Genomic DNA, 111,766 nt, shown 5'->3' with positions numbered 1-111,766 from the left:
CAGCCGTGCCGTGGTCTGCCCGGTGGACCGGGCCACCTGCACCGCCATCGGCTCGGAGAGCAGCCCGGCCTCCACCAGACCGGCGAGCCGGCGCAGGGCCAGTACGTCGGCCTCGGTCAGCGCCTTGGCCTGACCGATGTCGGCGAAGCCCATGGCACGCCAGAAACGGGAGGCGAGCTCCATGGACACGCCGGCGCTCCGGGCGGCCTGGAACGGCGTGTACCGGCGCTCGGCCCCGAGGATCAGCTGCTCCAGCCGGATGGCGAGGGGGTCCGCCGTCGGCTGGGCCGTGTGGTCGACCTCGTGGTGCGGGGTGTGCTGGTCACGGCCGATCGGGGTGACCGGGCCGGACGCGGAGCCGCCGGCACCGGCGGACGCGCTGGACGTAGAGTCGTCGACGGTCAAGGGCCGCCTCCTGTCCATTCCGTGCGCACTGCCCTGCGAACCGGTTGATCACCACGAGCACCGGGATCGCCTAAACCATACGGCAGGTGTGCCGTAGCTCACTCCCCCTCCCCTTTTTGCGACGCGGTCCGCCCCCGGGGCGCCCGGGCCGGCCCATGAGGCCGCACCCGCCGGAAATGCTGGTTCCCCACATTTCTCCGCGCGCCCGGCCTCATCCCCGTCGTGCCCCGTCAGTGCACGGAGCGCAGGTGGACGACGTCCCCCGCCCCCACCGCCTCGTGCTGTCCCTCGGCCGTACGGATCACCAGGCGGCCATCGGTGTCCACCGCTTCGGCCGTTCCGGTGAGAGTGCGGCCGCCCGGGAGCTCCACGCGGACGTGGCGGCCGAGGGTGGCGCAGCCCGCCGCGTAGGTCTCCTGGAGGCCGCTGGCGGCGGGGTCGCCGCCCGCCGCGCGCCAGTTCCCGTACCACTCCTCCAGGGACCGCAGTACGGCCCTCAGGAGCGGGTCCCGGTCGGTCACGGTGGCCTTGGCCAGCACCAGCGAGCCCGCGGCCGGTACGGGCAGCTCTTCCTCGGTGAGGCTGACGTTGATCCCGATCCCGACGACCACGCCGTCCGTGACCCGCTCGGCGAGGATCCCGCCGGTCTTGCGCTCCTCGCCCTCCACGCTGACCAGCAGGTCGTTGGGCCATTTGAGGGCGGTGTCCACGCCCGCCGCGCGGGACAGCCCGGTCGCGGTGGCCACCCCGGCCAGCAGGGTCAGCCACCCCCACCGCTCCTGCGGCACCGCGTCGCCCGGCTTGAACAGGACGGAGAAGAACAGCCCGGACCGGGCCGGCGCGACCCAGCTCCGGTCGAGCCGCCCGCGCCCGGCGCTCTGCTCCTCGGCGACGAGCACGGCCCCCTCGGGCAGCTCGGCCGCCCGGGCGGCGAGGTCGGTGTTGGTGGAACCGGTGGCGGCGACCACGTCGAGGGAGGTCCACAGCCCTCCCCCGGTGATGAGGGCCCGCCGCAGCCCCTCGGCGTTCAGGGGCGGCCGCTCCAGACTCGACCAACGACCGGCGGAAGCTCCTGCTGATGCATCTGATGGCGTCATGCAAGCCACATTAGGTGTGTCAAACGCCGCACTGCCGAGCGCCATGCCCGCCGATACGCTACGCACCAGTAGCCAGCAGTAGTCAATCAATTGACCAGGCAGTTGACACCATGCAGGGAGCCGCGACCCCGATGTCACATCCGTCAGAGCCGATCGACATGCACACCACCGCGGGCAAGATCGCGGATCTGCAGCGCCGCATCGACGAAGCCACCCACGCCGGATCCGCGCGTGCCGTGGAGAAGCAGCACGCCAAGGGCAAGCTGACGGCGCGTGAGCGGGTGGCCCTGCTGCTGGACGAAGGGTCCTTCGTCGAGCTGGACGAGTTCGCCCGGCACCGCTCCACCAGCTTCGGGCTGGAGAAGACCCGCCCCTACGGCGACGGCGTCGTCACCGGCTACGGCACGGTCGACGGCCGCCCGGTGGCCGTGTTCTCGCAGGACTTCACCGTCTTCGGCGGTGCCCTCGGCGAGACCTACGGCCAGAAGATCATGAAGGTCATGGACTTCGCGCTGAAGACGGGCTGCCCGCTCGTCGGCATCAACGACTCCGGCGGCGCCCGCATCCAGGAGGGCGTCAGCGCGCTCGGCATGTACGGCGAGATCTTCCGCCGGAACGTGCACGCCTCCGGCGTGATCCCGCAGATCAGCCTGATCGTCGGGCCCTGCGCGGGCGGCGCCGTGTACTCCCCCGCCATCACCGACTTCACGGTCATGGTCGACCAGACCTCGCACATGTTCATCACCGGCCCGGACGTCATCAAGACGGTCACCGGCGAGGACGTCGGCTTCGAGGAGCTGGGCGGGGCGCGCACCCACAACAGCACGTCCGGCGTCGCCCACCACATGGCGGGCGACGAGAAGGACGCCATCGAGTACGTGAAGTCGCTCCTCGCGTACCTGCCGTCGAACAACCTCTCCGAGCCGCCCGCCTTCCCGGAGGAGGCGGACACCGAGGTCTCCGACGTCGACCGCGAGCTCGACGTGCTGATCCCGGACAGCGCGAACCAGCCGTACGACATGCACACCGTGATCGAGCACGTGCTGGACGACGCGGAGTTCCTGGAGACGCAGGCGCTCTTCGCGCCGAACATCCTCACCGGCTTCGGCCGCGTCGAGGGCCACCCGGTGGGCATCGTCGCCAACCAGCCGATGCAGTTCGCCGGCTGCCTGGACATCGACGCCTCCGAGAAGGCGGCGCGGTTCGTCCGGACCTGCGACGCCTTCAACATCCCGGTGCTGACCTTCGTGGACGTCCCGGGCTTCCTGCCGGGCACCGACCAGGAGTACAACGGAATCATCCGGCGCGGCGCGAAGCTGATCTACGCGTACGCCGAGGCCACCGTCCCCCTGATCACCGTCATCACCCGCAAGGCCTTCGGCGGCGCGTACGACGTGATGGGCTCCAAGCACCTCGGCGCGGACCTGAACCTGGCCTGGCCGACCGCGCAGATCGCCGTCATGGGCGCGCAGGGCGCGGTGAACATCCTGCACCGCCGGACCATCGCGGAGGCGGATAATGTGGAGGAGACCCGGGCACGGCTCATCGCCGAGTACGAGGACGCGCTGCTCAACCCGTACACGGCCGCCGAGCGCGGTTACATCGACGCGGTGACCATGCCGTCCGAGACCCGGGCGCACGTGGTGAAGGGGCTGCGGCAGCTGCGCACCAAGCGGGAGTCCCTGCCGCCGAAGAAGCACGGCAACATCCCCCTCTAGCCCTCCAGGAGGTCTCTGTGGTGATCAAGGTCGTCAAGGGCAATCCGACCCCGGAGGAGCTGGCCGCCGCACTGGCGGTGGTCCAAGCGCGCGCGGCGGTGCTGGCCTCGGCACCGTCGCTCGCCCCGCCGGTCGCGGACGAGTGGTCGACGCCGGCCCGGGTGGCACGGCGGCGGCTGCCGCAGCCGGGGCCGCGCGCGTGGGGCCGTACGTACTGGCCGGGTTAGCCGAAGATGATGTGAACGAGGGGTGGCGCCTGAGTACCCGTACTCAGGCGCCACACCCGTTCCCGGGGCCAGGATCGGGGCATGCTCTGGTCCGACCCGAAGAACGAGCCGCCCAAGGACATGCGCGACGCGCAGGCGATGATCCGGCGGCTGGGCGTGGTGCTCGCCCTCGCCATGCTCGTCGTCGTCTACGTCCTCGGCGTGGGCCACTTCTAGGCCCTCTCCGGGCGTGTTCCGGGGCCTCGTCGGCGCGCCTACGATGGCGGGCATGACTGCCACGCCCCCGCCCGCGAACCCGCGCAAGCTCGTCCTCGCCTCCGCCTCCCCCGCCCGGCTGAACCTGCTGCGCCAGGCCGGGCTCGCCCCGCACGTGATCGTCAGCGGTTTCGACGAGGACACCCTGAACCACGACGAGCCCGCCGCGCTGGCCCTGGCGCTGGCCGAGGCGAAGGCGGCGGTCGTGGCGGGCCTGGACGAGGCCGCGGGCGCCCTGGTGATCGGCTGCGACTCCGTGCTGGAGCTGGACGGCGAGGCGCTGGGCAAGCCCGCCGACGCCGAGGAGGCCACCACGCGCTGGAAGTCGATGCGCGGACGGGCGGGCGTACTGCGCACCGGGCACTGCGTGATCGACACGGCGGACGGCCGTCGGGTCTCGGCCACGGCGTCCACGACGGTCCGGTTCGGCGAGCCGACGGACGCCGAGGTCGCGGCGTACGTGGCGAGCGGCGAGCCGCTGCACGTGGCGGGGGCTTTCACCCTGGACGGGCTGTCGGCGCCGTTCATCGACGGCATCGACGGGGATCACGGCAACGTGATCGGCCTGTCGCTGCCGCTGCTGCGCTCCCTGCTGGGCGAACTGGACGTGTCCATCACGGACCTGTGGGCTTGAGCTCCCCGAACGCGGGCGGGGGCGGCTGCGGCGGCTGCGCGCTCCCGTTGCCGCCTCCGCCTCCGCCGCCGTCGTCGCCGTCCCGCGGGGCGGCGTAGAGCGTCAGGGTCAGGACCAGGAGGCACAGGATCAGCGTCGTCGCCGCGAAGGCGGCCCAGCCGACCAGGACGACGGCGAGGACGCCGAGCAGCCCGTGGGTGACGGCCGCGGTGATGAGCACGACGCGGGCGAAGCGGCCCGGTGAGCGGTCGCGGAGCGCGGCGACGGCGGCGAGGACGGCGCACAGCACGAGGAACGCGCCCATGCCCGCCCCCATGGCGTAGGTCGCCTTGGACATGAGGTCCGGATCGCTGCCCGCGATGGACATCGACTGGTTCGCCGTGGTCCGGCCCAGCACGATGTGGACGAGCACGAGCACGACCGCTTCCGCGACAAGCACGATCGCGGCCAGTCCGGCCACGAGTCTTCGCAGCACGACGTCCCCACCCCCCACGCGTCACAAGCCCGTTCGACGCCTGGAGGCTACTAACGGGTAGAGCAGCGGGCAAGACATCCGCCCACCCGGGTTCGACGGGGCGTCAACGCACCTTCCCCGGGCCACCGGTGGGTGCCGGCGGGGCCGTCCGTCCGGGGCGCAATGCCGGGAGCGCGGCTCCTGCGCGGGGACGGCAACCGCTGTGGGTACGGTGTTGTCCCGGTTCGTCCTGCGGGACCGCGGGGCTACCAATCAGTAAACAAGTGGACAACTCCGGTTCCGCCGGCAAAGAAAGTGTGGGCCGTTCGTAGGGACTCGACAAAGAATCACCCGGGGCCGCTGACCCGGGGGACAGAGACCTTGGATACATGACGGGGTTACTGTGCAGTCGGGGATCCCCCTGACCTGGGGCGCCACAAGGGTTTTCGGGTGGTCCGGGCCTCGCATCACACTCTGTGTGGGCAAGGTCACCACCGGGAAAGGGTCGAAAGGCCGTGTGGGCTGTCCCTAAACTCAGCTTGTTTCAAGGAGGGAGCCATCGTGCGCAAGGTGCTCATCGCCAACCGTGGCGAAATCGCTGTCCGCGTTGCTCGGGCCTGCCGGGACGCCGGGATCGCGAGCGTAGCCGTCTACGCCGATCCGGACCGGGACGCTCTGCACGTCCGCGCGGCCGACGAAGCTTTCGCGTTGGGCGGTGACACCCCGGCCGCCAGCTACCTGGACATCTCCAAGGTCCTCCAGGCCGCAGCCGACTCCGGTGCGGACGCCATCCATCCCGGATACGGCTTCCTCTCCGAGAACGCCGACTTCGCCCAGGCCGTGATCGACGCCGGCCTGACCTGGATCGGTCCGCCGCCGCAGGCCATCCGCGACCTCGGCGACAAGGTGGCCGCCCGTCACATCGCCCAGCGCGCCGGTGCCCCGCTGGTCGCCGGCACGCCGGACCCGGTCTCCGGGGCCGACGAGGTCGTCGCCTTCGCCAAGGAGCACGGCCTGCCGATCGCCATCAAGGCCGCCTTCGGCGGTGGCGGTCGCGGTCTCAAGGTCGCCCGCAATCTCGAAGAGGTGCCGGAGCTCTACGACTCCGCCGTCCGCGAGGCCGTCGCCGCCTTCGGCCGCGGCGAGTGCTTCGTCGAGCGCTACCTCGACAAGCCGCGCCACGTCGAGACCCAGTGCCTGGCCGACTCCCACGGCAACGTGGTCGTCGTCTCGACCCGTGACTGCTCCCTGCAGCGCCGCCACCAGAAGCTGGTGGAGGAGGCCCCGGCGCCGTTCCTGACCGACGCTCAGAACGCGGAGCTGTACGCCGCCTCCAAGGCCATCCTGAAGGAAGCCGGCTACGTCGGCGCCGGCACCGTCGAGTTCCTCGTCTCCGCCGACGGCCTGATCTCCTTCCTGGAGGTCAACACCCGCCTGCAGGTCGAGCACCCGGTCACCGAAGAGGTCGCCGGCATCGACCTGGTCCGCGAGATGTTCCGCATCGCCGACGGCGAGGCGCTCGGCTACGGCGACCCGGTCCTGCGCGGTCACTCCATCGAGTTCCGCATCAACGGCGAGGACCCGGGCCGCGGCTTCCTCCCGGCCCCGGGCACGGTCACCAAGTTCAACGCCCCCACCGGCCCCGGTGTCCGCCTGGACGCGGGCGTCGAGTCCGGCTCCGTGATCGGCCCGGCCTGGGACTCGCTCCTGGCCAAGCTCATCGTCACCGGCGCCACCCGCGAGCAGGCCCTCCAGCGCGCGGCGCGCGCCCTGGCCGAGTTCGAGGTCGAGGGCATGGCCACCGCCATCCCCTTCCACCGAGCGGTCGTCGCCGACCCGGCGTTCGCCCCCACGGACGGCAGCCCCTTCACCGTCTTCACCCGCTGGATCGAGACCGAGTTCGTCAACGAGATCCCGGCGTTCACGGCTCCGGCCGCGGAGGACACCGAGGACGAGCCGGGCCGCGAGACGGTGGTCGTCGAGGTCGGCGGCAAGCGCCTCGAGGTCTCGCTGCCGTCGTCCCTGGGCATGACCCTGGCCCGCACGGCCGCCGCGGGCGGCGCCAAGCCGAAGCGCCGCGCGGCCAAGAAGTCCGGCCCGGCCGCCTCCGGCGACACCCTCGCCTCCCCGATGCAGGGCACGATCGTCAAGGTCGCGGTCGAGGAGGGCCAGCAGGTCACCGAGGGCGAGCTGATCGTCGTACTGGAGGCCATGAAGATGGAGCAGCCGCTCAACGCGCACCGCTCCGGCACCGTCGTCGGCCTCACGGCCGAGGTCGGCGCCTCGGTCACCTCGGGCGCGACGATCTGCGAGATCAAGGACTGACGTCCACGAACGCGTCGAACGCCGGCGGGGCTGGAGTGATCCAGCCCCGCCGGCGTTCGAGGCGCAGCCGGCCCCGCAGGGGCTATCGGCGCCGCATGTCCGCGACCCGCGCCCGCTCGGCCTGCTGCTCCAGCATCCCGCCGGGCGCACTGCGCAGCTGCGCGGTCGGCCCGCCGCGCCTCTGCACCGGCAACGGCGAGTCGCGCCGCGGCCGCCGCCCGATCACCCCGTCCCCGCCGCCGGAGGCAGCGCCGCCGGCCACCGTGATCTGGACGCCCTGGTCCGCCAGGGCCTGGAGCTCGGTCGCCGCCCGGTCGTCGTGCGGCGGGGGCTCGTCCGTGACCAGGCGGGTCATCACGTCCGTCGGCACCGTCTGGAACATGGTGTCCGTGCCGAGCTTCGTGTGGTCCGCGAGGACGACCACCTCCGCCGCCGCCTGCACCAGCGCCCGGTCCACGCTCGCGCTGAGCATGTTGGACGTGGACAGGCCGCGCTCCGCCGTCAGGCCACTGCCCGAGAGGAAGGCGCGGGAGACCCGGAGCCCCTGGAGGGACTGTTCGGCCCCGCTGCCCACGAGGGCGTAGTTGGACCCGCGCAGGGTGCCGCCGGTCATCACCACCTCCACCCGGTTGGCATGGGCCAGCGCCTGGGCGACGAGCAGCGAGTTGGTGACGACGGTCAGTCCGGGCACGCGGGCGAGCCGGCGGGCCAGCTCCTGCGTCGTGGTGCCCGCGCCGACGACGACGGCCTCGCCCTCTTCCACGAGGGAGGCCGCGACATCGGCGATGGCGGTCTTCTCCGCCGTCGCGAGATGGGACTTTTGCGGAAAGCCGGACTCCCGCGTGAAACCGCCCGGCAAGACCGCACCGCCGTGTCGGCGGTCGAGGAGTCCTTCTGCCTCCAGTGCCCGCACGTCCCGCCGTACGGTCACTTCGGAGGTCTGGACGACGCGGGCGAGCTCCCGGAGCGATACCGCTCCGTTGGCCCGCACCATTTCGAGGATCAATTGGCGACGTTCTGCAGCGAACACGAAACTGACAGTAACCCCAACGACCGTCTGCTTTCAGCTCTTTGCGCCGGAATACCGAAGTTGTCCATATGGCAGGGCGACTAGTGGTATACGTGGCCCGAGGTCTGGGTGAACGTCCGGCCACGCGGCGGAGCGCCGCCCCAACACCCTTGGGGTGTGGGGCGGTTGGGGTCGGCTACGCCTCCCCGGCGGCCTTCCGCGTGTGCAGCTGGCGCGCCACCTCGGCGATCGACCCCGACAGCGAGGGGTACACGGTGAACGCGTTTGCGATCTGCTCGACCGTCAGATTGTTGTCGACGGCGATCGAGATCGGGTGGATGAGCTCGCTCGCGCGCGGGGAGACGACCACGCCGCCGACCACGATGCCGGTGCCGGGGCGGCAGAACATCTTCACGAAGCCGTCCCTGATGCCCTGCATCTTGGCGCGCGGGTTGCGCAGCAGGGGAAGCTTCACGACACGGGCGTCGATCTTGCCGGCGTCCACGTCGGCCTGGGTGTAACCGACGGTGGCGATCTCCGGGTCGGTGAAGACGTTCGAGGACACCGTCTTGAGGTTCAGCGGGGCCACCGCGTCACCGAGGAAGTGGTACATCGCGATGCGGCCCTGCATCGCCGCGACCGACGCGAGCGCGAAGACGCCCGTGACGTCACCGGCCGCGTACACGCCGGGCGCGGAGGTGCGCGACACCTTGTCGGTCCAGATGTGCCCCGAGTCCTTGAGCCGGACCCCGGACTCCTCCAGGTTCATGTTCTTGGTGTTGGGGATCGCGCCGACCGCCATCAGGCAGTGCGTACCGGTCAGGACGCGGCCGTCGGAGAGGGTGACCTCGACCCGGTCGCCCACCCGCTTGGCGGACTCGGCGCGGGAGCGGCCGACCACGTTCATGCCGCGGCGCCGGAAGACGTCCTCCAGGACGGCGGCGGCGTCCGGGTCCTCGCCGGGCAGCACGCGGTCGCGGGAGGACACGAGGGTCACCCGGGAGCCGAGGGCCTGGTAGGCGCCGGCGAACTCGGCGCCGGTCACACCGGAGCCGACCACGATGAGCTCCTCCGGGAGCTCGTCGAGGTCGTAGACCTGGGTCCAGTTCAGGATCCGCTCGCCGTCGGGCATGGCGTCCGGGATCTCGCGCGGGGTGCCGCCGGTGGCGATCAGCACGGCGTCCGCCGTCAGGATCGTCTCCGAGCCGTCGGCCGCGGTGACGATGACGTCCCGGGTGCCGTCGATGCCCTGCGGCCCGCCGAGCTTGCCGCGGCCGCGCACCACGCGGGCGCCGGCCCGGGTGACGGAGGCGGTGATGTCGTGCGACTGGGCGAGCGCGAGGCGCTTGACGCGCCGGTTCACCTTGCCGAGGTCCACGCCGACGACGCGCGCGGCCTGCTCGATGTGCGGGGTGTCGTCCGCGACGACGATGCCGAGCTCCTCGTACGACGAATCGAAGGTGGTCATCACCTCGGCGGTCGCGATCAGAGTCTTGGAGGGTACGCAGTCGGTCAGGACCGAGGCCCCGCCCAGGCCGTCGCAGTCCACGACGGTCACCTCCGCGCCGAGCTGGGCCCCTACCAGCGCAGCCTCATACCCGCCGGGTCCGCCGCCGATGATCACGATCCGGGTCACGAAAAGTCCGCCTCACGTCTACCCGGCCGGCTGCCGCCCCGGCCGGTGTTCCGGGGGGTCTCCCCGGGGGATGCATTCCGTGCCCCATTGTCCCGCACGGTTCAAGGTGCTTCGCGCCCGGTCCCGTCATCCGTGCGCCATCCGGGCACGCGGTCACGGCCACACCTCCCGTACCCTCGACCTCATGTCGCTCTACGCCGCGTACGCCGGCAACCTCGACCCGCGGCTGATGACGCGCCGCGCTCCCCATTCGCCGCTGCGCGGAACGGGCTGGATCAACGATTGGCGGCTGACCTTCGGCGGCGAGCAGATGGGCTGGGAGGGTGCCCTCGCCACGATCGTCGAGGCCCCGCGCCACCAGGTCTTCGTCGCCCTGTACGACATCGCGCCGCTGGACGAGGACTCGATGGACCGCTGGGAGGGCGTCGGGCTCGACATCTACCGCCGCATGCGGATCCGGGTGCACACCCTGGACGGCGAAGAGGCCGCCTGGTGCTACGTGCTCAACGGCTACGAGGGCGGTCTGCCCTCGGCGCGCTACCTGGGCGAGCTCGCCGACGCCGCCGAGTCCGCGGGCGCCCCGCACGACTACGTGATGGAACTCCGCAAGCGCCCCTGCTGACCCCGGCCGCGCCGGCGCGGGCGGTCCGCAACCCCCGTCGGGCGGGTCCGGAACCCCGTCGGGGACGATTCGGCGGAAACGACAAGGCAACGATCCGAACACCGTGAGCTGTGCCATCTACGCGCGTAGGCCAGGAGCGGTTACGCTCGTCTGCGTGAACGCATCTGTTACCGACCCCTTCGCCGCCGCCGACGCCGCAGCCGCCCGCCTGCGCGAGCTGACCGGCGTCGATTCCCACGATGTCGCGCTCGTCATGGGCTCCGGCTGGGCCCCCGCCGCGGAGGCGCTCGGCGCCCCCGAATTCGAGTTCCCCGTCACCGAGCTGCCCGGATTCCCGCCGCCCGCCGTCGAAGGCCACGGCGGCAAGATCCGCTCGTACAAGATCGGCGACAAGCACGCGCTGCTCTTCCTCGGCCGGACCCACTACTACGAGGGCCGCGGCGTCGCCGCCGTCGCCCACGGCGTGCGCACCGCCGTCGCCGCCGGCTGCAAGACCGTGGTCCTCACCAACGGCTGCGGCGGTCTGCGCGAGGGCATGAAGCCCGGCCAGCCCGTGCTGATCAGCGACCACCTCAACCTGACGGCCACCTCGCCGATCGTCGGCGCGAACTTCGTGGACCTGACGAACCTGTACTCGCCGAAGCTGCGCGCGATGTGCAAGGAGATCGACCCGAGCCTGGAAGAGGGCGTCTACGTCCAGTTCCCCGGCCCGCACTACGAGACCCCGGCCGAGATCAACATGATCCGCGTCATGGGCGCCGACCTGGTCGGCATGTCCACCGTGCTGGAGGCCATCGCCGCCCGTGAGGCCGGCGCCGACGTCCTGGGCATCTCCCTCGTCACCAACCTTGCGGCGGGCCTCTCCGGCGAGCCGCTGAACCACGAAGAGGTCCTCCAGGCCGGCCGCGACTCGGCCGCCCGCATGGGCACGCTGCTGACGCAGGTCCTCGCCCGCATCTGATCGACGTACGAGAGGTAAGGCGGAAGCAGTGCAGGAACAGGACGACCTGATCACCCGGGCCCAGGCCTGGCTGGCGGAGGACCCGGACCCGGAGACGGCGGCCGAGCTCGCGGCGCTGATCGACGCGGGCGACACCGCGGAGCTCGCGGACCGCTTCGCCGGCACCCTCCAGTTCGGCACCGCCGGACTGCGCGGTGAGATCGGCGCGGGCCCGATGCGGATGAACCGCAGCGTGGTCATCCGGGCCGCGGCGGGCCTCGCGGCCTACCTGAAGGCCCAGGGCCACGCCGGCGGACTGGTCGTCGTCGGCTACGACGCCCGCTACAAGTCGGCGGACTTCGCCCGCGACACCGCGGCCGTCATGACCGGCGCCGGGCTGCGCGCCGCCGTCCTGCCCCGCCCGCTGCCGACGCCCGTCCTCGCGTACGCCATAAGGCACCTGGGGGCCGTCGCCGGCGTCGAGGTGACCGCGAGCCACAACCCTCCCCGGGACAACGGCTACAAGGTCTACCTCGGCGACGGCTCGCAGATCGTCTCCCCGGCGGACGGGGAGATCGCGGCGGAGATCGCCCGCGTCGACGCCCTCGCCTCGGTCCCCCGCCCGGAGTCCGGCTGGGAGGAGCTCGGCGACGGGGTCCTGGAGGCCTACCTGGCCCGTACGGACGCGGTCCTGACCCCCGGGTCCGCCCGGGGCGTGCGGACCGTTTACACGGCCATGCACGGCGTCGGCAAGGACGTCGTCATGGCGGCCTTCGCCCGGGCCGGCTTCCCGGCCCCGGTACTGGTGGCCGAGCAGGCCGAGCCGGACCCGGCCTTCCCGACGGTCGCCTTCCCCAACCCGGAGGAGCCGGGCGCGATGGACCTGGCCTTCGCGAAGGCCGCCGAGGCCAACCCGGACATCGTGATCGCCAACGACCCGGACGCGGACCGCTGCGCGGTGGCCGTGCCGACCGCCGACGGCTGGCGGATGCTGCGCGGCGACGAGGTCGGCGCGCTGCTGGCGGAGCACCTGGTGCACAAGGGCGCGCAGGGCGTCTTCGCGGAATCGATCGTCTCCTCCTCCCTGCTGGGCCGGATCGCGCAGGCGGCGGGCGTCGGCTACGAGGAGACCCTCACCGGCTTCAAGTGGATCGCCCGGGTCGAGGGCCTGCGCTACGGCTACGAGGAGGCGCTCGGCTACTGCGTGGACCCCGAGGGCGTCCGCGACAAGGACGGCGTCACCGCCGCACTGCTGGTGGCGGAGCTGGCCTCGGAGCTCAAGGAGCAGGGCCGCACCCTGACCGACCTGCTGGACGACCTGGCGATGGCCCACGGGCTGCACGCCACCGACCAGCTCTCGGTCCGCGTCTCGGACCTGTCGGTGATCGCCTCGGCGATGGCCGCGCTGCGGGCGGAGCCGCCGGTGTCCCTGGCGGGGCTGCGGGTCGTCTCGGCGGAGGACCTGACCAAGGGCACGGAGACCCTCCCGCCCACGGACGGCCTGCGCTACTACCTGGAGGGCGACTACAAGGCCCGGGTGATCGTCCGGCCGTCGGGCACGGAGCCGAAGCTGAAGTGCTACCTGGAGGTGGTGGTCCCGGTCGCCGAGGCCTCCGACCTCGCCCCGGCCCGCACCCGCGGCCAGGAGATCCTGGACGCGATCAAGAAGGACCTGGCCGCAGCCGCCGGCATTTAGCCTTCTCGCCGGACGCCGTCCGTCGGCCCCCTGAGCTCCTGCTCGGGGGGCCGTCGCCGTTCAGGAGTTGATGAGCCGGCTGTCGAATCCGGAGCACAGAAGTCGCTCGTAGGCGTCATGGACGTCCCCCGGTACCTCCTGCTCGATGGCGAAGCCGAGCTTCGGGTACTCGATGATCCGTTGCAGGTCGCCGACGAGCATGTCCACGACGAGCTTCTCGTCGCCGATGGACTCGATGTAGTCGTCGAACTCCAGAGGCTCGGAGGCGCAGACGACCTCGACCTCGGGCCACAGGTGGCGGCACGTGGCATAGGAACGGCGCTCCATGTACGGCTTGGAGATCAGGAGCAGCGATTCGACCTCCACGCCGGACGCGCGCAGCACCTCGCGGAAGAGGGTGACGTTCTGGCCGGTGTTCCCGGCCCGGGTTTCCAGAAGGATCGCCTCGTCGGGCACACCCAGGTCGAGTGCGTGCTCGCGGTAGTGGACGGCCTCGCCGCGTGGGAAGCGGGCCGCGGTGGTCGGACTGTTGCCGCCGCTGAACACGACCACGGGGAAGAGACCGGCTCGGGAGAGGTCCGCCGAGGCACTGGCGACTCCCAGATCGTGTGCCACCGTCCGCAGCGCGACGCCCAGGTGCTCCGCGAACGCGCGGGTACTCATCCGGAGCGCCGAGCGCAGGGCCTTCGCTTCTCGGCCGGTCCACTGCTGCACACTGACCACGGGGCTGCCTCCCTCTTCCGCGTATCGAAGCACGCTGAGCGCAGGCCCCGGGCGGGAAGTGCAACGCAAGTGCAACAGCCGGTCATTTCGAGGCCGTTCAGCGAGCGGGATGCTCGTCCCCATAAAACGCATCACGGAAATCACGGCCCGCGACACCGCTCCGAACCCGAGTCGGGAGTACCCCGTCGAGGACCGCTCGATCCTGAGGCAACGGGACGGCCGATTCCCCCGCGCCATCGCTCTGCCCCGCCACCTGTGGCCGGCACCCGGCACCACCATCCGTGCGATGGACGCCCCCGAGCACCTGGCCGTGGGTGTCCTCGCCCGCTACGGCACTGCGACCGACGCGTTCCCCGGCTACGGATACGTACGCCCGCTCGAAAGCGGCCGTGAGTGGATCGCCAGCCCCGAATACCTGAGACCGGCACATCCCATGGAAATCTCCGCCGCACGCATCCAGGAGTGGGCCTGGTGACCGGCCGCATCTCGGGCCCGGCCTCCGGCGGTGGGTGGCACACCATCGAACACCCGCTGACGGGCGAGACCGTCCGCTACATCGCCAACGGCCTCACCGGCACCCTGACCTGCGTCACCGAGGAACGCCACGGCGGCCGTCTGCTGGAGATCGCCCACATCCGCCCCACTGACGGAGGAATCGAGTGGACCACCGCGGCCTCCAACATCTCCCCCGCGGGCGGTGCCCGGTGAGCGCCGCCCAGATCGGGGACCTGGTCGAAGACGGCCCCGGCGGGGGCCGGTGGATCTACACCGACCGGCGCGGCGGAACACCGATCCTGCGCCCCGTGTACGGAGGCACCGGAAACACCCGGGAAGCCGACCACCCCGAGGAGCTTCGGGTCATCAAGACCAGGAAGGAACTCCGCGCCGAATCCCCGCACTTCCTGTAGCCGCGCCCAGGGCCCGCACCACGTCCGGACCGCCGGGCTCCCAGCAGCGGCGCCGCACCCTCAAGCCGGTACGGCCCAGGCCCCGCCGGTCGGAGGCCGGCGCAGCGGCGCGAAGCCGGGGAGGCGCCCCGGCGCCGAGCCGTTGCGAGTGGCGCGTCAGGAAGGAGAGGCGGACGGGCGGACGATTTCGCCCAGGGTCGGCACCGACTCCGGACGCGACCGCACCGCCTCCGTGCACTCCCAAGCCCGCGGCGGATCCTCGTCCGGTCCGCCCAGAACCACCGGCCCCGGCCCCGACGACACCGCGTCGTTGCCCGCCAGCGTGCACACGACCTGCGACAGAGCCACCGGCGGCAGATCCTCCGGCTTGCGGCTCAACCGCACCGTGCCCACCGGATCACCCGCCCGCGGCGCGGACACCGACAGCCCGGCCGGCACCCCGGTCGTGAAGCCCGCGTCCCGCTCGTCCCCGCTCGGCGTCTGCTCCAGCGCCTCCAGCAGTGCCTGCGCGACGAGGCCCACGGGATCCCGTACGGGCTTCTTCTCCGGCATCGGAACCACTCGGTCCACGCCCACCAGCTGCGATCCGCAGACCAGTTCCACCGTGGCCCGGAAGCCCTGCACCCCGCTCTCCCCCGCGGGCGCAGGCGGGGTGTCGCACGACACCCGTGACGGCGCCGGGCCCACGTCGACCGGCACGGTCGTCGCCCTGATCCCGCAGCCCGACGCCGCGAGCAGGGCGACCGCCACCAGCGGGACCACCACGGCCGGCACCACCGGCAGAGCCCTACGCATCCCGGTCACCCGCGATCACCTTCCCCACGTCCACCGGCAGCCGCAGGGTGAACAGCGCTCCGCCCCCCGCCGCGTTGGCGGCGGTGATGTCGCCGCCGTGGATGTGTGCGTTCTCCACGGCGATCGACAGGCCCAGCCCGCTCCCGTCCGACTTCGGCCGGGACGCGCTCGCCTTGTAGAACCGGTCGAAGACGTGCGGCAGGACCTCCTCGGGGATGCCCGGACCGTTGTCGCGGACCGCGATCACCAGCCACTCCCCGTCCACGGTCACCGACACCCGCACCGGCGAGCCGCCGTGCTTGAGCGCGTTGCCGATCAGGTTGGCCAGGATGACGTCGAGGCGGCGCGGGTCGAGCCGGGCCACGATGTCCCGTTCGGCGTCGAGTTCGACCGCGTCGAGCCAGGCCCGGGCGTCGATACAGGCCGTGACCTGGTCGGCGACGTTCACGTCGTCCAGCACCAGGCGGGCCGTTCCGGCGTCGAAGCGGGTGACCTCCATGAGGTTCTCCACGAGGTCGTTCAGCCGCCGCGTCTCGCTGACGACCAGCGCCACCGCCGGTGCGATCATCGGATCGAGGTCGTCGACCTCTTCCTCCAGCACCTCCGCCACCGCCGTCAACGCGGTCAGCGGCGTGCGCAGTTCGTGGGACATGTCCGCGACGAAGCGCCGGCTCGACTCCTCCCGCGCGCTCATGTCGGCGACCTTCTTCTCCAGCGCCTCGGCCGTCTTGTTGAAGGTGTGCGACAGGTCGGCGAGTTCGTCCGTACCCGACACGTCCAGCCGGTGGTCCAGCTCGCCCTCGCCGAGCCGCCGGGCCGCGTCCCCCAGCCGCTGCACGGGCTTGAGCACCGTACGGGCCGCCGCCTGCGCGAGCAGTGCGGAGCCGAGCAGCGCCAGGCCGGTGGCGATCGTCAGGGACCAGGCGAGCGCGTTCAGGTCGTCCCGCTCCTGGGCGAGCGACTTGTACATGTAGCCGGTCGGCCCGCCGCCCACGATCCGGGTGCCGCCGACCAGGTACGGGTTGCCGTTCGGCTTCGTCCGCTGCCAGTACATGTGGTACTCGGCGTCGTTCGCCGCGGTCGTCTTCTGCTCGTCGTTCACGGCGTTCCGGAGGGACTTCGGCACGTCCTGCAGCCCGAAGGAGTCGGGACCGGCCGCGCCGAACACCTGATGGTGGTCCTTGCGCTCGTGCACGAGCAGCACGCTGTAGCCGGGGCTGCTGCCCGCCATCAGCTCGGCGGTGCGCTGCATCTCCTCCGGCGTCGGGTCGGCGGGCAGCGCCGCGGCACGGTTCTGCATCTCCTGCCGGAAGTCGCCGAGGGCGGCGTCCTGGACGCGGGTGAGCACGGCCTCCCGGTTGAGCCAGTACGCGATCCCGGACGCGGAGACCGCGGCCGTCAGGGCGACCAGGGCGAAGACGATGAGGAGCCGCAGCCGCAGGCTGGTCCAGCGCCGGCCCGCGAGCAACGCGCGGATCACTGCGGGGAGTCCAGGCGGTAGCCGACGCCGCGGACCGTACGGATCAGGGTGGGCGAGGACGGCACGTCCTCGACCTTGGCGCGCAGTCGCTGGACGCAGGCGTCGACGAGCCGCGAGTCGCCGAGGTAGTCGTGCTCCCAGACCAGCCGCAGCAACTGCTGGCGGGACAGCGCCTGCCCGGGCCTGCGGCTCAGTTCGAGCAGCAGCCGTAGCTCGGTCGGGGTGAGCTGGAGGTCCTCGCCGTTCTTGGTGACCGTCATGGCGGCCCGGTCGATGACGAGGGAGCCGAAGCTCGCCGAGTCGCTCGACTCGCGCTCGCCGCGGCGCAGGACCGCCCGGATGCGGGCGTCGAGCACCCGGCCCTGGACGGGCTTGACCACGTAGTCGTCGGCGCCGGACTCCAGGCCGACGACCACGTCGATGTCATCGCTGCGCGCGGTGAGCAGGATGATCGGCAGCTGGTCGGTGCGGCGGATGCGCCGGCACACCTCGAAACCGTCGATCCCGGGCAGCATGACGTCCAGCACGATCAGATCCGGCCGCTGCTCGCGCAGCAGTTTCAGGCCGTCCTCGCCCGTCGCCGCAGTGGCCACACGGTGGCCCTGGCGAGACAGGGAGAGTTCGAGGGCCGTGCGGATGGCGTCGTCGTCCTCGATCAGCAACAGGAAAGGCACGGGCTCATTCTGTCCCATCGACAGTCGGGAGTTCGACCGTCGGAGCGAGGCGATCCTGCGGAGGTCGCTGTGACAGTGCTGTGACAGTCGACGGACACCCCGGTTAAGTCGGCGGGGCAGTCTTCTGTCAACGCACAACGGACCGAAGCAGAGACACTCCACGACGGGGGGCGCGAGATGAACACGCTGCACAGCACCAACACCAGCGCGGTTGTCACGCGGCTGCACGATGTGAACCGCCGGGCGGGTGTCCGTACGGTGGCGGTCGCCCGTCCCCGGCCGGCCCACGTCGTAGCCATTGACGCAAACCAGTACCGGGCGGTTCCCGCCCGGCCCACGCCGTCCTCCACGTCGGAGGCCGAGTTCACGGCGTACGTCCAGGAGCGGCGGGCCGCGCTGTACGCGACGGCCTTCCACCTCACCGGCGACCGCTACGAGGCCGAGGACCTGCTGCAGAGCGCGCTGTTCTCCACGTACCGCGCCTGGGACCGGATCAGCGACAAGGCGGCCGTCGGCGGCTACCTCCGCCGCACGATGACCAACCTGCACATCAGCGCGTGGCGCCGGCGGAAGCTGAACGAGTACCCGACGGAGGAGCTGCCGGAGACGGCCTCCGACACGGACGCGATGCGCGGTACGGAGCTGCGCGCGGTGCTGTGGCAGGCGCTGACCCGGATCCCGGAGCCGCAGCGCACGATGCTCGTGCTGCGCTACTACGAGGGCCGCACGGACCCGGAGATCGCGGAGATCCTCGGGATCAGCGTCGGCACGGTGAAGTCGAGCATCTGGCGCTCGCTGCGCCGCCTGCGGGAGGACGAGGCGCTGAGCTTCGGCCGCGACGAGGCGGAGTCCTTCGAGGAGCTCGTCGCGTAACGGGGCGCACAAGACCATCGGGCCAGGGGGGCCGTCCTACGGGGGTGGGACGGGGGCCGCGGGGGGAAGAGGCGGGATCAAGCGGCCGGGGGGTCCGCCTGATCCCGCCTTTTCGCGTGTGCGGGGCCGGGCACGTGGGACGGCAATGGCGTCGGCGATCTTCCGGACAGCGCGCGGTTCTTCGGGCCGGCCCCGGTCGAGGACGCGGTGGCCCTGCTCGGCCGCCTGGCCGGGAAGGCGGGGAGTAGCCGGGTGGCGGCCGGGGACTAGGCGGGAGCGGGGGTGTGGCGGTGGCGGCCGGCCGCGGCTGCGGCGAGGCGGCCGAGGGCCTCGTCACGGCCGCACGCGTGCGCGCCCAGCGCGATGTGGCGCGCCACGATGCCCCGCTCCGCCCGCATCAGCCGAAGGCCGCGCCGCAGCAGGAACAGGACCGACTTGCGCCCCTCGCGGAGATCGCGCGCCAGTCGGCGGCGGAAGGTGGTGGACGGCCGCCCGCGCAGACAGATCGCGTCCGCGAGCAGCCCCAGCTCCTGGCAGCGGGCGACGACGTCCGCCGCGAAGATCCCCTCCGCGATGAACAGCGGCGTGCGCGAGATGTCCAGTGCCTCCGCCCCGGTCCGCGAGGACGTCGCGATGTCGTACACCGGGACCTCGGTGCGACCCACCGCGCACAGCTCCGCGATCGCCGCCACGGCGGTGTCCGCGTCCCAGGACAGCGGCGAATCCCAGTCGATGTCCGAACTGCCCTCGACCAGCGGGAGGGTCGGGTCGTCACCCTCCTTGTAGAAGTCGTCCAGGCGCAGCACGGGCAGACCCGAGCGGGCCGCCAGCGAGGACTTGCCGGATCCCGAAGGTCCGGTCAGAAGGACGACACGCGTAGGCAAAGGAGAGGAGGAGCTCACGGGACACCAGTGTGAACCATTACCCCGCGCAGGGGATGCCTCCGGCGACCGGTTGGTATCGAGGATCACACCTCCACTACGCTGCGTGCGCACGCGACTACGACCTCAGGCGGGATCCCCATGGCACGTCACGCAGCCCCAAGCGCACCGAACCGGCTCCGTTCCGCAGGCCTCACGCTCTCCATGGCGGGCGCCGCGCTCGCCATGGCCGCGGGGGGTGCTCAGGCCGGTGAGCTCGATGTGCCGGCGGCTCTGGCCGGGGTCACCGATCCGGTGGCGAACCTCAAGGTGAACCCGCTCGCCCACACCGGCGTGGACCCGCTGGACAACGGCGTGGCCACCAAGGTCGCGGACTTCCCCGCCGTCGGCACCGGCATGGTCACCGGCGTCCTGACCCAGGGGCCGTCCGTCGGCGAGCTGCCCGCCGCCGCGGTCTCCTCGCTGCTCGGGCCGGTCCTGCCCAAGAAGTAGGGGAGCGGGTACGCGAAGGCCCCGGCAGCGCGGGGGAGCTGCCGGGGCCGGTTCACGGGGATCTCCTAGTACGAGGATCCGCCCGAGCCCAGCGACCCCGTCGGGTGCCAGACCGTCTTGGTCTCCAGGAACGCCGTCATGCGCGACGTGCCCGGGTCGGCGTTCCAGTCGTCCACAGGCTGTGGACGCAGGACGCGCTTGAGGTTGTCGGCCGCCGCGATCTCCAGCTCCTTGGCCAGCGCCGCATCGGCTCCGGCCAGGTCGATCGCGTTGACGTCCTGGTGGGACGCCAGGTGCGGGCCCATCTCGGCGGCCTTGCCGGACAGGATGTTGACCACGCCGCCGGGCAGGTCGGAGGTGGCGAGCACCTCGCCCAGGGAGAGGGCCGGCAGCGGGGACTTCTCGGAGGTGATCACGACCGCCGTGTTGCCGGTCGCGATGACCGGGGCGATCACCGAGATCAGGCCCAGGAAGGACGAGTCCTGGGGGGCGATCACGGTCACGACGCCCGTCGGCTCCGGGGTGGAGAGGTTGAAGAACGGGCCCGCGACCGGGTTGGCCCCGCCCACGATCTGGCCGATCTTGTCGGTCCAGCCCGCGTACCAGACCCAGCGGTCGATGGCCGCGTCCACGACGGCGCCGGCCTTCGGCTTGGACAGCCCCTCGGCCTCGCCGACCTCGCGGACGAACTGCTCCCGGCGGCCCTCCAGCATCTCGGCGATGCGGTAGAGGATCTGGCCGCGGTTGTACGCGGTCGCGCCCGACCAGCCGCCGAAGGCCTTGCGCGCGGCGACGACCGCGTCACGGGCGTCCTTGCGGGAGGACAGCGGCGCGTTGGCCAGCCAGTTGCCCTTGGAGTCCGTCACCTCGTACACCCGGCCGCTCTCGGAGCGGGGGAACTTGCCCCCGACGTACAGCTTGTAGGTCTTGAAGACGTTCAGACGGGTCGACTCAGACATCGAGGTAGCCCTCCAGGCCGTGGCGGCCGCCCTCGCGGCCGAAGCCCGACTCCTTGTAGCCGCCGAAGGGCGAGGTCGGGTCGAACTTGTTGAACGTGTTGGCCCAGACGACGCCCGCGCGGAGCTTGTTCGCGACCGCGAGGATGCGGCTGCCCTTCTCCGTCCAGATGCCGGCGGACAGGCCGTACTGGCTGTTGTTGGCCTTCGCGACGGCCTCGTCGGGCGTGCGGAAGGTGAGCACGGACAGCACCGGGCCGAAGATCTCGTCACGGGCGACGGTGTGCGCCTGGGTGACGTTCGTGAAGAGCGTCGGGGCGAACCAGTAGCCGGCGGACGGCAGCTCGCACGCCGGGGACCAGCGCTCGGCACCCTCGGCCTCGCCGGTCTCCGCGAGCGCGGTGATCCGGGCGAGCTGCTCGGCGGAGTTGATCGCGCCGATGTCGGTGTTCTTGTCGAGCGGGTCGCCGAGGCGGAGGGTGCTGAGGCGGCGCTTGAGGCTGTCCAGCAGCTCGTCGTGGATCGACTCCTGGACCAGCAGGCGGGAGCCCGCGCAGCAGACCTGGCCCTGGTTGAAGAAGATGCCGTTGACGATGCCCTCGACGGCCTGGTCGATGGGGGCGTCGTCGAAGACGATGTTGGCGCCCTTGCCGCCCAGCTCCAGGGTGACCTTCTTGTCGGTGCCGGCGACGTGGCGGGCGATCTTCTTGCCCACGGCGGTCGAGCCGGTGAAGGCGACCTTGTTGACGTCCGGGTGCTCGACAAGGGCCGCGCCCGCGTCGCCGTACCCGGTGAGGATGTTGACGACGCCCTTGGGCAGGCCCGCCTGGCGGCAGATGTCCGCGAAGAACAGCGCCGAGAGGGGGGTCGTCTCGGCCGGCTTCAGCACGACGGTGTTGCCGGTGGCGAGCGCCGGGGCGATCTTCCACGCGAGCATCAGGAGCGGGAAGTTCCACGGGATGACCTGGCCGGCCACGCCGAGGGGGCGCGGGCCCGCGCCGTAGCCCGCGTGGTCGAGCTTGTCGGCCCAGCCCGCGTAGTAGAAGAAGTGCGCGGCGACCAGCGGGAGGTCCGCGTCGCGCGTCTCCTTGATCGGCTTGCCGTTGTCCAGGGTCTCCAGGACGGCGAGCTCGCGGCTGCGCTCCTGGATGATCCGGGCGATGCGGAAGAGGTACTTGGCGCGCTCGGAGCCGGGCAGCGCGGACCACTTCTCGAACGCCTTGCGGGCGGCCTTCACGGCGCGGTCCACGTCGGCGGCGCCGGCCTGGGCGACCTCGGCGAGGACCTCCTCGGACGACGGCGAGACGGTCTTGAAGACCTTGCCGTCGGCGGCGTCGGTGAACTCGCCGTCGATGAAGAGCCCGTAGGAGGGTGCGATGTCGACGACCGAGCGGGACTCGGGAGCCGGTGCGTACTCGAATACAGATGCCATGGTGATCAGTCCACCGTCACGTAGTCGGGACCGGAGTAACGGCCGGTGCTCAGCTTCTGGCGCTGCATCAGCAGGTCGTTGAGCAGGCTGGAGGCGCCGAAGCGGAACCAGTGGTTGCTCAGCCAGTCCTCGCCCACGGTCTCGTTGACCAGGACCAGGAACTTGATCGCGTCCTTGGTGGTGCGGATGCCGCCGGCCGGCTTCACGCCGATCTGGATTCCAGTCTGCTCCCGGAAGTCGCGGACGGCTTCGAGCATGAGCAGGGTGTTCGCGGGGGTGGCGTTGACGCCGACCTTGCCGGTCGACGTCTTGATGAAGTCGGCGCCCGCGAGCATGCCGATCCAGGAGGCGCGGCGGATGTTGTCGTAGGTCGACAGTTCGCCGGTCTCGAAGATGACCTTGAGGCGGGCCGCGGTGCCGTCGGGGCGGACGCAGGCCTCCTTGACGGCCTTGATCAGCTCGTACGTGTCGAGGTAGCGGCCGGCGAGGAAGGCGCCACGGTCGATGACCATGTCGATCTCGTCGGCGCCGGCGGCGACGGCGTCACGGGTGTCCGCAAGCTTGACGGGCAGCGCGGCGCGGCCGGCCGGGAACGCGGTGGCGACGGAGGCGACCTTGACGTCGGCACCGTTCAGCGCGGCCTTGGCGGTGGCCACCATGTCGGGGTAGACGCAGACCGCGGCGGTCATGGGCGTCGTACGGTCGGTCGGATCGGGATTGACGGCCTTGGCGGAGAGCGCCCGGACCTTGCCCGGGGTGTCCGCGCCTTCGAGCGTCGTCAGGTCGATCATCGAGATGGCCAGGTCGATGGCGTACGCCTTGGCCGTCGTCTTGATCGAACGGGTGCCGAGGGAGGCCGCGCGGGCCTCCAGGCCGACAGTGTCGACGCCGGGCAGCCCGTGCAGGAAGCGGCGCAGCGCACTGTCGGACGTCGTCACGTCAGCGAATGCGGTGAGGGTGGTGGGCATGGTCACCACATGAGCATATCTACGCGCGTAGCGACCTGTCACCCCCCTCGCCCGGTTCTGGCCGATCCGCTATGGAATCGACACCTCCACTCCGACACCCGTTCGCCCGTTACGCGACCATGACGGGAGGCGGATCCTCCGCCCGCACAAGATCCATAGATTTGTCCTCAGCAGCCCGCCACACCTGACCCGGTGAACCAGACCGAACAGACTCAACGCGGCATGCGACTCTCCTCCACTCTCCTCATCCACGCTTCAGGAGTCGTTATGCGTACCGCCCTCCGCACCTCGATCGTCACCGCCGCCCTCGCCGGCGCGATGCTCGTCCCGGCCGCCGGCGCCGCGTTCGCGGCGCCCGCCGCGGCCCCGCTGTCCGCCTCGGCCCCGGCCTCGGACAACAGCCGCTACGAGGGCGAGCCCGTCTACATCGGGGAGGGCCTGGTCGCGGTGCTGCGCAACAAGGCGGAGGGCCCCGAGGCGTGGATCCGCGAGGTCGGCCCCCAGTGGAAGCCGGGCGACAACTACATGGTCCACGTCGTGACGAAGCTGGACCGGACCCTGCCCCACGACAAGGCCAAGGGCCTCGACCTCGAACTCACCAGGGCCGCGAGCGCCCGTCCCGTGCTCGTCGTCACCGCCGCGGACGGCAGCGCCACGTCCTACCCGCTGCCGGCGGGCGAGGCCAGCACGGACTGCCGGGTCGGTCCGGTGGGGCAGGAGATAGGCGCGGGCATGTCGGCCGAGCTGTACCTCTCCGAGCTGGGCCCGAAGGTGCTGCTCTTCGAGGCCGGCGACGGCGGCCGCGGCTTCGCCCAGCTGGACCGCACCCACCCCTCGCTGCCCGAGTCCGCCGGCTTCATCGCCCGGATCGTGAACCCGAGCAGCGCCAAGCCCGTCTTCGAGTGGAAGACGCAGGGCGGCAACGACACGGTCGGCCGGGTCTCGTTCCCCGCCTTCCCCAAAGGGTGCAAGCCGAGCTACGCGTTCACCGACGACAAGCCGGTAACGAAGCCCACCACCCCCGCCCCCACCTCCACCCCCGCTCCGGTGAAGCCGCAGACCGCCGGCCAGACGTCGGTGGTCCCCAAGGGCCCGGTCGCCGCGGGCGCCGAGCTCCCGGTCGAGACCGCCGCGGACACCCGCAACACCGCCACCCTGACGGCCGGCGCCGCCCTGATCGCCGCCTTCGGCGCCCTGGCCGCCAGCGTGGTCCTGCGCCGCCGCCGCGCCACCCAGGGCTGACGCCCCTCATCCCCTCCCGTTTCTGCCCTCCTCCGGCGGGCCACCGACCCGGTGGCCCGCCGAAAGCCGTCCCGGAGTCCTCCATGGCCCACCGCGTCCGCCCGCTGCTCGCCGCCACCCTCCTCGCCGCCGCCCTGACCGGCTGCGGCGCGGCCACCGCCGGCGCACCCGCGCCCGGGGCGACCGCCACCTCCGCCGCCCCGCCCTCGGTCACACCCACCGCCGCCCCCGCGGCCCCCGCGGCGGCCGCCCCGCTGCCCGCCTCCGAGCCCGTACGCGTACGGATCCCCGCGGCCGGCGTGGACGCCTCCCCGCTGCTGCGGCTGGGGCTGGCCGCCGACGGCACCGTGGAGGTGCCCTCCGTGGCCGACGGGGACAAGATCGGTTGGTACACCAAGGGCGTCACCCCCGGCGAGACCGGTCCCGCCGTGCTGATCGGCCACTTCGACACCGCGCGCGGCCCGGCCGTGCTGAAGGACGTCGCGCGCGTGCGCGTCGGCGAGGAGATCACGGTCTCGCGGGCGGACGGCAGCACGGCCGTGTTCCGCGTCCGCGAGCTGGAGCAGGTGGACAAGAAGAAGTTCCCGACCGCCAAGGTGTACGGGGACACCGCGCGCCCCGAGCTGCGCATCATCACCTGCGGTGGCGAGATCACCGCAGGCCACCGGCCCGACAACATCATCCTGTACGCCGATCTCGTCGGCTGATCCGCCCAGGCGGCGCAGTGGGGCAGAATCGACCCCATGAGCAGCCAGCAGCAGCCGACCGATGAGCCGGTCCACGACGACCGGGTCTACCGCTCCACCATGGGCGTCGTCTCGGGGGTATTGCTGCTCGCGCTGACCGCGTGGCTCTGCGGTGACGCCGTACTGCGCGGATCGGGGAACACTCCCTGGATCGCGGTGGCGGTGGCGCTGTGCGCCGTACCGCTGATCGTGGCGTTCACGATCCGCCCGGCGGTCTTCGCCAACGACGACCGGATGCGCGTGCGCAACCCCTTCCGGATCATCGAGCTGCCCTGGGCGGCCGTGGACGCGGTGCGCTCCGGCTACTCGGCGGAGGTGCTGGCCGAGGGGTCGAAGTACCAGCTGTGGTCCGTGCCCGTCTCGCTGCGCGAGCGGAAGAAGGCGAACCGGCAGCGGCTGCGCTACGAGGGGCTCCAGGACCGGGATCAGCGGAGCCCCGGTGAGAGGCCCCGGATGCCGGCCGAGCCGCTGCGGGCGAGCGCGGACCGGATCGTGGACGAGCTGCAGCGGATGGCCGAACGCGGCGCCGAGCGGGCCGGTGCCCAGGGCAGCGTGCGCGTCCACTGGTCGTACGAGATCATCGCGCCCGCCGTGGTCGGCGCGCTGGCGCTGATCGTCCTCGTCGCCACGCGCTGACCTGCACGGAGCGGCTCCGGGTGCTCCCGGCCACACCCCCCGTCAGGGCGGAACCGGGGCTACCGGGTGGTGCGTCCTCGCAGGTGTGCAGCGTCTTGAGGCCGGCGGCAGCGCCGCCACCGCCACCGCGATCCATCTCCGGCTCCGACTCCTCGCCGGGGTCCTGCTCGCCGCCCATCTCCTGGTCGTCGGCTGGCTGACCCTTCGGCCGCTCGACGTGCCTTGGGCCGCGGCCGCCAATCTGACCCCCCTGGAGGGGATCCGGACGGACCTCGCCTACGGGCCGCTGGAGGCGGCCCGGCGCATCGGCGAGGGCCTGGCCCTGCTGGCCCCGCTCGGGGTGCTGCTGCCGCTGGTCAACGGAAGGCTCGCGCTGTCGACGCTGTCCGCGTGGTCCTCCCTGGCCCGGACCGCCGCCGCGGGTGCGCTGGTCTCGCTGAGCATCGAGATGCTCCAGACCGCCGTTCCGGGCCAGGTCACCGACGTGGATTCGGTGCTGCTGAACACCGCCGGTGTGCTGCTCGCGCACGTGGCCGTCGTACCGGCGCTGCGGGCCCGGCTGCGGCGTTCACACACCGCTTATCAGGGGAACACCCCGAAGATTTCCAGGGTCGGGCTCGGCCCCTGGACCGACGTTCTGTCAGCGGTCCAGCGGGAGTATTGAGTCATCGCGAGGCCGTGCCGGCCTTCAACACCGCGATCCCGACGAAGGAGAACCCCATGAGCGCCCTTGTCCGCCCCCGTGACGGCCGCTGGATCGGTGGAGTCTGCGCCGGACTGGCCAGGCGTTTCGGAATTTCCGCGAACACGATGCGCGCCATTTTCGCCGTCTCGTGCCTGCTGCCCGGCCCGCAGTTCCTGATCTACATCGCGCTGTGGGTGCTGCTGCCGAACGAGAAGTCCGCCTCCACGGCCTGGTGACCGGCGGTCGGGATCGGCGGCCGCCGGGACGGTCGGCGGGGCAGCCGGTCAGCCGGCCTTCCGGACCTTCTCCAGCTGCTTGTCGGCCACTTCCTGCGGTACCTGGGCCTTCTTCTCGGCCGCCGCCACGTTGAGGGCCATCAGTCGCACGATGGTGTCGCCCTCGCGTGCGACGACCAGGTGGACCGGCGCCGAGACGCCTTCGGCGGCCGCGGTCGTGGTCCAGCTGACGGTCTCGTCGCCGCTCGTGCGGTAGCCGGCGGCTCGCACCTCGCGGTAGCTGCCCGTCTGCTTCTCGACGGTCGCGGAGAAGCCCGTACGGCAGGCGGCCACGGCGGCCTTGAGCCGGGCGATCAGCGCCTTGGCGTCGCTCTCGGCGTAGGAGCTGACGGAGGCGGACACGGCGAGCCCGACCTGCTTCTGGGAGCCGACGCCGCGGTTGACGGTCTGGCGCGCGGCCGGGTCCGGCTTGTCCCCCATGATGTCGGCCAGCGGCTGGCAGGCCCTGCGGTCGGCCTTCGGCTGACCGTCCGGGGCGTTGGGGTTCTTGCCCTGGGCGGAGATCTGGTAGCCGGGCAGGTCGCCCTGTTCCAGCGCGGAGCGGTCCAGCCTGGTGCCACCGGTCTTCGGCGCGGCGGATGCCGGTGATCCCGCCGAGCCGGCGGACGGTGCCGGGGCGCCGGGTGCGCCGGAGGAGCCCTTGGGGTCCGGGTCCTTGCCCGTGGCGGGGGCGCCGCTGCTGCATCCCACCGCCGCGATGAGCAGGGCGGGGACCAGCGCGACCATCGTCGCTCGTGCCTTCATGCGCATGACCAAGGACCTCATACCGCTTACGTCGGCGGGCAGTTGGTGGTGATCGTGGCACACGGCACAACGCGGCGCCCACCCACTCGATCGGGCGTGCGCCACGCGTGCACGCGTGCGAATCCCGCTATGAATCAGCCGCCGAGGTTGCTGGTCGGCAGACCGCCGAGCAGACCGGTGACCGGGGCGAGCGCGGCGGCCGGGTCGCTCGACTGCTGGCCTCCCTCGGGGCTCACCTGCTGCTGGCTCGTGAGCCCCTGGGCGGCACTGGTGACGGTGCCCAGGGCGTCGGTGAGGCCGACTGCGGCCGGGGCGGCGGAAGCGGTACCGGCGGCGACGGCAGCGAGGGCGGCACCGAGAGCGGCGACACCGAGGGTCTTGGCAGCTGACTGCTTCATGAAAGGTATTCCTTGCGACGGGGAATTGAGCGGCTCCGCAAACTAGTCACTTGAAACCCCCGCCCGCAAACATCATTAAATACGAGAAAGCGCCCGGGAATTGCCTCTCCCGGACGCTTTCAGTACGTCACGCCGTGGCCTAGGCCGAGACAGAACCGCTGGTGGAAGCGGTCTGCTGGAACAGCCACTCCGACTTCAGCTCCGCATAACCGGGCTTGATGACCTCGTTGATCATGGCCAGTCGTTCATCGAAAGGAATGAACGCGGACTTCATCGCATTGACGGTGAACCACTGCATGTCCTCCAGCGTGTAGCCGAAGGTGTCCACCAGGTGCTCGAACTCGCGGCTCATGCTGGTGCCGCTCATCAGCCGGTTGTCGGTGTTGACCGTGAGCCTGAAGTGCAGCTTCCGCAGCAGGCCGATCGGGTGCTCGGCGTACGAGGCGGCCGCGGCCGTCTGCAGGTTCGAGGTCGGGCACATCTCCAGGGGGATGCGCTTGTCCCGGACGTACGAGGCCAGGCGGCCCAGGGTCACGGAACCGTCGGCGGCGACCTCGATGTCATCGATGATCTTCACGCCGTGACCGAGGCGGTCGGCGCCGCACCACTGCAGGGCCTGCCAGATCGACGGCAGGCCGAAGGCCTCGCCCGCGTGGATGGTGAAGTGGTTGTTCTCGCGCTTGAGGTACTCGAAGGCGTCGAGGTGGCGGGTGGGAGGGAACCCGGCCTCGGCGCCGGCGATGTCGAAGCCGACGACGCCGTTGTCGCGGTAGCGGTTCGCCAGCTCGGCGATCTCCAGCGCGCGGGCAGCGTGGCGCATCGCGGTCAGCAGGGCGCCGATGCGGATGCGGTGGCCGTTGGCCTTCGCGCGGCGCTCGCCCTCGCGGAAGCCGTCGTTCACGGCCTCGACGACCTCTTCGAGGGTCAGGCCGGCTTCCAGGTGCTGCTCGGGGGCGTAGCGGATCTCGGCGTACACGACGCCGTCCTCGGCCAGGTCCTCGGCGCACTCGGCGGCGACCCGGAAGAGGGCCGCCTTCGTCTGCATGACCGCGCAGGTGTGCGCGAAGGTCTCCAGGTAGCGCGGGAGGGAGCCGGAGTCGGCGGCTTCACGGAACCAGATGCCGAGCTTGTCGGCGTCGGTCTCGGGGAGGTTCTCGTAGCCGACCTCGCGGGCCAGCTCGATGATCGTCCCGGGGCGCAGTCCACCGTCGAGGTGATCGTGCAGCAGCACCTTCGGGGAGCGGCGGATCTGATCCGGGGTCGGCAGGTTGGGGGTCTCGCTCGTCATCTGCGCACTCTAGCTCCTACGCGCGTAGAGCGGGGTGTCCACGACGGGCGTCGATATGTAACAGAGACCGGGCGGACGGATGGCGTACACCTGAAGGTCTGAGACTGTTCCGCCATGGCACAGCATGCGCCGCCGGCGCGCGGGGCCCGTCTGGGGCGGGCGGCCGGCGCGAGAACCGGCTCGGGTTCGACGGAAAGCCCGGTCAACGGGGTGGTGCTCCTGCTTCCCGGAGCGTCCAGATTCTCCCCCGGTCCAGTACGTCCGCTCGCGCGGGCGCTGGTCCGGGCGGGCGGGGCGGACGGACTGGTCACGCACACGGTCATCCACGGCGGGGAGTCCTCGCGGGAGGAGCAGGCGGGGTGGGCGGCGGACGAGGTGGTGCGGCGGTACGGGGACGTGCCGGTGTGCCTGGCCGGCTACGACGCGGGGGGCCTGGCCGCGCTGCGCGCCGCGGGGCACGCGGCCGTCAACTCTGTTCTGGCGATGGCCCCTTGTTTAGGCGGGGCGGCCGCCCCGGACTGCCCTGAACCGGTGAAACAGCTGTCGGGGCGGCAGGTGCTGATCGTGCACGGCACCAACGACGCGCGCAGCGACCCGGAGACCTCCTTCCGGCTGGCGGCGCGGGCGAAGAAGGCGAATCGTTCGACCTGCCGCTTCGAGGTGCATTCGGACGGCCACGGTCTGCGCGAGCACCAGGCCGAAGTGGTGGCGCTGGCCGTGGACTTCGTACTCGGCGCGGTGTTCTCGGGGCGGTACTCGCGGCCGGTGACGGACGCCCTGGCCGCGCCGCCGCCCCTGGGTCTGCGGATGCCGCTCGCCTCCGGCTTCGGCAGGTCCCTGCGCAGGTGACGGCGGGGCGTCCCGCGCGCCCGCCGCGGGAGGTCCCGGCAGGTCCCGGCAGGTGCCGGGCCCGTGCGGGCGCCCGCGCGTAGAGTGGAAACGAGGACTCGGGCGCTTCTCCGACGGAGGCGATGACGATGGCTGGCCTGGTGTCCAGGAACTTCGACAAGGCTGACGAGACGCGGCCGTTCGTCGACGGCAAGGGCAGGCTGGACCTGCTGGAGACCGGCGGCACGGGCGTCGGGCGCGCTGTCTTCGAGCCCGGCTGGAAGTGGTCGGAGCACGTCAAGCCGCTGGCCGGGACGGACAGTTGCAGGGCCGATCACACCGGGTACGTGGTGAGCGGTCGCATGAAGGTCGTCATGGACGACGGCGAGAGCACCGAGTTCGGCCCCGGCGACTACATGCGGGTGCCCCCCGGGCACAACGCCTGGGTCGTGGGCGACGAGCCCTGCGTGACGCTGGACTGGACCGGCTTCGCCGACTACGCGAAGCCTTCCGGCTGACGGATCCGCCGGTCCGCGGCGCCGAGCAGACCGGCGGCCCGGTCGAGGGTGCGGGCCAGCGAGTCCGCCGTCGGGGCGGTGGCGAGGACGTACGCGTGGTGCAGCGCGCCCGTCGGGGCGCGGCGGACCAGGGCGCCCGGCGGGATCTCCAGCTGCACCCGGGCCACGCCGGGCACGGCGCGGGCCGCGGCGAGCGCCGCGCGGAGCCCGCCGAGGCGGCCGGGCGGGAAGTCCACGTACCGCAGCCCGGCGTGGGCGGTGCGCGGGCGGGGCGCGCGCACCGGTTCGGGCAGGCCGAGCCCGGCGGCGAGCGCGAGACCGAGCACGTCGATGCCGTGGACGAGCCGCAGCAGCCCCGCGAACTCCTCGGGGCCGGGGCGGGCGTGCGCCTCGACGAGGCGGGGCCCGTGCGGGGTGAGGACGACGCCGGTGTGCGAGGGGCCGTCGCGGTGGCGCGTGAGGTCGAGGACGGCGCGTACGAGGGCCCGTACGGCCTCGCCGGTCCGGGGGGCGAGGGCCGCCGGCAGGCCGTGGCCGGTGGCCGCGAAGCTGGTGGCGGTGGGGTGCGGGGCGGTGGGGCCGGGGGCGGTCAGCCGGCGGGCCCAGCCGAGGATGCGGTGGCGGCCCGCTCTGGAATGGGCCTCGACGGTGAGCTCCGGACCTTCGAGGTACTCCTCGACGAGGAGGTCGGTGACCTCGGGGTAGCCGTGGGCGGCGACCCGCGCCTCGGCGTCGTCGCGGACCAGCCGGACCCCTTCCCCACCGGCGCCCGCCCGGGGCTTGACGACGCACGGGTAGCCGATGAGGGCGGTGACGAAGGGGAGCGTGTCGGCGCGGCCGCAGCGGGCGAAGGAGACCGGCCGGACCGGGTGCAGGGCGTTGGAGCGGGCGCGCAGGGCGGCCTTGTCCATGAGGGCGGGTGACGGCGGCGGTGGGGGTGCCGGGCAAGCCCAGCTCCTCGTTGGCGCGGGCGGCGGCGAGGGCTCCGGCGGCGTCGAAGCCGAAGACGGCGGCGCGGCCGTGCCGGACGGCCTCCATCCGGGCGACGGCCCCGACCAGGTGACGGTGGTCGCGCCAGTCCGTCCGTACCCGCCGCTCCGCCCCCTCGCGGTCGGATGGCACCGACGGACCCGGCGCGACCACCACGGTGTGCGCGCCCGCACGGCGGGCGGCCGCCACCACGGCTGGTCGCGGGCTCAACAGGACGGCCACGGGCCCCCGCCCCTCACCGGCCGTCCGCTGCCGCATACCGCGCTCCCCCCTCACGCCGTGCAACCACTGTGCCGGTTCGGCATATGCCGGTCGCGGCCGGTCAGGCGTCGTCTTGCCGCCTTGCGGGAACACGAGGGGTTTACAGATACGAATAGAACGGGACGAATTGGAATATGCCCGTAGAGGAGACCGGAGCAGGCGGAGCGGCCGGAGGGACCGGAGCCGCCGGAGAGCTGAGTCCCGCGGCCCGGCGCCTGTACGCGTACGCCGTCGAGCGGCATGCCTTTGACGCGGGCGAGGCCACCGAGGCCCTGGGCGTGCGCGCCGCCGCCGCGATCACCGAGCTGGCCGCCGCGCACCTGCTCCAGCGGGCGCCGGGCGGCGGGCCGGACCGGTGGAGCGCGGTGGCGCCCCGGGCCGCGGCGGCCCGGGCGCTGGCCCCGCTGGCCCTGCTCGTACGGGAGACCCACGACGAGATGGACCGGCTGCGGGGGCGGCTGGATACCTTGGTGCCGGCGTACGAGGCGGGGACCGCGCACCGGGACCTGAGCGGGTCGGGCCGCCTGGAGCTGGTCACGGACCTCGGCGCGGTGCGGGGGCTGATCGCGGAACTGGTCGCTTCGTGCGAGCGGGAGCTGCTGACCTCGCAGCCCGGCGGCGGGCGGCCGCCGGAGACGCTGGAGGAGGCGATCGGGCGGGACGAGTCGCTGCTGACGCGCGGCGTCCGGATGCGGACGATCTACCAGCACACGGCGCGGTACTCGCGGCCGACGGCGGCGTACGTCGAGCGGGTGACGGCGCTCGGCGCGCAGGTACGGACCCTGGGCGACGGGCTGATGCGGATGCTGGTCTTCGACGGGCGCACGGGGCTGATGGCGGTGCCGGACCGGACCGGGGCGGCGCTGGTGGTGCGGGAGCCGAGCGTCGTGCACTTCATGACGGCGGCCTTCGAGCGGTCCTGGCTGGGGGCGGACCCGTTCCCGACGTCGGTGAGCCCGGAGGCGGCGCGGTCGATCTCGGACGAGCTGCGGCAGACGATCGTGCGGCTGCTGTCGGAGGGGCTGGAGGACAAGGTGATCGCGCGCCGCCTCGGCATGTCGGAACGGACGTGCCAGCGCCACATCGCGGAGATCATGCGGGCGGTCGGCGCGAAGTCCCGCTTCCAGGCGGGGTACTTGCTCTCCGCGACGCCGGCCCCCGCGCCGGCGGATCCGGGCGGGAGGGTCCAGGACGGCCGCTACGGCCCGCTGTACCGGTCGTAGTACGTGCGCAGCGACGGGCGGCGGATGGCGGGCAGCCGGACGAGGGTGTGCGAGAAGGCACCGGGGTGGGGCACGAAGGGGCTCCGCGGGCGCAGCGGCAGGGGGTAGTCGTCGCGCAGGACCCCCTCCGGCAGCCTGCCGGACGCCGGCAGCGGTGAGGTCTCCGCGGGGAGGACGAGGTGGGCCCAGACCCCGATGTCCAGCGGGACGACGGCCGCCGTGCCGTGCGGGGGCCGCCACGGCTCCCCCGTGACCGGATGGCGCGGGACGAGGAGGAGGTCGGGGCCGGTCCGGAGTGCGGGCGCCCCCGGCCCGGCGAGGCCCACGGTGAGGGCCGGGGGCCCGGCGGGGAGGTAGCCGGCGACGGCGCCGCCGAGCAGCTCGGCGAGGGGGCCGGGCAGCGCCACCGCACGGGCATCGCAGGCCACCACCAGGTGCGCGAGCGCCACCGGCACCGCGGCCTCCCAGCGGCGGCTCCAGGACCCGTCGGGTTCGACGGGCGGGACGGCGTACGAGGCCAGGTCCAGCTCGTCCCAGTCGGGGGTGGTGACGGCGGGCAGGCCGGAGGGGAGGCGGCGGACCGCTTCGGGTTCCAGCCACACCGCCTGCCACAGGCCGCAGTCGTCCATCCGGGTCGCCACCGCGCTCCCGCACCGCTCGCACGCCAGGTTGGGGCCGTCGCGGCCGTCGATGCCCATGCAGTAGCCCGCGCACTTCTCGGGGATCAAGGCCGTGCCCCGGGAGTCGCCGGGCGCGATGACGATCCTGCCCCGCGCCGCGAAGGACACGTGGTACGCCGGCGCGTGGACCCCCTGCCGGGCCGCCAGGTCCTCCCCCGCCTCGCCCCACGACCGCCAGGGCGCTCCGCTGGGCAGGGGGTCGACGGCGTACGTCGCCGGTTCCATCAGCGGGGGGTGCAACTGCTCCCACGCCCCGAAGTGGGTGTGGTCGGGGAGGGCGACCCGGGAGACCGGCGCCGTCAGCTCCGCACCGCACCCGGCGCACACGAACACGTCCAACCGGCATCCCCCTCGTCCCCCGTACCCGGCGATTCTGCTCGGTCGGGCCGCGTGCGGGCCATCGGATTTCGGATCGCCGGACCGGCTCACGCTGCGGGCGGCTCCAGTTCGGGGATCAGGCGTCCCCGGCGGGACAGGAGGAAGCGCTTGAACTCCGCCACCGGTGGGGTGTCGGGGTGGCCGTCGAGCCAGGCGAGGCCGATCTCGCGGACGGCTCGCGGGGCGGTGACCGTCAGTTCGACCACCCCGGGGCGGGCCACGGCCGGGGGCGGCAGGAGGGCCACGCCGAGGCCGGCGGCGACCAGGCCGCGCAGGGTTTCGGCCTCCTCGCCCTCGAAGGCGACCCGCGGGGTGAAGCCGGCCTCCGCGCAGAGGTCGTCGGTGATGCGGCGCAGTCCGTAGCCGGGTTCGAGGGTCACGAAGGTTTCCTCCGCGGCCTCGGCGAGGCGGATGCGCTTGCGGACGGCGAGGCGGTGGTCCTCGGGGACGACCAGGCGCAGGCGCTGTTCGTCGAGGCGGCGGGCGACGAGGTCGGGGGCGTCGGGGAGGGGTGAGGTGAGGCAGAGGTCGAGTTCGCCGGCCCGGAGCTTCTCCAGCATGGCCTCGCCGTAGTTCTGGACGAGGGAGAAGCGCACGCGCGGGTGGTCGGCCCGGAAGGCGCGGATCAGGCCGGGTACGGTCTCGGAGCCGAGGGTGTGGAGGAAGCCGAAGGCGACCTTGCCGAAGGCGGGGTCGGCGTCCTGCTGGACGGATTCGGCGGCGCGGGCGATGCCGTCCAGGGCCTGTTCGGCGGAGGCCAGGAAGGTGCGGCCCGCCGTGGTGAGGGCGACGTTGCGGCCCTTGCGGGCGAACAGCGTGACGCCCAGGTCCTGTTCGAGGCGGACCATGGCCCGCGACAGGGTGGACTGCGGTACGCCCAGTTCGTGCGCGGCGCGGGTGACGTGCTCGTGCCGGGCGACGGCGGCGAAGTAGGCCAGCCGGGGCGCCAGCAGACGTGTCACGGCCATGTCTTCTTCGTAACGGTTCATAGACAGACGCCGCCCTGAGCTGTGCTGATGCATGAGTGGATCGATTATCGCGATTCTGTGCATTGGACGCATCAAAAACACCGGCCTACCTTCGACGTATGCCTCCCGTTCATACCGGGGCGCCCGTCATCCCGGGTGCCTCCACCCCGTCGTTTCCGCAGCCCGAACCCCGTGCCCCCGGCCGCCCCGGCTACCGCCGGATGAGCCTCTCGCTCTTCGCCGCCGGACTCGCGACCTTCGCCCTCCTCTACTCCACCCAGGCGCTGTTGCCCGCGATCTCCGCCGGCTTCGGGGTGACGGCGGGCCGGGCCAGCTGGACGGTATCCGCCGCCACCGGCGCGCTCGCGCTGTTCGTCCTGCCGCTCAGCGCGCTGTCCGAGCGGTTCGGCCGCACCCGGATGATGACCTGGTCGATGGTGGTGGCCGTGGGAGTGGGCCTGCTCGTGCCGTTCGCGCCGAGCCTGGAGTGGCTGGTGGCGCTGCGCGCCGTCCAGGGCGCGGCGATCGCCGGGATCCCGGCCTCCGCGATGGCGTACCTGGCGGAGGAGGTCAAGCCGAAGGCGCTGGTGGGAGCGATCGGCCTGTTCGTGGCGGGGAACTCCATCGGCGGCATGAGCGGCCGCCTCGTCACCGGCTGGGCGGCGCAGCTGTGGGGCTGGCGGGCGGGGCTGGGCGCGGTCGCGCTGATGTCGCTGGTCTGCGCGGTGGCGTTCCTGGTGCTGCTGCCCCGGGCGCGGTTCTTCCGCCCGGCATCGCTGAACCCGCGCGCGGTGGGCCGTACCGTCGCCGGTCATCTGCGCGATCCGCTGCTGCTGCGGCTGTACGGGATCGGCGCGTTGTTCATGACGGTCTTCGGCGCGGTCTACACCGTCATCGGCTACCGCCTGGTGGACGAGCCGTTCTCGCTCGGGCAGGGCGTGATCGGGTCGATCTTCCTGATCTACCTGGTGGGGACGGTCTCCTCGGCCGCCGCCGGCAAGCTGGTGGCCCGTACGGGGCGGCGCGGCGCGCTGTACCTGGCGGTGACGACCACGGCGCTGGGGCTGCTGCTGTCGCTGGCCGAGTCCCTGGCGGCGGTGCTGATCGGGCTGGTCCTGATCACCGCGGGCTTCTTCGCCGGGCACGCGGTGGCCTCCGCCGCGGTCAGCCGGACGGCGAAGACGGGCCGCGCGCAGGCCTCCGCGCTGTACCAGTCGGCGTACTACCTCGGTTCCAGTGCCGGCGGCACCCTGGGCGCGCTGGCCTATCACGGGGCCGGGTGGGCGGCCACGGTCGGGATCGCGCTGCTGGCGGTGCTGGGCGTCGTGTCGATCACCCTGTACGGGTCGCACGCGGCCCGTGCGGAGCGCCGGATGCCGTCGTCGGCCATGGCCGCGCGCTGACGAAATCTACGCTCCCGCACGAGGCAACCCCTGCATGTTTTCCGGGCATTCAACACGGAGAACGGAAGCCGTGCGAACAGGGGAGGACCGGATGGGGACGCTGACGACACGCGTGCGCGTGAAGCGGCGGGCGACGGTACTGGGCGGGGCGGTGGCGCTGGCGCTGCCGCTGGTGGTCGCGGGAGGCGGGACGGCGCAGGCGGCCGCCTCCTGCAACCTCACGACCGGGCCGTACCAGCGGCAGGTGGAGCAGTTCCTGGGGCGGCCCGTGGACGGGAAGCAGTCCGCGGCGGACTGCAAGGCGACCAGGTCGTTCCAGGCGACCCACGGGATCACCCCGACCCAGGGGTACGCCGGGCCGCTGACCTGGCAGACGATGAGCACGATGCTGGCCCAGCGGGCGGCGGGCAGCACCCCGAACAAGGCGGGCGACTGCCCCACGAACCGGGGGCGGATCGCCTGCGTCGACCTGACGCGGCAGCTCAGCTGGATCCAGGACGGCGCGGCGCTGAAGTACGGGCCGGTCCCGGTCCGCACCGGCAAGGACGGCACGGAGACCCGGACCGGCCTGAAGAAGATCTACTACCGCAGCATCGACCACTGGTCGACGCTGTACGACGTCTCGATGCCGTACGCGCAGTTCTTCGACGGCGGCATCGCCTTCCACTCGACCACCAAGAGCATGTGGAACCCGCCCGGTTCGGGCGGCTGCGTGAACATGCGGCCCGCCGACGCCAAGACGTACTGGAACCTGCTGGGCAGGGGCGAGGACGTCTACGTGTACGGCCGCAAGCCCGGCACCTGATTCCTCACCGCGCGGACGCGGGCTCCGCCGCGGCGCGCTCGCCCGCCGCCGCCCGCAGGTCGTCCAACCGCCGCAGGCTGGCCCGCCGTTGCACGAGGGACAGGCCGGCCACCGCGGCCCCGAGGACCAGCCAGCCCGCGGGGCCCGCCGTCATGACCGCGCCGGTGAGCAGCAGCGGGCCGGCGGACTTCTGGACGGACTGGGCCATGCCCGCGACCCCGAGGTACGAGGCCCGCGCCTCCGGGGGCGCCAGGGAGACCGCCAGTTCCCAGGAGCTCACCGAGCGCATCAGCTCCGCCGCGGTGGCCAGCACTGCCGCGGCGAGCAGGGCCGCCGAGGCGAGCAGGATCCCGCCGCCGGCCGCGGCGGCCAGCAGGACGCAGCACACGAGCGTCGTCACCCCGTAGAGGGCGACCGCGCGCGTCGCGGCCCGGGCGCCCTGGAACTTCGCCGAGACGCGCAGCTGCAGGACGACCACGAGCACGGTGTTGACGACCAGGAAGGCGGGGATCAGGGCGTGCGGCGCCGTGGTGTGGCTGACCAGCCACAGCGGCAGGCCGACGCCCAGGATCGAGTCGTCCAGGTTCATCGGGATGTCCAGGAGGACGAACCGGAGGTAGCCGCGGTCCCGCCAGGCGCTCTCCCCGGAACCGGCCGCGGGGTCCGGGGCGGCGCCCCCGGCCGTGCCCGGCGCGCCGCCGCCGGGGGGTGCGGCCACGAGCCCGCGGCCGCACGGCTCGCGGGTGCGCCACACGAGGGCCGCGGCCACGAGGAACGACAGTGCGTTGGCCAGGATCAGCACCTGGTAGGCGCCCCGGGTGCCGACGGCGAGGCCGATGGCGGCGAGGCCGGCGCCGAGCGCGTAGCCGGCGTTGGCCGAACTGCGCGACAGCGCCTGGTAGGTGGCGCGCCGCTCGCCCGCGACCCGGGTGGCGAAGAGCATCTCCAGCGTCTTGGCCGCGCGGTCTCCCAGGTGGGTGACGGCGAAGACGGGCAGCAGCACCGCGAAGTCGTTGACGACCAGCAGCGCACACAGAGTCCCGAGGCGGACCAGGTGGCAGCCGATCAGCAGGGCGCGGACCGGGAAGCGGTCGGCGAGGTGGCCGGCCAGCGGCGATCCGGCGATGCCCGCCACTCCGGCCGCGCCGAGCAGCAGGCCGATCCGCCCGGCGTCGAGGCCGACGATGAAGGTGAAGTACAGGACGGAGGACGCGGCCCACACACCCGTACCCGCGCGGTCCAGCAGCTGGGCGAGCAGCATGATCCGTGCGTCCCGGCCGCCCGGCGGCCGGCGCAACTGCGCCAGCAGCCCGGCTTCCCCCCGCCGTGCCTTCCGGATCTCCCCGCCGCGCCGCATCCCAGCCCCCGCATCCACCGTCCATATATCTCGACGTCGAGATACATGCGGAAGCCTGCATCAATTTAATCTTGACGTCAAGATACTTGATGTCGATAGACCTGGGCCGCCCGAGCGGTTCCGGCTGCCGTTGTCGTTCCGGCTGCCGTTGTCGTTCCGGCTGCCGTTGTCAGAGGCCTCCGATAGTTTCGGGAGTAGCCGAACCAGCAGGGGGATGAACGGACATGAGCGACCTCGCCATCAGCACGGACCTCGACGCGGCGATGGACCGGTACCGGGTCGAGCTCACCGGCTACTGCTACCGGATGCTCGGCTCCTCCTTCGACGCTGAGGACGCCGTGCAGGACACGTACGTCCGCGCCTGGCGGAGCTACGAGAAGTTCGAGGGCCGCTCCTCGCTGCGGTCGTGGTTGTACCGGATCGCCACCAACGTCTGCCTGGACCTGCTGAACGCGGGGAACAAGCGGGCCCGCCCGATGGACCTGACCGCCCCGCAGCACCAGGCCTCCGCCGTGCTCAACGAACGGCCCGAGGTGACCTGGCTGGAACCGGTCCCGGACGGCCGGGTGCTGCCGCAGACCGCCGATCCGGCCGAGATGGCGCTGGCGAAGGAGTCCGTACGGCTGGCCTTCGTCGCGGCGCTGCAGCACCTGCCGGCGAAGCAGCGGGCGGTGCTGATCCTGCGCGAGGTGCTGGCCTGGAAGGCCGACGAGGTCGCGCAGCTGCTGGAGACCACGGTGGCCTCGGTGAACAGCGCGCTGCAGCGGGCGCGGGCCACGCTGGCCTCGCAGGGCATCCGCGACAGCGATCCGGCGGACCCGCTGGACCCGGACCAGGCGAAGCTGCTGGAGCGGTACCTGTCCGCCTTCGAGGCGTACGACATCACGCGGCTCACCACGCTGCTGCACGAGGACGCGGTGCTGTCGATGCCGCCGTTCGACCTGTGGCTGCGCGGCCACGAGGACATCGCGGCCTGGCACCTGAACCAGGGCATCGGCTGCAAGGGCTCGCGGCTGGTCCCGACGACGGCGAACGGCATGCCCGCCTTCGGGCAGTACCGGCCGGCCGCCGACGGGAAGGGCCACACCCCGTGGGCGCTCCAGGTCCTGGAGATATCAGAGGGCAGGATCGTCGGGCTCAACGCCTTCCTGGACACCGCCCGCTGGTTCCCGCTCTTCGGGCTCCCCGAGCAGCTCGACGAGTCCTACGAGGTCCAGCAGGACGCGTAGGGCGGGGCCCGCGCCGGTCACGGTGAAGTCCCCGCCGTGGCCTCGGGCGGTCAGCCGCAGCCGGGCCAGCACCTCGACCGCGGCCAGGTCCGGCGCGGTGACGGCCCCGACATCGCACTCCACCGCCGTCGCCCCGCCCTCGTACAGCCGGGCCAGCCGGGCGCACAGCCGCGCGGTGTCGCGTCGGGTCGGGCCGGGTCCGGGCAGCACGAGTCGTCTGATCGTCACGAGAGGGTGACTCCCCCGCCGCCCGGAAATCATCGGCGCCGGGCGATCGGCTCAGGGAGTCGGGAAGGTGGACGTGTCCAGCTTGAGGCCGAAGGGCGCCGGCAGGTGGAAGGTCTCGCCGAACTTGCCCGCCTGGAGCACCCGGTAGAGCCCGCCCTTCGGCTCGCCGTACAAGGTGACGGTGGGGCCGCCGGGGGCAAAGGCGTCGATCAGCAGGTAGAGCGGGACCGCCGCCTGGGCGTATCCCGCGAGTTTGGCGACACGATCATTGGAGGCGTTCGACTTCGATGTGACCTCGACCGCCAGTTCCGCGAGGGTGGCGGGGACGAATGCGCCCCCTTCGAGCACCGCCTCTTCCGGTACGACCACCAGATCCGGGATGTAGAGCCCCTCACGGGACGGGATCGCCACGTTGAGGGTCTGATAGACCTCCAAGGCGTCCGGAAGTACCGACATCACGGCCCGTTGGACCTTGACCGCGATGTAGTTGTGGTGGTTGACGGGCGGTGGCGCCACGGTGACGATCCCCTCGATGATCTCCACCTTGCAGCCCTCCGGCGCGTCCGTCTCCTCCCAGAGGCGGACGAGACCCTCCCAGCTGTCGCCGCTGACCGGCTCGTGCTGGACGGTGAGTGCGCTCATGGCGTGCTCCTCAATCGGTTCGTCACCGATCCCAGCATGACGAACGGGACCGGTGGGCGTCCACCGATCCCGTTCAGCCGCACGAGTGAGTACAGGTCAGGCGATGCGGTCCAGGACGATCGGCGTGGCCGAGAAGGCCGTGCCGGCCGGGGCGATGTCGTACGTGCCCTCCAGCGAGGACAGGGCGTAGTCGAACTTCTCCGGGGTGTCCGTGTGCAGGGTCATCAGCGGCTGGCCGGCCGTGACGGTGTCGCCCGGCTTCGCGTGGAGCTCGACGCCCGCGCCGGCCTGCACCGGGTCCTCCTTGCGGGCGCGGCCCGCGCCGAGGCGCCAGGCGGCGACGCCGACGCCGTACGCGTCGAGGCGGGTCAGGACGCCCGAGGCCGGGGCGGTGACCACGTGCTGCTCGCGGGCCACCGGCAGGGTCGCGTCCGGGTCGCCGCCCTGGGCCGCGATCATCCGGCGCCAGTGGTCCATCGCGGAGCCGTCGGCCAGGGCCTTCGCCGGGTCGGCGTCCTTGATGCCCGCGGCGTCCAGCATCTCCTTGGCCAGCGCGATGGTCAGCTCCACGACGTCCGAGGGACCGCCGCCGGCCAGCACCTCGACCGACTCGCGGACCTCCAGCGCGTTGCCGGCCGTCAGGCCCAGCGGCGTGGACATGTCGGTGAGGAGCGCGACGGTCTTGACGCCCGAGTCGGTGCCGAGGCCCACCATGGTGCGGGCCAGCTCGCGGGCGTCCTCGATGTTCTTCATGAAGGCGCCGCTGCCGACCTTCACGTCCAGGACGAGCGAGCCGGTGCCCTCGGCGATCTTCTTCGACATGATCGAGGAGGCGATCAGCGGGATGGCCTCGACGGTGCCGGTGACGTCACGCAGCGCGTAGAGCTTCTTGTCCGCCGGGGCCAGGCCGTCGCCGGCCGCACAGATGACGGCGCCCGTGGTGTCGAGGACGTGCAGCATCTCCTCGTTGGACAGCAGCGCGCGCCAGCCGGGGATGGACTCCAGCTTGTCGAGGGTGCCACCGGTGTGGCCGAGACCGCGGCCCGAGAGCTGCGGGACGGCCGCGCCGCAGGCGGCGACGAGCGGGGCCAAGGGCAGGGTGATCTTGTCGCCCACGCCGCCGGTGGAGTGCTTGTCGGCGGTGGGGCGGGAGAGGGAGTCGAAGTTCATCCGCTCGCCGGAGGCGATCATCGCCGCGGTCCAGCGGGCGATCTCGGTGCGGTTCATGCCGTTCAACAGGATGGCCATCGCCAGGGCCGACATCTGCTCGTCGGCGACGACCCCGCGCGTGTACGCGTCGATGACCCAGTCGATCTGCTCCGGGCTCAGCTCGCCTCGGTCCCGCTTCGTACGGATGACGGAGATGACGTCCATGTGGTGGTTCCTTCTACGCGCATAGAGAGAGGGGTTTGCGGAAGTACGACGGCCCTTCGCCCCCGGAGGCGAAGGGCCGTCTGCACGGCTATCTCAAGTGGTCGGGCCCGAAGGCCTGGGGCAGCATCTCCGCCAGCGGGAGGATCCCCTTCGGGGTCTCCACCAGCAGGTCCGGTCCGCCGAATTCGAAGAGCAGCTGGCGGCAGCGGCCGCACGGCACGAGGATCTCGCCCCGGCCGTCGACGCACGTGAAGTGCGTGAGGCGGCCACCGCCGGTGGCCTGGAGGGAGGAGACCAGGCCGCACTCGGCGCACAGACTGAGTCCGTAGCTCGCGTTCTCCACGTTGCAGCCTACGACGGTACGGCCGTCGTCCACGAGGGCGGCGACCCCGACGGAGAAGCCCGAGTACGGGGCGTACGCCCGGGACATCGCGTCCCGGGCGGCCGTCCGCAGGGCTTCCCAGTCCACGGCGTGCGCCGGGGTCACTTGCCCTGGCCCTTGCGGTACGGCATGCCGTCCGCCTTGGGCATCCGCAGGCGCTGCGCCGACAGGGCGAGCACCAGCAGCGTCGTCAGGTACGGGGCTGCGTCCACGAACTGGCTCGGCACCGAGTCCGTCGTCGCGTACCAGAGGAACAGCAGCGCGGCGAAGACCGCCGAGACGCCGGCCTGGATGTGCTTCTTCTTGTAGAGCTGCCAGGCGCAGACCAGCGCCAGCAGGATCGCGATCAGCAGCAGCATCGCGTGGACGTTCTCGGCGCCACCGCGCAGCTTGAGGCTGTCGATGAAGCCGAACAGGCCCGCGCCCAGCGCCATGCCGCCCGGCATCCAGTTACCGAAGATCATCGCGGCGAGACCGATGTAGCCGCGGCCGCCGGTCTGGCCCTCCTGGTAGATGGGGCTGGCGACCTCGGACAGGTACACGCCGCCGAGGCCCGCGAGGGCGCCCGAGACGATCACGGCGATGTACTTGTACTTGTAGACGTTGACGCCCAGGGACTCCGCGGCGATCGGGTTCTCACCGCAGGAGCGCAGCCGCAGGCCGAAGCTGGTGCGCCACAGCACCCACCAGGTGGCGGGGATCAGCAGCAGGGCGACGATCGTCAGCAGCGAGATCTCGGTGACCAGGCCGCCGATGACGCCGGCGAGGTCGGAGATGAAGAACCAGTGCTTGCCCTGGAGGTCGGACATCCAGTCGGAGAGCCCTGGAACGGTGACCTTGTAGATCGGTTCGACCTGCGGGGACTGCTTGGAGGAGCCGCCCGGGGCCTCGGCGAACGTGAAGTTCGACAGGTACTGGGTGAAGCCCAGCGCGAGGATGTTGATGGCCACACCGGAGACGATGTGGTTGACGTTGAAGGTGACCGTGATGATCGCGTGCAGCAGGCCGCCGACGGCGCCGCCGGCGATGCCGACGAGCACACCGGTCCACGGGCCCCACTGGTAGCCGGCCCAGGCACCGAACCAGGTACCGAGGATCATCATGCCTTCGAGGCCGATGTTGACGACGCCCGCGCGCTCGGCCCACAGACCGCCGAGGCCGGCGAGGCCGATCGGCACGGCGAGCGAGAGGGCGCCGGAGACCTGGCCGACGGAGGTCAGGTCGTTGGCCCCGGAGATCAGGCGGACCAGGGAGACCAGCGCGAGGCCACCCGCGACGATCAGCATGATCCAGGGCAGGGTGAGCTTCTTGCGGCCGCCCGTGGCGGGCGCCGCTTTCTTCGTGGAAACGGTGCTGGCGCTCACGCCGCGACCTCCTTCTCGGTCTTCATCGCGTGGCCCGCGGCCAGCTCCTCGCCGACCTTCTGCTGCTGGCGGCGGATGCCGTAACGGCGGACGAGCTCGTAGGAGACGACGACCGCGATCACGATCAGGCCCTTCATGATCGTGCCGATCTCCTTGGCGTAGCCGGCCGTGTCGAGGCCGGCGGACGCCTTGTCGATGAAGGCCATCAGGAGGGCGGCGAAGAAGATGCCGACGGGGTTGTTGCGGCCGAGCAGGGCGATCGTGATGCCGGTGAAGCCGACGCCCACGGGGAAGACGAGGGTGTACGTGTGGCTCTCGCCGAGCAGCACCGGCATGCCCGACAGACCGGCGACGGCGCCGGAGATGAGCATCGCAGTGATGATCATCTTCTTGGAGTCGACACCGGAGGCCGCGGCGGCGGACTCGCTCGCGCCGCTGGCGCGCAGGTCGAAGCCGAAGCGGGTGCGGTTGAGCCCGAACCAGTAGACGACGCCGAGGGCGAAGGCCACGAATGTGAAGCCGTAGATCTCGCCCGAGTCGCCCATGGAGAGGGCCGGGAACCAGCCGGACTGGGCGATCTCGCCCGTGGTGAGGTCGTTGGAGCCCTCCACCTGGACGCCGAGGTTCTTCGGCAGGATCAGCCAGGCGATGAGGCTCGTCGCGATGGCGTTGAGCATGATCGTCGAGACGACCTCGCTCACGCCGCGCTTGGCCTTCAGGACACCGGCGATGCCGGCCCAGAAGGCACCCGTCATCATCGCGACGACCACGATCAGCAGGATGTGCAGCGGACCGGGCAGCGCGACGGCGCCACCGACCACGGCGGAGACCATCGCGGCGAGCCGGTACTGGCCGTCGACACCGATGTTGAAGAGGTTCATCCGGAAGCCGATGGCGACGGCCAGGGCTGCCAGGTAGTACGTGCCGGCCTGATTGACGATGAGGACCTGGATGTCCTCGTAGCCGGCGTTCTCCACCATGATGCGCAGCGGCTCGATCGGGTTGATGCCCGTCGCCCCCAGCACGATCATGGTCAGCGCGAAGGCGGCGACCAGCGCGAGCGCGGGGCCGGCGATGGCGAGCAGCAGCCGGTCCTTGTCGAATTTCTTCATCGGGCCTCGTCCTCCGTCGTGTCACCGTCGGCAGCGGCGGAGTGGTTGTCGGTTGCTTCCAGGTGCCCCGTGGCGGCGCCCGTCATGGCGGTGCCGAGCTCCTCGGGGGTGACGGTCGCGGGGTCGGCGTCCGCGACCAGGCGGCCGCGGTAGATCACGCGCAGGGTGTCGGACAGGCCGATGAGCTCGTCCAGGTCCGCGGAGATCAGCAGCACGGCCAGGCCCTCGCGGCGGGCCTCGCGGATCGCGTCCCAGATCTGGGCCTGCGCGCCGACGTCCACACCGCGGGTGGGGTGGGCGGCGATGAGGAACTTCGGGTTGTGGCTCATCTCGCGGCCGACGATCAGCTTCTGCTGGTTGCCGCCGGAGAGCGAGGCCGCGGTGACCTCGATGCCCGGGGTGCGGACGTCGTACTCGCGCACGATCCGCTCGGTGTCCTTGCGGGCCGCCTTCGGGTCGAGGATGCCCTTCTTGGAGTTGGGCGCCTCGGTGACGTGGCCGAGGATCCGGTTCTCCCAGAGCGGGGACTCCAGCAGCAGGCCGTGGCGGTGGCGGTCCTCGGGGATGTACCCGATGCCGCCCTCGCGGCGCTTGCGCACCGAGGTCTTGGTGATGTCCTTGCCGTCCAGCGTGATCGCGCCCGCGTCGGCGGCGGCCATGCCCATGAGGGCTTCGATCAGCTCGGTCTGGCCGTTGCCCTCGACACCGGCGATGCCGAGGATCTCGCCCTTGTGGATCGTGAGGCTGATGTCGTCCAGCAGGAGGCGGCCGGTCTCGACGTTCTCCACCGTCGAGGAGTCCGGGGCGCCCGCGGGGACCAGGACCTCCGGCTCGGCGACGACGACGTCGCTCGCGGCCAGGGTCAGGCCCGTCACCTGGAGCATCGGGACGTCGGTCACCGTCGACTCGCGGGTCTCGGGCGACGGCAGCTCGGAGCCGACCATCAGCTCGGCGAGCTGCTTGGTGGTGGCGGTCTTCGGGTCGGCGGTGCCGACCGTGGTGCCGCGCCGGATGACGGTGATGTCGTCGGCGACCTTCAGCACCTCGCCGAGCTTGTGCGAGATGAAGATGACGGTCAGGCCCTCGGCCTTGAGTTCGCGCAGGTTGTCGAAGAGGGCGTCCACCTCCTGCGGCACGAGCACTGCGGTCGGCTCGTCGAGGATGAGGATCTTCGCGCCGCGGTAGAGGACCTTGAGGATCTCCACGCGCTGCCGGTCGGCGACACCGAGGTCCTCGACCAGGACGTCGGGGCGCACGCCGAGGCCGTACGCGTCCGAGATCTCCTTGATCTTCTTACGGGCCTTGGCGCCGATGCCGTAGAGCTTCTCGCCGCCGAGAACCACGTTCTCCAGGACGGTGAGGTTGTCGGCGAGCATGAAGTGCTGGTGCACCATGCCGATGCCGCGGGCGATGGCGTCGCCGGGCGTGTTGAAGGAGACCTGCTCCCCGTCGATGGCGATGGTGCCCTCGTCCGGCTTCTGCATGCCGTAGAGGATCTTCATCAGGGTCGACTTGCCGGCGCCGTTCTCGCCGATCAAGGCATGGACCGTGCCCTTGCGGACGGTGATCGCGATGTCCTTGTTGGCGACGACGCCGGGGAAGCGCTTGGTGATGCCGTGCAGTTCTACGGCGGGGGGCGGGCTGGACGCGTTGATGACGCACTCTCCTTGGCGCGGAAGGAGCGGAAGGCAGGGGGGGACAGGGCGGGGAGTGAAAGTATCGCGTCCACGATGCTTCTACGCGCGTAGCACTGTCGGAAGTGAAAACTCGCGGCCACGGGGCCACTTGGTCACAGAATAGTGATCACAGAACGTGGCTCGGGGCCCGGGAGCGGTCGAGACCGCTTCCCGGACCCCGGAGACCAGGACTACATGTCAGAGACGGCCTTACGGCTGGGTCTTGACGACGATCTTCTTGCCGATGATGTCGGCCTTGGCCTTCTCCACCGCGGCGATGACGTCGGCCATCTCCTTGTACTTCGGGTTGGAGTCGGCCAGGCCGACGCCGTCCTTGTCCAGGCCGTAGCGGATCTCACCGGTGGTCGGCTTGCCGTCCTGGACCGACTTGACCAGGTTGAAGACCGAGTCCTCGACGTCCTTCGTGACCGAGGTCAGGATGGAGTCCTTGTACTTCGCCAGACCTGCCTGGTTGTACTGGTCCGAGTCGACGCCGATGGCCCACTTGCCCTTGGAGGAGGCGGCCTCGATGGCGCCGGAGCCGGCCAGACCGGCAGCGGCGTAGACCACGTCGGCGCCGCCCGCGTCGAGCTGGCCCAGCGCGGCGGCCTTGCCGAGGTCGGGCTTGGCGAAACCGTCGAAGTTCGGCGGCTGCGTCAGGTACGCGGAGAGCACCTTGGCGTTCGGGTTGGTGTCCTTGACGCCCTGGGTGAAGCCCGCCTCGAACTTCTTGATCAGCGGAACCTCGACACCGCCGATGAAGCCGACCGTGCCGGTCTTGGACACCTTGGCGGCGGCGACGCCGGCCAGGTAGGAGCCCTGCTCCTCGTTGAAGACGAGGTTGGCGATGTTCGGGCCGGTCACCGAGGTGTCGTCGATGATGCCGAACGTGGTGTCCGGGAACTTCGGCGCGACCTTCTTGATGGCCGGGGCATAGGCGAAACCGACGCCGATGACCGGGTTGTTGCCCTTGCGGGCGAGCTCGGTGAGGCGCTGGACCTTGTCGGCCTCGCCCTCACCGTCGGTGGGCTCCGCCTCGGCGCCCTTGATCTTCAGATCGGTTTCGGCCTTCTTCAGGCCGGCGTAGGCGGCGTCGTTGAACGACTGGTCGCCGCGGCCGCCGATGTCGTACGCGATGGCAGCGGACTTCTGACCCGACTCCGAGGGGGAGGAAGAGGTGTCAGAGGACTTCTTACCGCCACAGGCGGTGGCCGAGAGGGCCAGCGCAGCGGACGCGATGCCCACGGTGGCGATCCTGGTGATCCGGCGCAAGGGGAGGCTCCTTCAAAACCTGACCGAAGCGCCACGACCGGCGCTGGTTTCGCGGCGATCGTAACGCGCGTAGATGTCAGTTAAAGGCCCGTTCATGAGTCGTTATCGGATCGTCGTGAACCAGACAGTGACCGATTGGTGACTCCTTACGTGCCCAGCCCTTGTGCACCAAGGGCTGGACACGCCCGACGGAAGATCCGTTGATGTTGTAGGGAAATTCGCCCCGGCCGCTACCTGGCGGGCACGGCTCGACGCCCGTCCAGCAGCGCGGCGGCCGTGAAGAACTCCACGCCGACCGCGATCGCGTCCTCGTCCACGTCGAAGTCACCGCGGTGCAGATCGTGCTTGGCGGTGTCGCCGGGTGCGCGGACCCCCAGGCGGGCCATGGCGCCCGGGACATGCTCCAGGTACCAGGAGAAGTCCTCCCCGCCCAGGCTCTGCTCGGTGTCCTCGACCGACTCGGTGCCGCAGCGGGCCGCCATCGCCTCGCGCAGCAATTCGGTGATCACCGGGTCGTTGACCACCGGCGGCACCCCGCGCACGTGGTTGATCTCGAACTTGGCCCCGTGCATGGTCGCGATCTCGTCGATCGCCGCGTGGATCATGTCCGGCGCCTCGTGCCAGGCGTTCAGCTCCAGGCACCGGACGGTTCCGGACAGCTCGGCGTGCATCGGGATGACGTTGCAGGCGTGCCCGGCCTCGATCCGGCCCCAGGTGACCGACATGCCCGAGCGGGCGTCCATCCGGCGGGCCAGCAGGGCCGGGGCGTCGACGGCCACCCGGGCGGCGGCCGTCACCAGGTCGGTGGTCAGGTGCGGCCGAGCGGTGTGCCCGCCGGAGCCGGTGAGGGTGACCTCCAGCCGGTCGCAGGCCGAGGTGATGGGGCCGGCCCGCAGCCCGATCCGCCCCGCGTCGACCCGGGGGTCGCAGTGCACGGCGACGATCCTGCCCACGCCGTCCAGCACCCCGGAGTCGATGGCATCGGTGGCCCCGCCGGGGAGCACCTCCTCGGCGGGCTGGAAGAGCAGCCGCACGGGGCGGGGCAGCAGCCCCTGCCGGTCGAGCTCGGCGAGCACCAGGCCGGCGCCGAGGACGACCGCGGTGTGCACGTCGTGGCCGCAGGCGTGGGCGCGGTCCGGGAAGGTCGATCGGTACGAGACGTGCGTCTTGGCATCCGGGATGGGCAGGGCGTCGATGTCCGCGCGCAGGGCCAGCATCGGCCGGCCCCCGTCCCAGGTGCCGACGTCACAGATCAGGCCCGTGCCGGACTTCAGCACCCGTGGTCGCAGGCCAGCTTTCTCCAGCCGGGCCTTGATCGCCGCGGTGGTACGGAATTCCTGGTGTCCGAGCTCCGGGTGCATGTGCAAGTCCCGGCGGAAGGCGATCAGTTCGGTACGCAGGTGGTCCGGAAGTGTGCCGGGCAGCTCGGGCCGGTCGGACGCGGCGGGCTGGGCGGTCTGGGACTCGCGGGACATCAACTGGTTCACCCGTTGAAGGGTAGGCGCACGGGCGGGTCAACTGGCCGGGGATCCCGAAAAGTTCATGCCGTTAGGGGAAAGAAACACGGCCTCTGGCGCATGACCGGGTGTCCCCGGGGGTAAACTCGCGCGCTCATCCGGCCGTGGGAGCCGCCTGGGCAGGAAGTCTGCGCACATCACGGGCGGTGTCGGTGACCCCGGCGAGGAAGCTGCGGGCGCGCGCGGACGCGGACCCGGTGAGCCAGGCGGGGTCCACATCGCATACGGCGACGGTCACACCGGTACCGGTCAGGGCGTACGGCAGCGTGTGGACGACCGTGGACGGAAAACTGACGATCGTCCTGCCGACCGGACCGCGCCGCGCGATCAGCTCCAGCGGCAGGTCCGGGCGCACGATCTCCAGTCCGGTCGCCTGGCTCAGCGTGCGCAGCTTCTCCGGGGACTCGCGGCGGTGCGCGAAGTAGCGGGTGGCGCCGTGCTCCAGGGTGAGGGCACGCACCGCTTCCAGGTAGCGGGCCGGGTCCACCACGCCGGTCTCCACCAGCGAGGTGCCGACCAGGTCGGTGCCCTTGGTCAGGCGGGGCGGGCCGAAGCGGGCGCGGGTCCAGGCGAAGTCGTTGACCCGCAGGGTCATGGCGCCGTGGGCGGTGACGGGCATCGAGCTGAACACCTCGACGCGGCGGCCGCGGCCCCCGACGGGGGTGAAGCGGCGGCGCGCGGTCGCCGAGACGGGCGCGTACGCCAGCTCGCGGACCCGGCCGGGCAGTCCCCCGCCGCCGACCCGGTGCCAGCGTACGAGGCGTTCGCCGCGGGCGGTCTGAGCGATGAACTCCATGGTGGCGGTGCCGTCGTCGACCACGACGAGCTCATCGGCGCGCACGAGGGTCAGCAGCAGCTGGACGTAACGCGAGAAGGGGTCGCCGATGACGACCGTGCGCGCCGCGCGGACGTCGCGCGCCAGCGCGGCCAGCGCCTTCAGCGGCGCGAACCGGCTGCCGCGCGCCTCCTGCCAGCACACGTCGTACCCCTCGTCCCGCGCCAGCGCGGCCATCCGGCGCAGCTGCCCGCGGGACATCGGGTCGGTGGGCGGCAGGACGACGATCCTCAGGGGGGACCCCGCGCCCGCCGGAGCCGGTTCGCCGCCGGGCCCGACCCCGCCGCCCCCCTCCGCGCGGGCCCGGTCCGGGCCGGGTTCCGCCCCGCCGGCGCCGGGCCCCCGCTGGCGCGGGACCCCGTCCAACTGCGGCTGCTGCGGGCCGGAGCCCGACGGGGCGCTGCGCGCGTGCGCCCACTCCAGCACGTTGAGGAGTTGGACCGGGCTCTCGACGAACGCCAGGGTGGAGGCGGAGGGGGTCACCACGTACTCCTTGTCGGGGGGCGGAACTCGTACGCGCCGGACCGGGGGTCAGACGGCTGCCAGCTCGCCCCGGACGCGGCGGAGCTTCTTCATGGGGCCGAGCTCGGACTCGTAGACCCGCTTGACCCCGTCGCCGAGGGCGGTCTCGATGGTGCGGATGTCGCGGACCAGGCGGGTGAGGCCGCCGGGCTCGACGGAGGCGGCCTGGTCGGAGCCCCACATCGCGCGGTCGAGGGTGATGTGCCGCTCGACGAAGGTGGCGCCGAGGGCGACGGCGGCGAGGGTGGTCTGCAGGCCCGTCTCGTGGCCGGAGTAGCCGATCGGGACGTTGGGGTACTCGTCCCGCAGGGTGTCGATGACCCGCAGGTTGAGCTCCTCGGCCTTGGCCGGGTAGGTGGAAGTGGCGTGACAGAGAAGGATGTTGGCGCTGCCGAGCACCTCCACCGCGTGGCGGATCTGCTGCGGGGTGGACATCCCGGTGGACAGCACGACGGTGCGGCCGGTGGCGCGCAGGGCGCGCAACAGCTCGTCGTCGGTGAGGGAGGCGGAGGCCACCTTGTGGGCGGGGACGTCGAACTTCTCGAGGAAGGCGACCGCCTCGGTGTCCCACGGGGAGGCGAACCAGTCGATGCCGCGCTTGGCGCAGTGCTCGTCGATGGCGCGGTACTCGTCCTCGCCGAACTCGACCTTGTGGCGGTAGTCGATGTAGGTCATCCGGCCCCAGGGGGTGTCGCGTTCGATGTCCCACTGGTCGCGCGGGGTGCAGATCTCCGGGGTGCGCTTCTGGAACTTCACGGCGTCGCAGCCGGCCTCGGCGGCGGCGTCGATGAGGGCGAAGGCGTTGCCGAGGTCGCCGTTGTGGTTGATGCCGATCTCGCCGACGACGTAGACGGGGCGGCCGGGGCCCGCGGTGCGCGCTCCGAAGGTACGGAGGCGGGGGTCGGGGGTGGAGGTCATGGCAGGGGGCGTCCTTCGGTGCGGGGGTGTGCGGGGTGTGGGCTGCGGGTCGGGGTGTTGCCCGGTGTGCGGGGGCGGGTGGGGCGCGGGGTGCGGGTCGAGCAGGGGCGCGAGCAGGCGGGCGCGTTCCAGGTCGTGCGGGTCGTCGATCTCCAGGACCCGGGAGGGGTCGGTGGCGACGGGCAGGGTGCGGCCGAAGAAGCGGTGGCGGGCGGCGCGGAAGCCGTCGGCGTCCATGGCGTAGGCGGCGCCGGTCTCCAGCAGGTCCTGCGGCCGGTCCTGGCGCCGGGGGCGGTACGCCTGGTCGTGGTTGACCCCGGCGCCGGAGCCGTCGGCTCCGGACCGCCAGAGGAACCCGTGGAAGGGGGCCACGGTCAGGGCCGAGTCGGCCGCCCCGGAGGCGACGGCCACGGCGACCGACTCGACGTCGGAGGCGGTGAGGAAGGGGCTCGTGCACTGGACGAGGAGGACCACGTCCACGCTGACGGAGTGCAGCTCCTCGAAGGCGGCGAGTGCGTGCAGGAGGGCGGCCTCGCTGCTCGCGGTGTCGCCGGAGATCGCGGTCGGGCGGGCGATCACGTCGGCGCCGGCGGCGCGGGCGGCCTCGGCGATCGCGTCGGAGTCCGTGGAGACCACCACGTCGGTGACGGTCGGCGCGGAGCGGCAGGCCCGGACGGCGCGGGCGACGAGCGGGGTGCCGGCGACCTCGGCGAGGTTCTTGCCCGGAACTCCCTTGGAGCCGCCGCGGGCCGGGATCACGGCGAGGACGCGGGGGCTCACAGCTCCCCCAGCCTGCGGATCGCCGGGGCGACGCGCTGCACGCCGTGCCGGTAGGCGCCGCGCGCGGCCTCGCGCAGGTGGGCGCGGAGCCGGCGGCGCAGCCGGGACTCCCCCGCGGTCGGGCGCACCGCGCCGGGCAGCGGGGTGCCGTCGGGGGCGAGGTGGTGCCGGGCGAGGATCCCGGGCAGGTACCGGGGGGCGGTGGTGAGCGTGTAGTAGGGCGCGGGGGCGGGCAGTCGGGCCGCGGCCACCAGAGCGGCGACCTTGGCCCGGGCGACGGCGTAGGCGTCGTGCGCCGCGCCTGCGGCGGGCTCGGAGGACGAACGCGCGGCCCCGGCCGGTTCGGCCGCACCCGGCGCGGCTGCGGCCGGGCCCGGGAGGACGCCCTGGGCCGCCAGCCAGAGCGGATCGCCCTCCGGGAGGAGGCCGGAGTCGAGCTGGTCCCACGAGGCCAGGCAGCCGGAGCCCAGGAAGTGGTGGTTGCCGAGGGCCTCGCGGATGCCGAGGTCGGTGAGGATCGCCGTCGGGATGGAGCGGTGCAGGGATTCCAGGGCGGCGGTGGAGGAGACGGTGACCAGCAGGTCGGTGCCGTCCAGTACCTCGCCCATGTTCCCGTACACCAGGCGGCAGTTGGCGGGCAGTCCGCCCGGGGCCTTCTCCGCGAGCCGCTGGTACGGCTGCTCCTCCAGGTGCGTGGTGTGCTCCCCGGGCTTGCTGCGCAGTTTGATCAGCACCTCCCGCTCGGGGTGCAGCCGCGCGTGCCCGGCGGCCCGTTCCAGCAGGTAGGCGCGGTCGGCGCGGCTGTCGGGCACGGAGGGCTGGACGGCGAAGACCACCGTGTGGGCCCTGCTGCCGGCCGGCTCGTACGGCGCCCCGCCCAGGAAGGGCAGCGCGGTCTCGGTGACGGCTCCGGCGTCCGCGCCGACCCCCTCGTACACGGCGCGGAAACGCTCCGCGTCGTGGCGGGAGTTGGCGAGGACGAGGTCGGCCCCGTGCCGCAGCAGCAGCCCGTCGGCGAGCTTCTCGTATACGACACCCACGTATCCGGTGACGAGTACGGGGCGCTTCGCCGGGGTCGGCCACAGGGCGCGGGCCCCGTGCAGGACGGCCTGGACGGCCCCTCCGACGAGGGCGAGGACGACCACGTCGTAGCGCTCCCGCTCGATCTCGGCGAGGAACTCCGCGCAGGTCACCTCGGTCAGCCGGTCGGCCCGCACCCCCACCTCACCGAGCTGGCGCGCGGTGGGTGTGGCGCGGCCGCGCAGCAGGTATCCGGTGAGCTGGTGGTCGGGCACGAGACGGCGGGCGGTGAGTGCGCCCCATTTCCATCGCGTATCGGAATCGGCGAGTACGGCGACGCGTTTGCGTTCTGGCACGCGGCAGAAGCTATTCCGCAATTTCGGTGATCGGCCCAACGAACGCACAACAGCGGGTTAACAACGCGTCGACTGAATGCGAAAGCGCACGGGTTAACTCGCCCGCCCCGCGCCGTTCACGTGGAATCCGCATCCGGGCCACAGTGAATGCCGGGCGGCGCCCTAATGTCTCGCGGGTGCCCAAGCTCTCTGTCGTCGTGCCGTTCTACAACGTGCAGACATACGCACCGGATGCCCTGAAGAGTCTCGAACTCAACGCACGGGAGGATTTCGAGTTCCTGCTCGTCGACGACTGCTCGACGGACGGGACGCCCGACCTGCTGGAGCGGGCGGCGAGCGAGCTGCCCGGGGCGGTGCACCTCAGACACGAGCGGAACGGCGGCCTGGCCACCGCACGGAACACCGGCCTGGACGCGGCCCGCGGCGAGTACCTCGCCTTCCTGGACGGGGACGACTGGCTGGCCCCCGGCCACCTGGCCCGCACGGTGGCCGCCATAGAGGCACTGGACTGCGATTTCGTCCGCACCGACCATGTCCGGTGCACGGGCAGGTCGCGGAGCGTGCAGCGCGTCCCCTACGGACCGCAGTCGGTCGTCGCCGATCCGCGCACCGCGATCCTGCCCGTCGACCGGGCCACCTCGGTGGACTATCCGTACGCATGGGCCGGCATGTACCACCGGCGGCTGCTGGAGCGCGGGGTCCTGCACTTCACCGACGGGCTGCGAACGGCGGAGGACCGGCCGTGGATCTGGCGGCTGCACCGGGAGGCGGAGTCCTTCGCCGCGGTGGGTCTGCCCGGGATCTTCTACCGGCGCGGGGTTTCCACGTCCCTGACGCAGATCGGGGACGAACGGCAGCTCGATTTCATCCGCGCATTTGATCAAGTACTGGCGGACGTCGCTGGCGACCGGGAATCCGGCCCGCTGCTCCCGAAAGCCGTCCGAACATATTGCGCGATTATCGCGCACCATTTCGGATCCATCGAAAGGTTCGAACCGGCCGTGGCCAAGAAACTCCGTTCGATGAGCGCGGCCGCGATGGGCCGCATGCCCCAGGACGTACTGGACCAGGTCCTGGACTCGATGGACATCGAACGCTCCACCCTGCTGCGGCGCGTGCGCGGCGGCCGCCGCACCCCTTCGGGAGCGGCCGCCTGATGCCCACCCAGATCTTCCTGGCCTCCACCCTCTACGGTGCGGCCACGCTCGCGGCGGGCATCGACGCGGGCTGCTTCCCGCCGGCCGGCCGCCGGATCCTGCTGACCAGCAATCACGCCGTCACCGCCGAGGTGACCCCGGGGGTCGCGGACATGCCGGGCTTCGCCGCCCTGCGCGCCCGGTTCGACGAGGTGCTCGACTGGAACCGGGTCATCGAGCCGCAGCACCCGAGCACCTGGGCCCCGCGCGCGGAGGACGTCCCGATCTGGGAACGGCAGCTGCGCTCCCTGTGGGGGCTCGGCGAGGACCGCGTCGAGCTGATCGTGGAGTCCCTGCAGGTGCCGCCGGCCCAGACCCTGTGCCGGCTCTTCCCCGGCGCCGCGGTCGACGTCTACGCCGACGGGCTGATGAGCTACGGACCCACCCGCTTCCGGCTCGACCCGCAGCTCGGGATGCGGGTGCGGCGGGTGCTCCACCTGGACCTCGTACCGGGGCTGAAGCCACTGCTGCTGACGGAGTTCGGGGCACGGGAGGAAGTGGTGACGACGGAGTCCGTCCTGAAGGTCCTCGCCGAGCTCGCCGAGGCCACCGCGCCCGCCGAGGCCGGGGCGGGCGCCGCCGGGGCCGCCGGGGCCGAGCCGCCGGCACTGCTCCTGGGCCAGTACCTCTCGGCGCTCGACCTCATGACCCTCGCCGAGGAGGAGGAGCTCCACGTGTCGATGGTCCGGGGCGCGCACGCCCTGGGCCACAACGAGCTGGTGTTCAAACCGCATCCCGGCGCCCCGGCCGCGTACTCCCGACGGGCCGAGGAGGAGGCCGAGCGGCTCGGCGCCCGGCTGACCGTGATCGCCGCCCCGATACTGGCCGAAATTCTCTACCAGCGGCTGCGTCCGGCGCTGGTCGTCGGCTGCTTCTCCACCGGCCTGCTGACCGCCGCCACCCTGTACGGGCTGCCGGTGGCCCGGACCGGCACGGAAGCGGTCCTGGCCCGCCTGACGCCGTACCCGAACAGCAACCGGGTCCCGCTGGCCCTGGTGGACGCCCTGCTCCCGGACCTCGCCGACGCGGAGGCGGTGCGCACCTGGACGCCCCCGAGCCCCGAGCAGGTCGGGGGCGAGCCGGCGGCGCTGCTGACCGCCGTCGGGTTCACCATGCAGCCGCAGATCCTGGCCGCGCGCCGGCCGGCGGCCGAGGCCTACCTGGCCCGGCATCTGACCACCCGCACCTGGCGGTACTTCACCCGCCGCCGGCTGACGGCCCTGGGGCTGCCGGGCGGCATCCCGGCGCAGCTCTCGTTCCTCCCGCGCAGCCGCGCGGTGCGCCGGGCCGTACGGCGGCTGAGCCGGCTGCGCCGCGCCGTCAGCTGACGGCGAGCTTGGCCGCGAAGCCGAGGAAGAGCACGCCCGCCGCGGAGGTGGCGCCGGCCGACAGCCGCTTGCGCCGGCGGAAGGCCTCCGAGAGCCGGGTGCCGCCGAAGATCAGCAGCGTCAGGTACACGAAGCTGCCGGTCAGGTTGGTGACACCCAGCATGCGCAGGAGTGTCCCATGGGGACACACCTGACAGTCCAGCGGGTTTCACCATGTGGAATCCGTCGGCTCGTACGTCCCCCACACCTCCCGCAGCGCCCCGCACACCTCCCCCACCGTGGCCCGCGCCCGCAGCGCCTCCTTCATCGGGTACAGCACGTTCTCCGTTCCCGCGGCCGCCTCCCGCAGGGCCGCGAGCGCCGCCGAGACCGCCGCCGCGTCCCGCTCCGCCCGCAGCCGCGCCAGCGCCGCGCACTGCCGCGCCTCGATGGCCGGGTCCACGCGCAGCGGCTCGTACGGCTCCTCCCGGTCGAGCGCGAAACGGTTGACGCCGACCACCACCCGCTCCCCGCTCTCGGTCTCCTGCGCGATGCGGTAGGCGTTCCGCTCGATCTCGCCCTTCTGGAAGCCGTTCTCGATCGCGGCCACCGCCCCGCCCTGGTCCTCGACCCGCCGCATCAGCGCGAGCGCCGCCGCCTCCAGCTCGTCCGTCATCCGCTCCACGGCGTACGACCCGGCGAAGGGGTCCACGGTGTGCGGCACGTCCGTCTCGTACGCGAGGACCTGCTGGGTGCGCAGCGCGAGGCGGGCCGACTTCTCCGTCGGCAGCGCGATGGCCTCGTCGAAGGAGTTGGTGTGCAGGGACTGCGTGCCGCCCAGGACGGCGGCGAGCGCCTGCACGGCCACCCGTACGAGGTTCAGCTCGGGCTGCTGCGCGGTCAGCTGGACCCCGGCCGTCTGGGTGTGGAAGCGCAGCATCAGCGACTTCGGATCCCTCGCCCCGAACTCCTCGCGCATGACGCGGGCCCAGATCCGCCGGGCCGCGCGGAACTTCGCGACCTCCTCCAGCAGGGTGGTGCGGGAGACGAAGAAGAAGGAGAGCCGGGGCGCGAACTCGTCGACCGCCATCCCGGCGGCCAGGGCCGTACGGACGTAGGCGATGCCGTCGGCGAGCGTGAAGGCCACCTCCTGCGCGGGCGAGGCCCCCGCTTCGGCCATGTGGTAGCCGGAGATGGAGATGGTGTTCCACTTGGGGATCTCTGCCCGGCAGTAGCGGAAGGTGTCGGCCGTCAGCCGGAGCGAGGGCTCGGGCGGGAAGATGTACGTCCCCCGCGCGATGTACTCCTTCAGGACGTCGTTCTGGACCGTGCCCGTCAGCTGCCCGCCCGGGATGCCCTGTTCCTCCGCGACCAGCTGGTAGAGCAGCAGGAGCAGTGCGGCGGGCGCGTTGATGGTCATGGAGGTGGAGACCCGGTCGAGCGGGATCCCGTCGAACAGCGTCCGCATGTCGTCGACGGAGTCGACGGCGACCCCGACCTTGCCGACCTCGCCGTGCGCGAGCGGGGCGTCGGAGTCGTGTCCCATCTGGGTCGGCAGGTCGAAGGCGACGGAGAGTCCGGTGCCGCCGCCGGCGATGAGCTGCCGGTAGCGGGCGTTGGACTCGGCGGCGGTGCCGAAACCGGCGTACTGCCGCATGGTCCATGGCCGACCGGTGTACATGTTCGGATAAATCCCCCTGGTGTAGGGGAAATCGCCCGGTTCGCCCAGGGCGGCCGCGGGGTCCCACCCCGTCAGGTCGCCGGGTTCGTAGACGGGTTCGATCGGGAGTCCGCTCTCGGTGCGTGCCATGTGACGAAGACCTCCGTGGAACTACCGGGCCCGGGGCTGGTACAACCTTGCCCGCGCATCGCTTCTTAAGACCGCGGACGGCTGCTGGTCACAATGGCGCAACATCCCGTGGCCCAGTGCAACTCTCCACGCGCGCCAGGCATCACCTAGATACACGACGTAGAAACCGGGGGACTGCAATGCAGCGCCAGAGAGTCATAATCCGCACGATCGGGGTTGCCACCGCCGTCGCGCTCGCCGCGACCGCCTGCGGGCCGCAGAAGTCGGAGTCCGCCGGCTCCGCTTCCCCGGCTTCGTCCTCGCCCACGGCGGGCGCCTCCCCCGAAGCCTCACCGACCACCGACAACAAGCCCGGCGAGGTCTCGCCGTCGGCCTCCGCTTCGCCCTCCGCCTCGGCTTCCCCGTCGGCCTCTCCTTCGCCCTCGGTGAAGCAGGTCATGGCCAACGGCGACGACAGCGACCAGGTGCGCGAGCTCCAGGCACGACTGCGGCAGCTCAAGCTGATGTCGGTCGCGCCGACCGGTTTCTACGGTTCGAAGACCACGGCCGCGGTCAAGTCCTTCCAGTCGAAGAACGGTCTGAACGCGACCGGTTCGGTCGACGACGCCACCTGGAAGAAGATCCAGAAGTCCAGCAAGAAGCCCACCGCCGACGAGCTGCGCCCGCCGACCGTCAACGAGGTCGACGCGCCGGACCCGCGCTGCATGGAGGGCCGGGTCATGTGCATCAGCAAGGAGAGCCGCACCCTCGCCTGGATGATCGACGGCAAGGTCATCTCCACCATGGACGTGCGCTTCGGTTCGGAGAACACCCCGACCCGCGAGGGCGTCTTCAAGGTGGACCGCAAGGAGAAGGAGTGGACGTCCACGCTCTACCACACGGCCATGCCGTACTCGATGTTCTTCAGCGGCGGCCAGGCCGTGCACTACTCGGCCGACTTCGCGGCCCGCGGCTACAACGGCGCCTCGCACGGCTGCGTGAACGTCCGGGACAAGGGCAAGCTGTCGAGCCTCTTCGGCCAGGTGAACGTCGGCGACAAGGTCGTCGTGTACTGGTGATGCGCGCGGCCCCACGGGCCCACGCGGAAGGCCTTCGACCGGGATCCGGTCGAAGGCCTTGTTGTTGGAAGCCGAGGGCCGGCCTCCGGGGGTCGAGGTAAAGGGCGCGGGCAGGGCCGGGGGAACGTGCCCCGCCCGCGCCGGTTGCACAGAGCCCAGGGGTACGGGGGGAACCCCGGCTCATGCGCGGCCGATGACCAGTCGGCTCGATATGTACTGCGCCACCGGTTCGAAAAGTGTTACAGGCGGGTCAGCGCATGTGTCAGAGACCGGTGCGCAGCCCCGTCGAGCCCCGCGGAACCGCCGGGGCCAGGGTCGGGGCCTTGAGCGTCCCTTCCCCCAGCGGGGTGTCGCTGCGCTTGCCGCCGGAGTCCGGCTCCAGCACCGACTGGCAGTAGTCCGGGATCCGGGTGAGCCCGTCCGCCAGGCGTGAGAGCCGCTCGCGGCGGTCGTCGTCGAGGCGGCCCGACCGGTAGTCCTGGCAGAGGTCCAGCGCCTTGATGAGGTTCTCCCGCTCGCGGCGCTCGCGGTCCTTGCCGGTGTCTCCGCTGCCGAAGGTGTCCCGGTCCGGGTCCTTGTCGCCCGTGCCGCCCAGGTCGCCCCGGGTGTCCTTGCCCGAGCCGCCGGTCGCCGAGGTGTCCCCGCCGGTTCCGGTGCCGGGCACCGTACGTCCGTCCGCGCCCGGCGACTGCGACGGGCCCGGGGTGAGCATCGAATTCGAGCCGTCCGGCAGCGGCGTGGGCCGCAGTTTCGGGGTGAGCGTCGGGGCTCCGCTGTCGATGCCCGGGTCCGCGTTCTCGCCGGCGGTGACGGACATCGCCGGTCCGGGGCCCGCGGTGTCGTGCCGGTCGCGGTCCAGCAGCCCGGCGCCCGCCGCCGCGGCGAGGCCGCCGACGGCGACGCTCGCCAGAGCGGCCGCCAGGCCGAAACTCACGGTCCGGCCGCGCCGGGGTGCGCGTACGGGTGCGAAGGAGGGGACGAGGCGGCCGAGATCGACCACGGGTTCGCCGGATCCGGCCGTCGGGGTCCGCTCCGACCGGTCCGCGGAGCGGCCGGCGGCGGTCCGCGCCGTACGGAAGGCGGCCACGGCCGCGGCCTCGCCGGGCAGTTCCGTTCCCGCGGGCGGCAGCTCTCCGCCGGCGCCCAGGGCTTCCAGGGCGTCGAGGGCGGCACGCAGCCGGGCTGCCTCGACGCGGGCGCGCGGCTCGGCGCCGGCCGGGCCCACAGGTTCCGCCGGTTCACCGCGCAGGAGTCTGTCCGCCGCGGCCTGGTCCAGCCACCTGTTGCGCTCGTCGGCCATCACATGTCCTTCTGCGTCCGCCAACGTGAATGCGTCACACCGGTTTGCTCTACGAAGCCCCCGCCTCGGCCGCGCTGTGCGGGTACGGCGTCGAGATCCCTCCCGCCCCCGCCGTCCCACGGCTGGCCACCGGCATTATGGCCGACCGTCGCGGCCGACTCCGCGCCGGTGCCCGGGTCGGGCCCGAATCCGCCGTCCGAACCCTCTTCGCCGAGCAGCTCGGCCAGCTTCTTCAAACCCCGGTGCGCCGCGGTCCGTACGGCGCCGGGGCGCTTGCCGAGGGTCTCGGCCGCGCTCTTGGCGTCCAGCCCGACCACGACCCGCAGGACGACGGCCTCGGCCTGGTCCTGCGGAAGTTTGGCTATGAGCGCCATGGTGCGCCCGGTGTCGAGGGACTCCATCGCCGCGCCGGCGGTGTCGCACTCGGCGGCCCAGCTCGTCAGCTCGGTGTCGTCGCCGCCGATGGCGGGACGGCGGCCGCGCATGCGGATGTGGTCGAGTGCCCGGTTGCGGGCGATGCGGGCGGCCCAGCCGCGGAAGCGGTCGGCGTCTCCGGTGAAGGAGTCGAGGTCGCGGGCGATCTGCAGCCAGGCCTCGGAGGTCACGTCCTCGGCGTCGCCGTCCCCGACGAGCGTGCGTACGTATCCGAGCAGGCGTGGGTGCACGGCGCGGTACACAGCACGGAACGCGTTCTCGTCGCCGTCCTGTGCCGCGAGCACCGCGGCGGTCAGCTCCGCGTCGTCCCCCAGCAAAGTCCCCAACCCGTTCACTGTCCTGTACGTGTGGCGCAAATCAGCACGTTACGGCTTTCAAGCACCCCACGTCCACGAGTGATACAACGCGCAACCAATCCTGTGCGGAGCGAGGTGTGACACAAAACGCACTCGTGGCGCTGACAGGGGTACGGGCTTGTCGCACGAGTCCGTGACGGATGGCGGCCGGGGCCTCTCCTGTGGGGGGTGGCGGCCTCGGTCGCCCTCCCCCTCCCGGACCACTTCCCGGGCCTGGCTGCGGCGCTCACGTCATCCTTTCGGCTCACTTCCGGGTGAAAACCCCTGATGGGTACGACACACCCTGCCTTGCATCGCTAGCGTGGCGGTACACCCGCGCCACGCCCCGAGGAGCCCCAAGCTGTCCAGCCACCTTCCGGCACAGGCCCACGGGGGCACCTCCCTGGGGGCCCCTTCACGGGGGCCCCTCCCGGACGGAGTCCGGGGGAGAAGCCTGGGGGAGAAGTCTGCGGGGTGCTCCCATCCTTCTCACGGCTCCGGGCTGGCACGGTTCAACACCCTGTCCCCCGAGACCGCCCACGCCGTCCTGCTGCAGTGCTGCGGGAGCCGCCGCTGGGCGCACCGGGTGGCCACCCACCGCCCCTACCCGGATCCGGACGCCCTGCTCGCCGCCGCGGACGAGGCCTCGTACGACCTCTCCCAGGCCGACCTGACCGAGGCGCTGGCCGCGGAGAGTTCGGCGGAGCTGGACCACGGCGCGCCGTACGCCGCCCTGCTGGCCCTCGACGCGGCGCACGCGGAGTACGAACGGAAATTCGGCCACGCCTTCGTGATCTGCCTCGCAGGGCATCCGCCGGAGGAGCAGGCGGACCAGCTGCTGGGGGCGATCCGCCGCAGGATGACGCACGAGGTGGACGAGGAGCGCTCGATCTCGGCGGACGAGCTGCGCCGCGTCGCACAGGCCCGGCTCTGGGATCTGACACGCTGGCTGACCTCGACGGATGGGCCGACTGCCTCGGAAATCGGGCTATTCGCCCCTGTGGGATAGTCCGTACGTGCCTGTTTGATCACACCGATGGCCCCCGCGCAAGGGAACCGACAAAGCGTCGCTACGATGTCCGGGGCCGGAGGACCGTACCCGGCCGGGCCCGACCGACAAAGAAGCCGGCTGGCCCCCGCCCCGCTTCCGGAGGGTTTTCCGTGCCGGCTGGAACGTTGTACCGCGGCCGGGAAGGAATGTGGTCCTGGGTGGCTCATCGAGTCACCGGCGTCCTCATTTTCTTCTTCCTGTTCGTACACGTCCTCGACACCGCACTCGTCCGCGTCTCCCCCGAGGCGTACGACGATGTCGTGGCTACCTACAAGACTCCGATCGTCGCGCTGCTGGAGTACGGCCTCGTCGCCGCAATCCTGTTCCACGCGCTCAACGGTCTCCGTGTCATCGCCGTGGACTTCTGGTCCAAGGGCCCCCGCTACCAGAAGCACATGCTCTGGTCCGTCGTGGGCATCTGGATCGTGCTGATGTTCGGGGCCCTGTACCCCGTGCTGGGCCACGCCTACCTTGAACTGTTCGGGAAGTGACACGCATGTCTTCTGACACTTCTTCCGTCGACATGACCAAGGGCGTCGGCGACGTCGAGGGCGTGTCCCTCTACGACGTCGACAACCCGGCGCCCTACATCGAGGCCCCGCGCAAGCGCACGGGCAAGACCCCGCGCTCGACCCGCGGCAACTTCGAGATGGTCGCGTGGCTCTTCATGCGCCTCTCGGGCATCGTGCTCGTCGTCCTGGTCATCGGCCACCTGCTGATCCAGCTGGTGCTCGACGGCGGCGTCTCCAAGATCGGCTTCGCCTTCGTGGCCGGCCGGTGGGCTTCCCCGTTCTGGCAGGTCTGGGACCTGCTGATGCTGTGGCTGGCCATGCTGCACGGCGCCAACGGTCTGCGTACGGTCATCAACGACTACGCGGAGCGCGCCAACACGCGGCTGTGGCTGAAGGGCCTGCTCTACACCGCCACGGTGTTCACCATCCTTCTGGGCACGCTGGTGATCTTCACCTTCGACCCGAACATCCGCTAGGCAACGGGGCTGAGGCGAAACCAATGAAGATCCACAAGTACGACACCGTCATCGTCGGCGCGGGCGGCGCGGGCATGCGCGCCGCCATCGAGTCGACGAAGCGCAGCCGCACCGCCGTGCTGACGAAGCTCTACCCCACCCGCTCCCACACGGGCGCCGCGCAGGGCGGCATGGCTGCCGCGCTGGCCAACGTGGAAGAGGACAACTGGGAGTGGCACACCTTCGACACGGTCAAGGGCGGTGACTACCTGGTCGACCAGGACGCCGCCGAGATCCTGGCGAAGGAGGCCATCGACGCCGTCCTCGACCTGGAGAAGATGGGCCTGCCGTTCAACCGCACCCCGGACGGCACCATCGACCAGCGCCGCTTCGGCGGCCACTCGCGCAACCACGGCGAGGCCCCGGTCCGCCGGTCCTGCTACGCCGCGGACCGCACCGGTCACATGATCCTCCAGACGCTGTACCAGAACTGCGTCAAGGAGGGCGTGGAGTTCTTCAACGAGTTCTACGTCCTGGACCAGCTCCTCGTCGAGGAGGACGGCGTCAAGAAGTCGGCCGGTGTGGTCGCGTACGAGCTCGCCACCGGCGAGATCCACGTGTTCCAGGCCAAGGCCGTCATCTACGCCTCCGGCGGCACCGGCAAGTTCTTCAAGGTGACCTCCAACGCGCACACCCTCACGGGTGACGGCCAGGCGGCCTGCTACCGCCGCGGCCTGCCGCTCGAGGACATGGAGTTCTTCCAGTTCCACCCGACGGGCATCTGGCGCATGGGCATCCTGCTGACGGAGGGCGCCCGCGGTGAGGGCGGCATCCTCCGCAACAAGGACGGCGAGCGCTTCATGGAGAAGTACGCGCCGGTCATGAAGGACCTCGCGTCCCGTGACGTCGTCTCGCGCTCCATCTACACCGAGATCCGTGAGGGCCGCGGCTGCGGTCCGGCCGGTGACCACGTGTACCTGGACCTGACGCACCTGCCGCCGGAGCAGCTCGACGCGAAGCTCCCGGACATCACCGAGTTCGCGCGCACCTACCTGGGCATCGAGCCGTACACGGACCCGATCCCGATCCAGCCCACCGCGCACTACGCCATGGGCGGCATCCCGACCAACGTCGAGGGTGAGGTCCTCAGCGACAACACCACCGTCGTCCCGGGCCTGTACGCGGCCGGCGAGGTCGCGTGCGTGTCGGTGCACGGCGCGAACCGCCTGGGCACCAACTCGCTGCTGGACATCAACGTCTTCGGCAAGCGCTCCGGTATCGCCGCGGCCAGGTACTCGCAGGAGAACGACTACGTCGAGCTCCCGGAGAACCCGGCGCAGCAGGTCATCGACCTCGTCGAGCACCTGCGCAACTCCACGGGCAACGAGCGGGTCGCCGAGCTGCGTCTGGAGCTCCAGGAGACGATGGACGCGTGCGTGATGGTGTTCCGTACGGAGCAGACCATCAAGACCGCGGTCGAGAAGATCGCGGAGCTGCGCGAGCGCTACAAGAACGTGTCCGTCCAGGACAAGGGCAAGCGCTTCAACACGGACCTGCTGGAGGCCATCGAGCTGGGCAACCTGCTCGACCTGGCCGAGGTCATGGCCGTGTCCGCGCTGGCGCGCAAGGAGTCCCGCGGCGGTCACTACCGCGAGGACTACCCGAACCGCGACGACGTCAACTTCATGCGCCACACCATGGCGTACCGCGAGGTCGGCGACGACGGCAAGGATTCCGTCCGGCTGGACTACAAGCCCGTCGTCGTCACCCGCTACCAGCCGATGGAGCGTAAGTACTGATGGCCACCCCCACCCTGGACAAGATGGAGGCGGCGGCCGCCGCCTCGCCGTTCATCACGGTCACCTTCCGGATCCGCCGCTTCAACCCGGAGATCTCCGAGGAGTCGACCTGGCAGGACTTCCAGGTCGAGATCGACCCGAAGGAGCGCGTGCTCGACGGTCTCCACAAGATCAAGTGGGACCTCGACGGCACGCTGACCTTCCGCCGCTCGTGCGCGCACGGCATCTGCGGCTCCGACGCGATGCGGATCAACGGCAAGAACAGGCTCGCCTGCAAGACGCTGATCAAGGACATCAACCCGGAGAAGCCGATCACCGTCGAGGCCATCAAGGGCCTCACGGTGATGAAGGACCTCGTGGTCGACATGGAGCCCTTCTTCCAGGCGTACCGCGACGTCATGCCGTTCCTGGTCACCAAGGGCAACGAGCCGACGCGCGAGCGCCTGCAGTCCGCCGAGGACCGCGAGCGCTTCGACGACACCACCAAGTGCATCCTGTGCGCCGCGTGCACGTCCTCGTGCCCGGTGTTCTGGAACGACGGGCAGTACTTCGGCCCGGCGGCGATCGTCAACGCGCACCGCTTCATCTTCGACTCGCGTGACGAGGCCGGCGAGCAGCGGCTGGAGATCCTGAACGACAAGGACGGCGTGTGGCGCTGCCGCACGACCTTCAACTGCACCGATGCCTGCCCGCGCGGCATCGAGGTCACGAAGGCGATCCAGGAAGTCAAGCGCGCCCTGATCACCCGCCGCTTCTAGCCTTCTTGACGCGTCTCGGCTGAGGCCGGTGGACATCGGGGCCCCGCCCCCTCCGGATCGTGTCCGGGGGAGGCGGGGCCCCGCCCGTTTCCACCACCGCCGGCCGCAGGCCTCAGCGGCGGTGGAGCTGGCTGATGATGGTCGGGTCGGTGATCTCCGTGTCCTTCGCGAGCAGCATGGCCTTGCTGAGGATCACGGCCAGCGTCCGGTCCCCCTCGAAGGGCAGGTAGCCGGTGTCGGGTGCGGTGGATCCGCCGGGGACGATGCACAGGTACTGGTCGTTCGGGGTCATCAGGATGTTCCCCGAGCCCAGGTGGATCTTGTACGTGTGCAGCTCGCCCCGCACGTGCAGGAAGCGGTCCTCGACCGTGCAGCGGTCGGCGACGGCCAGGCGCGGCACCAGCCGCTCCAGCAGCGCCCGCCGGGTCTGCGCGCTCTGGTTCAGCTCGCCGAAGCCGTACGAGGTCCAGTACTCGCGGAAGCGGCCCTGGGGCCCGCCGTCGGACCAGGTCGGGTCGTTGCCGACGCTGGCCACGCCGACGAACAGGTCGACGTCCCGAAGCACCTCGCTCAGCACCAGCGCCGGTATCCGCTCGAGCGGCAGCGGGTCGACGTGGCGGCGGCCGTCTGCCGCCGCCGGCGCAGCAGCGCCGGCTGTTCGTCACGCCCCCGCTCTCCAAGACCGCCAAGGAGCCTTACAGCGCGGGCGGGTTGGCCCCGTACAAGCTGTCGGACGGCACCGGGGTGTGGGGCAAGACCGGCAGCATGGCCCAGTACTCCGGCGGGGTCTTCGGCACCGCGGACGGCCGCCGCGTGGTCACGTACTCCTTCCTGCCGACCCGGACCGCGACCAGGGCCGAGGCCGTCGAACACGTCACCGGCGTCGTCGAGGCAGCTCTCTGACCGGCACACGGGGAAGGGGGTCGTTGTGGAAGGATCGGCCATATGAGCGAGCAGCAGCCGAACCCGTACGCCAATGACCCCGCCGGCCAGGGCGGCCGGCCCGGCAGCCCCGGCCAGGACGACTACAAGTGGGGCCCGGGCGAGGCCAGTTACGGCTACCCCCAGCCCTACCCGGCGGCCCCGGCCTACCAGCCGACCATCGGCGGCGCGGGCCTGCCGGTCCCCGGCTACCCCGCCGCCGCCCCGGCCGGAGGCGCCGGCCTGTCCCTCGGTGACATCACCATCGCCGGGGACCAGATCATCACCCCGTCGGGCCCGATGCCGCTCAAGGGCGCGATGTGGAACGCGACCGACTTCTCGCGCACCGAGGAGAAGCTCCCGCCCCACGCGATCGTGCTCGCGATCGTCTTCTTCCTCTTCTGCCTGCTCGGCCTGCTCTTCCTCCTGATGAAGGAGAAGACCACCACCGGCTACATCCAGGTCACGGTGACCAGCGGCGGCCGCCACCACTCCACGATGATCCCGGCGACGAACGCGGGCACCTACCAGTGGGTGATGTCCCAGGTGAACTACGCCCGTTCACTGAGTTTCTGACCGGGCGGGGCGGCGCCCCGGCCGGCGGGAGCCCCCGCCCTCAGGCACGCGGACGGACCTCGACGTTCTCCAGGACGCCGACGGCGTCCGGGACCAGGACCGCCGCGGAGTAGTAGGCGGTGACGAGGTACGAGATGATCGCGCGCTCGTCGATGCCCGTGAAGCGGACGTTGAGCCCCGGCTCGAACTCGTCCGGCAGGCCGGTCTGGTAGAGGCCGATCACGCCTTCGTTGTCCTCGCCCGTGCGCACCGCGATGATCGAGGAGGTGTGCTGTTCGGTCAGCGGGATCTTCCCGCAGGGCAGGATCGGCACCCCTCGCCGAAGGCGGCGATGGCCTTCGGGTGGGCGAACAGGTACTGGGTGCCGCGCCGCATGGAGAGCAGGTCGTCGAGGTCGTCCGGGGTCGGCGGACCGCAGTGGGTCTGGATGCGCTGGTCGAAGTCGGCGTTGTGGAGCAGCCCGAACTCCGGGTTGTTGACGAGCTCGTGCTCCTGCCGCTCCCGCAGCTCCCGCACGGTGAGCCGCAGCTGCTGGTGGGTCTGGTTCATCGGCTGGTTGTAGAGGTCGGCGACGCGCGTGTGCACCCTCAGCACGGTCTGGGCCACGCTCAGCTCGTACTCGCGCGGCTTGAGCTCGTAGTCGGCGAAGGCGCCGGGCAGTAGGTGCTCTCCGTGGTGGCCGGCGCTCAGTTCGACGGCCTTTCGCCGGCCCGGTTGGTCCGGAAGCCGTTGCGGCTGCCGTTCAGGCCCGCGACGTGCTCGCGCAGGCGGGTGTACTGGTCGGCGACGGCGCGGTACGCCGTCTCCGGGAGCGCGAGGATCGTGACGGCGGTCGCCGCACGGGCGGTGAACTCCCAGGTGGTGCCCTTGGCGCGGGCCGGCGTGTGGCCGCCGAAGGTGTCGCCGTCGCCGAGGCGCCCGACGACGTTCTCGTCCCCGTACTTGCCCGGGCAGATCTTCTCGACCTTGCCGTGGGCGATGAGGAAGACGTGGTCGGCCTTCTTGCCGGAGTGCACGATGACCTGGCCGGGCTGGTACTCCTTCTGCACGAACTTCTCGGCCAGCGCGCCGAGCGCCAGCGGATCGTCGAAGCCGCGCAGGAGCGGCAGCTCGGTCGGCTCGGCCGGGATGACGTGGACCTTGGAGCCGTTCTTGACGAAGGTGACGCGGCCGTCTCCGAGCGCGTACGAGAGCCGCCGGTTCACCCGGTAGACACCGCCGGGCGTATGCACCCAGGGCAGTTTCCGCAGGAGCCGGCGGGAGCTGATGCCCTGCATCTGCGGTTCGGACTTGGTCGTCGTCGCGAGGTTGCGCGCCGCCGCCGCGCTCAGGCTGTGCTGTTCCTGCTCCTGATGCCGCTGCGCCGTTCCGGTCCGGTTGCCCGGTGCCGTCCCGACCGGCATGGGCCGCCTCACTTTCGCATGCACGTGATTCAGATCAGTTACTCTGCGTGGCTTCATGTAACGCATGGTGGTTGCAACTGCCGCCGGACATCTCCACGACCGGGTGAGGCGATCGGGCCGTCCGGCCCAGCCGGAGAGCCCCCCGCCCGTTCGCTTGAACTTGTTCAAAAAAGGCCCTACAGTCAACGACGTAAGCATTTGAACGCGTTCAAGGGGGCTGGGGCTGTGGACCTCACCGTGGTCACGTACGTCATCTACCTGCTCATCAGCATCGGGCTCACCGTCTGGGTGGCCCGCACGCTCAGCCGCAACGGCCGCGTCTTCATCGGCGACGTCCTCCAGGGGAACGAGAAGCTCGCGGACGCCGTCAACCAGCTGCTCGTGGTCGGCTTCTACCTCGTGAACATCGGCTTCGTGACCCTCTACCTGAGGTCGAGCGAAGAGGTCGACAGCGCCCGCGGCCTGTTCGAGGCCCTCTCGGTCAAGCTCGGCGTCGTCCTGCTGGTCCTCGGGGTCATGCACCTCGGAAACGTGTGGGTCCTGAACAAGATGCGCCGCCGGGGCATCATGGAGCGCCAGCAGACTCCGCCCGTCCCCCCGCAGGGGTGGACCGCACCGGTCGGGGCCTGAGCCGTGACGGCCGCCGCCGCGCCCGTGCGGAGCCTGACCGTCCTCTACGACGCCGGCTGCCCGCTCTGCGTGCACATCCGGCACTGGCTGCTCGCGCAGCGGTGGCTGGTCCCGCTCGCCCTGGTCCCCGCCGCTTCGTGGGAGGCGCAGCGGCGGTTCCCCCGCCTCGACCACGCGTCGACGCTGCGGGAGATCACCGTCATCGGGGACTCGGGGCAGGTGTGGACCGGGACCGACGCCTTCATCGTGTGCCTGTGGGCGCTGGCCGAACACCGGCTGAGGGCCAACTGGCTGGCCACCGCGGCCGGCCGGCCCTTCGCCCGGGCCGCCATGTACACCGCCTCCGCCTGGCGGCAGGCGGTACGGACCGGGGGCGGGCCCGAGGGCGCGGAGGGACCGGCCTGTGACGACCAGTGCCCGGTCCCCCGATAGGCTCATACACCGTGACTGATCAGAAGGCTCCCAAGAGCGAGCAGACCCGCACGCTCATCCTCGAAACCGCGCTCCGTCTCTTCCAGGAGCGCGGCTTCGACAAGACGACGATGCGGGGTATCGCGAAGGAGGCCGGTGTCTCGGTCGGCAACGCCTACTACTACTTCGAATCGAAGGAACACCTGGTCCAGGGGTTCTACGACCGGATCGGCGCCGCCCACCAGGCGGCGGTCCGGCCCATCCTGGACAACGAGACCGATCTGCAGAAGCGGCTCGCGGGCGTACTGACCAGCTGGATGGACATCGCGGCCCCGTACCACGAGTTCGCCTCGCAGTTCTTCAAGAACGCGGCCGACCCCGAAAGTCCGCTCAGCCCGTTCTCGCCGGAATCCGAGGCGGCGCGGCAGGCGGCGATCGACATCCACCGGGAGGTGCTGGCGGGTGCGAAGACCAAGGTGCCGGCCGAGCTGGCCGACGTACTGCCGGAGCTCATGTGGCTCTCGCAGATGGGCCTGGTCCTGTACTGGGTCTTCGACCGCTCCCCGAACAGCGAGAAGACGCGGCGGCTCGCCGAGCGCGGCGCGCAGCTGACGACGCGGGGCATCGTGCTGGCCCGGTTCCGGGTGCTGCGGCCGCTGGTGCGGGAAGTGCACGAACTCTTCGCGGACTTCCTGCCGGGCATGGCCCAGACGGCCACGGCGGGGGCCCGGCGCAAGGCGTCGGACCCGGACCCCGACCCGGAGCCGGACCCCGCGTAGGCCCGGGATTCCGGCTCAGAGCCAGTTGAGTTCCCACAGGCGCCAGACCCCGGTGCCGTCCGACAGGTACTGGGCTCCGGTGACGGCGTCGCGGGACATCACGTAGTCCTTCTTCTGCCAGATCGGCACCATCGGGGCCTGCTGGGCGACCACCTTCTGGAGGTCGCGGAACTCGGCGGCGGCGTCGGCCCGCTCCGAGTGGGACTGGGTACGGGTGATCAGCTCGTCCACGTGCTTGTCGGAGAAGCCGTTGTTCATGGACGAGTCGGCGCCGACGAGCGGGGCGAGGAAGTTGTCCGCGTCCGGGAAGTCGGCGATCCACCCGATCGTGTAGACGTCGAACTCGCCCGCCGCGTAACCCTTCTGGAAGTCGGCCCACTTCTCGACCAGCTTGATCGTCACCTGGAAGAGCCCGGTGCCCTCCAGCTGCCGCTTGAGCTCCTCGGCCTCGGGGATGTTCGCGCCGCGCACGTGCACCCCCAGGTTGAGGGCGACGGGACCGTTGATCCCGGCGTCCTTGAGCAGCTTCCTGGCGGTGGCCGCATTGGGCGTCGGGTAGGCGTCGAAGAACGGTGTGCTGTGGCCGGCGATGCCCGCCGGGACCAGGGAGTACAGCGGGGTGACCGTGCCCAGGTAGACGTCGCTCGCCACCTTGGAGCGGTCGAGCAGGGCGGCGACGGCCTGGCGGACGGCGAGCGGGGCGGCGGCGGAGCCGGGGCGGACGTTGAAGACCATGGAGCGGGTCTCGCTGCCGCCGGAGGCCCGGTAGCGGACGTCCTTCATGCCCGGGTTGAGGCCGGCGAGCACGGCCGGCGACATCTCCCGGTGGGCCACTTCGATCTGGCGGGCGTTCCACGCCCGGTCGAGATCTGCCGAGTCTTCGAAGTACTTCACCGTGACGGACGTGCGGGCGGACTTGCCCTGTCCCTTGTACGAGGTGTTGGGCTTGAGCTCGGCGCTCGTACCGGCCTTGTACGCGCCCAGCACGTACGGGCCGGAGCCGTCGACCTTGCCGTCCTCGCGCAGGGACTTCGCCGGGTACTTCTCCTTGTCGACGATCGAGGCGGCGCCCGTCGCGATCTTGAAGGGGAAGGTGGCGTCGCGGGCGGAGAGGTTGAAGGTGGCCGTGCGGCCCTCGGCCTTGACCGACTCCAGGGTGTTGAAGAGCGGGGCGGGGCCCTGGTCGGAGTTGATCGCCTTGATGCGGTCGAAGGAGTACTTGACGTCCTCGGCGGTGATCGGGCGGCCGCCGGCGAACTTCACGTCGGGGCGCAGCTCGCACTGGTAGGTGGTGAGCTTCTGGCCGGCGAAGGCGCAGGAGGCGGCGGCGTCCGGCACCGGGGCGTCCGAACCGGGCTTGATGGTCAGCAGCGACTGGTAGACGTTGCCGAACAGGGCCCAGGAGCCGACGTCGTACGCTCCGGCGGGGTCGAGGGAGGAGACCACGTCGCTCGTCCCGACCCGGATGGCGCCGCGGCCGCTGCCGTCCCCGGGCAGCAGCTGCCAGGCGCCGACGCCGGCCACGCCGAGGACCAGCCCGGCCGCGATCATCTTCCAGCGGACAGACCGCATCCCGTGAACCCCGCCCCTTGTCCCGGTGACAGCGATGCGCTGTCCGATTAACGGTCATCCCATCACGGAATATCAGCCGCCGGAAGGCCGATTCGCGGGCGCCCAAAGGAAGTTGGGGCGGGTCAGGCCTGATATGAGGCGAGTTCTACGACCGTGATGTCGGACGGCGCGCCCACGCGGACCGGGGGTCCCCAGGCGCCGGCCCCGCGGGACACGTAGAGCTGGGTGTCTCCGTAGCGCTCCAGCCCGGCGACGGTGGGGTTGGCGAGCTCGGCGAGGTAGTTGCCGGGCCAGAGCTGGCCGCCGTGGGTGTGGCCGGAGAGCTGGAGGTCGACACCGTGGCGGACGGCGTCGTGGATGACGACGGGCTGGTGGGCGAGGAGCACGGCGGCCCGTGTCCGGTCGCGGTCGCCGAGGGCGGCCTGGAAGTCGGGGCCGCTCCCCTCCGGTTCCCCCTGGATGTCGTTGACGCCCGCGAGGTCGAAGTGGGGCAGCGCGCGGCGGGCGTTCTCCAGCGGGGTCAGCCCGAGTTCGCGGACGTGGTCGATCCACTGCTGCGCCCCGGAGAAGTACTCGTGGTTCCCGGTCACGAAGTACGAGCCGTGGCGGGCGGCGAGCCGGCGCAGCGGCTCCGCGGCGGGCCCGAGGTCGGGGACGCTGCCGTCGACGAGGTCGCCGACGATGGCGATGAGGTCGGGCTGGGTGCGGTTGACGGTGTCGACGATGCGCTGGGCGTGGGCGCGGCCGAGCACCGGGCCGAGGTGGACGTCGCTGACGACGGCGATGCGGAAACCGTGCGCCGCGCGCGGCAGTTTGGCCAGCGGCACCTGCACCCGCCGGACGCTCGGCCCGCGCAGGACCCCGTACGTCCCGGTCGCGACGGTGCCGACGGCCACGGCGGCGGCCGCCCCGCCGACCGCCCGCGCGACGAACCGGCGGCGGGTCAGCGCCGGGCCCGTCGCGGCGGGCCCGGCGGTGGCGGCCGCGACGGGCGCCGGGGCCGGCTCCGGGGCGGGCTCGGGGGCGGCGGCCCGGGGAACGGTCTGCGGCACGGGAGGTCCGGCGACCGCCCGGGAGGGGACCCGGTGGGCCAGACGGCGGAGCAACAGCGCGCGGATCGGCTCCGCGACCAGCATCGTCAGGGTCAGGTACAGGAGCACCGCGAGCCAGAGGTATCCCGGCCAGGCCACCGTCTGCTGCAGCCGGAAGGGTGCTCCGGCGCGACCCGTGGTCAGGGCGGCCACAGAGAGGAGGGGCAGGGCGATGGCCAAGGCCGTGCCGATGCGGCGGGTGGGGGCGCCGGGCGCCGTGGTGTCGCGGACCAGGCGGATCCAGAGCCATCGGTGCACGAGCACCAGCAGGGCGCAGACCGCGAGCGCGACGAGCGCGAAGACGAGGATCGTCATGCCGAGGCCCCTCTGTCGCCGCCCGTGCCGGTGCCGGCGCCCGTGCCCGTGCTCGTGTCCGCGGCCGTACGTGATGCACGCCGCAGGGCTCGGACCCCGCGCAACCCGATCACACCGACCGCCGTCCCCAGGAGAAAGGACGTCACCGCGAGCGTCAGGTGCACCCAGAAGTGGGAAGTGGGATCGCCCGCCGCATCGAAGGCCTGGCCACTGCCGTTCTTCCACAGGTTCCGGACGAAAGACACCCAGATGAACCAGCTCCACACTCCGAAGGCGAGCAGGAACCAGGAGGCGGCACGGCTGAGTTTCATGCCCTCAGTATCGGATTCGTCCCCAGGACGGACGCGCCGGGGTGGGCTGTCCCGGGGGTGGTTGCACCGAATTGGCCGGTCCGCGACGCCGGACAGCTCATCGGGAGGTACTTTCACCTGCGTGTCTGCCAAGACGACCGCGCTGACGGTCCTTTCCGCCGCGTTGCTGGCGCCCGCCCTGCTGGTGGCCCCCGCCCACGCCGCGCCGACCCCGCCGGCCGACGGGAAGGGCGGGCCCGCCAAGGCGCCGCAGGCGCCCGCGCCGCCCGTGTCGATGTCGACGGTCGGCGGATCCCTGCTCGGCCAGCCGGGCACCCAGGTGAACCTGCTGCCCGGCGCGCCCGCCCTGCCCACGAATCTCACCGGGCGGTCCTGGATCGTGGCGGACGCCGAGTCGGGCGAGGTCCTGGCGGCGCACAACGCGCACTGGCGGCTGCCCCCGGCCTCCACCATGAAGATGCTCTTCGCGGACACCGTGCTGCCGGGCCTGCCCAAGGAGCAGGTCCACAAGGTCACCGGGCAGGACATGGACGGCGTGGGCCCGGGCAGCAGCCTGGTCGGGGTCAAGGAGGACCTCGAGTACTCCGTCCACGACCTGTGGCTCGGGGTGTTCCTGCGCTCGGGGAACGACGCCGTGCACGTACTTTCGGCCATGAACGGCGGCATCGACAAGACCGTCAAGGACATGCAGGCGCACGCCGAGGAGCTGCAGGCCCTCGACACGCACGTCGTGTCCCCCGACGGGTACGACGCCCCGGAACAGGTGTCGAGCGCGTACGACCTCACGCTGATCGCCCGCTCCGGACTGCAGAAGCAGGACTTCCGGGAGTACTGCGGCACGGCCGAGGCGAAGTTCCCGGGCAAGCAGGAGGCCGGCAAGCCGCGCGAGTACTTCGAGATCCAGAACACCAACCGGCTGATGACGGGTGCGGGCGGGCTCTCCCCCTACAAGGGCATCGCCGGGGTGAAGAACGGCAACACCACCATGGCCGGCTCCACCTTCACCGGCGCCGCCCAGCAGGGCTCCAGGAAGCTGCTGGTCACGGTGATGAACCCGGACGCCGGCGGCGCGAACTCGGTCTACGAGGAGACCGCGGCGCTGTTCGACTGGGGCTTCGCGGCGGCCGGCAAGGTCAAGCCGGTGGGTGAGCTGGTGCCGCCGAAGAGCGCCGACACCTCCTCGCACGGCTCCCCGGCCCAGTCGCACGAGAACAACCCGTCGGCGGCCGGGCAGGGCTCGGGCGGCGTGGGCACCGCGCTGGGCGTCGCGGGCGGCGTGCTGGCCGTGCTGGCGGGCGGCGCCTTCGTGGTCAACCGCCGCTGGCCCCGCGGCCGCCGCGGCCGGGGCGAGGACCTGGTGTAGGCCCGGGCCGGGACCGTACGGGCCCGGCCCGGACCCTTCGATCAGAACTGGCGCAGGGTGGACCAGTTGGCATGGCTGGACGGGTTGGTCACGTCGAAGGTGGTGCCGGAGAGCCGCCCGTCCGCCCCGCGGGACCCGTCGTAGCGCCCCACGGGGCCGTGCGACCAGTCGACGAGGAAGTAGATCTTGTTCCCGTCCACCCAGCCCTCCCGGAGGGTCCCGACGGTGTTCCCGGACGAGACGGTTCCGAAGAGGGTCCCGTTCGCGTCCTGCCGCAGGTTCACGTGCACCGTGGCATTGGTCTGGTACAGCTCCCACTTCCCGCCCGCGTTGAACAGGGGCGGCTCCTTGACGTGCTGCACCGCGCTCTGGACTGCGGTGGAAGCGGTGGCACTCGCGGGGGCCGCGAGGCCGGCCACGGCCACGGAGAGAAGGACGGCGACGGCCGTCGTGGTGAGGAGCTTGCGCGTACGGCGTGCGGACACGGGCCCTCCAGGGGCGGCCGGGACGATCGGTCCCGTTGTAGCGTGCACGGAACCTCGCCGGGGGAACTACCCGCGCCCGCCCGGGCCGACCCCAGGTTCACCCGATCGAGTCTGCCTCACCCTTCACCTGGGGTTTCGGGCTTTCCTCCGCGTCGCGCGTGGCCGTCCAGGACGCGACGAACAGCAGCAGCTTCGCCGTGAAGTTGATCCACAGCAGCAGGGCGATCGGCACGCCGAAGGCCCCGTACACGCTCTTCGCGGCGACCTCCCGCATGTAGCCGCTGAGCAGCAGCTTCAGCAGCTCGAAGCCCGCCGCGCCGATGAGTGCCGCCTCGATCAGGCGGCGGCGCGGCGGTTCCACCCCGGGGAGCAGGGTCAGCAGGTAGAGCAGCATCAGGAAGGCGGCCACGACGCCGACGAGGAAGGCGGCCGCGCGCAGGAGCGCGCCGCCCGCGCCCTCGCGCGGGATGCCCAGCCACTCGGCGGACTTCCCGACCGCCGAGGACCCGACGATCGAGGCGGCGGCCGAGGCCAGGCCCACCCCGCCGAGGCCGAGCAGGACGAGCCCGTCCTTGCCCTTGCGGACGATGGGGTTCCCGTCGTCCTCGTCGTCCTTGTCCCACACGGCGCGCAGGCAGTCCCGCATCGAGCCCACCCACCCGATGCCGGTGACGAGCAGGAGGGCGCCGGCGACGAGCCCGACGGTGCCCGCGTTCGCGACGAGCCCCGCGATGTCGAGCTGGTCGGAGATGCCCGGGACCTGCTCGGAGAGGTTCTTCTCCAGCTGGTCCAGCTGCTTCTCGCTGAGCAGCGCCGCGCCCACCGCGGCAGCCACGGTGATCAGGGGGAAGAGCGCCAGGAAGCTGATGAAGGTGATCGCGGCGGCGAGCCGGGTCCAGTGCACGCGGTCGAGGCGTTCGTACGAACGCCACGCGTGCGTCCGCATGAGACGGGCCGCGAGCGGCCCGATCACCGGGAGTTTCGTCAGCCAGTCCATGGGGTCACCGTAAATGAGAGCTCGGAAATAGTCGGGATTGTCCGTTTCGGGGACTACGGTCGTCGACTGTGACTTTTTCCGAAGCGCGCCCTGCGGGTCGCCCGTTCCACACGCTGGTCCTGCGAAGGCTGAGATTCCGCGCCCGGCGCACCGCCCGGCTGACCCTGCGCCCGCTCCGTCAGGACGGCAGCGCGGTCGCCCCGGTGGCTCCCGCCGCCTCGCCCGCGGGGCAGCCCGGCTGCGTCGGCACGCCGCTCGCCCCGGTTCCGAAGGGGTACTCGCGCAGCTTGCGCCAGACCCCGTCCGAGCCCTGCTCGTAGAGCGCGAAGCCCTCGCAGAGCCATTCGGCGGAGTACTCGGAGAGGGCCGAGAACGCCAGGTCCATCGCCTCCTCGGAGATCCCGTGGGCGACGGTGACGTGGGGGTGGTACGGGAAGGCCAGCTCGCGGCTGAGCGGCCCGTGGGGGTCGCGGACCTCACCCTGGAGGCGGGTGCAGCCCGCGGCGCCCTCGACGATCTGGACGAAGACGACCGGCGAGAGGGGGCGGAAGGTTCCCGTCCCGCCCAGCCGCATCCGGAAGGCGCTGGAGGCTGCCGCGACCCCGGCGAGGTGGGCCCGGATCGCCGGGAGCCGGTCCGCCTCCACCTCGGTCGGCGGTACGAGGGTGACGTGCGTGGGGATGCCGTGCGCGGCGGCGTCCCCGAAGCCGGCGCGCCGCTGCTGGAGCTGGCTGCCGTACGGCTCCGGGACCGCGATCGAAACGCCGAGCGTTACGGTCCCCACGTATCTCTCCTCCGCTTGTCGCTGTGGACTGCTGCCGTCCCAGTGTGGCGGCAGCACCCCCGTTCTTGCCAGGGCCCTCTGTCCGTAGTTGCGTTCGTCAGTGCTTGGCGGGCACCAGACCGAGGCGGTCGTACGCCTGCGCGAGGGTCTCGGCGGCGACCGCACGGGCCTTCTCCGCGCCCTTGGTCAGGATGGAGTCCAGCGTCTCCGGGTCGTCCAGGTATTCCTGGGTGCGCTGCTTGAACGGTGTGATGAAATCGACCATCACACCGGCCAGGTCGGTCTTCAGCGCGCCGTAGCCCTTGCCCTCGTACTTCGCCTCCAGCTCGGCGATCGTCTCGCCCGTGAGGGTGGAGTAGATCGTGAGCAGGTTGCTGACGCCGGGCTTCTTCTCGGTGTCGAAGCGGATCTCGGCCTCGGTGTCGGTGACCGCGCTCTTGATCTTCTTCTCGGTGACCTTGGGCTCGTCGAGGAGGTTGATCAGGCCCTTGGGGGACGACGCGGACTTCGACATCTTGATCGCCGGGTCCTGGAGGTCGTAGATCTTCGCGACCTCCTTGACGATGTGCGCGGCGGGCAGGGTGAAGGTCTGGCCGTAGCGCTGGTTGAAACGCTCGGCGAGGTCGCGGGTCAGCTCGATGTGCTGGCGCTGGTCCTCGCCGACGGGGACGGCGTTCGCCTGGTAGAGCAGGATGTCGGCGACCTGGAGGATCGGGTACGTGAACAGGCCGACGCTGGCGCTGTTGACGCCGCCCTTCGCGGACTTGTCCTTGAACTGGGTCATCCGGCTGGCCTCGCCGAAACCGGTGATGCAGTTCATGACCCAGCCGAGCTGGGCGTGCTCGGGCACGTGGCTCTGGATGAAGAGCGTGCAGCGCTCGGGGTCCAGGCCGGCCGCGAGCAGCTGCGCGGCGGAGAGACGGGTGTTCGCGCGGAGGTCCTTCGGATCCTGCGGCATGGTGATCGCGTGCAGGTCGACGACCATGTAGAACGCGTCGTGCGTCTCCTGCAGGGCGACGTACTGGCGAATGGCTCCGAGGTAGTTCCCGAGGTGGAACGAACCGGAGGTGGGCTGGATGCCGGAGAGCGCGCGAGGACGATCAGAAGCCATGGCTTCATTCTCTCAGGTGCGGGGGCGGGCTCGGGCCCGCCGCTGGCCGGATCCTTCCGGGTCGCGCCGGCCCGGGCCGTGCGGTGCCGGGGTACCCGGCGGTAGCGGTGCGTCCGGATCCGGCCCCGGCCGAGCGACCGCTTTCCCCCAGGTGGGCCGCTGCGCGGGGCTCCGCGGACGCCTCCCACACCCGCGCCTCAAACGCCGGCGGGGCTGGATGGTGCCGCGGCGCCACCGGCCCGGGGACGCCCTCAAACGCCGGGCGGGCTGGAAAATCCAGCCCGCCGGCGATTGAGGCGATCTTTCAGCCCCGCCGGCGTTCGAGGCGCGGGGTCCGGGGCGGAGCCCCTGTATTTCAGCCTCGCCGGCGTTTGAGGCGCGGGGTCCGGGGCGGAGCCCCGGCAGCGGGGCCGCAGGTCAGGACAGCGGCAGGCCCGGGGCCGGGAAGGCTGCCATGAGGTCGGCGACCTCCGCGCGGACCGCGGCCAGGGCCGGCTCGTCGCCCTTGGCCGCGGCGTCCACGGACCGGGCGATCCAATCGGCGACCTGCGGCATGTGGGCGACGCCCAGACCCCGCGACGTCAGCGACGGCGTACCGATCCGCACCCCCGAGGGGTCGAACGGCTTGCGCGGGTCGAACGGAACCGTGTTGTAGTTCACCACGATCCCCGCCCGGTCCAGGGCCTTGGCGGCGACCTTGCCCGGCACGTCCTTGCCCGTCAGGTCGATCAGGATCAGGTGGTTGTCCGTACCGCCCGACACCAGGTCGAAGCCCCGCTCCAGCAGCGCCGCCGCCAGCGCCTTCGCGTTGGCGACGACCGCGTGCGCGTAGGCGGTGAAGGACGGCTGGGCCGCCTCGTGCAGGGCCACCGCGATGCCGGCCGTCGTCTGGTTGTGCGGGCCGCCCTGGAGGCCCGGGAAGACCGCCTTGTCGATGGCCTTCGCGTGCTCCTCGCGGCACATCAGCATCGCGCCCCGCGGACCGCGCAGGGTCTTGTGCGTCGTGGTGGAGATGACGTCCACGTGGCCCGCCGGGGACGGGTGCGCACCGCCCGCGATCAGGCCCGCGATGTGGGCCACGTCCGCGACCAGGATCGAGCCCGCCTCCTCGGCGATGGACGCGAAGGCCGCGAAGTCGATCGTGCGCGGCAGGGCGGTGCCGCCGCAGAAGATCAGCTTGGGCCGCTCGGCGAGGGCCAGCTCGCGCACGGCGTCGTAGTCGATGAGCCCGGTGTCGGCCTGGACGCCGTACTGCACGCCCCGGAACCACGAGCCCGTCGCCGACACGCCCCAGCCGTGCGTCAGGTGCCCGCCCATCGGCAGGGCCATGCCCATCACGGTGTCGCCGGGCTTGGCGAAGGCCAGGTACACGGCCAGGTTGGCCGGCGAGCCGGAGTACGGCTGCACGTTCGCGTGGTCCACGCCGAACAGGCCCTTCGCCCGCTCGATCGCCAGGGCCTCGACCCGGTCGATGTTCTGCTGGCCCTCGTAGTAGCGGCGGCCGGGGTAGCCCTCGCTGTACTTGTTCTGCAGCACGGTGCCGGAGGCCTCGAGGACGGCCGCGGACACGTAGTTCTCACTCGGGATCAGGCGCAGGGTCTGCGCCTGGAGCACTTCTTCCGCCGCGACGAACGACGCCAGTTCGGGATCGGTCGAGAGAAGGGCGGGATGGCGGCTCGCGGACATGGCGGGCTCCTCCGGGGTCGATGTGATCGGTACCCCGCGAGGCCCAGGCGAGCGGCCCTGAATGCGGTCGAACGCGCACGACTCCCCCGGAGTTCGTTCTCCGTGCGCCAGTCGCCGTGCGTAGCGCCCACCTTAGCGGGCGCGCCGCGCGGAAGGTTTCTGCATCCGGGATCAGAGCGACGATAAGAAGGCGACGATAAGAAGGGTGACGCCACCCTCGTCACCGCTGCACCGGGCAAGACGGACGATCGGAGACCCCGTGTCGACAACTGCTGATGCCATCCGCTCCGCCGACGCGCACAGCGCGCACACCTACCATCCGCTGCCCGTCGTCGTCGCGTCCGCGGAAGGTGCGTGGATGACCGACGTGGAGGGCCGCAGATACCTCGACATGCTCGCCGGCTACTCCGCCCTCAACTTCGGGCACGGCAACCGGCGTCTGATCGACGCCGCCCGGTCCCAGCTGGAGCGGGTCACGCTCACCTCGCGCGCCTTCCACCACGACCGGTTCGCCGACTTCTGTACGGAGCTCGCCGATCTGTGCGGCAAGGAGATGGTGCTGCCGATGAACACGGGCGCGGAGGCCGTGGAGACGGCGGTGAAGACCGCCCGCAAGTGGGGCTACGAGGTCAAGGGCGTCCCGGACGGGCACGCCAAGATCGTGGTCGCCGCCGACAACTTCCACGGGCGCACCACGACCATCATCTCCTTCTCGACGGACCACGACGCCCGCGACCACTTCGGTCCGTACACGCCGGGCTTCGAGATCGTCCCGTACGGGGACCTCACCGCGCTGTCCCACGCGGTCACCGAGAACACGGTGGCCGTGCTGCTGGAGCCGATCCAGGGCGAGGCGGGCGTGCTGGTGCCGCCCGCCGGGTACCTGAGCGGCGTACGGGAACTGACCCGCGAGCGGAACGTCCTCTTCATGGCGGACGAGATCCAGTCGGGGCTGGGGCGGACCGGGAAGACCTTCGCCTGCGAGCACGAGGGGGTCGTCCCCGACGTCTACATCCTCGGCAAGGCGCTCGGCGGCGGCGTGGTGCCGGTGTCGGCCGTGGTCGCCGACCGGGACGTGCTCGGGGTGTTCCGGCCCGGGCAGCACGGGTCCACCTTCGGCGGGAACCCGCTCGCGTGCGCCGTCGCCCTGGAGGTCGTCGCGATGCTCCGCAGCGGCGAGTTCCAGCAGCGCGCCACCGAGCTGGGCGACCACCTGCACCACGAGCTGGGCCTGCTGGTCGGCGGGGGCTCCGTGACCGCCGTACGGGGCCGCGGGCTGTGGGCGGGCGTGGACATCGCCCCCGGCCACGGGACCGGCCGGGAGGTGTCCGAGAGGCTGATGGACCGGCGGGTGCTGGTGAAGGACACCCACGGATCGACGATCCGGCTCGCCCCGCCGCTGGTGATCAGCAAGGAGGACCTGGACTGGGGGCTGGACCAGCTCCGGGCGGTGCTGGCCTCCTGAGCCGGGGATCCCCTAAAGGATCACGTGGGGCAGGAAGCGGGCGTACTCGTCCGTGACCGGCCCCGCCGATTCGCGGATGCCGAGCCCCGCCGCCTCGTCCTCGACGACCCACGCGCCGAGCACCACCCGGTTGCCGTCGAAGTCGGGCAGCGGGGCCAGGCCCTGGAAGCAGTACCGCTCGCCCTCCTCCGGTACGAACGGCTCGCCGCCCTCCCCCGGTTCGTGCAGGGTGACCCCCGCGCCCTCGCGGCCGAGGAGCGGCTTGGCCACGTAGCCGGCGGACCCGGCCTCGGCCAGTTCGCGCGGTCCGTCGAGGTAGGCGGGCAGCAGGTTCGGGTGCTCCGGGAAGAGCTCCCACAGGATCGCCAGCAGCGCCTTGTTGGAGAGCAGCATCTTCCACAGGGGCTCGATCCAGCAGGTGGTGCCGGTGCCGCCGCCGTGGTCGTACGTGCCGAGGACCTGCGGGCCGAACTCGTCCGTGGCCAGCCACTCCCACGGGTAGAGCTTGAAGCAGCTGCGGATGAAGCGGAGCTTCTCGTCCACGAACCGGCCGGACAGGCTGTCCCAGCCGATCTGCTCGACGGACAGGGCGTGGGTGTCCAGGCCGGCCTGCTCGGCGGTCTCCTGGAGGTAGGCGACCGTCATCAGGTCCTCGCCGAGCTCGTCGGTCTCGGAGTGCGCGAAGTGCAGCGTGCCGGGCGGCAGCAGCTCGGCCTGGCGGCGCCAGGCGTCGACGAGGCGCTCGTGGAGGGAGTTCCACTGGTCGGCGCCGGGGAACCGTTCCTCCATCCAGAACCACTGCGGGCTGGCCGCCTCCACGAGGGAGGTGGGCGTGTCGGCGTTGTACTCCAGCATCTTGGCCGGGCTGCCGGTGCCGTCGTAGCGCAGGTCGAAACGGCCGTAGAGGGAGGGCTGTTCGGCGCGGCGGCGCCAGGACTCGGCGATCAGCGCGGCGAGCGCGGGGTCGGTGATGCCGAGGTCGGCGAAGCGGTCGTGCTCGACGATGTGCGCGGCCGCCGCCAGGCACATGGCGTGCAGCTCCTCGACGACGTTCTCCAGGGCCTCGACCTCGGGGAGGGAGAACGAGTAGTACGCGCTCTCGTCCCAGTAGGGGCGCAGGGAGTCGTCGGGGTAGCGGGTGAGGGGATAGATGAGCCCCTGCTCCTCGACGGTCTTCTGCCAGCCGGGGCGGGGCTCGATGGTGTGCCGCTGCATGGGTTCCGGTTTCCTCAGCCGCCGCTGGAGCCGGAGCTGCTGTGGCCGCCGATGCCGCCGCGGGTGACGGCGGACTTGTCGAAGCTGCCGCCGGAGACCTTGCCGCTGCTGACGTAGCCGCCGTAGTAGTACGCGCCGCGGCCGCCGCTCTTGCATTCCTTGGAATTCAGGTGCTCCAGCGTGGAGCGGGACGCGCAGCGCTTGTCGGGCTCGTCGCTGCTGCCGCAGGCCACGAGGGTGGCCGCGAGCAGGCCCATGCCGCCGAGGGCGACCGCGCCGGAGCGCATACGGCGCTGGTTGGTGCTGCTGGTGTCCATGTCTGCTGCTCCCCCTGGGGCCTGGCGTGCTGCCGACAGAGTAGAGCGGTGGCCCCGGCCGATGGAATCCGGCCGCCGTGAGATCGGTGACCTAGAGTCAGTTCGTGCTCATTGGGATGATTTGCGCCCTCGGTGCGGCGGTCTGCTTCGGCACGGCGTCCGTCCTCCAGGCGGTCGCGGCGCGGGCGGCGGAGCCGGGATCGGGGTCCGGGGTGGACACGGCGCTGTTCCTGCGCGCCGTACGGCAGTGGCGGTACCTGCTGGGCCTCGGACTCGACGCGGTCGGCTTCGTCCTCCAGATCATCGCGCTCCGCCATGTCCCGATCTACGCGGTGGGGGCCGCGCTGGCCGCCAGCCTGGCGGTGACGGCGGTGGTCGCGGCGCGGCTGCTGCGGATGCGGCTGTCCCGGATGGAGTGGGGCGCGGTGTGGGTGGTGTGCGCGGGACTGCTGATGCTCGGGCTCGCCGCCGGGGAGGAGGGCTCGGGGACCGGGTCGCTCGCGCTGAAGCTGGGGCTGCTGGCGGTGGCGGGGCTGGTGCTGGTGGTCGGCGCGGTGGCGGGACGGCTCCCGGACGGGCCCCGGGCGCTGGTCCTGGGCCTGGCCGCGGGAACGGGTTTCGGGGTGGTCGAGGTCTCGGTGCGGCTCATCGACTCCCCCTGGGAGCTGCGCAACCCCGCGCTGTACGCACTCCTGCTGGGCGGCGGGGCGGCCTTCCTGCTGCTCACCTCGGCGCTGGCGCGCGGCTCGGTGACGGCGGCGACGGCGGGGCTGGTGCTCGGCGAGACGATCGGCCCGGCCGTGGTGGGCGTGGTCTGGCTCGGCGACCGCACCCGCGAGGGCCTGACCTGGCTCGCCGTGACCGGCTTCGTCGTAGCGGTGGCCGGCTCCCTGGCCCTGGCCCGCTTCGGCGAACCGGCGCCTCCGTCCCGGGCGGGTTGACCAGGCCGCGGCCCCGCTGCCGGGGCGGAGCCCCGGTCGTTCAGCCTCGCCGGCGTTTGAGGCGCGGGTCCGGGCAGAGCCGGCAGTGGTGCCGCAGGCGGGCACGGCCTGTTACGGGAGGGTCGCCATGAGGGCGGCCAGGGTCGGGGACCAGGCGCTGTCCGACGGAGTCCCGTAGCCGACGACCAGCGCGTCCCGCGGCGCGAGCCCGGCCTCCGGGTGCCGGAACGCGGACAGGCCGTGCAGGGCCAGGTCCTGCCAGGCGGCCGACTGCAGGACCGACCGCTCCGTCCCCGCCGGGAGGTCCAGCACGGCGTGCAGCCCCGCCGCGATCCCCGACACGCCCACCCGGCCCGCCACCGCCGCCACCAGCTCGTCCCGGCGCCGCCGGTACCGCAGTCGCATCCCGCGCACGTGGCGGTCGTACGCCCCCGAGGTGATGAACTCCGCCAGCGTGAGCTGCTCCAGCGTGCTGGAGGCCCAGTCCGTGGGGCCCTTGGCCGCCAGGACCTCGTCCAGCAGCCCCGGCGGGACCACCATCCAGCCCATCCGCAGCCCCGGCGCCAGTGACTTGCTGGCCGTGCCGAGGTAGACCACCCGGTCCGGGTCCAGCCCCTGGAGGGCGCCGACCGGCTGTCGGTCGTAGCGGTACTCCCCGTCGTAGTCGTCCTCCAGGATCAGCCCGCCCGTGGTCCGGGCCCAGTCGACCGCCGCCGCCCGGCGGGCCGGGGTCAGGGCCGCGCCCGTCGGGAACTGGTGCGCCGGGGTCAGCAGCACCGCGCCCGCCGCGGCGGTCAGCTCCCCCGTGCGGGCCCCCTCCCCGTCCACCCCCAGCGGCCGCGTCCGCAGCCCCGCCCGCACCAGCAGGTTCCGGTGGAAGTCCAGGCCGTACCCCTCCACCGCCACCTCCCGCACCCGCCGTGCCCGCAGCACGCCCGCCAGCAGGGTCAGCCCGTGCAGGAAGCCCGCGCACAGCACGATCCGCTCCGGGTCCGCGTACACCCCGCGGGCCCGTGCCAGGTAGCCGGCCAGCGCCTGCCGCAGCTCGATGCGGCCGCGCCCGTCGAGCCCGTACCCGAAGGCCTCGTTCGGCGCGTCGGTCAACGCCCGCCGGGCCGCCGACAGCCAGGCCGTGCGCGGGAAGGCCCCCAGGTCCGGGAAGCCGGGCACCAGGCTGTACGAGGGCCCCTTGCGCGCGGGGCGCCGTACGGGCGCGGCCGCCGCGGCCCGGCGCGGACGGGCCCGTTCCGCGACCCGGGTGCCGGAGCCCTGGCGGGCGGTCAGCCACCCCTCGGCCACCAGTTCGGCGTACGCCTCCGCGACCGTGTTGCGCGCGATGCCCAGGTCGGCGGCGAGGGTGCGGGAGGACGGCAGCCGGGTCCCGGCCGCCAGCCGCCCGCTGCGTGCGGCCTCGCGCAGCGCCTCGGTGAGACCGGCCCGCAGACCGCGCCCGGCGGAGAGGTCCAGATGCAGGTCGGCGCCGAAAGTGGCCCAGGATTCCGTCATGGATATGGACCATATCCCTGGGCCGCCTTCTTCCTAGGGTGGATCACATGACGAACACCACGCAGAACCGGCAGACCCCCTCCCCCACCCACGAGCACGCGCCCGAGCACACCCCGCGCATGCAGATGGCGAAGCTGGCCCCGGAGGTCTACAAGGCCGTCCTGGCCCTGGAGATCGCCTCCCGCAAGGGCCTGGACCCGGCCCTGGTCGAGCTCGTCAAGATCCGCGCCTCGCAGGTCAACCACTGCGCCTTCTGCCTCGACATGCACACCAAGGACGCGATCGCGCATGGTGAGAGCGTCGACCGGATCGTGCAGCTGGCCGCCTGGGAGGAGTCGCGGCACTTCTACACCGAGAAGGAGCTCGCGGCGATCGAGTTCACCGAGGCCGTCACGGTCCTGACGGACGGCTTCGTGCCGGACGAGGTGTACGAGAAGGCCGCGCAGCACTTCGAGGAGCGCGAGCTGGCTCAGCTGATCGCCGTCATCGCGACGATCAACGTCTGGAACCGCATCGGCGTCACCACCCGCATGGTGCCGGGCCACTACAAGCCGGGCATGTACCAGTCCTGACCGAGCAGGCCCGGACGGCCCGCACGCCGGTCCGCCCGCCCGACCGGGCCGGGCCGGCCGCCGTGCCGGGCCAGCCGCCGAGCCGGATCAACCACCGAGCCAGGTCGGCCTCCGAGCCAGGTCAACCACCGGCCGGGTCGGCGACCGTGCCGGATCGGCCGCCAGGCCGGATCAACCACCAGGCCGGATCAACCACCGGCAGGGTCAACCACCGGGCCGGATCGGCCACCGGGCCAGGTCAACCGCTCGGCCGGATCGGCGACCGATCGGGTCAACCACCAGGCCGGATCAGGCCCCGGCAGGGGGCGACCACCGGGCCGGATCAACCACCGAGCCAGGTCGGCCTCCGAGCCAGGTCAACCACCGGCCGGGTCGGCGACCGGGCCGGATCGGCCACCGGGCCGGATCGGCCACCAGGGCAGATCAGCCGGCGGCAGGGTCGGCCACCGGGCCGGGGCACCGGCGCCCGGTCAGCCGGCCGGGCGGAATGCGGCCAGCGCCGCCGCGTGGTGGTCCTGCGTGGCCTGCCACTCGGCGGCCGGGCCGGCGGTCAGCACCGCCCACTTGCCGCCGTCCCCCGCGAAGAAGACCCGTTCGACACCGCGCCGCACCCCACGCGACTCCTCGCTGTCGTACCGGTAGACGAGCTCCGCCGCCCCGGAACCGCCCGGAACCGCGCCCACGCTGATCTCCTCGTACCCCCGGGTGCCGCCCCGCAGGTAGGTGGAGGCCTGTTTGACCGCGTCGAGCGAGCTGAGCTCCGGCTCCGACACCCGGAAGACCTGGATCAGCGCGGTCCGGTCGGCCGAACGGTAGAAGACCCCCTCCTTGAGCTCCTCCCGCACCCAGCCGGCCGGGACGGCGATCGTGAAGCCCGACGGGTCCTGCTTGGTCTCGTGGCCCCCCGCCCCCGCCCCCGGCCCGGTGCCGGACGGGCTCGGGCCGGGAACCTGGCTCGGGCCGGCGCCGGCCGTCGGGGAGCCGGAGGCGGTGGGCGACGCCGTCCCGGACGGTCCCCCGCCGGACCACGACGGCGTACCCGAGGCCACCGTCCCGTTCTTCTCCCCCGCGCGGTCCGCGTCGTTCGTGTCCCGGGCCAGGAACCACACCGCCCCGGCGCCGATCACGACGGAGGCGACCGCGATCCCCGCCGTCACCGGGGTCCGCCACCGGCCGCCCGGTCCGCCGGAGGGGGACGTGTAGCCGGGCGGCGGCGGTACCGGCGGCAGGTACGCCGGGTCCGGGGCGTACGGCGGCTGCGGCGCGGTCGGCGCCCCGTACGGGGGCGGGGGCGGAGCCCCCGGCCCGAGCGGGTCGTACGCAGGCGCCGCGCCCGGCGCCTGCGGCGGAACCGGCGGCATGCCCGGTGGCGGCCCTGCCGGCGGTCCCGCCGGGGCCTGGTCCACCACCCAGCGCTGCGCCTGCGCGTCCCAGCGGCGCGGGCCGGACGGCGGCTGTGCCGGAGCCACGGCTCAGCCTCCCAGCGCGCCGAGCAGGCTGCCGAGGGCAGCGGCCGCGCTCATCGACTCGAGCAGCGGAGCCCACCGCTCCAGCGCTGCGCGCAGCCGGGCGGGCAGACCGGGCCGGATCGTCTCGGTGCCCTCCAACTGCTCGGCGATCCCGTCCAGTTCGGCGTCGAGCGCGGTTCTGTCGTCGCCCCGGGGGGCCTCCCGTACGAGCGCCTCGCGCAGGGTGAGCACCGCCTCCAGCAGCTGTGCCGCGCCGGGTGCGCCCGCTCCCGTACCGCCGTGGTGGACGGTGTTGGTGTTGTTGGAGCCGCCGAAACTGACCGCGCTGCCGTGGACGCTGCCGATCCGCACCCCGGGCTCCGGCCCGCTCCCGCTTCCGCTATCTGTCGCCATGGCTCCCCCTGTGTGTGCTGTTGTGATTGCCGCTGCCGCCGAAGCTGATCGCGCTGTCGTGCGCCGCACCCACGTAGTTCTCGATGTGGATGCCGGCGCGCCGCGCGAACGCCTCGGTGTGCCAGCCGCCTTCGTGCAGGACCAAGGTAATACCGGCGATGACCCGGTCCTGAATGGTCTTCAAGTACCGGTCGAGGTCCATGAGATGGAACAGCGAGCCGTTGTCCTGAGCCGCGAGTTCGCGCACCGACGCGCGCGGCCCTTCCGGCCGGGCGCCACCGTGGCCGCCGGCCGCGATCCTCACCCAGCTTGCGACGCCCCGGCCCAGCGTGACGAGGGAGGCCGTGAAGGAGCCGGGGGTGTGCCGCAGGGCCCAGGCCACCTTCCCGAACCGGTTGTTGTTCAGGTAGCGGTGGGCGTCCGCGTCCGCGTTGTGGAAGGCGGCGTGGACGGGCAGCAGCACGTGCGGCGCCAGCTCCACCATCATCATCCCGCCCTGGGTGTGAACCCGTACGAACAGCGTGACGACCAGGTTCTCGTCCCAGCCGCCGACGCGGATGCGCAGGAAGTGCCGGCGGCGTTCGCCGCCCTCCTCGATGGCCTCGGCGCGGTGTGTTTCGAAGTCCGCCCGCACGTGCGGTCCTTCGTCGCGGTGCCCCAGCCCGCCGCCCGGCAGGAACACGCACTGGTCGACGACCAGCTCGCGCATCCGGTCCAGTACGGCGGCCTGGGCCTGCGGGGACCCGTGCGGCGAGGGCACCCGCAGCCGCTCCACCAGGGGCACGACCCCCTCCAGGATGCGGGCGTTGGTGAGCGGCTCCGGTGTGGTGCCGGGGGGCAGGTCCTCGCGGGGGCGCAGTTCGAAGGAATCCTGCCAGGGGCGGTACGCCTCACCGGCCCCGGCGAACGGGTCGTTGATGTCGTACATGATCAGCGGCGAGTGCTGCTCGTCGATGATGCGCCGCCGCACGCGGGCGAACCGTACGCCGGCGTCGGCCTCGGCGGGATCGGCCGGCCGGTGGGCGTACCGGTCCCGGTTGAGTTCGTTGGCGATGGTCCGGGCGACGTAACCGCGCTGGAGTCCCACGATGGTGACGACCGCGGCGAAGACCGCCGGCACCCACCCGATGACGAATCCGGTCGCCACGCCTCCGATGCCCGGCGAGAAGACGAGGGCGCCGGGGCCGACCGGACCGCCGAGCGTGTCGTCGAAGGCGCCGAGCAGGGCCAGCCAGATCCCGAGGACCAGGATCACGATGACGGCCAGGTTCCACCAGGCGTAGATCCGCACCACGACGGACAGGACGCGCGCCAGCTGGCCGGACCGGGCCCTGAGCCAGCCCGCGAGGCTCAGCAGCAGGAACGGGACGAGCATCAGCGCGAGGGCGCCCCCGGTGAGCACGGAACCCACGAACCAGGCGCCGAGTACGCCGAGTGCCCAGCCGAGTTCGGCGCGGCGGGCGCGGAGGGCGTGGGCGAGGACGCGCGAGGCGTCGAACCCGTACGAGGGCGCGACGATCCGCTCCTCGTGGACGTACAGCTCCTCGATCACCTGATCGCGGTACCCGGCGTCTATGTAGGTGCCCGCGCACAGGAAGCGGCCGGCTTCGCTGAACGCCGGTTCGACGGGGGGACGGCCGTTGCGCAGGTCGTCCTGCCGCCAGCTCGTGGGCTGAGGGGGAATCGGGCTATCGGTCACCGACCGACCTTAGATTTCTCTTACATCATGCGACAGGCGTAAACACGCCAAAGCGCCCCGGCCTGGTGGGGCCGGGGCGCTTGGGTCCGTACTCCCCGCCGAGGTGCGAGCGCGCCTCGGCGGGAAGGACGGATCAGATCAGGCCGAGCTCGCGGACCGCGTCGCGCTCCTCCGACAGCTCCTGGACGGAGGCGTCGATGCGGGTGCGGGAGAACTCGTTGATGTCCAGGCCCTGGACGATCTCGTACTTGCCGTCCTTGCAGGTGACGGGGAAGGAGGAGATCAGACCGGCCGGGACGCCGTAGGAGCCGTCCGACGGGATGCCCATCGAGGTCCAGTCGCCCTCGGCGGTGCCGTTGACCCACGTGTGCACGTGGTCGATGGCGGCGTTGGCGGCCGAGGCGGCCGAGGACGCGCCACGGGCCTCGATGATCGCGGCGCCGCGCTTGGCGACGGTCGGGATGAAGGTCTCGCCGAGCCACAGCTCGTCGTTGACGACCTCGGCGGCGTTCTTGCCGGCGATCTCCGCGTGGAAGATGTCCGGGTACTGGGTCGCCGAGTGGTTGCCCCAGATGGTGAGGCGCTTGATGTCGGAGACGGCGGAGCCGGTCTTCTGCGCGAGCTGCGAGATCGCGCGGTTGTGGTCCAGGCGGGTCATCGCGGTGAAGCGCTCGGCCGGTACGTCCGGGGCGGCGGCCTGCGCGATGAGCGCGTTGGTGTTGGCCGGGTTGCCCACGACCAGGACCTTGATGTCGTCCGCGGCGTTCGCGTTGATCGCGGCGCCCTGCGGCTTGAAGATGCCGCCGTTGGCGGAGAGCAGGTCACCGCGCTCCATGCCCTTGGTGCGCGGGCGGGCGCCCACGAGCAGCGCGACGTTGGCGCCGTCGAAGCCCTGGTTCGGGTCGTCGAAGATGTCGATGCCCTTGAGCAGCGGGAAGGCGCAGTCGTCGAGTTCCATGGCGGTGCCCTCGGCGGCCTTCATGCCCTGGGGGATCTCCAGAAGACGGAGCTTGACCGGCACGTCGGCGCCGAGCAGGTGACCGGAGGCGATGCGGAAGAGCAGCGCGTAGCCGATCTGGCCGGCGGCGCCGGTGACGGTGACATTCACAGGAGTGCGGGTCATGGCCTTCTCCGTTAGACAGCTGGCGGTGGGGCGTCCCTGCCCCATGTGCTGGAGGACGCCGCTCCCCTGTAAATCTTGACGTGAAGAGACATCCGCGGTCAGGCTATCCGACCCGGCAGCGGGCCAACCCCCGGGTCCCTGTGGTGCGTGGCACACGGGCCCCACCGTTTCGAAGGCGGAGCCGGTTCCAGGACCCCCGTTCGGCCCCCCTTTCGGCTACTCGACCAGGAAGATCCGGCCCGTCTGGTGGCCCTCGATCGACTTGACGTAGGCGTTCGCCGCGCGGGAGACGGGCACCGGGTCGAATCCCGCGAAGGTGTCCCCGTACGCGTCGAGGGACTCCTCGAAGACGGTGGGGCTGACGGCGTTGATGCGCTGGCGGCCGGGCAGTTCGATGGCCGCGGCGCGTACGAAGGCCTCGACGGCGCCGTTGGCGAGGGCGGCCACCGCGCCGGTGAGCAGGGGTTCGCGGGCCAGGATGCCGGTGATCAGCGTGTAGGAGGCGTGCGCGGGGAGGTGGGCGAGGCCCTGGCGGACCAGCTCGACCTGGCTGACGACCTTGCCTTCGAGGCCGTTGCGGATGTCGTCCGTGCCCAGTTCGCCCAGGGGCCGCCACGGCACGCTGCCGCCTGGACCTGGCGGTGACCTACGCGTACCCGCTGCTCGGCGCCCCGCCCGCGCCCGGGACCACGGCCGTACCGCTGTTCGAGGACCCGCTGTGCCTGGCGCTGCCGCAGGCCCTGGTCCCCGCCTACGAGCGGGACGGGCTCGCCGCGCTGCGGGAGGCCGACTGGGTCTCGGCCCCGGCCCCGAGCAGCTGCCGCGAGATGCTGCTGCACGCCTGCCGGAACGCCGGGTTCACCCCGCGCATCGCGCACAAGTGCGGGGACCAAGCGGGCCGGGCTGTGGTTCGTGGCCACCGGCCGGGCCGTGTCGATCCTGCCGAAACTGCTGTGCGACGCCCCGCCGCCCGGCGCCGCCGTACGGGAGCTGCCGGGCCCGGGGCGGACGCTGGACGTGCAGGTCCGGGCGGGCACGGAGACCCAGCCGGCCATCGCGGCCACCCTGGCCGCACTCACCGGACTCACCGCGCGCACCGGACCCGCCGCACTCACCGCACGGTGAAGCGGACCGCGCTCTCCAGGAAGGGGATCTCCAGCAGCGGCTTGGGCTCGATCACCAGCGCGAGCAGCGTGATCGCCACGCCCAGCAGCCCGTACGTGATCATGTCCGTGAAACGGGAGCGCACCGCGAGCATCCCCACCGAGGGCAGCACGCGGCGCAGCACCGAGGCGGCGATCAGGGCCACGCCGATCGCCAGGCAGCCGATCTTCGGGTGCCCCAGCGCGGTGGCCAGCAGCCCGGCCGCCGTCGCGACGAGCACGCTGAGCATCGGCCACTGACGGGCGGGGGTGGACACGGCCCCCGGGACGGCGCGGCCGCTGCCCTCGGGGCGGGCGGTGTCCCGGGTGACGGACGGGAAGCGGCGGGACCGGCGCGCCTCGTCCGCGGACGCGGCGACCGCGCCGGGCGCACCTGAGGTGACGGGCGTGCCGTTCGCCGCGGCCGCGCCACCGCCGCCGGCCGCGCGCCCGGCGTGCTCGGCGTCCCGTTCAGCCGGCACTGGTCGTCCGTTCCGCCGCCTCGACGACGTTGACGAGCAGCTGGGCCCGGGTCATCGGGCCGACTCCGCCCGGGTTCGGGGAGATCCACTCGGCCACTTCGGCCACGCCGGGGTGCACGTCGCCGACGATCTTCCCGTTCTGGTCGCGGCTGACGCCCACGTCGAGCACGGCCGCGCCCGGCTTCACGTCCTCCGGCTTGACCAGGTGCGGGACACCGGCCGCGGCGACGATGATGTCCGCCTGGCGCAGCAGCCCGGAGAGGTCGCGCGTACCGGTGTGGCAGAGCGTCACGGTGGCGTTCTCGGACTTGCGGGTGAGCAGCAGCCCGATGGAGCGCCCCACGGTGATCCCGCGGCCCAGGACGACGACGTGCGCGCCGTTGATGCCGACGCCGTGGTGGCGCAGCAGTTCGACGATCCCGTACGGGGTGCAGGGCAGCGGGCCCGGCTCGTTCAGCACCAGCCGGCCGAGCGACATGGGGTGCAGGCCGTCAGCGTCCTTCAGCGGATCCATCAGCTCCAGGACCCGGTTGGTGTCGATGCCCTTGGGGAGCGGGAGTTGGACGATGTAGCCCGTGCACTCCGGGTTGGCGTTGAGCTCCCGCACGACCGCCTCGATGTCCTCCTGGGAGGCCGTCGCGGGCAGTTCGCGCTGGATGGAGGCGATGCCGACCTCGGCGCAGTCCTTGTGCTTGCCGTTGACGTACCAGCGGCTGCCCGGATCGTCACCGACCAGGAGGGTGCCGAGGCCGGGGGTGATGCCCCGGGCCTTCAGGGCCGCCACGCGGGCGGTCAGTTCGGACTTGATCGCGGCCGCGGTGGCCTTGCCATCGAGAATCTTGGCGGTCATGCCCCCATCCTCCCGGATGAGGTGGCCTCGGTTCCAGTCAAGGCGCTCACAGGTGTGCAGGGTTCATTGCACTTGCACAACAAGTCACCGGCCGCACGGTAACGAACTGGACAAGCCCCGGGCCGCCGGACGACGATGAAACGACTGAGTGCCGCGGGCAGTGCCGGGGGGCGGACCGCACCGTGCAGGATTCCTCCGCGCTTCATTGCCGTGCGTCCCCGCACTTCCACGGAGGAACACCCCAAGATGAGCTTCGGCGACCCGCACAATCCGTACGGACAGCAGCCGCCCCAGGCCCCGCAGGGCCAGCCCGGCTACGGCTACCCGCAGCAGGCCCCGCAGGGCATCCCGCCGCAGGGCGGCTACGCCTACCCGCAGCAGGCCCCACAGGGGTATCCGGGCGGTCCGGCCGGATATCCGGGGGCGCCGGTCGGGTACCCGGGAGCGGACATGGAGATGCCCGGCGGTGCGAAGGCCGCCCGCGTCATCCTCTTCGTCCTGGGCGGCCTGCAGGCCTTGGGCGGCCTGCTCGTCATCGTCCTCGGTGCGGTCTTCGCCTCCCTCTTCACGGAATCGTCCAGCTCCTCGGCGACCGAGGCGGGAGCCATCGCCGGCGGCGCGTTCGTCATCGTCGGCATTTTCTTCATCGGCCTGTCCCTGTGGCCCATCCTCACCGCCGCCAAGCTGCGCAAGGGCCGCACCGGGGTCCGTGTCTCCGGCATCATCTTCGGCTCGCTGCAGTCCCTGTTCGCGGGCATCGGCCTGCTCGGCAACCTGGTCATTCTCGGCGCCGACGAGCAAACCCCGGTCGGCGGTGCCATCCTCTCCCTGCTCATGGCCGCGGTCTCCCTCGGCCTCGGCATCGTGGTCATCGTGGGCCTCGCCAAGGCCGGCGACTACTTCCGGCGCCCGAGCTACTGAGCCTCGTACACATCTCGTACGCACAGGCGAAGGCCGCGTCCCGCAGTGCGGGACGCGGCCTTCGCCGTAACGCGGACTCAGTGGAAGAAGTGCCGGGTCCCGGTGAAGTACATGGTCACGCCGGCCTTCTGCGCGGCCTCGACGACCAGTTCGTCACGGACCGAACCGCCCGGCTGGACCACGGCCTTGATGCCCGCGGCCGTCAGGATCTCCAGCCCGTCCGGGAAGGGGAAGAAGGCGTCGGACGCGGCGTACGAGCCCTGCGCGCGCTCGGCGCCCGCCCGCTCCACGGCGAGCTTCGCCGAGTCGACGCGGTTGACCTGGCCCATGCCGACGCCGACCGAGGCGCCGTCCTTGGCGAGCAGGATCGCGTTGGACTTGACGGCCCGGCAGGCCTTCCACGCGAAGGCCAGCTCGGCGAGCTCGGTCTCGGAGAGGGCGTCGCCGGTGGCGAGGGTCCAGTTGGCCGGGTCGTCGCCGTCGGCCTGGAAGACGTCCGACTGCTGGAGCAGCGTGCCGCCCGAGATCGGCTTGAGGTCGCCCGGCTGGTGCGGGGTGCCGTCCACCTTGAGGACGCGGATGTTCTTCTTCTTGGCCAGGATCTCGACCGCGCCGTCCTCGTAGCCGGGGGCGGCGATGACCTCGGTGAAGATCTCCGCGACCTGCTCGGCGAGCTCGACGGTCACCGGGCGGTTGACGGCGATGACGCCGCCGAAGGCCGACAGCGGGTCGCAGGCGTGCGCCTTGCGGTGGGCGGCGGCGACGTCCGCGCCGACCGCGATGCCGCACGGGTTGGCGTGCTTGATGATCGCGACGCAGGGCTCGTCGTGGTCGTAGGCGGCGCGGCGCGCGGCCTCGGTGTCCACGTAGTTGTTGAAGGACATCTCCTTGCCGTGCAGCTGCTCGGCGTTGGCGAGCCCGCCCGGCTGCCCGTCGGTGTAGAGCGCGGCGGCCTGATGCGGGTTCTCGCCGTAGCGCAGGGTCGACTTGCGCTCCCAGGCGCCCGCGAGGAACTCCGGCAGGACGGCCTCCGGCTCCGGCGCGTACGCGTTCGTGAACCAGGAGGCCACAGCCACGTCGTAGGCGGCGGTGTGCTGGAAGGCCTCGGCCGCCAGGCGCTTGCGGGCGGTGAGGTCGAAGCCGCCGCCCTGGGCCGCGGCGATGACGTCGGCGTACCGCTCGGGGCTGGTGACGACGGCGACCGACGGGTGGTTCTTGGCGGCGGCGCGGACCATCGACGGACCGCCGATGTCGATCTGCTCGACGCACTCGTCGGGGGTGGCACCCGACTGGACGGTGGCCAGGAACGGGTACAGGTTGACGACCACCAGATCGAAGGGCTCGACGCCCAGCTCGGCGAGCTGGTTGCGGTGGTCCTCCAGGCGCAGGTCGGCGAGGATGCCGGCGTGCACGCGCGGGTGCAGGGTCTTGACGCGGCCGTCCAGGCACTCGGGGAAGCCGGTCAGCTCCTCGACCTTGGTGACGGGCACCCCGGCAGCGGCGATCTTCGAGGCGGTGGAGCCGGTGGAGACGAGCGCGACGCCCGCCTCGTGCAGCCCGCGGGCCAGCTCTTCCAGTCCCGTCTTGTCGTAGACGCTGATGAGCGCACGCCGGATCGGCCGCTGGTTCGTGGTCGGGTCGTTGCTCGCTGCGATGTCTGCGGCGGTCACTGGATTGTTACCTTTCGTCCCTCAATGCGGTAGCCGTGCCGGGCCAGGCGCCCCACGACATCGACGAGCAGCTGGCGCTCGACTTCCTTGATGCGCTCATGGAGAGCGGCTTCGTCGTCCTCGTCCCTGACCTCGACCACACCCTGGGCGATGATCGGACCGGTGTCCACGCCGCTGTCCACGAAGTGGACCGTGCAGCCGGTGACCTTCGCGCCGTAGGAGAGCGCGTCCCGTACGCCGTGCGCACCGGGGAAGGCGGGGAGGAGGGCGGGGTGGGTGTTGATGAACCGGCCGCCGAAGCGGTCGATGAACTCCTTGCCCACGATCTTCATGAACCCGGCCGACACGACGAGGTCCGGCGCGTGGGCGTCGGTCGCCTCCGTCAGGGCGACGTCCCACTCCGCACGGCTCGCGTAGTCCTTCACCGGGCAGACGAAGGTGGGGATCCCGGCCTTCTCCGCCCGCTCCAGGCCGGCGATGCCCTTGCGGTCGGCCCCCACGGCGACGACTTCGGCACCGAAGCCCTCGGATCCGCCGGGGTGGGCGTCGATGGCGTCGAGCAGGGCCTGGAGGTTGGTGCCGGAGCCGGAGACCAGCACGACCAGGCGGGAGGCGGCCATGGGAGGCCCTTTCTCGCGGGAATTGCGGTGTTCGTCTTTGTGTGGTCATACGAAACTTCGGGGTACCGATATACGGGGAACCATACGAAGCCACCGACCGCCTGCAACGATACCGGCACACCGGACGGCCCCCGAGGGACGGGGGGACGGCCGGGCGGTAGCGTCTGGCGTTACAAGCAGCAAACTGGCCTCACCTCGCCACGACGTCGCCACGACGTCCATGACACAGGGGAAGAAACACACCCGATGCCGGACCGCCGTCAGCCCGACTCCCCCACCGACGACAACCCCTTCGCGGCTCCGCCGGAAGGCCGGCCCGACCAGCCCTGGCAGCCGCGCAGCGGCGGTGACGGCGGGAACGGGGAGGGCCCGGGGGATTCCGACGGCCGCCGGGGCCCGGCGCGCTGGGACCCGACCGACCCGATCCAGCGCCGCGCCCGCTATGCGCTGCTGGCCGGCATGTGGGGCTTCTTCTTCGGGATCTTCGGCATCCCGTCGGTCGGCCTGCTGCTGGGCGCGCTCGCCCTGTACTGGGGAATCAGCGCCCTCCGCGGCAAGCCCGCGGCGGCGGCCGCCCCGGGCGCCCCCACCGGCCTGGACGCCCTGGGCCCGGCGGCCCGCCCCCAGCGCACGGCGGCGGTGAGCGGCCTGGTCACGGCCTCGCTGGCGATCCTGCTGGCGCTGAGCTCGTACGGGCTGCAGCTCGCGTACAAGGACTTCTACGTCTGCCGCGACGACGCCCTCACGAACTCGGCGGAACTCCAGTGCAACACCCTCCTCCCGGACAACGTGGTGGGCGACGTCCTGAAGGTCCGCCAGTAGCCCCCACCGCCGCTTGAGACGCGGGTCCCGGGGCGGCCCCCTGCGACCCCGCCGGCGCTTGAGGCGCGGGTCCCGGGGCGGACCCCCGACCCTCGGCCCCGCCGCCACACTCCAGCCCCGCCGGCACCCCCAGCCTCGCCGCCACACTCCAGCCCCGCTGGCACCCCCAGCCTCGCCGCCACACTCCAGCCCCGCTGGCGCTTGAGGCGCGGGGCCCGGGGCGGAGCCCCGATCCTTCGGCCCCGCCGCCACATGCCAGCCCCGCCCGCCCCTCCAGCCCCGCCGGCGTTTGAGGCGCGGGGCCCGGGGCGGAGCCCCGATCCTTCAGCTCCGCCGCCACACTCCAGCCCCGCCGGCGCATGAGGCGCAGGCCCCGGCTCGGGCCCCCCGTCCCTTCGGCCCCGCCGCCACACTCCAGCCCCGCCCGCCCCTCCAGCCTCGCCGGCGCTTGAGGCGCCGGGGGTCCCCCGGACGGAGTCTGGGGGAGGTCTGGGGGCAGAGCCCCCGGGAGGACTTAGGCGAGCGGCTTCCGCCGGGCCAAGACCCGCGCCCCCACCACCGGCGGAGCCAACGGCGGAGCCGGATCCACCGGCAGGTCGACCGGTTTGGCCGCGATCAGGATCGGCGTCAGATCCAGCCCGTGCCCCGACACGACGGTCACCGCCCGAGGCGCCCGCGCAACAGGAGCCTCAGCAGCGGCCGGAGCCGAAGGCAAAGGAGCCAAAGGAGCCAAAGGAGCCGCCGGAGGCTCCGGCGGGGCCCCCGCCCCGATCTCCGGAATCAGCGTGCCCGCAGCCCTCCGCATCGCGGCCCACCGAACCTCCCGGACACCACTGTCGTGCCACCGGTCGTCCACCACCTCGTCCACGTCCAGCGCGGACAGCGCGTCGAGCGCGGCCAACCCCCTGGCCGGCCGGTTCCGCCACGCATGCACCGACACCGCCACCGGCACCGCCAGCAGCAGCGTCCACGCGCAGGCAGCCGCTCCGGTGGCCCACCACACCGGCCCGAAGTCGGACAGCCGCCGCGAGCCCAGCGGCCCCGCCGAGACCCCCGCGAGCCCGGTCATCACCAGCCCGCAGACCACCGCCCCCAGCGCCGCCGTGAGCGCGGTCTCCCCGTACGAGACCTCGCGCGCCCGGCGGACCGCGAACCAGCCCACCGCCAGCCCGGCGACCACCGGCACTCCGGCGACCGCCCAGGTCAGCGGGGTACCGGGCCCCTCGGGCGGGAGCGCCGCCAGCAGCGGGAACCGCGGCAGCCCGGGCTGGCCCGCGAAGCCGAGCGGCGTGGCGGTGGCGTCGGCGCCGAGGGCGAAGCCGGGCCCGAGGGCGTAGGCGGCGCCCCAGACCATGGCGTTCGGCATCAGCGCGAGTGCGAGCAGCAGGACCGCGAACCGGCCCGACCACACTCCGGTCAGCGACAGGAACGAGGTCTGGACCTCGGCGCCATGCCAGGCGAGCGAGGCGCCGACGAGCAGCGCGCCGCCGCCCAGCAGGACCAGTGCTCCGCCCGCGCCGGCCCGCAGCGCCAGCGCGTACCGGGGGCGCGCGACGGCCCTCCGTACGCCCCCTGGCAGCCAGGACGGCAGCGGCCCGAGCGGACGCCCCCTGGCCCCCCACACCCCGCCCAGGGCGGCGAGCACGGCGACCAGCGGGACGTGCCAGGCCGCGCTGATCGGGTCGGCCGGCATGGGGCCGCCGGCGGCGTAGACCGTGGCGAGGGCCCCGACGGCGAGGTATCCGCAGAGCACGGCCGAGAACACGGCGCCGGCCGGCAGCACCTCCTCGTCCTCCTCCTCGGACGCGCTCCCCAGTCGGGCTGCCCGCCGCATGAGGAGCACGGGCAGTGCGACGAGGAGCAGGGGCGTCAGGCCGACGGGCGCGGGCACGCCGGACAGCGTCTCGTAGCGCACCAGCTCCGTCCCGTGGGCGAGCAGCCACAGCCCGGCGGCGAGGTGCAGGGCTCCGCCGGGGCCGCTGTCGGGGTAGGGGGAACTGATCCACAGCACGATGACGAGCACGGCGAGGAAGCCGAGCCCGAGTCCGGCCGCCACGGCGCCGCCCGCCACGCATGCTGCGGCGGCGGGCGAACGGCGCCGCGCACGGGCTCGCGGGGCCGCCGGCAACGAGGTCCCGTGTTCGGTCACTTGGGTCACCCCGCCATGGTGCCAACGACACGCGCTATGGGCGGGTAACAGGCGAATGTCCGTTGTGTCGCCCAATATACGTTTATGTACTTTTTCGCCCAGGGCGGTCGGGTCGCGGGGAGTGTGGCATGACACGAAGCGTCGAGACGACCTCCTCATCGGCCTCGGAGCTGAGCCTGCCCGCCCCCGAGGAGCGGCGCAGGCTGCGCGAAGCGGCGGATCTGACGCACGAGCAGGTCGCGCAGGCGGTGGGCGTCACCGCGACGACGGTCCGCTCCTGGGAAACGGGCCGCACGGACCCCCGCGGCCGCAACCGCGAGGCGTACGCGGCGTTCCTGACCGCCCTGGTGGCACCAGCGACCGCCCCGGAGCAGGCCGACGCCACGTCAGACGGGCCTGCCGGTACGGCATCCGAGGCCGGGACGCCCCAAACGGCGCAGACGGCGCAGACGGCGCAGACGGCGCAGACGGCGCAGACGGCGCAGACGGCGACAGCGGACGCGCCCGCCGGGCCCGCCGAGGACTCCGCAGGGGTTCCGGCAGAAGGCCCGGCAAAGGGCCCGGCCGCGGACTTCGACGCCCTCTACGACCACGCGGCCCCCGCCCTGGCCCGGCAGACCTACCTGCTCACCGGCCGCCGGACCCTCGCCCTGAAGGCCGTGGAGCGCGCGTTCACCCGCGCCTGGGCCCGGTGGCCCGAGGTGGCCACCGACCCGGATCCGGTGGGCTGGGTGCGCGCGGTCGCGTACGACTACGCCCTCTCCCCCTGGCACCGGTTCCGGCGCGCCCACCGCCGGCAGGACGCGCGCCCCGCCGATCCCGCCGACCGCATCCTGCTCGACGCGGTGCTCGAGCTGCCCACGCGCCACCGCCGTACCGTCATGCTCTACGACGGCGTCGGCCTCGACCTGCCCGACACCGCCGCCGAGACCGAGGCCAGCACCCCCACCGCCGGCATCCGCCTCGTGCACGCGCACGCCGACCTCGCCGACCGGATCCCCGAGCTGGCCGAGGTACCGCCCGAGAAGCAGTCCGCGCTGCTGCGCGACCTGTTCACCGCGCTGCGGCCGGCCGCTCCGCTCGACCCGCGCCCGGCGGCGGCCGTACGGGGCGGCGGCGAGCGGCGCGTACGGCTGTGGAGCCGCGGGGCCCTCGGGCTGACCGCGGTGATCGCCACCGCGACCGGCTACACCGCGATGACCGCGGCCGACCACTACGAGCCGCCGCAGGCACCCGGCCAGAGCGTCTCCGGCGTGCCGCCGCTGAGCGGCCCCCAACAACTCACCGCGCGGAGCCGGCAGCTCCACGACAAGCTGCGCGCCGACCCGGAGGCCGGACCGGCCAGGATCGCCCCGAAGGGCGAATGAGAACGGGCGTGGCCCGCACCCACCGAGGGGTGCGGGCCACGCCCGCGCATCCGTACATCCGTACGTGCGTCCGTACGGGGACTGCTTACTGAGCGGCGTTCAGGATCTCGCGCGCCAGCTTCGCGGTCTCGGTCGGCGTCTTGCCGACCTTGACACCGGCGGCCTCGAGGGCTTCCTTCTTGGCCTGTGCGGTGCCGGAAGAACCCGAGACGATGGCGCCGGCGTGGCCCATGGTCTTGCCCTCGGGGGCGGTGAAGCCCGCGACGTAACCGACGACCGGCTTGGTGACGTTCTTCGCGATGAAGTCCGCCGCACGCTCCTCGGCGTCGCCGCCGATCTCGCCGATCATGACGATCAGCTCGGTCTCCGGGTCGGCCTCGAAGGCCTCCAGGGCGTCGATGTGCGTGGTGCCGATGACCGGGTCGCCACCGATGCCGACGGCGGAGGTGAAGCCGATGTCACGGAGCTCGTACATCATCTGGTAGGTCAGCGTGCCGGACTTGGACACGAGACCGATCTTGCCGGGCTTGGTGATGTCGCCCGGGATGATGCCGGCGTTGGACTGGCCGGGGGTGATCAGACCCGGGCAGTTCGGGCCGATGATCCGGGTCTTGTTGCCCTTGGCGGTCGCGTACGCCCAGAAGGCGGCGGAGTCGTGCACCGCGATGCCCTCGGTGATGACGACGGCCAGCGGGATCTCGGCGTCGATCGCCTCGACCACGGCGGCCTTGGCGAAGGCCGGCGGGACGAAGAGGACGGAGACGTTGGCGCCCGTCTTCTCCATCGCCTCGGCGACGGAGCCGAAGACCGGGACCTCGGTGCCGTCGAAGTCGACGGTGGTGCCGGCCTTGCGCGGGTTCACGCCGCCGACGATGTCGGTGCCGTCAGCCAGCATCAGCTTGGTGTGCTTCATGCCCGTGGCACCGGTCATGCCCTGGACGATGACCTTGCTGTCCTTGTTGAGGAAGATAGCCATGTGAGTCTGTGACCTCTGCCCTTACTTCGCAGCCGCGAGCTCGGCGGCCTTGTCGGCCGCGCCGTCCATGGTGTCCACGCGCTGCACCAGCGGGTGGTTGGCGTCCGAGAGGATCTTGCGACCCAGCTCGGCGTTGTTGCCGTCGAGACGGACGACGAGCGGCTTGGTGACCGCCTCGCCCTTCTCCTCCAGCAGGGCCAGCGCCTGGACGATGCCGTTGGCGACCTCGTCGCAGGCGGTGATGCCACCGAAGACGTTGACGAAGACGGACTTGACGTCCGGGTCGCCGAGGATGATCTCGAGACCGTTGGCCATGACGGCGGCGGAGGCGCCACCGCCGATGTCCAGGAAGTTGGCGGGCTTGACGCCACCGTGGTTCTCGCCGGCGTAGGCGACGACGTCGAGGGTGCTCATGACGAGACCCGCGCCGTTGCCGATGATGCCGACCTCACCGTCGAGCTTGACGTAGTTGAGGTTCTTCGCCTTGGCGGCGGCCTCGAGCGGGTTCGCGGCCGCGTGGTCCACGAACTCCTCGTGGCCCGGCTGGCGGAACTCGGCGTTCTCGTCGAGCGAGACCTTGCCGTCGAGCGCGATGACGTCGCCGTTGGCGACCTTCGCGAGCGGGTTGACCTCGACGAGGAGCGCGTCCTCGGCGATGAAGGTCAGCCACAGGGTCACGAGGACCTCGGCGACCTTCTCCGCGACCTCGGCCGGGAACTGCGCCAGCGCGACGATCTCGCGGGCCTTCTCGATGGTCACGCCCTCGTTGGCGTTCACCGGGACCTTGGCGAGCTTCTCCGGGGTCTCCTCGGCGACCTGCTCGATGTCCATGCCGCCCGCGACCGACGCCATGGCGAGGAAGGTGCGGTTGGTGCGGTCGAGGAGGTACGAGACGTAGTACTCCTCCAGGATCTCCGGAGCGGTCTCGGCGATCATCACCTTGTGGACCGTGTGGCCCTTGATGTCCATGCCGAGGATGTCCGTCGCCCGGGCGACGGCCTCGTCCGGGGTGGCGGCCAGCTTCACGCCGCCGGCCTTGCCGCGGCCGCCGACCTTCACCTGCGCCTTGACGACCGACTTGCCGCCCAGCCGCTCGGTGGCCTCGCGAGCCGCCTCAGGCGTGTCGATGACTTCACCGGCCAGCACCGGTACACCGTGCTTGGCGAAGAGGTCCCTCGCCTGGTACTCGAACAGGTCCACGCGCGTCCGTCCCTTGTCTTTTTAAAGATTCGCAGTGATTCGCGGTTGTCTGCTATCTGCGTGGGCGTGCCGCGGAGGGCAACGTGACGGCGCTGTCACAAGGAAGGCGCACACGGTGACCGTGGACGCGGCATGTCCGTCCCGCAGGTTATCCCCGCAGCCCGTAGGTCCCTAAATCGCAGATCACACCTGAGCGGTGATACCTGTCACAGATCGCCTCACGGTTGAACTGGAAGTTCGTGTGTTTCACCGATTCACACGACGGGCCGGCACGAGGCCGGGACGAGGCCGGAACCGGGCCGTCAGGGGGTCGGCAGGGGCCGCTTCTCCAGGGCCGCGGCCATGACCTCCGGGAACAGGTCGGGGGTGCAGGCGAAGGCCGGCGCGCCGAGCGCGGCAAGGGCGGCGGCGTGCTCCCGGTCGTAGGCCGGGGCGCCCTCGTCGGACAGCGCCAGCAGGGTCACGAACTCGACCCCGGCCCCCTTCATCGCCGCGACCCGCTTCAGCATCTCGTTGCGGATGCCGCCCTCGTAGAGATCACTGATCAGGACGACGACGGTGTCGGCGGGCCGGGTGATCTTCGACTGGCAGTAGGCGAGGGCGCGGTTGATGTCGGTGCCGCCACCCAGTTGGGTGCCGAAGAGGACGTCGACCGGGTCGTCGAGCTGATCGGTGAGGTCCACGACGGCGGTGTCGAAGACGACGAGCCGGGTCGCGATCGAGCGCATCGAGGCCAGCACCGCGCCGAAGACGGAGGCGTAGACGACGGAGGCCGCCATCGAACCCGACTGGTCGATGCAGAGGATCACCTCCTTCTTCACCGATTGCGCCGCCCGGCCGTATCCGATCAGCCGCTCGGGGACGACGGTCCGGTACTCGGGCAGGTAGTTCTTGAGGTTGGCCCGGATCGTGCGGTCCCAGTCGATGTCGTGGTGGCGGGGGCGGCTGATCCGCGCGGACCGGTCGAGGGCGCCGGTCAGCGTCGCCCGGGTCCGCGCCGCGAGCTTCTTCTCCAGCTGCTCGACCACCTTGCGGACCACGGCCCGCGCCGTCTCCTTCGTCGTCTCGGGCATCGCCTTGTTCAGCGACAGCAGCGTGCCCACGAGGTGCACATCCGGCTCGACGGCCTCCAGCATCTCCGGTTCCAGCAGCAGCGTGGACAGACCGAGCCGCTCGATCGCGTCGCGCTGCATCACCTGGACCACCGAGCTGGGGAAGTAGGTGCGGATGTCCCCGAGCCAGCGCGCCACGTTCGGCGCGGACCCGCCGAGCCCCGCCGACCGCGCCCCCGATCCCTTTCGCGGCCCCCCGTCGCCCCCGTACAGCGCGCCGAGCGCGGCATCCATCGCCGCATCCCGCCCGCCCAGCGCACACCCGGTCCCATCGGCCTCACCCCCGCCCAGCACCATCCGCCACCGCCGCAACCGCTCCCCTGCGGCCCCGTCCGCGATGTCCCGCACTCCCGCGTCCCCATCCACACCGTTCATCCGCCTGTCCCCCTCCACTCGTCGTTTCCACGGTCCCCGCCACCACTTCCAGCCCGGCGACCACTTCCAGCCCGGCAACCTCTGCGAGCCCCGCCGCACACTCCAGCCCCGCCGGCGTTTGAGGCGCGGGCACCGGGGCGGAGCCCCGGCAACGCGCCGGACCCGCCCCCAAGGCTCCGCCTCAGGCCGCCGCAACCCCGCCGGGAGCCGAAAGCAGCAGGCGCACCAGCTCCACCACCGCATCCGCCCGCTCCACATCCAGCTCCGCCGCGAAGCCCTCCGGCGCCGAGCCCGGCCCGGCAGCCACCACCCCGCCCGGCCAGCGCCGCACCAACTCGCCCAGGCTCCGCTTCACCCCCGACTCGTACGCCCCGAAGGTCCTCCGAAGCAGCGGGAGTACGTCGGTGAAGGCCCGCTCCGGCACCCCCACCAGCCAGGCGTCTATGAGCCCCAGCAGCCGGTCGTCGTGGACCAGCAGCGTGCCCCCGCCCGAACTCCCGCCCGCGAAGCCCTCGATCCAGCCCGCCGCGTCGGCCGGGGAGGCCGCCGGGGACAGCGCGAGCCCCATCAGCCGCGCCGTCTCCCCGGACGGCAGCCGCCCGTCGTCGAGGAGCAGCCTGGCCGCCCGGCCTCGGATGACGCCCGGCACGGTGTCCCGGCCGGCCAGCGTCCGCAGCACCGCGGACCAGCGCTCCCGCAGCCCCTCGTCGGCGTCGGCCAGCAGCGCCACCGCCCCGTGCACCCCGTCCACGTGGCCCCGCAGCTCCGCCGCCGCATCGGCGTCCAGACCGGCCGCGCAGGCCGGCGGCAGCGCCACGCATATCCGCTCGGCGAGCCCGGCCGCCACCACGGCGAGCGCTGTCGCGTCGGTTCCGCGCACGTCCCCGTACCGCAGCGAACGGGCCAGCGCGGGGAGGGCCTTGGCGAGGCGCGCCACGTCGGTGTCCAGAGCGGCCCGGTCCGCGAGGGCCCGCAGTACGGCGGGCAGCGCCTGCGACAGCCCGGCCAGCAGGCACCGCTCGGCGAGCGCCGTCACCTCGCCCAGCTCCTCGGCTCCGGCCGCGTCGGCCTCGGCCTTGGCGGTGGCCGCCGCGAGGACCGTGGTGCCCCAGATCCCGGCCTCGGCGACCCGCACCGACAGTTCGGGCTCCCACCGCAGCCGCCAGGTCTCCCGGAAGGTCCCGGTGCTGCCGCGGGAGGCGGTCGGGGTGCCCCATCCGATGCCGAGCAGCCGCAGCCGGTGCAGCAGCAGGGATTTCGCCGCGTCGGTGTCCTTGCGCAGGTCGAGTTCCAGCTCGCGGTCCTGCGCCTCGGCCTTGAGCCGCAGCGAGCGCTGCTGCCGCGTCAGGTCCCGCTGGAGCGGTACGACGGGCGCCGCGTCCGGGACCTCACCGAGCACGTCGCCGACCACCAGGCGGTCCTCGATCAGCGCGAGCGGTATGTCGGAGCCGTCGCACATCACCGCCCGGACCGCTTCGAGGGTCTCCGTCAGGCCGGGCAGCGGCCGTCCCCGCATCGCGGCCAGGGTCTCGGCCAGCCGGACCGCCTCGATGACGTGCGCCGAGGAGACCTGCCGGTCCTCCGCGCGCAGCAGGCCGGCGACCTTGGTCAGCCACCGCTCGACGGGCCGGTCCCGGGCCTCGAATAGGTGGGCGTACCAGCCGGGCGAGGTGATCCCCGCGCCGTACCCGCCGGCCCGGGCGAGCCGGCGGTGGGTCCACGGCACCCAGGTGGTCTCCACCTTGACCTTCGGCAGGCCGCTCAGCAGTGCCTTGTCCGCGGCCACGGTGGTCTTCGCCCGCAGCGCCGGCACGTGCCAGGCCCCGCACACCACGGCGTACGCGTCGCCGAACTCCCGGCGGGCGGACCGCATCCGCTGCCGCATGTACGCCTCGCGCACGAGGTCGCGCGGCTGGCCGCCGTCGCCATACGCCTCGCGCAGGGCCCCCATGGCCTCCCCGAGCGCCTCGAACGCGCCGAGCACCTCCTCCGGCCCGCCCCCGGTGCCCCGGTGCTCGACCACGTCCTCCCACCAGCGCTCGGGGTCGTCGTACCCGGCGGTCTCGGCCAGCACCGCGAGGGGGTCCACCCTGACCGCGTCGGGCTCGCCGTGGCCCGCGCCCGGCTCGGCGGCCAGCGCGTGCGCGGCCGGCAGGTCCATGAACCGCACCGGTACGCCGGCCTGCTGCGCCCAGCGGATCGCCACCCACTCCGGGGAGAAGTCGGCCAGCGGCCAGAACGCCGCCCGGCCGGGGTCGTCCGCGGCGTGCGCGAGCAGCGCCACGGGCGGCCGCATCCCGGGATCGGCGGCCAGCTCCAGCAGCCCGTCCCCCTCGGGCGGCCCCTCGATCAGCACGGCCGCCGGCCGGGCCGCGTCCAGCGCGGCCCGCACCGCGCGGGCCGAGCCGGGCCCGTGGTGCCGCACCCCCAGCAGCAGCGGGCCCTGCGGGCTCGGGCTCATGCCGTCACCTCCCGGCAGGCCCGGTAGAAGTCCTTCCAGCCCTCGCGCTCGCGGACCACGGCCTCCAGGTACTCCTGCCAGACCACCTTGTCGGCGGCCGGGTCGCGGACCACGGCGCCGAGGATCCCGGCGGCCACGTCGGAGGGGCGCAGCACGCCGTCCCCGAAGTGGGCGGCCAGGGCCAGGCCGCCGGTGACGACGGAGATGGCCTCGGCGGTGGACAGGGTGCCGCTGGGCGACTTGACCTTCGTACGGCCGTCGTCGGTGACCCCGTCGCGCAGCTCGCGGAAGACGGTGACGACGCGGCGGATCTCCTCCAGGCCTTCGGGCGCGGCCGGCAGGTCGAGGGCGCGGCCCATCTGGTCGACCCGGCGGGCGACGATGTCGACCTCGGCGTCGGCGCTGGCGGGCAGCGGCAGCACGACGGTGTTGAAGCGGCGGCGCAGCGCGCTGGAGAGCTCGTTGACCCCGCGGTCGCGGTCGTTGGCGGTGGCGATGAGGTTGAAGCCGCGCACGGCCTGTACCTCTTCGCCGAGCTCCGGTATCGGCAGCGTCTTCTCGGACAGGACGGTGATGAGGGTGTCCTGGACGTCGGCGGGGATGCGGGTGAGCTCCTCGACGCGGGCGGTCATGCCCTCGGCCATGGCCCGCATGACGGGGCTGGGGACGAGGGCCTCGCGGCTGGGGCCGTGGGCGAGGAGCCGGGCGTAGTTCCAGCCGTACCGGATGGCTTCCTCGGGGGTGCCGGCGGTGCCCTGGACGAGGAGGGTGGAGTCTCCGCTGACGGCGGCGGCGAGGTGTTCGGACACCCAGGTCTTGGCGGTGCCGGGGACGCCGAGCAGGAGCAGTGCGCGGTCGGTGGCCAGGGTCGTGACCGCGACTTCGACGATGCGGCGCGGGCCCACGTACTTGGGCGTGATGACCGTGCCGTCGTCGAGCGTGCCGCCCTGCAGGTACGTGGCGACGGCCCACGGGGAGAGCTTCCAGCGGGCCGGGCGGGGCCGGTCGTCGGCGGCCGCGAGGGCTTTCAGTTCGTGTGCGAAGGCGTCTTCGGCGTGCGGTCGCAGCGCTTCGGCCGGGCGTTCGTTCTCGGGCGTGGTCATGGTCCCCCTCCAAGGCTCGGCAGCCGCTTCCGACTGCTGGATCCAAGGTGCACCACGCCACTGACAACGGGCCCTGTTCGCAGTGTTGTTGCAGGTCAGAGCGATTGTCAGTGGGGGTCTCTACGGTGGGACACATGACTGAGCAGGGGGTCCGCTGGACAGCGGAACAGGTACTGGCTCTGGCTCCTGACGACGCCTCACGCAAAGCGGGGAGCAGACTCGGCGGGGCGGGTCCGTGGTCGCAGATCGGAGGTTCCGCTTCCGGTTCTGTATGGGGGTTGTGCAAGGGCAGCGGCAGCAAGCCCTACCGGACGGTCGTCGACCTGGCCGGACCGGCGTACAAGTGCTCTTGTCCGAGCCGGAAGTTCCCGTGCAAGCACGCGCTGGGACTGCTGCTGCTCTGGTCCGCCGAGGGGGTCGGCGAGCCGGGCGAGGCACCGGACTGGGCCGCGCAGTGGCTGGCGGACCGGGCGGCGAAGGCCGCGCGTCCGGCCGCCGGGGCGGGCGCTCCGGTGGACGAGGAAGGGGCGCGCAAGCGGGCCGAGCGGCGGGCGGCCCGCGTCGGCGCGGGCGTCACCGAGCTGGAGCAGCGGCTGGCCGACCTGCTGCGCGGCGGCCTCGCGGGCCAGGAGCAGGCCGGTTACGCAGGGTGGGAGGAGACCGCCGCCCGGATGGTCGACGCACAGGCGCCCGGACTGGCGGGACGGGTAAGGGAGTTGGGGACGATACCCAGTTGCGGCCCGGGCTGGCCCGCCCGGATGCTGGAGGAGGCGGCGCTGCTGCACCTGCTGGACCGGGCCTGGCTGGGGGTGGCCGGGCTGCCGGAACAGCTGGCGGCGACGGTGCGCAGCCGGGTGGGACTGCCGGCTTCCGGGGAGGGGGAGGCCGTACGGGACCGCTGGCTGGTACTGGCCCAGTACGACTCGGTTTCACCGGACGGCCGGCTCACCACCCGCCGGATATGGCTGCGCGGACTGCAGGGCGGACGGCCCGCCCTGGTACTGGACTTCGGGCCGCCCGGGCGGCCGCCGGGCCTGTCGCTGCCGGTCGGGCTGGTGCTGGAGGCGGAGGTCCGCTTCCGGCCCGGATCGGCGGGGCTGCGGGCGGACCTCGGGGAGCGGATCTCGGCGGCCGTTCCGTGCGCCGGGGTTCCGTCCGGGGTGAGCACGGGGGCGGCACTGGAGGCGTACGGAGCGGCGCTGCGGGAGGACCCGTGGCTGGAGTCCTGGCCGGTGGTGCTCGGCCCGGTGGTTCCGATACCGGGAGAGCTCGGCTGGCAGCTGGCGGACGCGGAGGGCACCGGTGCCCTCCCGGTTCCCCTCACGGGGTCCGGCAGCCGTTCCCGCTCGGGCCTGTGGCAGCTGGCCGCGTTGTCGGGAGGGGGGCCGGTGACGGTGTTCGGCGAGTGCGGCCACCGCGGCTTCACCCCGCTGACGGCCTGGCAGCCGGACTCGCCCGAGCCGGTCGCCCTGTCCTGAGCGCGGCCGGAACACCTCACACATCGCAGGGGGCCTGGGGGGACGTATGCCGTCACACAGGGGCGGCGGGGAGGGAACGCGTGGGCGCCGGGGGGCGCCGCACGCGGCACGACGAGGTTGCGGCGGCGCGGGGGCGCCGGCGCTGTGACGACGAGAAGCCGGGGGGCTTGCATGAACGACAACCACGCCAGTTGAGCGCAGTGGCACGGACGCACGACTGCTCCGGTCCCGTGGAGGGGGCGGGACCGGAGCGCAGGACGCGAAGAAGGACGAGCGGCGAGGGAGGGGCCCGATGAGCAAGGGTGACGAGGGGTACGGGAAGTGGGAGGAGCTGGTAGGCGCCGCGCTGCTGGGCACCGACCGGCGCAGGGGCGGGGGCCCGGCCGGCTCGCCGGAGGCGCTGCTGGACGCGGCGGCCGTGCACACCGTACGGCGCCGGGCCGGGCTGCGGCCTGCCGCGGCGGGCCCGCGCCCGGAGCCCGCACCCCGGGATCCGCGCCCGGCGCCACCGGAGGAGGCCCGCCGGCGGCTCTCCCAGCTGCTGGCCGGCCGGACCGGCGCGGGCAGCGGCAGCGGACGGCGCGGGGCCGCCCCGGACCTGACGGAGCTGCTGCCCCAGTGGCTGGCCGCGGCCGCCCGGCACGGCTACCGCGCGCCGGCCGCCCTCGTACCGGCGCTGCTGGATGCGGCCCGGGCCCGTACCGACCTGCGACCGCAGGCGCTTGCCCTCGCCGGGACCCGGGGGCTGTGGCTGGCCCGGCTGAATCCGGACTGGCGGTTCGCCCTGCGCGGCGGGGCGGGCGGTGCCCGGGAGCTGCCCGACGTGACGGACCCGGCCGGGGTCGAACGGCTGTGGCAGGAGGGACTTTTCGCGGAGCGGGTGGCGCTGCTCGGCGCCGTACGGGCGCACGAGGCGGCGGCCGCGCCGCGGCTGCTGGCGACGACCTGGGCCACCGAACGGGCCGAGGACCGGCTGATGTTCCTCGATTCGCTGCGGGTGGGGCTGTCGGAGGGGGACGAGCCCTTCCTGGAGGCGGCGCTGGGAGACCGCAGCCGCAATGTCCGTGCCACGGCAGCCGAACTGCTGTCGGCACTGCCGCGATCGGCGCTGGCCGGCCGGATGGCCGAGCGCGCCCTGGCCTGCGTGGGCCCGGAGGGGGTGACCCCGCCGGCCGAGTGCGATGCGGGGATGCTCCGCGACGGGGTGGTCAAGCGGCCGCCCGCCGGACGCGGGGAGCGGGCCTGGTGGCTCGGCCAGATCGTGGAGGCGGCGCCGCTGTCGTGCTGGCCGGAGCGGTTCGGCGGGCTCGGCCCCGCAGAGATCGTGGCGCTTCCGGTGGCCGAGGGCGAGGGCTGGACCGAGGAACTGCACGCGGCGTGGTGCCGGGCGGCGGTGCGTCAGGGCGACGCGCCGTGGTCGCGGGCCCTGCTCGGCCCGCCGTCCGCATCGCCCGCGGCGGGGCCGGGCACGGCGTCGCTCGCGGAGCGGGCCAAGCTGCTGGAGACCCTGCCGGATGCGGAGCGGGCGGAATGGGTCGCCGAATTCATACGGGCCCACGGGCTGTCGGAGGCGTTCCAGCTGCTCGGGGTGTGCGTCGTCCCGTGGGCGGGGGCGCTGGGCCGGGCAGTGGTGGACGCGCTGGACATGGCCCGTGAGGCCGGCAGCTACCCGTGGAGCTTCAGCGGGGTGATGGGCCTGGCCGAGCGCTGCCTCGATCCTGCGGAGGCCGGCCGGCTGGAGGCCCTGACCGCGGCCACGGAGGAGCCGCCGGACGCGGCTCCCGGCGCCGCCGCGTACTGGGCCGAGGCCTTTCAGCGGCTGGTGGCCACGCTTCGGCTGCGCGCGGCCATGCTTTCGGAGCTGGCGCCGGCCGCCTGATCCATCCCGGGGGGCTCGGCGGGTCCGGCCCGGCTCAAGGGCCTGGGGCTCCGCCCCAGACCCTCCCCCAGACTCCGTCCGGGGGGACCCCCACGCCTCAGACGCCGGCGAGGCTGAGATACACGCCGGCGGGGC

The 111,766-nt window shown here is 72.2% G+C and carries 109 protein-coding genes, 4 pseudogenes and 1 riboswitch (1 of these 114 running past the window's edge); of the genes and pseudogenes, 48 read left to right on the top strand and 65 right to left on the bottom strand.

What is annotated here, in order from left to right; genetic code table 11:
- Positions 1-405, bottom strand: the 5' end (the start) of a protein-coding gene (locus tag OG332_RS27565) for an adenylate/guanylate cyclase domain-containing protein (protein ID WP_442816212.1). 762 nt of this gene lie to the left of the window's left edge; only the first 405 of its 1,167 coding nucleotides appear in the window; it begins with the start codon at positions 403-405; its stop codon lies off the left edge, out of view.
- 230 nt (positions 406-635) lie between these two features.
- Positions 636-1,502, bottom strand: coding sequence for a biotin--[acetyl-CoA-carboxylase] ligase (locus OG332_RS27560; RefSeq protein ID WP_327415971.1), 867 nt, complete (start codon positions 1,500-1,502; stop codon positions 636-638).
- Between the two features lie 131 nt (positions 1,503-1,633).
- Between OG332_RS27560 and OG332_RS27555 the strand changes: the two genes are divergently transcribed.
- From OG332_RS27555 to OG332_RS27540, 4 genes are all read left to right on the top strand, one after another.
- Positions 1,634-3,220, top strand: a complete 1,587-nt coding sequence (locus OG332_RS27555; protein ID WP_327415970.1) for an acyl-CoA carboxylase subunit beta — start codon at positions 1,634-1,636, stop codon at positions 3,218-3,220.
- A 17-nt stretch (positions 3,221-3,237) separates the two neighbouring features.
- Positions 3,238-3,447 carry an acyl-CoA carboxylase epsilon subunit gene (locus OG332_RS27550; protein WP_327415969.1) on the top strand — a complete coding sequence of 70 codons (210 nt, stop codon included), beginning with the start codon at positions 3,238-3,240 and terminating at the stop codon, positions 3,445-3,447.
- A gap of 81 nt (positions 3,448-3,528) precedes the next feature.
- Positions 3,529-3,663, top strand: a complete 135-nt coding sequence (mmpB, locus tag OG332_RS27545; protein ID WP_327415968.1) for a morphogenic membrane protein MmpB — start codon at positions 3,529-3,531, stop codon at positions 3,661-3,663.
- A gap of 43 nt (positions 3,664-3,706) precedes the next feature.
- A complete protein-coding gene (locus OG332_RS27540) occupies positions 3,707-4,336 on the top strand; it encodes a nucleoside triphosphate pyrophosphatase (RefSeq protein WP_442816211.1) in 630 nt (209 codons plus the stop codon).
- On the opposite strand, the gene OG332_RS27535 is transcribed toward OG332_RS27540, so the two are convergent.
- Positions 4,317-4,811, bottom strand: a complete 495-nt coding sequence (locus OG332_RS27535) for a hypothetical protein (RefSeq protein ID WP_327415966.1) — start codon at positions 4,809-4,811, stop codon at positions 4,317-4,319. The genes OG332_RS27540 and OG332_RS27535 overlap by 20 nt on opposite strands.
- A gap of 540 nt (positions 4,812-5,351) precedes the next feature.
- Here OG332_RS27535 and OG332_RS27530 point away from each other — a divergent pair.
- Positions 5,352-7,115, top strand: coding sequence for an acetyl/propionyl/methylcrotonyl-CoA carboxylase subunit alpha (locus OG332_RS27530; RefSeq protein ID WP_327415965.1), 1,764 nt, complete (start codon positions 5,352-5,354; stop codon positions 7,113-7,115).
- An 82-nt stretch (positions 7,116-7,197) separates the two neighbouring features.
- On the opposite strand, the gene OG332_RS27525 is transcribed toward OG332_RS27530, so the two are convergent.
- Positions 7,198-8,145 (bottom strand): DeoR/GlpR family DNA-binding transcription regulator, encoded by a 948-nt coding sequence (locus OG332_RS27525; protein ID WP_327415964.1) that lies wholly within the window; start codon positions 8,143-8,145, stop codon positions 7,198-7,200.
- A 175-nt stretch (positions 8,146-8,320) separates the two neighbouring features.
- Positions 8,321-9,760 carry an NAD(P)H-quinone dehydrogenase gene (locus OG332_RS27520; RefSeq protein ID WP_052873218.1) on the bottom strand — a complete coding sequence of 480 codons (1,440 nt, stop codon included), beginning with the start codon at positions 9,758-9,760 and terminating at the stop codon, positions 8,321-8,323.
- A gap of 184 nt (positions 9,761-9,944) precedes the next feature.
- Here OG332_RS27520 and OG332_RS27515 point away from each other — a divergent pair, with 184 nt between their 5' ends.
- The 3 genes from OG332_RS27515 to OG332_RS27505 all read left to right on the top strand — a co-directional run bounded on the left by OG332_RS27515 (position 9,945) and on the right by OG332_RS27505 (position 13,018).
- The gene (locus tag OG332_RS27515) at positions 9,945-10,382 is read left to right on the top strand and encodes a gamma-glutamylcyclotransferase (protein ID WP_030290800.1); all 438 of its coding nucleotides are present in this window, start codon (positions 9,945-9,947) and stop codon (positions 10,380-10,382) included.
- A gap of 154 nt (positions 10,383-10,536) precedes the next feature.
- A complete protein-coding gene (locus tag OG332_RS27510) occupies positions 10,537-11,343 on the top strand; it encodes a purine-nucleoside phosphorylase (protein ID WP_327415963.1) in 807 nt (268 codons plus the stop codon).
- A gap of 28 nt (positions 11,344-11,371) precedes the next feature.
- Positions 11,372-13,018, top strand: coding sequence for a phospho-sugar mutase (locus OG332_RS27505; RefSeq protein ID WP_327415962.1), 1,647 nt, complete (start codon positions 11,372-11,374; stop codon positions 13,016-13,018).
- Positions 13,019-13,078: 60 nt separating this feature from the next.
- Here OG332_RS27505 and OG332_RS27500 read toward each other — a convergent pair whose 3' ends face one another.
- The gene (locus OG332_RS27500; RefSeq protein ID WP_327419387.1) at positions 13,079-13,681 is read right to left on the bottom strand and encodes a YdcF family protein; all 603 of its coding nucleotides are present in this window, start codon (positions 13,679-13,681) and stop codon (positions 13,079-13,081) included.
- A 169-nt stretch (positions 13,682-13,850) separates the two neighbouring features.
- Here OG332_RS27500 and OG332_RS27495 point away from each other — a divergent pair, with 169 nt between their 5' ends.
- From OG332_RS27495 to OG332_RS27485, 3 genes are read left to right on the top strand one after another with little or no spacing between them, the layout of a single operon-like run.
- Positions 13,851-14,216, top strand: a complete 366-nt coding sequence (locus tag OG332_RS27495; protein ID WP_327415961.1) for a hypothetical protein — start codon at positions 13,851-13,853, stop codon at positions 14,214-14,216.
- Positions 14,213-14,449, top strand: coding sequence for a hypothetical protein (locus OG332_RS27490; protein WP_327415960.1), 237 nt, complete (start codon positions 14,213-14,215; stop codon positions 14,447-14,449). Before OG332_RS27495 ends, OG332_RS27490 begins: the two co-directional genes overlap by 4 nt.
- Complete coding sequence (locus tag OG332_RS27485; protein WP_327415959.1) at positions 14,446-14,649, top strand: hypothetical protein; 204 nt, start codon at positions 14,446-14,448, stop codon at positions 14,647-14,649. Before OG332_RS27490 ends, OG332_RS27485 begins: the two co-directional genes overlap by 4 nt.
- 156 nt (positions 14,650-14,805) lie before the next feature.
- Here the strand turns inward: OG332_RS27485 and OG332_RS27480 are convergent, their stop codons facing one another.
- The 3 genes from OG332_RS27480 to afsQ1 are packed head-to-tail and all read right to left on the bottom strand — an operon-like array spanning position 14,806 to position 17,598.
- The gene (locus OG332_RS27480) at positions 14,806-15,444 is read right to left on the bottom strand and encodes a hypothetical protein (protein ID WP_327419386.1); all 639 of its coding nucleotides are present in this window, start codon (positions 15,442-15,444) and stop codon (positions 14,806-14,808) included.
- Positions 15,437-17,023: an ATP-binding protein gene (locus OG332_RS27475; RefSeq protein ID WP_442816377.1), complete on the bottom strand. Its 1,587-nt coding sequence runs from the start codon at positions 17,021-17,023 to the stop codon at positions 15,437-15,439. The genes OG332_RS27480 and OG332_RS27475 overlap by 8 nt, the downstream gene beginning before the upstream one ends.
- Positions 16,921-17,598: a two-component system response regulator AfsQ1 gene (afsQ1, locus tag OG332_RS27470; RefSeq protein ID WP_063754818.1), complete on the bottom strand. Its 678-nt coding sequence runs from the start codon at positions 17,596-17,598 to the stop codon at positions 16,921-16,923. The genes OG332_RS27475 and afsQ1 overlap by 103 nt, the downstream gene beginning before the upstream one ends.
- 177 nt (positions 17,599-17,775) lie before the next feature.
- Here afsQ1 and OG332_RS27465 point away from each other — a divergent pair, with 177 nt between their 5' ends.
- Positions 17,776-18,471 (top strand): SigE family RNA polymerase sigma factor, encoded by a 696-nt coding sequence (locus OG332_RS27465; protein WP_327415957.1) that lies wholly within the window; start codon positions 17,776-17,778, stop codon positions 18,469-18,471.
- Positions 18,472-18,737: 266 nt separating this feature from the next.
- Here OG332_RS27465 and OG332_RS27460 read toward each other — a convergent pair whose 3' ends face one another.
- A complete protein-coding gene (locus OG332_RS27460; protein ID WP_327419385.1) occupies positions 18,738-19,439 on the bottom strand; it encodes a uridine kinase family protein in 702 nt (233 codons plus the stop codon).
- 54 nt (positions 19,440-19,493) lie between these two features.
- Between OG332_RS27460 and OG332_RS27455 the strand changes: the two genes are divergently transcribed.
- On the top strand, positions 19,494-19,844 hold the full coding sequence (locus OG332_RS27455; RefSeq protein WP_327415956.1) for a hypothetical protein: 351 nt from the start codon (positions 19,494-19,496) through the stop codon (positions 19,842-19,844).
- A 65-nt stretch (positions 19,845-19,909) separates the two neighbouring features.
- On the opposite strand, the gene OG332_RS27450 is transcribed toward OG332_RS27455, so the two are convergent.
- Genes OG332_RS27450 through deoC form a run of 3 tightly spaced genes read right to left on the bottom strand, consistent with a single transcriptional unit; the run spans position 19,910 to position 23,200 of the window.
- Positions 19,910-20,803 carry an aldehyde dehydrogenase family protein gene (locus tag OG332_RS27450; protein ID WP_327415955.1) on the bottom strand — a complete coding sequence of 298 codons (894 nt, stop codon included), beginning with the start codon at positions 20,801-20,803 and terminating at the stop codon, positions 19,910-19,912.
- Entirely contained in the window at positions 20,796-22,232 is a 1,437-nt protein-coding gene (locus OG332_RS27445; RefSeq protein ID WP_327415954.1) for an aldehyde dehydrogenase family protein, read from the bottom strand. Before OG332_RS27445 ends, OG332_RS27450 begins: the two co-directional genes overlap by 8 nt.
- 5 nt (positions 22,233-22,237) lie before the next feature.
- Positions 22,238-23,200: a deoxyribose-phosphate aldolase gene (gene deoC, locus OG332_RS27440; protein ID WP_319733366.1), complete on the bottom strand. Its 963-nt coding sequence runs from the start codon at positions 23,198-23,200 to the stop codon at positions 22,238-22,240.
- Between the two features lie 267 nt (positions 23,201-23,467).
- On the opposite strand from deoC, the gene OG332_RS27435 reads away from it, so the two are divergent.
- The 5 genes from OG332_RS27435 (at position 23,468) to OG332_RS27415 (ending at position 26,745) form a co-directional block, all read left to right on the top strand.
- Complete coding sequence (locus tag OG332_RS27435; protein ID WP_327415953.1) at positions 23,468-24,442, top strand: hypothetical protein; 975 nt, start codon at positions 23,468-23,470, stop codon at positions 24,440-24,442.
- An 83-nt stretch (positions 24,443-24,525) separates the two neighbouring features.
- Positions 24,526-25,149 (top strand): class F sortase, encoded by a 624-nt coding sequence (locus OG332_RS27430; protein WP_327415952.1) that lies wholly within the window; start codon positions 24,526-24,528, stop codon positions 25,147-25,149.
- A 36-nt stretch (positions 25,150-25,185) separates the two neighbouring features.
- Positions 25,186-25,824: a PH domain-containing protein gene (locus OG332_RS27425; protein ID WP_327415951.1), complete on the top strand. Its 639-nt coding sequence runs from the start codon at positions 25,186-25,188 to the stop codon at positions 25,822-25,824.
- Positions 25,825-25,909: 85 nt separating this feature from the next.
- Positions 25,910-26,488: a VanZ family protein gene (locus tag OG332_RS27420; RefSeq protein ID WP_327415950.1), complete on the top strand. Its 579-nt coding sequence runs from the start codon at positions 25,910-25,912 to the stop codon at positions 26,486-26,488.
- A gap of 56 nt (positions 26,489-26,544) precedes the next feature.
- A complete protein-coding gene (locus OG332_RS27415) occupies positions 26,545-26,745 on the top strand; it encodes a PspC domain-containing protein (protein WP_327415949.1) in 201 nt (66 codons plus the stop codon).
- A 48-nt stretch (positions 26,746-26,793) separates the two neighbouring features.
- Here OG332_RS27415 and OG332_RS27410 read toward each other — a convergent pair whose 3' ends face one another.
- The 3 genes from OG332_RS27410 to OG332_RS27400 form a co-directional block, all read right to left on the bottom strand.
- A complete protein-coding gene (locus tag OG332_RS27410; RefSeq protein ID WP_327415948.1) occupies positions 26,794-27,555 on the bottom strand; it encodes a hypothetical protein in 762 nt (253 codons plus the stop codon).
- Between the two features lie 128 nt (positions 27,556-27,683).
- Entirely contained in the window at positions 27,684-27,947 is a 264-nt protein-coding gene (locus tag OG332_RS27405) for a hypothetical protein (protein WP_327415947.1), read from the bottom strand.
- A gap of 139 nt (positions 27,948-28,086) precedes the next feature.
- Positions 28,087-29,235, bottom strand: coding sequence for an adenosine deaminase (locus OG332_RS27400; RefSeq protein ID WP_327415946.1), 1,149 nt, complete (start codon positions 29,233-29,235; stop codon positions 28,087-28,089).
- Between the two features lie 114 nt (positions 29,236-29,349).
- On the opposite strand from OG332_RS27400, the gene OG332_RS27395 reads away from it, so the two are divergent.
- On the top strand, positions 29,350-30,084 hold the full coding sequence (locus OG332_RS27395; protein WP_327415945.1) for an alpha/beta hydrolase: 735 nt from the start codon (positions 29,350-29,352) through the stop codon (positions 30,082-30,084).
- 128 nt (positions 30,085-30,212) lie between these two features.
- Positions 30,213-30,581: a cupin domain-containing protein gene (locus OG332_RS27390; protein WP_327415944.1), complete on the top strand. Its 369-nt coding sequence runs from the start codon at positions 30,213-30,215 to the stop codon at positions 30,579-30,581.
- On the opposite strand, the gene OG332_RS27385 is transcribed toward OG332_RS27390, so the two are convergent.
- The gene (locus OG332_RS27385) at positions 30,560-31,492 is read right to left on the bottom strand and encodes an ATP-grasp domain-containing protein (protein ID WP_327415943.1); all 933 of its coding nucleotides are present in this window, start codon (positions 31,490-31,492) and stop codon (positions 30,560-30,562) included. The two genes, OG332_RS27390 and OG332_RS27385, sit on opposite strands and share 22 nt — an antisense overlap.
- 474 nt (positions 31,493-31,966) lie before the next feature.
- Between OG332_RS27385 and OG332_RS27380 the strand changes: the two genes are divergently transcribed.
- The gene (locus OG332_RS27380; RefSeq protein ID WP_327415942.1) at positions 31,967-33,055 is read left to right on the top strand and encodes a helix-turn-helix transcriptional regulator; all 1,089 of its coding nucleotides are present in this window, start codon (positions 31,967-31,969) and stop codon (positions 33,053-33,055) included.
- Here the strand turns inward: OG332_RS27380 and OG332_RS27375 are convergent.
- Both OG332_RS27375 and OG332_RS27370 read right to left on the bottom strand, forming a co-directional pair.
- Entirely contained in the window at positions 33,031-34,074 is a 1,044-nt protein-coding gene (locus tag OG332_RS27375; RefSeq protein WP_327415941.1) for a hypothetical protein, read from the bottom strand. The two genes, OG332_RS27380 and OG332_RS27375, sit on opposite strands and share 25 nt — an antisense overlap.
- An 86-nt stretch (positions 34,075-34,160) precedes the next feature.
- Positions 34,161-35,102, bottom strand: coding sequence for a LysR family transcriptional regulator (locus OG332_RS27370; protein ID WP_327415940.1), 942 nt, complete (start codon positions 35,100-35,102; stop codon positions 34,161-34,163).
- A 98-nt stretch (positions 35,103-35,200) separates the two neighbouring features.
- On the opposite strand from OG332_RS27370, the gene OG332_RS27365 reads away from it, so the two are divergent.
- Together OG332_RS27365 and OG332_RS27360 are read left to right on the top strand one after the other, a co-directional pair.
- Positions 35,201-36,484, top strand: coding sequence for an MFS transporter (locus tag OG332_RS27365; RefSeq protein ID WP_327415939.1), 1,284 nt, complete (start codon positions 35,201-35,203; stop codon positions 36,482-36,484).
- A 91-nt stretch (positions 36,485-36,575) separates the two neighbouring features.
- Positions 36,576-37,289 (top strand): L,D-transpeptidase family protein, encoded by a 714-nt coding sequence (locus OG332_RS27360; protein ID WP_327415938.1) that lies wholly within the window; start codon positions 36,576-36,578, stop codon positions 37,287-37,289.
- A gap of 4 nt (positions 37,290-37,293) precedes the next feature.
- Here the strand turns inward: OG332_RS27360 and OG332_RS27355 are convergent, their stop codons facing one another.
- Positions 37,294-38,646, bottom strand: coding sequence for an MFS transporter (locus OG332_RS27355; protein WP_327415937.1), 1,353 nt, complete (start codon positions 38,644-38,646; stop codon positions 37,294-37,296).
- 224 nt (positions 38,647-38,870) lie between these two features.
- Here OG332_RS27355 and OG332_RS27350 point away from each other — a divergent pair, with 224 nt between their 5' ends.
- Positions 38,871-39,875, top strand: a complete 1,005-nt coding sequence (locus OG332_RS27350; RefSeq protein WP_327415936.1) for a sigma-70 family RNA polymerase sigma factor — start codon at positions 38,871-38,873, stop codon at positions 39,873-39,875.
- On the opposite strand, the gene OG332_RS27345 is transcribed toward OG332_RS27350, so the two are convergent.
- From OG332_RS27345 to OG332_RS27285, 13 genes and pseudogenes are all read right to left on the bottom strand, one after another.
- Positions 39,762-40,103: an STAS domain-containing protein gene (locus tag OG332_RS27345; protein WP_327415935.1), complete on the bottom strand. Its 342-nt coding sequence runs from the start codon at positions 40,101-40,103 to the stop codon at positions 39,762-39,764. The two genes, OG332_RS27350 and OG332_RS27345, sit on opposite strands and share 114 nt — an antisense overlap.
- 51 nt (positions 40,104-40,154) lie before the next feature.
- Positions 40,155-40,745, bottom strand: a complete 591-nt coding sequence (locus tag OG332_RS27340; RefSeq protein WP_327415934.1) for a Uma2 family endonuclease — start codon at positions 40,743-40,745, stop codon at positions 40,155-40,157.
- A gap of 96 nt (positions 40,746-40,841) precedes the next feature.
- Entirely contained in the window at positions 40,842-42,119 is a 1,278-nt protein-coding gene (locus OG332_RS27335) for a thymidine phosphorylase (protein ID WP_327415933.1), read from the bottom strand.
- 88 nt (positions 42,120-42,207) lie between these two features.
- Positions 42,208-42,606, bottom strand: a complete 399-nt coding sequence (locus OG332_RS27330) for a cytidine deaminase (protein ID WP_319724002.1) — start codon at positions 42,604-42,606, stop codon at positions 42,208-42,210.
- Complete coding sequence (locus OG332_RS27325) at positions 42,603-43,865, bottom strand: ABC transporter permease (protein ID WP_327415932.1); 1,263 nt, start codon at positions 43,863-43,865, stop codon at positions 42,603-42,605. Before OG332_RS27325 ends, OG332_RS27330 begins: the two co-directional genes overlap by 4 nt.
- Positions 43,862-44,977, bottom strand: a complete 1,116-nt coding sequence (locus tag OG332_RS27320; protein WP_327415931.1) for an ABC transporter permease — start codon at positions 44,975-44,977, stop codon at positions 43,862-43,864. The genes OG332_RS27325 and OG332_RS27320 overlap by 4 nt, the downstream gene beginning before the upstream one ends.
- A complete protein-coding gene (locus tag OG332_RS27315) occupies positions 44,974-46,632 on the bottom strand; it encodes an ABC transporter ATP-binding protein (protein ID WP_327419384.1) in 1,659 nt (552 codons plus the stop codon). The genes OG332_RS27320 and OG332_RS27315 overlap by 4 nt, the downstream gene beginning before the upstream one ends.
- Positions 46,633-46,863: 231 nt before the next feature.
- Entirely contained in the window at positions 46,864-47,925 is a 1,062-nt protein-coding gene (locus tag OG332_RS27310; protein WP_327415930.1) for a BMP family lipoprotein, read from the bottom strand.
- A gap of 230 nt (positions 47,926-48,155) precedes the next feature.
- On the bottom strand, positions 48,156-49,400 hold the full coding sequence (locus OG332_RS27305; protein ID WP_327419383.1) for an amidohydrolase: 1,245 nt from the start codon (positions 49,398-49,400) through the stop codon (positions 48,156-48,158).
- Positions 49,401-49,536: 136 nt separating this feature from the next.
- On the bottom strand, positions 49,537-50,760 hold the full coding sequence (locus tag OG332_RS27300; RefSeq protein WP_327415929.1) for a hypothetical protein: 1,224 nt from the start codon (positions 50,758-50,760) through the stop codon (positions 49,537-49,539).
- Positions 50,761-50,808: 48 nt separating this feature from the next.
- Positions 50,809-51,717, bottom strand: coding sequence for an N-acetylneuraminate synthase family protein (locus OG332_RS27295; protein WP_327419382.1), 909 nt, complete (start codon positions 51,715-51,717; stop codon positions 50,809-50,811).
- Between the two features lie 408 nt (positions 51,718-52,125).
- A pseudogene (locus tag OG332_RS27290) lies at positions 52,126-52,476 on the bottom strand (cytidylyltransferase domain-containing protein); the annotation flags it as partial.
- 17 nt (positions 52,477-52,493) lie between these two features.
- A complete protein-coding gene (locus tag OG332_RS27285) occupies positions 52,494-53,873 on the bottom strand; it encodes a DUF6716 putative glycosyltransferase (RefSeq protein WP_327415928.1) in 1,380 nt (459 codons plus the stop codon).
- Positions 53,874-54,049: 176 nt separating this feature from the next.
- Here OG332_RS27285 and OG332_RS27280 point away from each other — a divergent pair, with 176 nt between their 5' ends.
- Positions 54,050-55,030: a glycosyltransferase family 2 protein gene (locus tag OG332_RS27280; protein ID WP_327415927.1), complete on the top strand. Its 981-nt coding sequence runs from the start codon at positions 54,050-54,052 to the stop codon at positions 55,028-55,030.
- Positions 55,030-56,397 carry a polysialyltransferase family glycosyltransferase gene (locus OG332_RS27275; RefSeq protein ID WP_327415926.1) on the top strand — a complete coding sequence of 456 codons (1,368 nt, stop codon included), beginning with the start codon at positions 55,030-55,032 and terminating at the stop codon, positions 56,395-56,397. Before OG332_RS27280 ends, OG332_RS27275 begins: the two co-directional genes overlap by 1 nt.
- Here the strand turns inward: OG332_RS27275 and OG332_RS27270 are convergent.
- Complete coding sequence (locus tag OG332_RS27270; protein WP_327415925.1) at positions 56,390-56,560, bottom strand: LysE family transporter; 171 nt, start codon at positions 56,558-56,560, stop codon at positions 56,390-56,392. The genes OG332_RS27275 and OG332_RS27270 overlap by 8 nt on opposite strands.
- A 45-nt stretch (positions 56,561-56,605) precedes the next feature.
- Positions 56,606-58,186 (bottom strand): acyl-CoA mutase large subunit family protein, encoded by a 1,581-nt coding sequence (locus OG332_RS27265; RefSeq protein WP_327415924.1) that lies wholly within the window; start codon positions 58,184-58,186, stop codon positions 56,606-56,608.
- A 179-nt stretch (positions 58,187-58,365) separates the two neighbouring features.
- On the opposite strand from OG332_RS27265, the gene OG332_RS27260 reads away from it, so the two are divergent.
- Positions 58,366-59,244: a L,D-transpeptidase family protein gene (locus OG332_RS27260; protein ID WP_327415923.1), complete on the top strand. Its 879-nt coding sequence runs from the start codon at positions 58,366-58,368 to the stop codon at positions 59,242-59,244.
- A 262-nt stretch (positions 59,245-59,506) separates the two neighbouring features.
- Here the strand turns inward: OG332_RS27260 and OG332_RS27255 are convergent, their stop codons facing one another.
- Positions 59,507-60,544, bottom strand: coding sequence for a hypothetical protein (locus OG332_RS27255; protein WP_327415922.1), 1,038 nt, complete (start codon positions 60,542-60,544; stop codon positions 59,507-59,509).
- On the bottom strand, positions 60,544-61,296 hold the full coding sequence (locus tag OG332_RS27250; RefSeq protein WP_327419381.1) for an RNA polymerase sigma factor: 753 nt from the start codon (positions 61,294-61,296) through the stop codon (positions 60,544-60,546). The genes OG332_RS27255 and OG332_RS27250 overlap by 1 nt, the downstream gene beginning before the upstream one ends.
- A gap of 472 nt (positions 61,297-61,768) precedes the next feature.
- On the opposite strand from OG332_RS27250, the gene OG332_RS27245 reads away from it, so the two are divergent.
- The 5 genes from OG332_RS27245 to OG332_RS27225 all read left to right on the top strand — a co-directional run bounded on the left by OG332_RS27245 (position 61,769) and on the right by OG332_RS27225 (position 65,889).
- Complete coding sequence (locus OG332_RS27245) at positions 61,769-62,323, top strand: 2-oxo-4-hydroxy-4-carboxy-5-ureidoimidazoline decarboxylase (RefSeq protein WP_327419380.1); 555 nt, start codon at positions 61,769-61,771, stop codon at positions 62,321-62,323.
- A gap of 152 nt (positions 62,324-62,475) precedes the next feature.
- On the top strand, positions 62,476-62,856 hold the full coding sequence (sdhC, locus tag OG332_RS27240) for a succinate dehydrogenase, cytochrome b556 subunit (protein ID WP_327415921.1): 381 nt from the start codon (positions 62,476-62,478) through the stop codon (positions 62,854-62,856).
- 5 nt (positions 62,857-62,861) lie between these two features.
- Complete coding sequence (locus OG332_RS27235) at positions 62,862-63,353, top strand: succinate dehydrogenase hydrophobic membrane anchor subunit (RefSeq protein ID WP_327415920.1); 492 nt, start codon at positions 62,862-62,864, stop codon at positions 63,351-63,353.
- Between the two features lie 23 nt (positions 63,354-63,376).
- Positions 63,377-65,131 (top strand): succinate dehydrogenase flavoprotein subunit, encoded by a 1,755-nt coding sequence (gene sdhA / locus OG332_RS27230; RefSeq protein ID WP_327264098.1) that lies wholly within the window; start codon positions 63,377-63,379, stop codon positions 65,129-65,131.
- Positions 65,131-65,889, top strand: coding sequence for a succinate dehydrogenase iron-sulfur subunit (locus OG332_RS27225; protein ID WP_189733159.1), 759 nt, complete (start codon positions 65,131-65,133; stop codon positions 65,887-65,889). The genes sdhA and OG332_RS27225 overlap by 1 nt, the downstream gene beginning before the upstream one ends.
- A 112-nt stretch (positions 65,890-66,001) precedes the next feature.
- Here OG332_RS27225 and OG332_RS27220 read toward each other — a convergent pair.
- Positions 66,002-66,517, bottom strand: a pseudogene (locus OG332_RS27220) (DUF7737 domain-containing protein); the annotation flags it as partial.
- A gap of 83 nt (positions 66,518-66,600) precedes the next feature.
- Between OG332_RS27220 and OG332_RS27215 the strand changes: the two are divergent.
- Positions 66,601-66,792 carry a hypothetical protein gene (locus tag OG332_RS27215; RefSeq protein WP_327415919.1) on the top strand — a complete coding sequence of 64 codons (192 nt, stop codon included), beginning with the start codon at positions 66,601-66,603 and terminating at the stop codon, positions 66,790-66,792.
- A 42-nt stretch (positions 66,793-66,834) separates the two neighbouring features.
- Positions 66,835-67,386: a hypothetical protein gene (locus OG332_RS27210; RefSeq protein WP_327415918.1), complete on the top strand. Its 552-nt coding sequence runs from the start codon at positions 66,835-66,837 to the stop codon at positions 67,384-67,386.
- Between the two features lie 40 nt (positions 67,387-67,426).
- Here the strand turns inward: OG332_RS27210 and OG332_RS27205 are convergent.
- A pseudogene (locus tag OG332_RS27205) lies at positions 67,427-68,789 on the bottom strand (family 2B encapsulin nanocompartment shell protein).
- 225 nt (positions 68,790-69,014) lie between these two features.
- Here OG332_RS27205 and OG332_RS27200 point away from each other — a divergent pair.
- From OG332_RS27200 to OG332_RS27190, 3 genes are read left to right on the top strand one after another with little or no spacing between them, the layout of a single operon-like run.
- Positions 69,015-69,419, top strand: coding sequence for a hypothetical protein (locus OG332_RS27200; RefSeq protein WP_327415917.1), 405 nt, complete (start codon positions 69,015-69,017; stop codon positions 69,417-69,419).
- A gap of 3 nt (positions 69,420-69,422) precedes the next feature.
- Positions 69,423-69,851, top strand: a complete 429-nt coding sequence (locus OG332_RS27195; protein ID WP_327415916.1) for a thiol-disulfide oxidoreductase DCC family protein — start codon at positions 69,423-69,425, stop codon at positions 69,849-69,851.
- An 11-nt stretch (positions 69,852-69,862) separates the two neighbouring features.
- Positions 69,863-70,609 carry a TetR family transcriptional regulator gene (locus OG332_RS27190; RefSeq protein WP_327415915.1) on the top strand — a complete coding sequence of 249 codons (747 nt, stop codon included), beginning with the start codon at positions 69,863-69,865 and terminating at the stop codon, positions 70,607-70,609.
- A 15-nt stretch (positions 70,610-70,624) separates the two neighbouring features.
- Here OG332_RS27190 and OG332_RS27185 read toward each other — a convergent pair whose 3' ends face one another.
- From OG332_RS27185 to OG332_RS27175, 3 genes are all read right to left on the bottom strand, one after another.
- Complete coding sequence (locus OG332_RS27185) at positions 70,625-72,181, bottom strand: ABC transporter substrate-binding protein (protein ID WP_327415914.1); 1,557 nt, start codon at positions 72,179-72,181, stop codon at positions 70,625-70,627.
- Between the two features lie 122 nt (positions 72,182-72,303).
- The gene (locus tag OG332_RS27180) at positions 72,304-73,587 is read right to left on the bottom strand and encodes a metallophosphoesterase (protein WP_327415913.1); all 1,284 of its coding nucleotides are present in this window, start codon (positions 73,585-73,587) and stop codon (positions 72,304-72,306) included.
- Entirely contained in the window at positions 73,584-73,898 is a 315-nt protein-coding gene (locus OG332_RS27175) for an SCO4848 family membrane protein (RefSeq protein ID WP_327415912.1), read from the bottom strand. Before OG332_RS27175 ends, OG332_RS27180 begins: the two co-directional genes overlap by 4 nt.
- Positions 73,899-74,019: 121 nt before the next feature.
- On the opposite strand from OG332_RS27175, the gene OG332_RS27170 reads away from it, so the two are divergent.
- Complete coding sequence (locus OG332_RS27170; RefSeq protein WP_327415911.1) at positions 74,020-75,261, top strand: D-alanyl-D-alanine carboxypeptidase family protein; 1,242 nt, start codon at positions 74,020-74,022, stop codon at positions 75,259-75,261.
- Between the two features lie 41 nt (positions 75,262-75,302).
- Here the strand turns inward: OG332_RS27170 and OG332_RS27165 are convergent, their stop codons facing one another.
- The 5 genes from OG332_RS27165 to glyA form a co-directional block, all read right to left on the bottom strand.
- Complete coding sequence (locus OG332_RS27165) at positions 75,303-75,746, bottom strand: hypothetical protein (RefSeq protein WP_327415910.1); 444 nt, start codon at positions 75,744-75,746, stop codon at positions 75,303-75,305.
- Positions 75,747-75,843: 97 nt separating this feature from the next.
- On the bottom strand, positions 75,844-76,743 hold the full coding sequence (locus tag OG332_RS27160; protein WP_327415909.1) for a YihY/virulence factor BrkB family protein: 900 nt from the start codon (positions 76,741-76,743) through the stop codon (positions 75,844-75,846).
- 178 nt (positions 76,744-76,921) lie between these two features.
- Positions 76,922-77,527, bottom strand: coding sequence for a 2'-5' RNA ligase family protein (locus OG332_RS27155; RefSeq protein ID WP_327415908.1), 606 nt, complete (start codon positions 77,525-77,527; stop codon positions 76,922-76,924).
- 97 nt (positions 77,528-77,624) lie between these two features.
- Positions 77,625-78,638, bottom strand: coding sequence for a tryptophan--tRNA ligase (trpS, locus tag OG332_RS27150; RefSeq protein ID WP_327415907.1), 1,014 nt, complete (start codon positions 78,636-78,638; stop codon positions 77,625-77,627).
- A gap of 417 nt (positions 78,639-79,055) precedes the next feature.
- Positions 79,056-80,324, bottom strand: a complete 1,269-nt coding sequence (glyA, locus tag OG332_RS27145; RefSeq protein WP_327415906.1) for a serine hydroxymethyltransferase — start codon at positions 80,322-80,324, stop codon at positions 79,056-79,058.
- 34 nt (positions 80,325-80,358) lie between these two features.
- A riboswitch (ZMP/ZTP riboswitch) is annotated at positions 80,359-80,449 on the bottom strand.
- A 134-nt stretch (positions 80,450-80,583) separates the two neighbouring features.
- On the opposite strand from glyA, the gene rocD reads away from it, so the two are divergent.
- Complete coding sequence (gene rocD, locus OG332_RS27140; protein ID WP_327415905.1) at positions 80,584-81,789, top strand: ornithine--oxo-acid transaminase; 1,206 nt, start codon at positions 80,584-80,586, stop codon at positions 81,787-81,789.
- Positions 81,790-81,801: 12 nt separating this feature from the next.
- On the opposite strand, the gene OG332_RS27135 is transcribed toward rocD, so the two are convergent.
- Positions 81,802-83,004 (bottom strand): glutathionylspermidine synthase family protein, encoded by a 1,203-nt coding sequence (locus OG332_RS27135; protein WP_327415904.1) that lies wholly within the window; start codon positions 83,002-83,004, stop codon positions 81,802-81,804.
- A gap of 14 nt (positions 83,005-83,018) precedes the next feature.
- A complete protein-coding gene (locus OG332_RS27130; protein ID WP_327415903.1) occupies positions 83,019-83,321 on the bottom strand; it encodes a hypothetical protein in 303 nt (100 codons plus the stop codon).
- Between the two features lie 116 nt (positions 83,322-83,437).
- On the opposite strand from OG332_RS27130, the gene OG332_RS27125 reads away from it, so the two are divergent.
- Positions 83,438-84,262: a hypothetical protein gene (locus OG332_RS27125; protein ID WP_327419379.1), complete on the top strand. Its 825-nt coding sequence runs from the start codon at positions 83,438-83,440 to the stop codon at positions 84,260-84,262.
- 111 nt (positions 84,263-84,373) lie between these two features.
- On the opposite strand, the gene pdxR is transcribed toward OG332_RS27125, so the two are convergent.
- Positions 84,374-85,768 (bottom strand): MocR-like pyridoxine biosynthesis transcription factor PdxR, encoded by a 1,395-nt coding sequence (gene pdxR / locus OG332_RS27120; RefSeq protein ID WP_327415902.1) that lies wholly within the window; start codon positions 85,766-85,768, stop codon positions 84,374-84,376.
- Between the two features lie 47 nt (positions 85,769-85,815).
- Here pdxR and OG332_RS27115 point away from each other — a divergent pair, with 47 nt between their 5' ends.
- Positions 85,816-86,340 carry a carboxymuconolactone decarboxylase family protein gene (locus OG332_RS27115; RefSeq protein WP_327415901.1) on the top strand — a complete coding sequence of 175 codons (525 nt, stop codon included), beginning with the start codon at positions 85,816-85,818 and terminating at the stop codon, positions 86,338-86,340.
- 470 nt (positions 86,341-86,810) lie between these two features.
- Here the strand turns inward: OG332_RS27115 and OG332_RS27110 are convergent, their stop codons facing one another.
- From OG332_RS27110 to OG332_RS27090, 5 genes are all read right to left on the bottom strand, one after another.
- The gene (locus OG332_RS27110) at positions 86,811-87,809 is read right to left on the bottom strand and encodes a hypothetical protein (protein WP_327415900.1); all 999 of its coding nucleotides are present in this window, start codon (positions 87,807-87,809) and stop codon (positions 86,811-86,813) included.
- A gap of 3 nt (positions 87,810-87,812) precedes the next feature.
- Complete coding sequence (locus OG332_RS27105) at positions 87,813-88,202, bottom strand: hypothetical protein (RefSeq protein ID WP_327415899.1); 390 nt, start codon at positions 88,200-88,202, stop codon at positions 87,813-87,815.
- On the bottom strand, positions 88,189-89,901 hold the full coding sequence (locus OG332_RS27100) for a hypothetical protein (RefSeq protein WP_327415898.1): 1,713 nt from the start codon (positions 89,899-89,901) through the stop codon (positions 88,189-88,191). The genes OG332_RS27105 and OG332_RS27100 overlap by 14 nt, the downstream gene beginning before the upstream one ends.
- Before the next feature lie 133 nt (positions 89,902-90,034).
- Positions 90,035-91,024 (bottom strand): malate dehydrogenase, encoded by a 990-nt coding sequence (locus OG332_RS27095; RefSeq protein ID WP_327415897.1) that lies wholly within the window; start codon positions 91,022-91,024, stop codon positions 90,035-90,037.
- A gap of 216 nt (positions 91,025-91,240) precedes the next feature.
- A complete protein-coding gene (locus OG332_RS27090) occupies positions 91,241-91,645 on the bottom strand; it encodes a hypothetical protein (RefSeq protein WP_327415896.1) in 405 nt (134 codons plus the stop codon).
- A gap of 20 nt (positions 91,646-91,665) precedes the next feature.
- On the opposite strand from OG332_RS27090, the pseudogene OG332_RS47895 reads away from it, so the two are divergent.
- Together OG332_RS47895 and OG332_RS27085 are read left to right on the top strand one after the other, a co-directional pair.
- Positions 91,666-91,854: pseudogene (locus OG332_RS47895) on the top strand (hypothetical protein); the annotation flags it as partial.
- 82 nt (positions 91,855-91,936) lie between these two features.
- Positions 91,937-92,149 (top strand): hypothetical protein, encoded by a 213-nt coding sequence (locus tag OG332_RS27085; RefSeq protein WP_327415895.1) that lies wholly within the window; start codon positions 91,937-91,939, stop codon positions 92,147-92,149.
- Here the strand turns inward: OG332_RS27085 and OG332_RS27080 are convergent.
- Complete coding sequence (locus OG332_RS27080) at positions 92,136-92,648, bottom strand: DUF3017 domain-containing protein (protein WP_327415894.1); 513 nt, start codon at positions 92,646-92,648, stop codon at positions 92,136-92,138. The genes OG332_RS27085 and OG332_RS27080 overlap by 14 nt on opposite strands.
- Positions 92,638-93,498: a bifunctional methylenetetrahydrofolate dehydrogenase/methenyltetrahydrofolate cyclohydrolase gene (locus tag OG332_RS27075; protein ID WP_327415893.1), complete on the bottom strand. Its 861-nt coding sequence runs from the start codon at positions 93,496-93,498 to the stop codon at positions 92,638-92,640. The genes OG332_RS27080 and OG332_RS27075 overlap by 11 nt, the downstream gene beginning before the upstream one ends.
- A 246-nt stretch (positions 93,499-93,744) precedes the next feature.
- Here OG332_RS27075 and OG332_RS27070 point away from each other — a divergent pair, with 246 nt between their 5' ends.
- On the top strand, positions 93,745-94,419 hold the full coding sequence (locus OG332_RS27070; protein WP_327415892.1) for a proline-rich domain-containing protein: 675 nt from the start codon (positions 93,745-93,747) through the stop codon (positions 94,417-94,419).
- A 77-nt stretch (positions 94,420-94,496) separates the two neighbouring features.
- Here OG332_RS27070 and purH read toward each other — a convergent pair whose 3' ends face one another.
- Complete coding sequence (gene purH / locus OG332_RS27065; protein ID WP_327415891.1) at positions 94,497-96,089, bottom strand: bifunctional phosphoribosylaminoimidazolecarboxamide formyltransferase/IMP cyclohydrolase; 1,593 nt, start codon at positions 96,087-96,089, stop codon at positions 94,497-94,499.
- Positions 96,086-96,709 carry a phosphoribosylglycinamide formyltransferase gene (gene purN / locus OG332_RS27060; RefSeq protein ID WP_327415890.1) on the bottom strand — a complete coding sequence of 208 codons (624 nt, stop codon included), beginning with the start codon at positions 96,707-96,709 and terminating at the stop codon, positions 96,086-96,088. The genes purH and purN overlap by 4 nt, the downstream gene beginning before the upstream one ends.
- Before the next feature lie 246 nt (positions 96,710-96,955).
- Between purN and OG332_RS27055 the strand changes: the two genes are divergently transcribed.
- Positions 96,956-97,531: a hypothetical protein gene (locus OG332_RS27055; protein ID WP_327415889.1), complete on the top strand. Its 576-nt coding sequence runs from the start codon at positions 96,956-96,958 to the stop codon at positions 97,529-97,531.
- Between the two features lie 514 nt (positions 97,532-98,045).
- Here OG332_RS27055 and OG332_RS27050 read toward each other — a convergent pair.
- Entirely contained in the window at positions 98,046-99,689 is a 1,644-nt protein-coding gene (locus OG332_RS27050; RefSeq protein ID WP_327415888.1) for a cell division protein PerM, read from the bottom strand.
- A gap of 119 nt (positions 99,690-99,808) precedes the next feature.
- Between OG332_RS27050 and OG332_RS27045 the strand changes: the two genes are divergently transcribed.
- Positions 99,809-101,047 (top strand): helix-turn-helix domain-containing protein, encoded by a 1,239-nt coding sequence (locus OG332_RS27045; protein ID WP_327415887.1) that lies wholly within the window; start codon positions 99,809-99,811, stop codon positions 101,045-101,047.
- An 85-nt stretch (positions 101,048-101,132) separates the two neighbouring features.
- Here the strand turns inward: OG332_RS27045 and sucD are convergent, their stop codons facing one another.
- The 5 genes from sucD to OG332_RS27020 form a co-directional block, all read right to left on the bottom strand.
- Positions 101,133-102,023, bottom strand: coding sequence for a succinate--CoA ligase subunit alpha (gene sucD, locus OG332_RS27040; RefSeq protein WP_327415886.1), 891 nt, complete (start codon positions 102,021-102,023; stop codon positions 101,133-101,135).
- 21 nt (positions 102,024-102,044) lie between these two features.
- A complete protein-coding gene (sucC, locus tag OG332_RS27035) occupies positions 102,045-103,223 on the bottom strand; it encodes an ADP-forming succinate--CoA ligase subunit beta (RefSeq protein WP_327415885.1) in 1,179 nt (392 codons plus the stop codon).
- Between the two features lie 302 nt (positions 103,224-103,525).
- Entirely contained in the window at positions 103,526-104,710 is a 1,185-nt protein-coding gene (locus OG332_RS27030) for a VWA domain-containing protein (RefSeq protein WP_327415884.1), read from the bottom strand.
- A gap of 181 nt (positions 104,711-104,891) precedes the next feature.
- Positions 104,892-107,171 (bottom strand): DUF5682 family protein, encoded by a 2,280-nt coding sequence (locus tag OG332_RS27025; RefSeq protein ID WP_327415883.1) that lies wholly within the window; start codon positions 107,169-107,171, stop codon positions 104,892-104,894.
- On the bottom strand, positions 107,168-108,274 hold the full coding sequence (locus OG332_RS27020; protein ID WP_327415882.1) for an ATP-binding protein: 1,107 nt from the start codon (positions 108,272-108,274) through the stop codon (positions 107,168-107,170). The genes OG332_RS27025 and OG332_RS27020 overlap by 4 nt, the downstream gene beginning before the upstream one ends.
- Before the next feature lie 134 nt (positions 108,275-108,408).
- Between OG332_RS27020 and OG332_RS27015 the strand changes: the two genes are divergently transcribed.
- Positions 108,409-109,752, top strand: coding sequence for an SWIM zinc finger family protein (locus tag OG332_RS27015; protein ID WP_327415881.1), 1,344 nt, complete (start codon positions 108,409-108,411; stop codon positions 109,750-109,752).
- A 292-nt stretch (positions 109,753-110,044) separates the two neighbouring features.
- A complete protein-coding gene (locus tag OG332_RS27010) occupies positions 110,045-111,631 on the top strand; it encodes a DUF5691 domain-containing protein (RefSeq protein WP_327415880.1) in 1,587 nt (528 codons plus the stop codon).
- Positions 111,632-111,766 lie beyond the last annotated feature (135 nt).

Origin of the sequence: Streptomyces sp. NBC_01233 (assembly GCF_035989305.1) — a bacterium.
Taxonomy (GTDB): domain Bacteria; phylum Actinomycetota; class Actinomycetes; order Streptomycetales; family Streptomycetaceae; genus Streptomyces.
Note: the sequence above shows the minus strand (reverse complement) of the source record. Positions and strands in the feature narration are given on the sequence as shown.

Bases quoted from the DNA above. Each gene is read 5' to 3' on its own strand.
- OG332_RS27450 (WP_327415955.1), bottom strand. From the start codon at position 20,803: ATGTCTGAGTCGACCCGTCTGAACGTCTTCAAGACCTACAAGCTGTAC.
- OG332_RS27095 (WP_327415897.1), bottom strand. From the start codon at position 91,024: ATGACCCGCACTCCTGTGAATGTCACCGTCACCGGCGCCGCCGGCCAG.
- sucD (WP_327415886.1), bottom strand. From the start codon at position 102,023: ATGGCTATCTTCCTCAACAAGGACAGCAAGGTCATCGTCCAGGGCATG.
- OG332_RS27055 (WP_327415889.1), top strand. From the start codon at position 96,956: ATGCCGGACCGCCGTCAGCCCGACTCCCCCACCGACGACAACCCCTTC.
- OG332_RS27160 (WP_327415909.1), bottom strand. From the start codon at position 76,743: ATGGACTGGCTGACGAAACTCCCGGTGATCGGGCCGCTCGCGGCCCGT.
- OG332_RS27260 (WP_327415923.1), top strand. From the start codon at position 58,366: ATGCAGCGCCAGAGAGTCATAATCCGCACGATCGGGGTTGCCACCGCC.
- OG332_RS27385 (WP_327415943.1), bottom strand. From the start codon at position 31,492: ATGGACAAGGCCGCCCTGCGCGCCCGCTCCAACGCCCTGCACCCGGTC.
- OG332_RS27500 (WP_327419387.1), bottom strand. From the start codon at position 13,681: ATGAGTACCCGCGCGTTCGCGGAGCACCTGGGCGTCGCGCTGCGGACG.
- OG332_RS27435 (WP_327415953.1), top strand. From the start codon at position 23,468: ATGCGTACCGCCCTCCGCACCTCGATCGTCACCGCCGCCCTCGCCGGC.
- OG332_RS27560 (WP_327415971.1), bottom strand. From the start codon at position 1,502: ATGACGCCATCAGATGCATCAGCAGGAGCTTCCGCCGGTCGTTGGTCG.
- OG332_RS27235 (WP_327415920.1), top strand. From the start codon at position 62,862: ATGTCTTCTGACACTTCTTCCGTCGACATGACCAAGGGCGTCGGCGAC.
- OG332_RS27400 (WP_327415946.1), bottom strand. From the start codon at position 29,235: ATGACGAGCGAGACCCCCAACCTGCCGACCCCGGATCAGATCCGCCGC.
- OG332_RS27270 (WP_327415925.1), bottom strand. From the start codon at position 56,560: ATGCTGGGTGTCACCAACCTGACCGGCAGCTTCGTGTACCTGACGCTG.
- trpS (WP_327415907.1), bottom strand. From the start codon at position 78,638: ATGGCTTCTGATCGTCCTCGCGCGCTCTCCGGCATCCAGCCCACCTCC.
- OG332_RS27010 (WP_327415880.1), top strand. From the start codon at position 110,045: ATGAGCAAGGGTGACGAGGGGTACGGGAAGTGGGAGGAGCTGGTAGGC.
- sdhA (WP_327264098.1), top strand. From the start codon at position 63,377: ATGAAGATCCACAAGTACGACACCGTCATCGTCGGCGCGGGCGGCGCG.
- OG332_RS27360 (WP_327415938.1), top strand. From the start codon at position 36,576: ATGGGGACGCTGACGACACGCGTGCGCGTGAAGCGGCGGGCGACGGTA.
- OG332_RS27070 (WP_327415892.1), top strand. From the start codon at position 93,745: ATGAGCTTCGGCGACCCGCACAATCCGTACGGACAGCAGCCGCCCCAG.
- OG332_RS27045 (WP_327415887.1), top strand. From the start codon at position 99,809: ATGACACGAAGCGTCGAGACGACCTCCTCATCGGCCTCGGAGCTGAGC.
- OG332_RS27295 (WP_327419382.1), bottom strand. From the start codon at position 51,717: ATGACCTCCACCCCCGACCCCCGCCTCCGTACCTTCGGAGCGCGCACC.
- OG332_RS27390 (WP_327415944.1), top strand. From the start codon at position 30,213: ATGGCTGGCCTGGTGTCCAGGAACTTCGACAAGGCTGACGAGACGCGG.
- OG332_RS27210 (WP_327415918.1), top strand. From the start codon at position 66,835: ATGAGCGAGCAGCAGCCGAACCCGTACGCCAATGACCCCGCCGGCCAG.
- OG332_RS27555 (WP_327415970.1), top strand. From the start codon at position 1,634: ATGTCACATCCGTCAGAGCCGATCGACATGCACACCACCGCGGGCAAG.
- OG332_RS27025 (WP_327415883.1), bottom strand. From the start codon at position 107,171: ATGAGCCCGAGCCCGCAGGGCCCGCTGCTGCTGGGGGTGCGGCACCAC.
- OG332_RS27275 (WP_327415926.1), top strand. From the start codon at position 55,030: ATGCCCACCCAGATCTTCCTGGCCTCCACCCTCTACGGTGCGGCCACG.
- OG332_RS27305 (WP_327419383.1), bottom strand. From the start codon at position 49,400: ATGTCCCGCGAGTCCCAGACCGCCCAGCCCGCCGCGTCCGACCGGCCC.
- OG332_RS27410 (WP_327415948.1), bottom strand. From the start codon at position 27,555: ATGCGCATGAAGGCACGAGCGACGATGGTCGCGCTGGTCCCCGCCCTG.
- OG332_RS27030 (WP_327415884.1), bottom strand. From the start codon at position 104,710: ATGAACGGTGTGGATGGGGACGCGGGAGTGCGGGACATCGCGGACGGG.
- purN (WP_327415890.1), bottom strand. From the start codon at position 96,709: ATGGCCGCCTCCCGCCTGGTCGTGCTGGTCTCCGGCTCCGGCACCAAC.
- OG332_RS27370 (WP_327415940.1), bottom strand. From the start codon at position 35,102: ATGAACCGTTACGAAGAAGACATGGCCGTGACACGTCTGCTGGCGCCC.
- OG332_RS27320 (WP_327415931.1), bottom strand. From the start codon at position 44,977: ATGAAGAAATTCGACAAGGACCGGCTGCTGCTCGCCATCGCCGGCCCC.
- OG332_RS27445 (WP_327415954.1), bottom strand. From the start codon at position 22,232: ATGGCATCTGTATTCGAGTACGCACCGGCTCCCGAGTCCCGCTCGGTC.
- OG332_RS27185 (WP_327415914.1), bottom strand. From the start codon at position 72,181: ATGCGGTCTGTCCGCTGGAAGATGATCGCGGCCGGGCTGGTCCTCGGC.
- OG332_RS27365 (WP_327415939.1), top strand. From the start codon at position 35,201: ATGCCTCCCGTTCATACCGGGGCGCCCGTCATCCCGGGTGCCTCCACC.
- pdxR (WP_327415902.1), bottom strand. From the start codon at position 85,768: ATGACGGAATCCTGGGCCACTTTCGGCGCCGACCTGCATCTGGACCTC.
- OG332_RS27415 (WP_327415949.1), top strand. From the start codon at position 26,545: ATGAGCGCCCTTGTCCGCCCCCGTGACGGCCGCTGGATCGGTGGAGTC.
- OG332_RS27455 (WP_327415956.1), top strand. From the start codon at position 19,494: ATGGCACGTCACGCAGCCCCAAGCGCACCGAACCGGCTCCGTTCCGCA.
- OG332_RS27515 (WP_030290800.1), top strand. From the start codon at position 9,945: ATGTCGCTCTACGCCGCGTACGCCGGCAACCTCGACCCGCGGCTGATG.
- OG332_RS27115 (WP_327415901.1), top strand. From the start codon at position 85,816: ATGACGAACACCACGCAGAACCGGCAGACCCCCTCCCCCACCCACGAG.
- OG332_RS27180 (WP_327415913.1), bottom strand. From the start codon at position 73,587: ATGACGATCCTCGTCTTCGCGCTCGTCGCGCTCGCGGTCTGCGCCCTG.
- OG332_RS27540 (WP_442816211.1), top strand. From the start codon at position 3,707: ATGGCGGGCATGACTGCCACGCCCCCGCCCGCGAACCCGCGCAAGCTC.
- glyA (WP_327415906.1), bottom strand. From the start codon at position 80,324: ATGTCCGCGAGCCGCCATCCCGCCCTTCTCTCGACCGATCCCGAACTG.
- OG332_RS27480 (WP_327419386.1), bottom strand. From the start codon at position 15,444: ATGCGTAGGGCTCTGCCGGTGGTGCCGGCCGTGGTGGTCCCGCTGGTG.
- OG332_RS27495 (WP_327415961.1), top strand. From the start codon at position 13,851: ATGCTCGTCCCCATAAAACGCATCACGGAAATCACGGCCCGCGACACC.
- OG332_RS27265 (WP_327415924.1), bottom strand. From the start codon at position 58,186: ATGGCACGCACCGAGAGCGGACTCCCGATCGAACCCGTCTACGAACCC.
- OG332_RS27135 (WP_327415904.1), bottom strand. From the start codon at position 83,004: ATGCAGCGGCACACCATCGAGCCCCGCCCCGGCTGGCAGAAGACCGTC.
- OG332_RS27405 (WP_327415947.1), bottom strand. From the start codon at position 27,947: ATGAAGCAGTCAGCTGCCAAGACCCTCGGTGTCGCCGCTCTCGGTGCC.
- OG332_RS27380 (WP_327415942.1), top strand. From the start codon at position 31,967: ATGCCCGTAGAGGAGACCGGAGCAGGCGGAGCGGCCGGAGGGACCGGA.
- OG332_RS27125 (WP_327419379.1), top strand. From the start codon at position 83,438: ATGATTTGCGCCCTCGGTGCGGCGGTCTGCTTCGGCACGGCGTCCGTC.
- OG332_RS27075 (WP_327415893.1), bottom strand. From the start codon at position 93,498: ATGACCGCCAAGATTCTCGATGGCAAGGCCACCGCGGCCGCGATCAAG.
- OG332_RS27340 (WP_327415934.1), bottom strand. From the start codon at position 40,745: ATGAGCGCACTCACCGTCCAGCACGAGCCGGTCAGCGGCGACAGCTGG.
- OG332_RS27255 (WP_327415922.1), bottom strand. From the start codon at position 60,544: ATGGCCGACGAGCGCAACAGGTGGCTGGACCAGGCCGCGGCGGACAGA.
- OG332_RS27175 (WP_327415912.1), bottom strand. From the start codon at position 73,898: ATGAAACTCAGCCGTGCCGCCTCCTGGTTCCTGCTCGCCTTCGGAGTG.
- mmpB (WP_327415968.1), top strand. From the start codon at position 3,529: ATGCTCTGGTCCGACCCGAAGAACGAGCCGCCCAAGGACATGCGCGAC.
- OG332_RS27465 (WP_327415957.1), top strand. From the start codon at position 17,776: ATGAACACGCTGCACAGCACCAACACCAGCGCGGTTGTCACGCGGCTG.
- deoC (WP_319733366.1), bottom strand. From the start codon at position 23,200: ATGCCCACCACCCTCACCGCATTCGCTGACGTGACGACGTCCGACAGT.
- OG332_RS27130 (WP_327415903.1), bottom strand. From the start codon at position 83,321: ATGGACACCAGCAGCACCAACCAGCGCCGTATGCGCTCCGGCGCGGTC.
- OG332_RS27350 (WP_327415936.1), top strand. From the start codon at position 38,871: ATGAGCGACCTCGCCATCAGCACGGACCTCGACGCGGCGATGGACCGG.
- OG332_RS27335 (WP_327415933.1), bottom strand. From the start codon at position 42,119: ATGGACGTCATCTCCGTCATCCGTACGAAGCGGGACCGAGGCGAGCTG.
- OG332_RS27225 (WP_189733159.1), top strand. From the start codon at position 65,131: ATGGCCACCCCCACCCTGGACAAGATGGAGGCGGCGGCCGCCGCCTCG.
- OG332_RS27020 (WP_327415882.1), bottom strand. From the start codon at position 108,274: ATGACCACGCCCGAGAACGAACGCCCGGCCGAAGCGCTGCGACCGCAC.
- OG332_RS27355 (WP_327415937.1), bottom strand. From the start codon at position 38,646: ATGCGGCGCGGCGGGGAGATCCGGAAGGCACGGCGGGGGGAAGCCGGG.
- OG332_RS27105 (WP_327415899.1), bottom strand. From the start codon at position 88,202: ATGGCGACAGATAGCGGAAGCGGGAGCGGGCCGGAGCCCGGGGTGCGG.
- OG332_RS27425 (WP_327415951.1), top strand. From the start codon at position 25,186: ATGAGCAGCCAGCAGCAGCCGACCGATGAGCCGGTCCACGACGACCGG.
- OG332_RS27430 (WP_327415952.1), top strand. From the start codon at position 24,526: ATGGCCCACCGCGTCCGCCCGCTGCTCGCCGCCACCCTCCTCGCCGCC.
- OG332_RS27395 (WP_327415945.1), top strand. From the start codon at position 29,350: ATGGCACAGCATGCGCCGCCGGCGCGCGGGGCCCGTCTGGGGCGGGCG.
- OG332_RS27015 (WP_327415881.1), top strand. From the start codon at position 108,409: ATGACTGAGCAGGGGGTCCGCTGGACAGCGGAACAGGTACTGGCTCTG.